Here is a 115,343-nt window from a genome sequence, read left to right on the forward strand (position 1 = left end):
GCTGGATGGCGTGAAACATGTGGGCGCGTCGATCGCCCTGTGGGCATACACCCCGGGTGTCATTACAGCCGCCCTCCTTGAAATTCCCTACGGGATTTATGCGCTCTATCGCCTCCTCCATGCAGACATCATAGATATGACTTCTCTCGCCCTCGGAACCATCATCGCCCTGCCGATCACCCTGCTGCTGGTATGGACGGGTCTGACGCTTGGAAAATCTGTTGCACCACCTCGCATAAATAATATGTAGGCTCCGACAAGCAATATGTAGAAGAAAAGCGACTACTCAACGTTCAATGCGCATCTTATTGAATCTCAAAAAAGAATGCTTCCGGATCATCCGGAAGCATTCTTCTCAACTCTTTCGCTAATCCTACAAACTCCAATTGCGTCTAGGCTTATAACCCGCCTTCTCCAGAAAATCCCGCTCCGTCTCCGGTCCAAGACCCTGAATCCCCACCTTGGCGCTCATCGAAGTAATCAGCATGCGGCTGGCCATCTCCAGCGTTTGTAAGGCCATTCGCGCTTCGCGAATGGACGTGTCATAAATAACCACACCGTGGTTCTCGAGGAGCAGCACATTGGCGAGTTTTGCCTTTTCCCGGACGCCCTGGCCCAGCGCGTCACTGCCCGGGTGATAGTAAGGCACACGTTCGATTCGCTCAATATAATACATCGTCTCGACGAACATATTGGACGGAAGCTCCAGGTCGGAGCAGGCAATCAGCGTAGTATAGAACGGAGAAGCATGGAGCACCGCTCCGATCTCCGGACGGCTTTCGTAAATCGCCCGATGCATGGGTGTTTCTTTGGACGGTTTGCGCCCTTCTGCCCCATACACGTTCCCGGACAGATCACATTCGATCAAGTCTGCTTCCTCCAGTTCGCCAAGAAAAGTCCCGCTGGCCGTCACCACATAACGGTCCCCTTCCGTTCTGGCGGAGATATTCCCCGCATTGCCCCACGCGAGGTCGTATTGCATCATATATTTACCGGTGTGCTGCAGTTCTTTTCTAATCGTTTCTACACTAGCCATGACATCTACCTCCTGTAATAAAGTTTAGATACTTCTCCATAAATCGCTTGCTAGATGAACATCAACTGACGTACTTCTTATTTACCGCCTAACAGATTCGGCAGGAACATCGACAATTGCGGAAGATACGTGATCAGCATCAGGTCAATGATCAACACAATATAGAACGGCACCATGCCTTTTGCGATCTGATCCAGCCGGATCTTTGCGATCTGGGCCGATATGAACAGATTAATGCCGAGCGGCGGCGTGCACATCCCGATCGCCAGGTTGACGATCATAATAATCCCGAAATGCGTCGGGTCGATCCCGAATTCGGCCGCTACCGGCGCCAGCAGCGGTGCCAGAATAATGATCGACGCATTGGATTCCATAAACATGCCCACGATCAGCAGGAATACGTTGACCAGTAACAGGAACACGATCGGGTTATCGGATATGTTCACGAAGAAACCTGCAACCGCCTGGGGAATTCCTTCACGCGTCATGATCCAGCTAAACAACCCCGCGCTTGCAATGATAAACATAATCACGGATGTCGTAATCGTGGATTGCGTTAGAATATTTATCAGCTTGGAGAATTTAATCTCCTTATACACAAATACGCCGACAATGAATGCATACGCAACGGCAACGCCCGCGGCTTCGGTCGGCGTAAAGATTCCGCCGTAAATTCCGCCGAGAATGATGATCGGCATAAGGACGGCCCAGAAGGACTCCTTGAAGGCCTGCCATACTTCTGCCGGCGTCTTTCTCTTCTCGCGCGCATAACCTTTTCGTTTCGCAATAATATAAACGGCAATCATCAGCGATAAACCAATCATGATTCCCGGAATGAGACCCGCCATAAACAGATCGCCGATGGAAGTTTCGGCAGCTACTCCGTATAGAATCAACGGAATGCTTGGCGGAATGATAACCCCCAACTCACCGGACGTCGCTTGAAGAGCCCCCGTAAAGTTCTTATGATAACCCCGGGAGATCATGGCCGGAATCAGGATGCTGCCCAGCGCCGCGGTTGCCGCGGCGGAGGAACCGGATATGGCGGCAAAGAACATCGAGGTTACAATTGTGACGAGTCCAAGTCCGCCCGGCAAATGGCCTGTAAGTGCATTCGCCAGATTCACCAATCGTCTGGAAATCCCGCCAAATTCCATCAAGGTACCCGCAAACACAAAGAAGGGAATCGCCATCAGCGGGAATGAATCCGTAGACGTGAACGAACGCTGGACCAGTACAAGCAGCGGCGTGCCGCCTTCCCACCAGATTGCTACAGCCGACGCCATCCCCATCGAAACGGCAATCGGAACACTGATGGCGAAGAACAGGATCAGACATCCAAACAGTATGATAGGCATTATAATCCTTCCTCCTTCGCTTGCGGTACGGTATCGGACACGATCGTTTCCAGAATGACCGCTACCGCATTCATGATGAGCAGCACCGCTCCAATCGGAATGGCTGCATAAGGAATCGACATGCTAAGCCCCATCGCTGCCGACGATTGCACGGAGACCCGGCCCAGAATGTCGATGCCCTGGACCAGCAATAGAATGAAAAACACGATGCATATCGCCATGACGGTGATTCGAATCACCTTTCGGTTGACTTCACTCACCAGCTCCGGCAGCAGCTCGATCGCTACCAGCCGATGATGGCGCAGCGCCAGCGAGGAACCCAGGAATACAAGGTATACCATCAAGTATCTGGCCAGCTCCTCGGACCAGTGAAGCGGATACCCGACAATCCGGTAAATAATCTGCATGATAATCAGGATGGACATGACACCCAGGATCATGGCCACTGCGATGCCCACGAGTTTGTTCAGCGTATCGATCACTTTTAATGTCTGCCGCATGGCTTATCCCCCCTCTAGAAGAAAAAATGGTTATGGCGTGTTGATGATTTTGTCGTACAGCTCTCTTCCGTACATGTTGGCAAAGCGTTCATGTACCGATTTAGCTGCAGCCTCGAACGGCCCCTTATCCACTTCCACGAACTCCGTACCGAATTCTTTAAGCTCATTGATAATCTGCTCTTCTTGTTCAAAGACCAGCTGATTCTCGTATTCCGTCGCTTCTTTGGCCGCTTCTTCAATAGCTTGACGCTGAGACTCATTCAAGCGTTGATACGTCACTTCACTCATCGCGAGCATCACGTAACCGTATACATGATCGGTCATCATCATATACTTCTGGACTTCCTGAATCTTGGAGCTGGCTGTAAAAGCAACCGGATTCTCCTGTGCGTCAATAACCCCGGTTTGCAGCGATGAATAGACTTCGCCAAAGGCCATTGGCGTCGGTGTCGCCCCCATTGCTTCCCAAGCCGCAATGGAAGCCGGAATCTCCGGCACGCGGATTTTCAAGCCGTGCAGATCGTTTGGCGTTTCAATCTTTTTGTTGGCAGTCAGCTCGCGCGGGGTTCTCATCCAGAACTCCAGACCGCGGACCTCGGCATTATCCAGCAGGCTCTGCTTCAGTTCATTACCGACATCCCCATAGAGCACGTTCTCCAAATGCTGCTTGTCCCGGAACAAATACGGCAGCTCCAAAATGGCATAAGGGCTGTAGAAATTCGATAATACGCCCGCCGGCAGGGCAAAATCCACCGATCCGATCTGCATCCCTTCGATCAGGTCTCGGTCATTCCCGAGCATCGAGCTGGCATACACCTCTACCTCGATCTCACCGCCCGTTTTCTCCTTCACCAATTCCGCAAATTTAAGCGCGCCCAGATGCCACGGATCGGATTCGCCCGTTATGTGACCGAGCCTCAGCTTGATCGGGCCCTCATCCGTATTCGGCTTTGTCATAAATAAAGCGCTTACAATGAGTAGTGCAGCCACCATGACAACTGCGAGTCTTTTCCACATTTGTCGTTCCCCCAATCTGATATGAAGTTCCTGCAGCCTCCGCCACCAGAAGCAGAAGCTGCGGGGAAATGTTGATAATTAAAAGGTGACGATGACCTTCAAGGAAGCGTCTTCCTTCTTGTCTACCAGGCGGAATCCTTCTGCGGCATCTTCATAAGACAGTCGATGGGATATGACGGCTTTGACGTCCACCGCTCCGCTTGCTAACAAATCGATGGCGGAAATGGTATCCTCACGCGTGTACGTCATGCAGCCGACAATTTCCTTCTCGGTCTGCTGCAGATTCACGATATCGAAGGTTTGCGTGCCATGGAACATGGCTATTGTTACGCAGCGGCCGCCTTTGCGAAGCAAGGCAAGGGCATCATCCACGATCCCGGGAACCCCGGCTGCAATCAGTACCTTATCGAATTCGCCGGCAATTTCCACCTTCGCTTCCTCAGTCCAGCGTCCCTTGCCGCGAATGTTCAAAGTGTGGGTAGCCCCCATCTCTTTGGCGGATTCAAGCGCATAATCCATGACGTCCGTCACCATGAGCGTTGTAGCGCCGGCAGCCTTCGCAGCCGTCATGGCGAGCAGACCGATCGGTCCGGCACCGAGAATAGCGACCTTGTCTCCGACTTCGATCCCGGCCTTGCGTACCGCATGGACCCCTACCGCGAAGGGCTCTACCAGCACACCCAGCTCATGATCCAGCTGATCCGGCAGTTTGAATACGCATGCTTCCGGCGCAGCAAAGTACTCGGCCATCGAGCCATACCAGCCCTTCAAGCCCGGCGCTCCCCGCTCGGCGCAATAATTCGTTCTGCCCGTCAAGCAGTAATCGCATTTGCCGCAGCCGACCTGAGGCTCCACGGTTACCCGATCACCAATCTGAAAGGATGTGACGTCCTTACCCACCTTCACGATTTCGCCAGACACTTCGTGGCCGATAATGACGGGCGGCTTCCGGAACAAGTGCAGTCCCTTGTAGGTATGAATATCCGATCCGCAAATGCCGGCGGCTTTGACCCGGATCAGAACCTCCCCTGCCCCGATCTCCGGTACGTCCACGTCTTTAACGACAACTTTGTACGCATCCTCCACATATACAGCCTTCATTGTCTCTCCCCCTTGTAGTCATTCAAGATGGCGGTCTGATCCCGTATCTCTCTGTTATATAAAAAGCGCTTGCTTCGATTCCTGCAAATGCTTGCGCATCACCTCGGCGCTGCTCTCCTTGCCGGTCTTGAGCGCCTCATAGATCTTCCAGTGATCCTCCAGGAACTTCTCCATCCGGTGCGGATCCTTCCGCAAATGCCGGCGGGTGATTCGCTGCAGATGATCATGGTAGTTCAGCAGCACCCGGTGTATTTCCTGGTTGCCCGTACATTCGCAAATGATCAAGTGAAAATCATGGTCGGCTTGAGCGAAATTTTTGACATCAAGCCGGCTGACGATGTCGGCAGTTTCGGCAAGATTGCCCTCCAGCTCCTTCTCCTGCTCAGGCGTGAGTCTGGATTCGATCTGCTGGCAGTTGAACGTCTCCAGCGCAATCCGCAGATCGTATATGTCTACAATCCGGTTCACGGATAGATCATTGATGATGATGCCCTGCTTCGAAGAAACGGTGACAAAGCCCTCTGTCTCCAGCCGTGTCAACGCCGCTTTGATCGGCGTCTTGCTCATTCCCAGCAGCTCAATCAATTCTCGCTCGGACAAGAATCGACCCGGCTCGAATTTCTCGTTCAGAATGCTTTCCTTAATCTCGTTATAGGCCACATCTTTTAACAGAAGAGAAGAAGCTGCCCCTTTGCTTTTATCCATCGTCATTCGTGTATTCTCCTATCTTGGCTATTGATCCGGTTCAGGAAAACCGGCATCACGCACTTTGATAAAATAATCCGGCGATCCCAGCTGTCCGCCCTTAAGAGCCAATTCCAGGCCGTCCAGGCTTGCGTCGTCCGAATATACCTTGCACAGCGGTGCTCCCGGGGATACGTCCCATATCATCTCCAACCCGTAAGCACCCATCTCGCTGGTGACAAAACCGGAGGTGTCTCCCCCAGCAATGACAATTCGGCGCAGCCCGGCTTGATCCATGACATGCTTGGTTAATTTCCCGAGGCTTCTGCCGATGTACTCGCCCGCTTCCGCTCGGGATAGTCCCATAGTCTTCAACCGTGTTCGTGTCTCACCGATCGCTTCATCCTCTGGGCCCAGCGCCGTGTAGAGCACCACGCTTTGTCCTTCTTGGAGCTTATCCACCGCTTGCTGGACAAGCCCCAGCCGGGCAGCATCATCTGTACCCCCGATCATGGCCGGCGTAATACGCATGCCGTGATACCCTTCGGCTATCGCACGCTCAATCTGAAGCTGACTGACCGGTGAAGCACTCCCGGACACTACCAGAATGGCATCGGTTGGCCGAATGGTCGCACCAGGTTTGTTATTCTCCGACGAAGGAGAAGCAAGTCCGAGCTCATCCCAATGGGCAGCCAAAGCGTATTCGACGCCGGACGACCCGACAACAAATGCCCCCGCCCCTTCGGGTTTGTCCTGAATCAGCTGGCCGCACCGCTTGAGCCTGTCCTCATCCAAGGCATCAAACAGCAGAATTCCCGGCTTCTCCCCCAGTTTATCACGATATCGGTGAAGAACCGTATCCTTGTCTCCATCCAGTTCTACAATATCCATTAAAGTTATGGAATCCTCCGTCTGCTGCGCAAGATGAAGACGCAGATCCGCCTCATGCATCGGCGTGGAAGGGTGCTGCGACATGACGGGATGCCGATCCAGACGGTACACCGTATCATGCATTTTCGCAAAATGCTGGCCGAACAGCGTATAACGTCCAAGGCGGGGGGCGCCGACCAGCAGCGGAACCGTCACCTGATCTGGAAAATAGTCTCTTGCCACCCCAATCGCGTGGCCGACACTGCCAACCTCAGGCGAAGAGTCGAAGGTGGAACATGTCTTATAGTGGACGAGCGGCGCGCCGCTCATGGACAGCTTCTCAAATACCGGCCGGAGCTCGGCCTCCATATCCTCCGGAGATTTGGCTCGGCTTGTACCTGCCACCCCGATGCAACGGATGCCTTCAAACTTCTTCAGCCGATCAAGCGAAGGAGCTTCCAGAAACAATACCGTGCGGTAACCACTTCGGGCCAGCGCCTCCATCGCATCCGTTGAACCAGTAAAGTCATCGCCATAGAAAGCAAGCAGCAGCTCATTGTGGTTCATGGTTGTCCCTCCCGAATCTATGATAGATCTATCATAGATCTATTTGAAACCTATTGTATTTGCAGCGCTTTCAAATGTCAACCACCTTTTCGTTTTGACATGAGAAATATCATTGCGAAAACCGTCTTTGACTGACCTCGCATTCCTCAACATATTAGCCAAGCGATGGCTCATAACCATTATGGATAGCCGTTTAACCGGATATGTTACGCAAAAAACCTAGAGAGGGAGATATCGATTCATGGAGGATCAGAACCGGAACAGAGGAAATGACAACCGCGTACCCCAGCCGATACGCAGCGACGGAGCAGGCGGGCCGGACTATGGCCCGCGGGATGTGATGAGGGATATCGAGAATCCCGACATGCTTGTGCCCCCGGCCACAGATGCAGGCTTGATGCCCAATCTGAAAATGTCGTTCTCCGACACGCATATGCAGCTAAATCATGGCGGCTGGTCGCGGGAAATTACGGTACGGGACCTCCCGATTGCAACCACGCTGGCTGGCGTGAATATGAGCCTTACGCCCGGCGGCGTCCGGGAGCTTCATTGGCATCAGCAGGCGGAGTGGGCCTATATGATCTGGGGCAGCGCCAGAATTACGGCCATGGATGCAAGCGGCAGAAATTTCATCGCAGATGTGGGGCCTGGCGATCTGTGGTATTTTCCGGCCGGTCTCCCCCACTCGATCCAGGGACTCGAGGAAGGCTGTGAATTCCTGCTGGTTTTCGATGACGGCCACTTCTCAGACCTGAATACCCTATCGATCTCTGACTGGTTTGCCCACACGCCAAAGGATGTGCTGTCCGCCAACTTCGGCGTTCCGGAGAACGCGTTTAGCCATATCCCGAAGGAACAGGTTTATATTTTTCAGGATCAGGTGCCAGGTTCGCTCAAAAGCCAAGAGGTCCAGTCTCCTTACGGGAAGGTGCCTCTGAGTTTCAAGCATCGGCTGCTGGCGCAAGAACCGTTCATAACCCCCGGCGGGAGCGTAAGAATCGTGGATTCCAGCAATTTTCCGATCTCCAAAACCGTAGCAGCCGCGCTTGTCGAGATCAAACCGGGCGCTATGCGGGAGCTACACTGGCATCCGAATCAGGACGAGTGGCAGTATTACTTGACCGGACAAGGACGAATGACCGTATTCGCCGGCAATGGAGCGGCGCGGACCTTCGATTACAGAGCCGGCGATGTCGGTTATGTACCATTTGCCTTCGGCCACTACATACAGAACACGGGTACGGAAACCTTGTGGTTTCTGGAGATGTTCAGAAGCGACCGGTTCGAGGATATCTCCTTGAATCAGTGGATGGCCTTGACCCCTCGGAATCTGACCCAGGATAACCTGAAAATCGGAAACGAAGTCACCGATGCTTTGCGCAAAGAAAAGTGGCCCGTCGTGAAATACCCGGGATATTCGTATTACCCGAGGTAAGTTCCCGCCTCCCCGCTTGGTCGAGGACATTGATCTGTAGAATTAACTCCATACAACCACCTGCCCGAGGATTTTATTCCAAGGCTTGTTATGTGCCGTCATGCGGATATTGACTTTTCTTTCCTTCTGCCATATAGTTCATTAATGAAACTATTTCATACGTGAACTATTTGAGAGGAGAACTATCATTGAACGACAAGGCAAAGCAGTGGATCGACCGGTATGTCGATGTCTATCTGCTTGTATCGAGGCGGATCAACGCCCAGATTCGAGAGCAGCTCGGCGAGGATCTGACCAGTGACCAGTTTCAAGTGGTACGCTTGATCAACGGCACGGATCACTGTACTTCATCCTATCTGGCAGAAGCTCTCGCGGTTGGCAAAAGCTCGGTTACGGCTATCGTCAACCGTCTCGTGGATGCCGGCATTATCGACAGGACCCGGGACGAAGCAGATCGCAGGCTGGTGTATCTGACATTGACGGAATACGGACATACGATTTTTGAATCTGCCCAGGAACAGATGAGGGAGATCGTCTCCCCTTACCTGCAGCATTTTGAAGAAAAAGATATCGAAATGTTTATCTCGATGTTCGAGAAACTGGGGCAATTGATGTTTGAATCAGGGGGGAGAAAGAATTGAAAGCTATACTGAAAGCAAGATGGGCCATTATCGTGCTGTGGCTGGCTGCCGCAGTTGTGCTGTTTCTGTTCGCGCCGTCCATGTCGGATCTGGTGCGGGAGAAAGGGCAATTATCCGTACCGGACGGTTATACCTCTTCGCGCGCGGCGGAAATTCTCAAGGAAGCCTCCGGCGGCGAGGGCGGGGAAACCCTGCACCAGGTTGCACTCGTCTTCAATAAACCCGATGGGTTAAGCGAATCGGATAAGGAGAGCATCCGGGAGGGCGTTCAAGCTTTAAACGATAACAAAGAAAGTCTCCATATCGATTCTATCAATGAACCGTTCACACAAACGGAGCTGGAAGACACGCTGATAGCCAAAGACGGCAAGACCATCATGGTCGCGCTTCAGGTCAGCGGCGGCCAGGAAGCCGTGAAAGAGCTGCCCCAGAAGGTCGATCAGGTGCTGGAAGGCGTTCAAGCCGATCATTACCTGACAAGCGAAGGCCTCATTAATGAAGATACCATCGTCAGCTCCGAGGAAGGCCTGAAGAAAACGGAATATATTACAGTTGTCTTTATTCTGCTCATTCTGTTCGTTGTATTCCGTTCCTTCGTGGCACCGTTCGTCCCGCTGTTGACCGTGGGGCTCAGTTATATCGTGTCACAGTCGGTCGTTTCTTTTCTCGTGGACCAGTTCAACTTCCCGATATCGACCTTCACTCAGATCTTTATGGTGGCCGTCATGTTCGGGATCGGGACCGACTACTGCATCCTGCTGATCAGCCGGTTTAAGGAAGAACTTACCACGTCGGAGGATACCAAGACGGCGATCATCGAGACTTACCGAAAAGCCGGCGGCACCGTGATTTATTCCGGGCTTGCCGTATTTGTCGGCTTTGCAGCCATCGGGTTATCCAAATTCATTCTGTACAAATCCGCGGTTGCGGTTGCCATCGGCATCGCCGTTATGCTTCTGGCATTGGTTACCGTCGTTCCGTTCTTCATGGCGGTGCTGGGCAAGAAGCTCTTCTGGCCGTCACGCGGCAAGCTGGAGCATAGCGAAAACAAGCTTTGGGGAGCGGCAGGTTCCTTCTCCCTTAAGCGTCCTTGGGCTGCATTGCTTGTCGTAGCCGTTATCGTGGCCCCTTTCCTGGCTACGTACAGCGGCAAGCTGTCGTTTAACAGCCTGGAGGAAATCGGGCCAAGTTACGCTTCGGTCAAGGGCTTTAACATTATTTCGGACAGCTTCGGCCCCGGACAATCGCTGCCATCCACCATCGTAATCAAGAACGATGACCGCATGGATACGGCGGAATACATGGGACTCGCGGAAAAAATCAGTCGGGAAGTGGAAAAGGTTGATGGCGTGTCCAGCGTACGCGGGCTCTCCCGGCCAACCGGCGAGCAAATCAACGATTTCCTCATTCCGACTCAAGTGAAAACGTTAAATGAAGGATTGGGAGAGTCCAAAGACGGACTGACCCAGATTCAGAATGGACTATCCAAAGCAGGCAAGCAGCTCAGCGAGAATACGCCGATGCTGAATGAAGCCGCAGCGGGAGCCAAGGAGCTGACCAAGGGAACCGCCGACCTCAAGGACGGCATCACGGAGCTTGGCCAAGGCCTCAGCGCTATCCAAAAAGGAATCCAGAGCGGCAGCGCAGGCGCAGGCGAACTCAAAGCAGGGCTTGCCCAGGCTGCGAAAAGCGCGAAAGAGTTAGCTGCAGCTCATGCCCAGCTGCTCCAAGGTTATAAACAGCTTGATACCGGATTAGCAGCTCTTGAAGGCGGCGTTGCCGGACTTAAAGAACAGCTGGCCGGCGTTGCGGCTGCCCTGAGTGGACTTGAAGGCTCCTTCACGGGACTGGAGAGCAACCACCCGGAACTCATTCAGGATGCCGACTATCAAACCATCAAAGGTACCGTTACACAAACAGCCGCAGGCACAGCCGAGCTGGCAGCAGGGTTAGGACAAATCGCCGAGCAGCTTAAAGGCGCGTCAGCCGGCTTATCGGAAGCCAATGCCGGCTACGCTAAGGCAGCCGCCGGGCAAACGGCGCTTGCCAACGGTCTTCAGCAGCTTGTTTCCGGTATCGCCGAGCTTCAATCCGGCCTTTCGCAGGCAGCTAACGGGCAAGGACAGATCGTGAGCCAAATCCCTTCCATTACAGGCGGTCTGGACCAGCTGCAGGGCGGCCAGAAGCAGCTTGCCGACGGCTTTGGCGATCTAACCGGCCAGATCGGCGAACTAACGGAAGGACTGAACGCCAGCGCGGACGGGTTGAAGCAAATTTCGGACGGACTGCATTCCGCACAGGATTATCTGCAGCAGATCCAGGATGTTCAGGATGAAGAGCTCAGCGGGTTCTTCATTCCGCAGGAAGCCCTTGAGAATGAAGAGTTCCAGACGGTATTCGATACCTATCTCAGCGATGACCGCAAAGTAATGACGCTGGATGTGGTTCTGGCAACCAATCCGTACAGCGAAGAGGCGCTGGGCAGCGTCGAACAGATTCAATCCGCTGTAGATCGCGCAGTAAAAGATACGAAATTGGAGAATGCCGAGGTTGCCATCAGCGGCATTACCAGCACGAACAACGATTTGCAGAACATATCGAATGAAGATTATACGCGTACCGTAATTCTCATGCTGAGCGGAATCTTCATTATCCTGGTCGTGCTGCTGCGCTCCATTGTGATGCCGATCTATCTGATTGTTTCACTGGTCATCACATACTTTACGGCCGTCGGCGTTACGGAGATGATCTTCGTCCACGGCTTCGGGTATTCCGGCATTACTTGGGCCACGCCGTTCTTCAGCTTTGTCATGCTGATCGCGCTTGGGGTCGATTACAGCATCTTCCTAATGGCGCGTTTCAACGAGAACAAGTCCTGGAACGTTCAGGATGCCATTCTTCATGCCATGCGCAACATGGGTACTGTGATCCTGTCCGCGGTAGTCATTCTTGGCGGTACCTTTGCGGCGATGTATCCGTCCGGCGTACTGTCCATGATGCAGATCGCAACGGTTGTCCTGGTTGGACTTGTGCTCTACGCACTCCTGTTCCTGCCATTCTTCGTACCGGTGATGGTCCGTATCTTCGGCAGGGCTAACTGGTGGCCGTTCACCCCGAAGGAGCAGGAAGCAAAGAGCCCTTCCGGACATGACGTAGGAATGTAGCCCTTACAAGGATGACCCCAATCTAACAATGATCAACATAACCGTCTTTTTCCTGATTCATGACAGGTAAAAAGGCGGTTATTTTCTATGCCATTTCAATAAAAGTGAGTGGAAATCTTATCCGTGAGTACTTGGGACGATTACCAAAGAACCGAGCGAATGCTTTTTGATGGGGAATAGCTATACGATCGTCGCATTTTCTCGTATATTAAGAAGAAGAATTCTCGGATTTCAACCATACCAAACCTAAAAGGGAACGTGAACCGTGCCAACACGACCTGAAAACCATACCTATCGCATTCAAACTAAAAAGATTCTTCAGTATATATTGGCAGTTGCTGTTTTTCTGTCCGTGCTCCTCAGCCTTCGGTGGTATTGGATCGAGGCCTTCGTTCCTCCCCACCATCCGAAAGCTTCCCAAGGGGTGCTCGATTTACGCAGCTGGGACCTCATTCATTCCAAATCCATAACATTGGATGGAGAATGGGAGTTCTATCCTGACATGCTTGCCACAAAACAAGAGCTGGAGCAAACCAATCCGCAGCATCGCTATGTGCAGGTTCCGGGAAATTGGCGGGGGAGCCAAACGAAGGAAACCGGATCTGGATCTGCCTATGGTACCGGAACCTATCGGCTTCGTATTCTGGTCGATCCATCCTTAACCGCTCCCCTTTCGTTCTGGATCCAGCAGATTCAGGCTTCGGCGAGTGTCGAGATAAACGGCCTTAAGATGGGAGAGATGGGCAACACCGGAGAGGACGGCAAAGACAACTATTCACCGGCTCGAAGTCCCTTCGTTGTCGATTACGCTCCCGCTAAACACACACAAGACATCGATTTGATTATACGCGTGGCCAACCATGAGCATCCACACCAAGGCGGAATTGTAAATTCCATCAAGCTGGGATCCAGCCAAGCCATCCATGATGAACGCGGACTTTCCATCGATCTTCAGCTCATTACATTCGTTGTGCTCATCCTTCACAGTCTGTATTCCTGCATCCTGTTCTTATTCAATCCGCGGGAATGGACGCTTCTTGATTTTTTTCTGCTGCTTCTCACCGCATCTGTGACGATTGTAGTGTCAGATGACGATTTACTGCTGAAATGGCTGTCCATCAATTACGATTGGGATCTTAAAATCTCCATATTGTCTTATTCCTGGCTATCTTTTTTCATATTGAAGATGACCAGAAGTTTCACCATAAAGACCCGCAGCCGATGGTTTACCGCATATGGCGTTTCCCTTTTTCTATATTCCGGATTTATTGCAATCGCGCCTGCTTCTCTTATTTTCTGGACGGTGGAATACAAAGTTTTTGCCATTCATTATTTATTGCCAATTATCTTCTCTATATATATGTTCGGGAGAATGGTGGCTGCAAGCCGGGATGACGCGATCTTTCTGCTCTTGGCAGCCAGCGGCGTTTTCTCCAGTGTTATTTGGGGAGCACTCCATAAATATCAGGAACTTCCAAAAGTGTATTACCCCGTTGATGTCATCGCGGCCATCATCGGTTTCTCTGCCTATTGGTTTAAGCGTTATTTCCGCAACGTCGATAAAATCAGCAAGCTCAACCGCGAATTGCAGAAAGCGGACAAAATGAAAGACCGGTTTCTGGCCCAGACGTCACATGAGCTGCGAACGCCGCTGCACGGGATCATGAATATCGCCCAGAGCGTCTCAGACAGGGAACAGCATAATATGGACAATCGAAGTGCGGAGGATATGAAGCTCCTTGTTAAGGTTGGACGCCAGATGTCGCATTTGCTGAATGATCTACTGGACGCCGTAAGGCTGAGGGAAAAGCGAATCGTACTGCATGCCGAGCCGCTATCCCTTCCCTCTATCGTAAATGGCGTTATCGATATCCTGAAGTATTTGCTCGAAGGAAAAGCTGTGCAGTTGAAAATGGATATAGACACATCCGAAGCCCTCCCTCTCGTTATGGCGGATGAAAAGAGGCTTGTGCAAATCCTCATGAATTTATTGCATAATGCCATCAAACATACCGAGGAAGGAATCATTGCCGTAACGGCCAACGCCAAGAACGGGCATATGTTCATCAAGGTAACGGATACGGGAACGGGAATGGATCAGGAAACACAGCAGCGGGTATTTCTGCCATACGAACAAGGCAATCCCGGATACGGCGACACCAACGGCATAGGTTTGGGCCTTAGCATCAGCAGAGAATTAGTAGAGCTTCATGGCGGCTGGATGACGGTTCACTCCGAAATCGGAAAGGGTTCGACGTTTACATTCACGCTGCCTTTGGCGGATTCGACTGACGTAGAGATGGCCCCGAACCTATCGGCTGTTCGGCTCGAGGCTTATGAAGAAATGGCGGCAAGCCGGAACGACCTGAATGACCAGCCGCTCCAAACCGCAGAAATCCCGTCAGCGGAAGAGCAGATGAACATCCTAGCCGTTGACGATAACCTTGTAAATTTGCGAGTGCTTGCGAGTATATTGATGTCTGAACCTTACCACCTGCAATTAACAACTTCGGCCGGAGAAGCGCTGGAATTGCTCGGAACGAGGCCATGGGATTTGGTAATCGCTGATGTCATGATGCCGCAGATTTCCGGTTACGAGCTGACACGGAAGATAAGAGAACGGTATTCCCCTTCCGAGCTCCCTGTGCTTCTGCTGACGGCGCGTAGCGAGCCCTCCGACATGTATGCGGGGTTTCGGGCGGGTGCCAACGATTATGTCACGAAACCAGTGGATCCGATGGAGCTTAAATACCGTATTCAGTCATTGATTACATTAAAGCAGTCCGTGAACGAGCGTCTGCGTATGGAAGCCGCCTATCTGCAAGCTCAAATCCACCCGCATTTTTTGTTCAACACTTTGAATTCAATCCACGCATTGAGTGAAATTGATGTGGAAAGAATGCGAAAACTTAACGAGGCCTTTAGTTCATACCTGCAAATCAGTTTTCAATATCAAAACTCCGGCAAATTTGTCTCACTATCGGAAGAACTCGAACTTGTACGCGCATATTTGTACGTTGAGCAGGAGCGACATGGCAACAGGCTCCATGTCATATGGAACGTGGATCAGGACATTCACCTCCTGCTTCCTCCATTAACAATTCAGCCTCTGGTTGAGAATGCCGTACAGCACGGTATTATGCAAATCGCTAAGGGCGGAACCGTACACATTCGTATTGAACGTCAGGAGCTTTCCACGCTGATTCAGGTCAAGGATAACGGCATGGGAATGAGCAGAGAAAAGGTACAGGGTTTGCTGGATGCTCCGCGAGAGGACAAAAGAGGAATTGGCCTGTACAATACGAATCGCAGATTGATTCAGACGTATGGGAGCGGTCTTTCCATTCAAAGCGAGGTCCATGAAGGCACAAGCGTATCTTTTGTCATTCCCGATCCGGAGCAATAGCGTCTCTTAACAGCAATAGGAGGGTATCCCGCCAGATCTAAGATCTTGGGACACCCTCCTTTTTTTCAAATACAGACGGATCCGATTGCTGCGTGGTCTCTTTCCTTCTGCCATAAACCCGATACAGATCGCCGCAAATGGAACGATGCTCCAGTCTAGCAGCTTACGATACAACTCCGATATAAAACCCGTCATACCCCTTACTTCCCACCGTTTGAATCGCCGTGCCGGAAATCGCGGAGATGGCGGACAGCATATCCATGAATTTGCGGATACCGTGCACCCGAGGGTCTGTGCTGTGATGATCGATCACTTCTCCATTCCGGATCACATTATCGCTAATCATGACGGTGCCCGGCCGTGAGAACTGTAACGCCCACTTCAAATAATTCGGATTGTTGGGTTTATCGGCATCAATGAAGATCAGATCGAACGGCTCCACCTTCTCCTTGGCCAGCTGCTCCAGCTGCAGCACAGCATCGCCTACCCGGATTTCCACCCGATCCTCCAGTCCGGCCAACGCAATATTGGATGTGGCAATCTCGGCATGATGCGGATCGAGCTCCAGTGAAATCAGCCGCCCCCCATCCCCAAGCGCTCTAGCCATCCAGATCGTACTGTAACCTCCCAGCGTACCAATCTCCAAAATTCGTTTCGCACCCTTGATCTGAACGATGAGGTTCAGCAGCTTCCCTTGAGCCCTGGATACATCAATCTCCGGCAATCCGGCCTCCCGATTTGCAGCTAAGACCCTCTCCAAAACCTCATCATAAGGAATCAAATGTTCTGTGATGTAATCGTCTACTTTATCCCAAGTCGCAGCTGCATCATCCTTCTTTTTCATGCCCGCTTCCTCCCTTATTCTCCATATGGATCTTACAAAATCATTGTATGTGATTTATTGTTATAGATATAATATATATTTAAAGGACTTATATAACTTAAATATATGAATGGATAGGAGTGCGGCACTCATGAATTTACACGCATTACGGCTCTTTCACGTTATCGCTACAACGGGCAGTGTTACCCGTGCTGCTGAATTGTTGAATATAAGCCAACCCGCCATAACAGCCCAGATTAAAAAATTCGAGAAGGAGCTCTCCCTTACTCTGTTCAAGCCGCAGGGCAGAGGCATCGGATTGACGGCGGCCGGAGCCGAGCTCGTTCCGCTTGCCAAAAGACTCTTCTCCGTCGAGCAGCAGATTGAACAATTCTGCCTGGATTACCGCAGCGGCTCGAGGGGACTGATCCGCATGGCGGCTACCTATCTTCCTTCCCATTTTCTTCTGCCTGCCTGGCTTGCGAAATACAAGCAGCGATACGAAGAAGTAGAAATGAGCATAACCACCACGAATTCAAGCGATGCACTTAAGCAGCTGTTACATATGAATGTCGACCTTGCGATATACGGCGGTCTGCCAGAGGAATCTCCGAATACGATACAGATCGAGGAGCTGTTCCGGGATGAGTTATGGTTTGTCGTATCCCCCGATCACCGCTATGCCAATCAGCGTATCTCCCTGGAAGAGATGATGAGAGAGCCTTTTGTTATGCGGGAGGAAGGCAGTTCAACGCGAGAACGTTTATTTGCCTTATGCCGTACCCATAGCGCGCCTTCCCCGCGGATTACGCTGCAATTCAATGGTCTGCACGAAGCGATTATGGCCGTCATTGCCGGATACGGTGCAAACTTTGTGTCCTCACTCGTTGTACGAGAGTATGTGGAGCGCGGCGAACTAAGCCGGGTCTTTGTCGATGGAATCGAGCTTCAAAATATCATAGCGGTCTGCACCCGGAAGCATGAACCGTTATCTGCTGCCGCCATGAACTTCGTGGATATGATTCGGAATCAGTCATAAGTAACCGTTACATTTCATTGCCATATTAATGTGAAGGATAACCAAAACATCCCGTTCATGACGTTAACAATCTGTTTAGTACCGACCTCATGGCAGCCTCACTGCCGTCATGTTCCACGACTTGCGCAAACGCGGCACGCAATGCCTCCGCCAGAATGATGCCCAATTCTTCGCCAGCCTCTTCTCCTGATGCTGCGGCCAGTTGACCGAGATAACGGGCAACGGGATTGTCTCCTTTACGGGGATCAGGCTCAGACAGCAATCGCCCCGTTTTAAGGCGAATCATGCTGTCGTAAGCGGTCAATAGAGCCGATTTCAGGCGCTGATCGGGAGGGGCTGCATCGGCAACAGCTTCCATGCGATCCAATATTCGAAGTATTACGTCATCCCGAAGCAAGCCGTAAAACTTCTTTTTGGATTTGTAATGATGATAAAGAGCTCCCACGGTCACTCCGGCATCGGCAGCAATGTCGTCAACTTCCGCTTTGTGGTATCCCATCTCGGCAAAACGCTTCAATCCTGCCTGTATGAGTTTGTGCTGCGTGGTACCCGGTATAGGTATATGACTCATGTAACTCCCTCCGAAACGTTCATGTAAAGATATCTAAATTCTAACATAGCAGCACTTTAAGAGATATAATCTTGATAGCTGTGAATAGTCACTTCTAAAAAAAACAGCTTGATTATACAACATAACTCGGTTATGTTAAATATAACCCAATTATCTTGCATCACGAAACTATACTTTATTTCGAGGTGAGAACATGGAAGGAAACGTTATTTTTTATTTTGTTCCGGTCAAAGATATCAAGACAGGCAAGACCCTCTATCGTGACACGCTCGGTTTGGAAGAATCATGGCGCGAAGGAGATTACACGGTCGCCTTCAAGCTTCCCGGTACCGACGTTGAATTGATGGTTGAACAAGTCTCGGAAGGAGGCCCGGATGCAGCCGGACCTGTTTTTCTCGTGCCATCTGTTCGGGAAATATACGAGAACAATCCCGGCAAGCTGCAATTTATCGGCGAACCGGGTGAAACTCCGGACGGCCTCTGGTTGAGTGCCAAGGATGATTCCGGCAACGGAATCTACTTTACGGATGAAAGCCTCCATGAATCCTGATCCCATTTGCGCCGCTGGCACCCCTGCCTCTTGCGTGTGACGGCGGCAAACGCCAATATCCATCGGCTTCATATCCTGCAGTAACAACAAGAATCAAATAGGGACGTCCCGCCAGATCCTGGATCTTTCGGGACTGTCCCTATTCTTTGTCTACTCCTCTGAAGCTTGATTAGTAAATTTACCGAACGTGTTAACCTTTAATGGAGCCGATCATGACGCCTTTCTCGAAATATTTTTGCATAAACGGATAAATGAGCAGAATCGGAAGCGTCGATACAATAATGACCCCGTACTTGATCTGGTCGGCATATCGCTGCGCATACCCCCCTGCATCCCCTCCTGTTCCGGCACCGCTCGAGAACACCTGGTTTGACAGCAGAATATCCCGCAGAACGATTTGCAGCGGCTGAAGCTTCGTGTCCCGGATATAGATCAGCGCGGTGAAGAAATCATTCCAGTGCCCCACCAAATAATAGAGTCCGATGACGGATACCAACGCTTTGGACAGCGGCAAGGCCACTTTAAAGAAAAAGGTAAAATGGGAGCAGCCGTCCATGACAGCCGCCTCATGCAGCTCCTGCGGCAGTGAGTTCTCAAAAAAGGTCCGAGCAATGATCAAATAAAACACATTCACGGAGAAGGGGAGAATAAACACCCAGATGGTGTTCGTCAGACTAAGTCCCTTCATCAACAAATAGGTGGGAATCAGCCCGCCGTTGAAAAACATCGTGATCACGAAAACAAACATAATGAGCCGTCTGGCGCGGAATTCCTTTCTGGATAGCACATAAGCTGCCGGAAGCGTGAACAGCATGTTAACCAAGGTCCCGAACACCGTATAAAACAGCGTATTCCGATATCCGGTCCAAATCCGCATATCTTTGAAAATCTCCTGGTAACCGAAAAAACTGATATTTTTGGGGATAAACAGGACCTTCCCCGTCGATACGAGCGTTGAGTCGCTGAACGATGCAATGATGATAAAGTACAGCGGATAGGCGATCAGCAGAAAAATGATACTGCACAGAAAACCCAATGTGATCTTAAACGCTAACTCCTTACCGTTTAAACGTGTTCTCGTATGTTCATGTTCCACAACCGTTTCTCCTTCCCCGATCATTAGAATAGGCTCGTTTCCGACATTCTCTTCGAGATCGTGTTCATCGCATACAAGAATACGAAATTGATGAGCGTGTTAAACAAACCGATGGCCGAAGCCAAGCTGAATTGATTGGAGATGATCCCGATTTTATAGACGTAGGTGGCAATGACCTCCGAGACGGGAAGGTTCAGCGAATTCTGCATCAGAAATATTTTCTCGAAGCCGGTCCCGAGGATATTCCCCATGCTGAGGATAAACAGGATGATGATGGTCGGAATGAGGGCAGGAATGTCGACAAACCGGATCGTCTGCCATCGGCTGGCCCCATCGATTTTGGCGGCATCATACAGCTGGGGATCCACGGTGGACAAGGCTGCAAGATAGATAATGCTGTTCCAGCCGCAGTGCTGCCAGATGTCGGAGAGCACATAAACCGGAATAAAGGTCGAGGTGGAGGCCAACAGATTGATATGTCCCAGCCCCACCGCCTTCATGAAGTGACCGACAACTCCGGTTTCGGAGGACAGCAGCACATTCAGCATGCCGACCAGCACGATAATGGATATGAAATGGGGCAGGTATACGGTGGTCTGCATCAGCTGCTTCATTCTTTTTCTGCGGATCTGGTTAAGGATGAGGGCCAATATGATCGGAGCCGGAAAGCCAAGCACAATCGTGGCCAGACTGATCAGAAACGTGTTCCGCATCAAATCCGTGAACAGGTAACTGTCGATGAATTGCTGAAAGTAAGCAAGCCCTCGCCACTCGCCGCCGGTCAAGCCTTTGCTGAAATCGTAGTCCCGAAAAGCAAGCTGGATGCCGTACATCGGGATATAGTTAAACAGCAGGATGACGATAATAGCCGGAAAAATCATAATCCACAGCTGATAATCTCGTCTAAAGGTGTTCTGTCTTTTACGGGATTCCATATCCTCCCTCCTAGTTTTGATTCATGTACTCGTCGTAATACTTTTGCATAATCTCTAGATTCTGCTTCAAGCCTGCCTTCTCGCTTTCCTTGATGTACGTGTCCCATTCGGCTTCCACGCCGCCCTTGGTCACCCATTTGGCAAAGCTGGATTCCGCCAGATTCATCACGTTGGTGTTGTTCAGGCTCATGGCGTTATTGTCCATGGTGGAATACTTGATGAACATCCCGGGGAACACGTCTTTATCGGGATCCACGTCCAAGGCCGCCTCCAGCGGCTCCGATTGACCCAGCACCTCCTGCATATCGGTGCCAAGCGTCAGCTCTAAGGTATCGGGGATATAAAATGCGCCGTGGTCCGCCATCGTCGAGGTCCATTTCCATGTGCCCGGATCCATCTTGGCATCGGCCGGAGGCAGAACGGCATATGTACCGTCTCCGTTATCTTTAATATTCGGTCCGAGGGATCCGAACAGCACCTGCATGCCCACCTCGGGCGCATAAAGCTCGTTGATGAATTTCATGGCCGCTTCCTTGTTCTTGGTCTTGGCGGACATGACGATATGGTTGGTGCCATAATTCAGGGAGTAATGATCGTAGCTCCAGGACAGCTTCCCTGCATAATCTGCCGACACCTTCATCGGCGGCATGGAAGCATACTGCGGTGCCAGCTGCTCGCCGAACCGGTCGGACGCCACCCATCCCCAGGTAAAGCCGACCTTGGCCGTATCCCCTTCCCCGCGGGCGATGGATTGAAATTTCGTATAATCATGCGTGAATACTTCCGGGTTAATCAACCCCGCCTTGTACAATTTGTTCAGAAACACAACCATCGTTTTGTACCGTTCATCCGTCAGGAAGTTCTTCACTTGACCGTCTTCCACAAAATAGCCCTGTCCGCTGCCGTCCGTCAGCGTAATGCCCATGCTGCCCAGGAGCACCGCCGGGTTAAAATATCCGCCGATGCCTCCCGGCCAATCCATCGGAATCTCGTCATTCGGATCGCCGTTCCCGTTGGCGTCCTTCTCTTTGAAGGCAACCAGGACTTCATACAGCTCATCCCATGTGGTCGGCATGCTCAGGCCCAGTTGATCCAGCCACTGCTGGTTAATAAACTGCCTGCTGGCGGTAGCGGGCCAGAACCGCTGATATTTCGGGAGACCATAGATTTTGCCGTCCGACTGCGTTGCAATCACTTTCGTATCCGGCTTTTCATTAAACATGTTCTGTACGTTGGGTGCCTGTTCCAGCATGCCGGACATATCCTGGAATAAGCCCTGGAATTGCGCAAAGTCCGCATCCGTAATGACGTTCGGCCCGATGAACAGATCCGGAATATCGCCGCTGGCCAGCATCGTCCCTTTCTTCTGTCCCCAATCCGCGGTAATCTCCTGCCATTCGATGTCTACGCCCGCCGTCTCCTCAACCTTTTGCAGCCACTCCATTTCGGCCAGCGGCTTCGTGAGCGGATGCTTGGTAATGATGGCGGTGAGCTTTACTTTTTTGCCTGTTTGATCCCCGGGTGTTTCGGCTGACTCGTTCGTGTCACCTCCGGCCCCGCTGCATCCTGTTAACAACATGGCTGTGATGGCGACGAGCGAGATGAAAACGTTTACCCTTTTCTTCATTCCACTACCTCCTGGTTTCGTTTGTTGGTCTGGTCCATGGGGGTATGCGGCCATGTATTGGCCTTGCCTTGGGACACATTTCACTCTAAACGGAGGGGAAGAGCCCCGTAAACGGACAGTTTTTAAAGCATCTTCATTTTTTGAAAGCGCTTATAACAAAGCAGTTAAAAGCGCAACCAGTCCGGATCGCTACAGGGAATTCAAATATTGTATATGTTCAAAAAATGAAGCTGCTCAGCTTCACGAATGCGCCTGCACAAGAAGCTTACAACGAAAAGGTTTGACAAAAGACCGCTGTAAGCTGCTTTGTCCAGCATCAGCGGTCTTCGTTTTATGCTTTATGCGTATTTCGATATTGTCCGGGGGTCGTACCCACCATCTTTTTGAAGGAACGGATAAAACTCGAGGTGTTGGTGTATCCGACCTGTTGGGAAATGGATTCGAGGGTCTCCTCGCTGTCCCGTAGAAGCTGAATGGATTTTTGGATGCGAAGCTGATCGATATACTCTTTGAAATTTTGCCCCATCGTTTTCTTAAAGTGATGGCTGAAGTTGGAGACCGACATATCAAAATAATCGGCCATCATCTGCAGCGAGCAGTTTGGATCCATTCCTTTCTCCGCTATGAGGGACAGAATCTCTTCCTGCGTTGCCGTACGGGACACGGGGAGCGTTTCGCTGATCATCTCGCACAGCTTGGCATAACTCTCCCTGATAATCCCGATCATCTGCTCCAGCGTATAACGGTGGTTAAATGCCGCCTCGGTGAGCCGAAGCAGGCTCTGGTCGTCATGACGGAACCGCTGGAGGCCGTTGAAGATGACGGTAACCGTATTGAGATACACGCTCCGTATCATATGCGGCGGCAGGCTGTCACTGCTTAAGTAACCGATCATCCGCTCCGCCAAAGAGGCCAGCATGGCCGCATCGTTCTTAAGGATCGCAAGCTCGAGGGATTGCAGGATTTCGGCAAAATAGGAGACGGCTCCGGTTTGGGGGATCTCGAGGTTATCAAAGATCAGCACGGTCCCGTTCTTCCGGATACGAAGAAACTCCGCTGTGCGGAGCGCCTGCAGGTAGGAGAGATGGAGGTCCACCGGCGATTGGGCTGCGCTAGACTTGCCGATGCCAATCGCAGTCTGTTGGCCCGTACGCTCCAATATTTCATCCTGAAGCCGCTCTACGCAGGATTTGATAGGGAAATCGGCTGTATGGGAGCACACCAGGATCAATTCCTGCTGATAGATGCTCTTGAAGAAGTAGCCTTGGGCATCATCAGGCAGCAGTCCCTCGTAATCCCGGCAGCAAGCCAATATCTTGTCCAGCCCTGCTCCATCCGCTTCGCAGCACAACACGGCAACCGTATAGTTATCGTGATGAAACCGGATGCCGACCCTGCGGGCTTCCTGTTCAAAGTTATCCCAGTCAGGAATATGCCCACTCACCAGCTCAAACAGCAGGTTGTCCCGCATAATCGGCAAAGATCCCCTCACATGCTCGTCCAGCTTGCTGTTAGCCTGCGAAAGCTCCTCCAACGTATACTTAATCGTATCAATCTCGTTCATCGGTTTTCGCTCCAGTGGTTCAAACACATGTACGGCGAGATCAACCAGACGGCGGATCGGCTGGTAGTTCTTCCGGATGGATACATAGATGATGAACACTTCAAGCAGCAGAATCAGCCCGACCAAGATAGCCGTATTCAGCTGAATCGTCCGAATGCCCTGCAGGGACTTAGATACCGGCAGCAAACTTACGTATTTCCAGCCATTCTTATCCGATACCGAGGACGATACCAGATAGTCCGATCCGCTGATGGTATGAATACCCGAAGAGGAAACTGACTCTTCCCCTAAGCGATGCACAAGCTTCTTGAAATCATCGGAAGATTGGTATGACGTATCATTGGAGGATACCAATCGCCTTCCCTGGCCGTCTAACACAAAAAAATCGCCGCTGTAGGTTTCCGAAACGGATTTCATCATCCGGACAATCGTATCCTCCCTGACCATGATCATGACGGCCCCGGGGGAATTCGAGCCCCCTACCGGCAGCGGCTGCACGAAGGTCAGCATTCTGACCCGGTTATTGCCGGGCACGACCACATTCTCCACAGGCCTCACGACGGGAGAATGAAGATCGTTCAGAGTCTGGATCATATCTTCGTGGGCCCAGTCTTCATAATAGTAACCAACACCCGGAATGGAGAGGTCGTCCAGACTGTATGCGCTTCCAGTTTTGGAAAACAAATAACCGATGTTCTTCACATACAGCAAGGTGTTGTAAATAAACGCATCGGTTGCATTGTATTTTTTCATCTCATTGGCAATAAGCACCCGCTGGTAGTCGCTTTCCTCCGCCTTATACATCTTGAACTCCCGGTTCTGCACCAGCTCAAACGGTAAATTGTACACATATCTTGTAAACGTATCCATCGATGTCATGAACTGCTCCGTAATATGCGCATTCCAGTCCATTTCCTTCTCTTTCACCACTTCTGCCGAATAAGGATAGTAATAGCACAGGATGACGATCACGGGAAACATCAGTACAAGCAAATAGGAAATCAACAATTTTGTCAGCAGGTTAATCTTATGGATTCGCAAGCGGTGACCACCTCCCTATCCTTCGAACCAAATCTGAAAATGTTATCTATAAGAATACGTAATTTTCAAAAAAAAGAAAACTCATTTCCTGTTATACATCATCGGAAATGAGTTTTTTGATATGTGTACTATAGTTGTTGCAGCAGTCATGAGGATTGTTCCACTCCCCATTTTTCGGCCCACTTCTCCATCTCCTTCAAAGAATCCAGGAAGTCCAATCCCTTGTCGGTCAATGAATATTCCACGGAGACCGGAACGGTAGGAAATACCTCGCGTCTTACGATCCCGCTGCCTTCCAAATGCCGCAGCACATCCGTTAAGGATTGCGTCTTGATGATGGCTGCATCCCGGTGAAGCTGATTAAACCGTTTCGGTCCTTGGGCTAATTGCGCAATGACTAGAAACGCCCATTTGGCTCCGAGAATTTGCAGCACTGAACAAATATGATTGAACGCCGGCGTTTCCTGCAGCTCTTCTCTAACAGGTTCCACGATCTCACCCCATCGCTAACTAATCGTAAGTTAGTCAAAATGATTGGATAATATCCAAATACTTTGCCTTCTTACATAATATATGCGTCTTACTTATAATACAAACACAAAGAGATTTCAAGTTATACCAACCCGATTGCGGCATGTGCTAGCCATGATCGCAGAGGGTATTGATCTTCTAACGAAGGGATGAAATGGATATGAATCGATTTACGATATATTTATTGGCACTTGGGGTTTTTCTTACTGCCACCTCGGAACTGGTCGTCTCGGGTATTCTGTATGCGATCGCAGACGATCTTCATATTTCTTTGGCCTTTGCCGGCCAGCTGATTACCGCGTATTCGCTTGCTTTTGCGATCGGAACCCCGTTTCTGGTCTCGCTCACCGCTCGATTCAACCGTAAAAGAGTGCTGCTCGGCTCTCTTCTGCTGTTCATTGCCGGCAGTCTCGTTTCCTATTTCAGCACCGAAGTCTGGATGCTCATGGGCTCCCGGGTCATCCTGGGGGTAAGCTCAGGGGTGTATCTCGTAGCCGCAATGGGCACAGCAGCCAAGCTGGTACCCCCGGATAAGTTAGGCCGTGCCATCGGTACCATCGTGCTTGGTTTTAGCAGCGCTATGGTGCTGGGCGTTCCGATCGGAATATGGATCACGAATCTGCTGAACTGGCAATCGATCTTTCTGCTGTTGGCTCTGCTCAGTCTGTTGGTCACTTTTGTCCTTACTAGACTCCTGCCGGACGTTGAAGGAGACGCTCCTGTTCCCTTTTACCAGCAATTCAAAGTGCTGGGAAGTGTCTTAATCGTGAGCGCGCTGCTGCTTACGTTCTTCCGGGAATCCGGCAACTCGGTACTGTTTACGTATGTTACGCCATTTATCCAGGATATTTTCCATATCGCGCCATCAGGAATCAGTATCATAATGCTTGGCTTTGGACTTTTTGGAGCGATCGGCTCGAGGCTCGGCGGATATGGGGTCGACCGGTTTGGCCCTGCGAAAGTGATTACGCTCAGCACGCTCATTCATATCGCGGTATTCGCGCTTCTTCCGCTGCTCGCCGGTCAATCGTTCATAGGACTCGTGCTGATGGGAATCATGGTGCTGTCCATGTTTGCGGCGGGTCCGGCCGTTCAGAGTTATTTTATCCAGCAAGCACCGGGCTCTTCCAATCTGATCCTCAGCTTAAACACCTCCATTGTCCATCTCGGGTTAGCCGCAGGCGCGGGTGCAGGAGGCTTCATGGTCAATACGACATCCACGCTTCAGTATCACCCATGGCTCGGTGGATTCGTGCTCGCGCTTGGCCTGGCCGCAGGACTGGTCAGCTTCTCAGCAGGGCGGAAGACGCTGGTTCTGAAGTCGGTCTGACCTCACCTGCTCCACCATATGAAATTTGCCCAAGCCACCCTGCCAAGGGTGGCTTGCATGCTGCTGGTTCCAAAAATGGGCTCACGTATGCTTACCTACGGGAATACCGTATTTTATGGGTCAAACGCCTATTACATTATGAAGGGCAGGAATCACAGTGGCAGTCTCTTATATGGATTTCACCTCTCCATCTGTTCGCTATACTTATGATCTGAGAAACAATCAAACATTCAAGAAAGACAATCAGAATTTCATCTATTCACTCTCCGTAAAAGAATTGAACACGCTTGGGAACGCCTCCCTGCTGGATATTCACCTCAGCACAGGCAATGTGGTGGAGCCGCATATCCACCAGAATGCATCCGAGCTGGTGTATGTCATCTCAGGCGCAGCCATCGTCTCCATGGTCAATCCGTTCACGAAGGAGCTGCTGAACTTCAAGGTAACGCCCGGTCAAGTAGCCTTAGTCCCGCAAGGCTGGTGGCATTATGAAATGGCGACGGTTGACAACACGCACCTGATCGCGGTCTTTGACGCACCGGTGCCTGAATTCATTGCAGGCTCCGATCTCTTGCGATTGACGCCAGCCAGCGTGCTCGCGCACACGTACTGCCTGGATGAAGACAAAGTCAAAGACACCCTGGCACCGATTACCGATACGGTTGTCATCGGTCCGCCCAAAAACTGCCCGCAGCAGGGGCAAGTGCAAGGGCAGATGAAGCATCAACAGCCTGCGTCACATCATAATCAGCACTATTACCATCAAGAAAACTCTGGTAATCGGGACTATGAGCTTCTTCAACAGCAGCAACAGCAATTCCAGCAACAGCAGCTGCAATTTCAGCGGCAACAACAGCAACAGTTGTTCCAGCAGCAATTTGAGGCTCAGGATCAACCCCAGCATGGAGCATATGCTGCTGAACCGCCGTTGTCACCACCTCATTCACAAGAGCAATTCCGTTCGCAAAAGCAATTACAAGAACAGCAGCGTCAGCAGTTCATTCAACAGCAGCGTCAGCTGCCATTTTTGCAGCGCCAGTTAATTGGAAATGGCTGGGACCAATTCTAATCAATCCTCTGGTGATAATAGGTCTTTCGAGTGAAATAGGCAGCATCACTATTGGCCAGTGATGCTGCCTATTTCTTTTTTATATGGAAATATATTATTTAGGAAGAACCGGTCCTCCCGTTATTTTCAGCTTCCGGTACGTAATCTTCTCTGGTCTTGTAACCGACATGTACCATTGAATGCCCGCTGTCAAATTTACCAGGCTTAAATAATATCCGTGCCCGGCCCCTGTATCGATCCCCAGCTTGCCATCGCCATACCAGAGCTGGTCTGGCGGTACACCTAGACGAAAAGTGGACGTATGCCCGAAAACAATCGTTTTATCCATATAACGAGGCGATTGATGAAACGGTTCACGAATCTCTGTCAATTCTTCCGGTTTCTGCGCATGAAGCGGAATATCAGGCCGAATGCCTGCATGCACAAACAAGTATTCGTTGTATTCGGTCCATAACGGCATGGCTGCTATGAATTGTTGATATTGTAACCATTGGGGAGCTGCGAAACCTGCGTGTGCCGGCAATTGATGCAACCATTTGCGTTCGTTATTTCCCTGAAGCGCAACGGCACCCGAATCACACAGCTCCTTCACATAGTCAAGAGTCCCGGCTGAATCGGGTCCCTTATTCACATAATCCCCCAGCAAAAATAGACGATCCACCTCTGGCTGATAATGGACGTGCTTCAATAGAGTTTCCAGCAGGGAACCGTAACCGTGAATGTCCGATATCGCATACACTTGACTCATGTAGCCAGCATGCTGCTTTCTGCATAAATCATCGTTTGTTCCGGTAACAACCGTATTCTCCATTCGCTTCCCGCATCTACGCTGCAATGATGAAATAGATGAATCGGCTGCTGATCTGCCGTTTCTGCGATGACTCTCCATCTGTTCCCTTCATAGATTGTCTGCATCACGGTCACCTTCAGCAAGTTCCCTTCTTGCAGAGCTTCGTCACTGCTGCAAATTTCGATCGATTCCGGATGAATCATGATGATAGCCCGACCGTCTCCATGATCCGCACCCATCAGATTTCCCGCAATCGGACTCCCGGAAATGATAGCAGCAGGACGTCCATTCTCGCTCAGTCTGGCATCCAATCGGTTATGGTATCCCATAAGCTGTGCAACCCAAGGGCTTGCAGGCCGCTCAAACAACTCCCTCGGTGCTCCCAATTGATCTATCGTTCCGTCCCTTAAAATCAAAATCCGATCCGCCACCGTAAATGCCTCCATGCGATCATGCGTCACATACAGAGTAGCAATGGATAATTCGCCGAGCAATCTGGCCAACTCACCGCGCATATCCGTTCTAAGCTTAACATCCAGATTAGACAACGGTTCATCCATTAATAACAGCTTCGGTTCTGTTGCCAACGCTCTCGCTATGCCTACTCGCTGCTGCTGACCGCCAGACAGCTGGGCCGGCAGACGGTCCAGTAAGCCCCCCAGCTTCAGAAGCGATTGGAGTCGATCCAATGTATTCGATCTGTCATGCCCATTTACCTTCCGGCGTCTCATCCCGTACTCCATGTTCTGTTTAACGGTCATATGCGGCCAGAGAGCATAATCTTGAAACACCATATTAACAGGCCGGTTTTCCGGTGGAACATAATGTTTCCCCCGTTCAACGACGGCTCCAGCCATCTCCACCTCGCCGGTATCAATACGCTGAAGTCCGGCAATCATCTGCAGCAGCGTAGATTTCCCACAGCCCGATGGGCCGAGTATGCATATGCGTTCTCCCTCCCCGACCTCAAACGTGATCGGCTTCAAGACTTGCTGCGAGCCGAATGATTTCGATACACCCTTTACCTTTAAGATCATTCCACGCTCAATCCCTTCCAAATTTGATCACGATTTATTGCGATCCAGCCATCTGAAACCCAGACGCCCTGCTGCTTGCAGCAAAATGATCATCAGTACAACTGCTCCGCAGCTAACGACAGTAGCTGCCGTTGCATAACCATAGCGCGAGAATTCAAAGGCCCGGTCGATGACCAGCGGCATCAACGAATAATTAGCCGGTTTCAGCATGGAAGCCAGGGCCAAATCGAACACGCTGGTTCCAAACGAGGCCAAGGTTGCAATCAAAAGTGACTGGCGTGCCAAGGGCAATACGATATCCCGCATCCGTTCGAACACGCTTGCCCCTTGAATGGCTGCCGCCTTCAGCATCGTGCCGGACAAATTGCCGAATGCCCCCAGCTGGACCCTGACTGCGTAGGGGATGGCACCGGCTATCCCTGCAATCACAAGCAACGAGGGGGTTCCGTATAAATGGAGTCCTAAAGGCTCCAGCCATTTCTGGTTCCATATGAAAATATAGCCAATCCCGAGCACAACGCCGGGGACAGCCAGGGATATGATGGAGAACAACTGAAGCAAGGGTTTTAGCCGAGACTCCGTAAATGTCAGCATATAAGCAACAACAAACCCGATCAGCATGCTGAATAAAGCGGCTGCGGCAGCAATGATAAGAGAATGATACATTCCTTCAAGATAACCGAGCAGCCTGTGATCCCCGGCTTGTCCCGAGAATAATTCACGGTAATGGTCGAGGGTGAAATTACCCGAAGATAGGCCTCCGCCCGCTTGTTTCAGGAGAGATACCGCCGCGCTGGTTCCAATCGGAATCCCGAGGCTCAAGAAAAGAAAGATCGTAATCAGCAAATTGTACAACCAGGCTTTGCGCGGTCTAACCTTTTCGATCTGGACGGCTCTTGCATTCAGAAAGTCGAATCTGGATCTGCCCAGGGTCACCATGAGCAAGGTCATCGCAAGGACCAGAATCAAGACGAGGTAGAATGCCAGCACCCCGGCCATATCAAAGCGTACCGGAGACTGATAGATCGCCGAGTATATCGAGTATGTCAACGTCGGGAATTTATATACGGTCGCCAAGGCGGCGGGCAGTCCGAAATCTCCGATAGTATCCATAAACACCAGGGTCCAGCCAGCCACATAGGAAGGCAGAGCCAATGGCATTTCGACGGTTCTCCACACGGTGAATGGCCTCGCGCCGTTCAGCCTGGCTGCATAACCGAACTGCCTTATATTCCACTCCGATGCTGCCGTAATAGCCAAATAAGCTAACGGGAATTTGCTTAGGGACATGACAAACACAAGTCCGGCAGGTTGAAAAATAAACGAGGTAACCCACGTCAGCCCCAGCCACTGATGAGCCAGTCCATCCGAGCCGGCAAACAAAACCCAGCCCTGCGCTATCATGAAGGATGGAGCTATTAACAATACCCAAGCCGTCATATCCAGCAATTTAGCCGCTGTAAAGTCCCACCTTGCCCGAATGGTAGCAAGCACGCCGCCAATGATCGTACCGATCGTTGCCGTACCCAGCGCCAATGTGACCGAATTCAAGAGAGACTGTTTCCACAACGGCCGATTCCATATTTCTCCGATCAAGCCCAAGCTGCTGGACTTGACCTGTCCGAAGAATAGCCCGGGAAAGATGACGTTGATGAGGACGGCGAGCAGCGGCAAAAAAATCAAAATGAACAGGAGGAGGGTTACCCCGCCTCCATAGCGAGCTTCAGAAGTATTCATGTGGCCCTACCTACCTTACATTTTGGTCCGCAAACCAGGTTTTGATCTCAACTTCATGTTCCGACGCCCACTTAGCAGAAGGCAGCATAAAGGCCCCATTCGGTTCACGCTCACTTCGTGCCATCACACCTTCAGCAAGTGGCGTAAAGAAACTGTCGGTTGAATCCAGATTCGTTAACATCTGCTGTGTCTCGGGTTTTAGAATATATTCCACAAATGCCTTGGCTGCTGCCGGGTTCTTGGTATGTTTGCTGATCGCTACAACGCGCAAGCTGCCTGGCGCACCCTCGCTCGGCCATATCACCTCAATTGGCTCACCGGCAAGCTTCAGTTCATAAGCATTGTGTTCTTGAAGGGCCGCAACCTCGATTTCTCCGCTTAACAACGCCTTCCCGACAGGACCATTCTTGGGGTACACATGAAGTCCCGCTTTGAAGCGCTGCTCGTATCTCTGCTCTGCTGTCTCGACACCCCATTGCTCAAAAAATGCGGATACGAGCGGATAGGCAGGCGCTGCGACAGCCGGATCTGCATGACCCACAGGGCCGTCATAAGCAAAAAATTGCTCCCATGTCGTCGGTGCCTTCTCCGGCGTTACCAGCGTTGTGTTATAAGCGATGACGCCAGCCGCATGTATGCCGACTGGGAAGTATGATAAATCTTCGGGCACATAACTCCTTCCGCTTTCGGACAGATTCCCCAGATTCTCAGGCTCCCAGTCTGTCAGCAGGAAATCGCGATCTGCCAAGTTGCGGACCGAACCGTGCCCATCCATCATTAGAACGTCCCATTGCGGATTTCCTTGTTCAGCCTCTATTTTGGCTAATGCCTCCCCTCCTCCGTAATGCACGGCTTCCAATTTGAAACCCGTCTCTTCTGTAAACTTCGGAGCGATGTAATCCACAAAATCATTTCCGTATAAGTAGATGGTTTCCCCGGTATCCTCTGCGTCGTCTCTGGTCAAGGACAAGTCCGACTGACCGGCAGCACTTCCACTTCCGCCAGTAATCGGTCCGGTCGTTTCCTTGGATCTTACCGTTTGCTGTCCATCCGATTGCGCGCAAGCCGACAATAAGCACATGAGCACAGTTAAAGCAATGAATATCCTATGTTGAAAGCCTCTTTTTTTGTTCATGTCACCCTCCTGTTTCTGATTTTCTTCTTGGTTCCATTTCAGCATAACGCCATAGATTCATATAAAAATTATCCCTGCGTTAACAAAGAGTTAAATAATATCTATCAAATATTAGATAAGATTAATATGATCTATGATGATATGGAAAGAGAGGAGAGCAACATGAACTTACAGCAATTAAAAGTATTTGTGCTTACCGTGGAGCTGAGGAAGCTGTACCTTGTGGCTCAGAAGCTGGGCATCACCCAGCCAACCGTGACCTTCCATTTAAACAAGCTGCAGGAAGAGCTTGGCCTTGCCCTGTTTCACACCAAGTCCTATCATGTCATCAAGCTTACGGAAGCCGGTCAAGCCTTTTATCATTACGCATCGCAGATTCATTCCCTGTCTGAGGAAGCCTCATCGACCATGGATATCTTCCGCGGAACCGCTGCAGGAGTACTCGCCATCGGCAGTACCCATACTCCCGCTACCTACCTGTTGCCGCCGCTGCTGCAACAGTTGAAACTCAATTATCCGGGGTTGTCCATCCTGTTGGATGTCCGACCGGCTGCCTATATTCTCGAGAAAGTCAAAAAATACGAACTCGATGTAGGCATCATATCGAACACGCAAGTGGATGAGCCGGAATTCATCGTACAGCCGCTGATCCATGATGATCTGGTGCTTATATTCGCTCCGGATCATCCCTTTGCAAGCGTAAGAGATTTAATCCCGGGCGATCTGGTCGAACATCCCTTCGTTTCACATGAACCTGGCTCCATCAGCAGACAGCTTATTGACCGCTGGGCAGACAAACAGTGTATCCAACTTCAAATTTCCTTGGAAATTTCGGGGACCGAAGCACTGAAAGCAGCCGTTCGGCACCGTCTGGGGTATGGCATAATCGCAGAAGCTGCCATACAAGAAGAACTGGCAGAGGGGAAACTCCTATCACGACCTATTCCGTCCTGGCCGCCCGAACGTCAGATTTATGCCGTTCGCCACCGCAATAAGCTGATCAGTCCGGCGCTGCGGATGTTCTGGAGAAACCTTTTGGACAATTTTGCATTTCAACGACCGGATGAGAGTCATGACAAATTTCAAGATTAATCCCGTTATATTTCGTATTCTTCAAAAAACGGTTAGAATAGTAAGGTACGGCATGTATCGAATGCCAATGTATATTGAAGGAGGATCCCTATAACATGAGCGTTGATTATAGAGCGTATTTCGCCGAACACCGCGAAACCCATCTGAATGAGTTGAAGGAATGGTTGTCCATTCCGAGCATTTCGGCTTTGTCCGAGCACAAAGGCGATGTGGCAAAGGCTGCCGAGTGGCTCGCAGGCAAGCTGACCGAGGCAGGCCTTGAGCATGTGGAAGTTCATCAAACGGCTGGACATCCTATTATTACGGCAGACTATCTGCATGCCGAAGGCAAACCGACCGTGCTCGTTTACGGTCACTATGACGTACAGCCCGTAGACCCGCTTCATCTGTGGGAAACCCCGCCCTTTGAGCCGGCTATCCGCAACGGCAAATTGTATGCACGCGGAGCAACGGACGACAAAGGCCAACTCTTCCTGCATGTCAAAGCCGTCGAAGCTATTTTGAAGCAAGAGAAGGAGCTTCCGGTCAACATCAAGTTCTGCATTGAAGGCGAAGAAGAGGTGTCCAGCCCGAACCTCCCGCTCTATCTTGACAACAACAAGGACAAGCTGGCTGCGGACGCCATCGTGATCTCGGATACATCACTGCTCGCACCTGGCAAACCGGCCATCTCCACGGGCCTTCGCGGATTGTGCTCCCTGGAGTTGTCGCTGGAAACAGCCAATACCGACCTTCATTCCGGTACATATGGCGGCGGCGTACCTAACGCCCTGCATGCGATAGTGTCCTTGCTCTCTTCGCTTCATGACGAGCAAGGGCGCGTCGCCGTAAAAGGCTTCTATAAGGGGGTGCTGGAGCTGTCCCCGGAAATGCGCGAAGAATTTGCCAAGCAGGAATTCGACGAGGAGAAACTGAAGCAGGATCTCGGCCTCGATTCCCTGTATGGTGAGGAAGGGTTCTCCTTCGTTGAACGCGTAGGAGCGCGTCCGACCCTTGAGCTGAACGGCGTATACGGCGGATTCCAGGGTGAAGGCAGCAAGACGGTCATTCCGAAGGAAGCCCATGCCAAAATTACATGCCGCCTGGTGGCCGACCAGGATCCGCAAGCGGTCCTCGACGCGATTGAAGCACACTTGCATGCCCACACTCCGGTCGGTTCGAAGATTACGTTTAAACCGAAGGAAAAAGCATTCGCTTTCAACATCGATCCGTCCCATCCGATGCTGCAAAAAGCCGCGGACGCGTTCGAGCATGTCTACGGCACGCGTGCCCTCTTTACGAAGGATGGCGGGTCCATCCCGATCGTGGAGAAGCTGTCCAGCACACTGAACGCTCCTGCCGTCATGATGGGCTTTGGCTTGCCGGACGAGAATCTGCATGCCCCGAACGAGCATTTTAATTTGGAGAATTTCGATAAAGGCTTGCTGACGATCGTTGAGTATTTGAAGCTCGTGTAAACTTTTGACGCCAACAGTTCGAAGAGTAAAATAACAATCTAAAAAAAGAATGCGTATGGCGGGATCATCGAACCCCTGCCAATACGCGTTCTTTTGTTTTTGAAAAGCTTTTACGCCATCTATATACCCGATCATTGACCTGCGGCTTCGTTTTATCGAAGAAATCGACCATGGGATGTCTCACAAAAATGGTTGGTATGCCGGGGCAAGTGGCTGCTATCACCAACAGACGGTTGCTATCACCAAAACATGCGGATTTCATCCCTAACAGCTGGCTTCTATCACTAACAGCGGCTACGATCACTAACAGCTGGCTTCTATCACTAACAGCGGCTACGATCACGTAAACAGGCAGATCCAATTACTAATTTACTGCTTCTATCACCAACATGAGCTGCTATCCCAAACAAGTGAATTCCATCACACAACTTGCTGCTGCCATCTCCAAACAAGCTAATCCATCCCTAACATTCAGCTGATATCACCAAACAAACAGGTTTCATCAGCTACATACGGCTGCTCTCCCCAAAACATGCGGATCCATCACTAACAGTCGGCGGCTATCACCAAACAAGCAGATATTATCACCATGACGGCGGCTATCACCAAACAGGTGAACCCATCACCAACAGACGGCTTCCAACGGACTACAGATCCGTTATTGGCCATATTTCAGGCGATTCTCTTATCCTAACGGACACCAAGTCCGTTATTTAACCTTTTTGCTGCGGAAAAGCGGACTTTTTATGCAAATAACGGATCTCATGTCCGCAAGTAACTTAGTTTAGCTCTTTTCAGAGCAAATAACGTATCCTGTGTCCGGTGAATCCCATTTGTCATGTTTATCACGTTTATCCCCTTTATCACGTTTGCTACATTTGTCATCGAGGTTTGTGCAGCCGGTTCACTTTTTCACGTTTGTCATCGAGGTTCGCGCAGCCGGTTCACTTATACGCGTGCCCCTACCGACCATCAGGAGTAATTATACGCATTGGTCTTTCTTCCACAAACTATGTTTTTGCGCGTATCAGCGCATATGCATGAATAGCGGTGGGGATGTTAATACAATTGGATATCGGGTATTAAAAAAAGAGAACTTCTGTACACCGCATAAGGAGGGAACGTATGAGAGCAGTCACATTTCAAGGCGCAAAAGACATTCAGGTCAAACACGTAGAGGATCCATCCATTCGGACCCAGGATGATATTATCGTCCGCATCACCTCTACAGCCATTTGCGGTTCCGATCTTCATATATACCTAGGAGCTATGCCCGCGGCTAAAGATTTCGTGATCGGCCATGAGCCCATGGGGATCGTAGAAGAGGTCGGTGCCAACGTAACCCGCGTGAAAAAAGGCGACCGCGTCGTTCTTCCGTTCAATGTTTCTTGCGGCCACTGCTACTATTGTAATCATGATATGGAGAGTCAATGCGACAATTCCAATCGCAACCCGGATGTCCATGCCGGAGGGTTCTTGGGTTACACCGAACGCTACGGCAACTACCCTGGCGGACAAGCTGAATATTTGCGCGTGCCGTACGGGAACTTTATGCCGTTTGTCATTCCCGAGTCATGCGAGCTGGAGGATGAGGCGCTTCTGTTCTTGTCCGACGTTCTGCCTACTGCCTATTGGAGCGTGGAGAATGCCGGCGTGAAGCCGGGCGATACCGTGACGGTGCTCGGCTGTGGACCGATCGGTCTGATGACCCAGAAATTCGCCTGGATGAAGGGGGCCAAACGGGTAATCGCTGTGGATCGTCTCCCTTACCGGCTGCTAAAAGCAAAGCGGATGAACAACGTGGAGATCTACAATTTTGAAGACTATGATGATATGGGCGCATACATCCGCGAAATCACCAAGGGCGGCACGGATGTTGTGATCGACTGTGTTGGCATGGACGGCAAGAAGTCAACCATGGAAGCCATCGGTCAAAAGCTGAAGCTCCAGGGCGGAACGTTAAGCGCCATCGATATTGCCATCGATGCCGTTCGCAAATACGGCACGATACAGCTGACCGGCGTATACGGTTCATTGTACAATATGTTCCCGCTCGGCCATATTTTTGAACGGAACATTACCCTTACCATGGGTCAAGCCCCCGTTATCCATTATATGCCGGAGCTGTTCAAGAAGATCACCGCCGGGGAATTCGATCCGACCGAGATTGTATCCCACCGGCTTCCACTGGAACAAGCAAGCGATGCCTATCGGATATTTAACGATCATGAAGAAGACTGCACCAAGGTGGTTCTCAAGCCGTAGCGGAATCTCAGCAAAAAGATAAACCAAGCACCCCCTGTCACAACCTTTATCTTGGATAGGAGATGCTTGGTTTTTTGTGTCCCGGTTCACGGAATTCTTGAGTGAGCATTAAATTTTACCGAATACGTGGTAGGACGCTTCGACATAACCTCACGTCTCAAGGGATGCGCGTCGTCAACGGCTAACCATGCGCCGGTTAGGCTTGTCTATTCACTCGCTTTTCTGGGATTCACCCGAATGATCGTCCCACATGGATCGGATATCCAGTAGCCCTGCGAGTTCTCGTAAACCTCCACCTCATCCCTGCGATCCACCTGATGCTCTCTCAAATATGAAGCGGCCGCCTCGGGATGATCTGTAGTGACCTCTAACCAGACATCCTGCTGAGCATAGTGAGTCATGCAATCCAGCCATAAATTGTTCGGGCCGTGCTGAAAGAGGTGTGAACCATCTTTGAAGCCCAAATAAGGCAGCTGCAAAACCTCTTTGTAAAAATGCACGGTTTCCTCATACTTGTACTTCGGAATTTTAAGGGCAATATTGTTTCCGCCGACAAACCGAATATCCGCTGATGACATGAGTACAAACCTCCATCTGTTTTTTTATATCGTATCATGCTGCGGCTTCAATAAATTCTTCTAGATTGCTAAACTGTCAATGATAGGCTAAGATGATCCCGGCATCGGTTTATACCAATTGGGTATATGCGTCTCGAACCCCTCATACCAGTTCAGTACCTTTTGAGCCTGATTCAGCATAACCCCCACTTCCTGCTCACCGAATGGAATCGCCCAGTGTATCGAGGAAATCTGATTACTCGCGATATAAAGCGCCATTAATCTGAAGAATGAATCCGGTACCTCTCCACCCTGGAAATATCCGTGAATACGACCGGAAGCAAACCACGGGCTAATCTCAGCATCCCACGTAATCCGGTTAAACTCCTCCCAAGGATCACCGGAATCCGCCCGGTTGAAATCGATGATGCCCAGCTCGCCTTCAGGCGTAACCACCATATTACCGACATGATAATCCCCATGCTGAAAAGAACGGGGCCGCTCATCAAGCAAATATCGGTGCTCCTCCATATAACGAATGATGTTCTCCGCACCTGCGAGCCGGATGCCGCAGCTCTCATAATTTTTGATGTACCTATCCATCTTGGAATTATAATAAACCGCCCACGTATCAAAGCCGCTCTCAGCCGGAATGCGATGCATCTCACTCAAATATTGGCCTGCCTGAACGCCCAGCCGGTACTGCTCCTCAGAATCCAGCAATGGAATGGCGTCCCTGGCATCTTCTCCCGGAACCCATGTGAACAGGGAAAACACTTGGCTGCCATCATGGCATACACCAAAATCAATCGGACGGGACATACGCATTTCGATAGGATCCAGCTTTTTTACCGTTTCAAACTCCCATCGCTTCCTCTCGTATTGAGAGATGTCGGATAGCCGGAGGAGCCACTCCTTGCCTAGCGTATCCTGAACATAATATTTACGATCAGCCGACCAGCCCTTGTCAATTGCTTGAATGACAATCCATTCTTGAGCTCCCGGGATTTCACGAAGCGTTTCCTGCATGCTGTACCCCCTATATTCGATACCTTGCACGAGCTTTAAATCTCATACATTATAAATGAAGAAGGTTCTGTAGACCATGCATATCAATATTCGGCTAATCACTGGAATAATTAAATTCGTATCGGCCATAATCACTGACCGTAACTGTCAGGAATGGTGTAATATACTCGACTTGCAGCACACATCCTAAACCAAAGCGAGGATTACACATGAACATGAGCTTAGAGGATTTTAAGACTGAATGGTTAAAAGAGGCGCATATCACCGAACAAGTCATGAACGCTTTAACCGACGAATCGCTCAAAACCGCTATGACGGAGCACCATCGCACGCTTGGACAGCTGGCCTGGCATTTGGTGATGTCGATTCAGTACATGACCATGCTCGGTTTGCAGTTTGAGGGCCCGTCCCGCGAGCAGGAAATCCCCCATTCGGCCGCCAAGATTCAGGACAGCTACCGCCGGATCCGGCATGCCTTTCTGGATTCGGTGCAGTCGCAGTGGAGCGAGGAGGAACTTCGCGCTACCCGCGAATTCGACGGAGAGCCTTGGACAAATGCGGCATTCCTGCATTTTACCCTGGTTCATCAAGCGCATCACCGCGGACAGATGACGGTGCTGATGAGACAAGCCGGGCTGCGGATTCCCGAGCTCTACGGTCCGACCTACGATTCCTGGATCGACAAGGGCATGGACCCGCTCGTGTAGAAAAGATACAATCTACTTAAAAGTAAACATTTCGAGATCATCCCATCTGGAAGGAGCGCATCTAGATGTCCAAAGCGGATAATATGCTGTCGATCCTGTGGATGCTCCGCTCGGGCAAGAAGATGACCGCGCAGCAAATCGCCGATGAGCTGGAAATCCATGTCCGAACGGTGTACCGCTGCATCGATTCGTTATGCGCCAGCGGCGCGCCCATCATTGCCGATTCCGGGCCGAACGGCGGCTTTCGGATCCTCGGGCAGTTTGCGGAATCCCCGCTGATGTTTGACGCCGAAGAGCAGAAGGCATTAGTGCACGCTTCGATCTTCGCCAAAGAAACCGGCTATCCGTATACGGACGCGCTGGAGCGGGCAATCGGCAAGCTGAAGCTTTATACAAATGAGGAGCAGCTTCATCAGATCGAACGGCACAGCAGCGGCATCTCGGTTCTGCAGCCTCCTGTCCATACCGGGCTTCAGCCGTTGCTGCAGACGCTGGAGAATGCCGCAGCGCAAGGACAAACCTTGAAGATGTCGTATTCGAAGGGCAGGGAAGGCGAGAGCGTTGCCCGAAACTTCGACCCCTACGGCATCATCCATTGGAAGGGTCAATGGTATGCTGCCGGCTTCTGCCATCTGCGCCAAGAGATTCGCAATTTTCGCGTGGATCGGATCATCGGGCTGGAGCTGACAGAACATGTATTTGAACGGCCCGCTGACTTTTCGGCCAAGGATGTACTGCTTGGCAGTCTTCTGCCCGATTCAGGCAGCCATGAACCGCTGATCCATGTCGTCATCCAAGGCCATGAGCATGTTCTGAATGAATTAAGCCAGCATTGGTTATTTGGACATACTCTTGTGAAGCGCCGTGATGGAGAAGCTCATTTCCAGCTGGATACATCTTCGCTGATGTCCTATGTTCCCTATTTTCTTCTCCCTTACGGCAAGGCTTTAACCATTCTGGAGCCCGCTTCTCTCGTGCTGAAACTGTCAGAGATCACGACAAGCATGGCGCTCCATTACGAACGCATGTTAAGCGACATGACCAAAAAGGAAGGGTGAACCCGATGGAGAAGTTTGCGATGTACGGAAAACTGATTGCCCATCCCGGCAAACGGGATGAACTTGCGGAGATCCTGCTCGAAGCAGCAGCGATGCTTAGCGATAACGAAGACTGTGAACTCTATATCGTCAACGTTTCGGACAGCGATCCGAATGCCGTATGGGTCACGGAATTGTGGAGCAGCCAAGACGCACATGCCGCTTCGTTGCAGGGAGCCGATACGTCCGAGCTGCTGCAGCGCGGGCGCCCGCTGATCGCCGGCGCAGAGCCGCTCAAGCTTAAGCCGCTTGGAGGAAAAGGTTTTTAGGCAAACCTGATCAGAAGAAAAGAGGCTATCCCCGAATCGATTTCAGGGACAGCCTCTTTTTTGCTATATATTGTTCCGATATTCCGAGGGGCTGTAACCAACCTCTTTACGAAACGTTTTCGAGAAATAGTTCGCTGATTCAAAGCCGGTGGCGTCCGCAATTTCTTTGATGCTTAGAGGGGTCGTTCTTAGCATGAGTTTGGCCTGCTCCATCCGCTTGAGGCTTAGATATTTCTGCGGCGTGATCCCAAAATGCCGTTTGAAGTACTTAATAAAATAATTCGGATGCAAATGCAGCGTCCCCGCCATCTGCTCCAGCGTAATCTCCTCATGCAGGTGATTCTTAATGTACTGCTGCACTTTGTGGAGCCTGCCCATATCTTCCATTTTGTCCGTATGAATCTGCGGCTGCTGGTGCTCGAACACGCGGGACAGGATGTCCAGCATCACCGACTTTTCCTTTAACCGCGCAGCTATGGTACCGGTACGGTGCGCTTCCACCAGCTGCTGGAATAATGACGGAATCTCCGCATTGCCCGATAAATCATAACAATATGGAACGTTCAACCAGGAAAACACGTCGGAATCGCCTACGGTCGCCGAGAAGTGCGACCAGTATTTAAGGTAGGGACGGCCGCTGATGACGGAGTAGGATTGCCTGATCCGTGCCGGCATCAGAACCAATTGACCCGGAACGGGATACAGCTCCTCATCGCCGATCTTCACCCATCCTTCCCCGTCCAGGATAAAATAGAGCTTGTTGTAAGACACGGTGTAGTCGAATTCCTTCCACTCCGGCCAACACTGCGTTCTTTCGGCCTCCCAGATCTGAACCTGCATGTTCAGGAGCATCTGCTGAATGGCTTCATGTTCATTACGTTCATTCTTCATCTTCGATTATCCTCTAAAGTTATTATAATACCCGTCAGAGTTAAGTAATTATCTATTCATACTAACACATTCTTGTTAAAATCAAACTCGACAATTCCAAGAATCGGAGGTTTGAATCCATGACAACGACTACCACTCCAACCAATCAAGTCATCCACGATCGAAACCAGCGCGTGCAATGGTTCCAGAACGACCGTTTCGGCATGTTCATCCACTGGGGGCTCTACTCCATTCCGGCCAGAGGCGAATGGCTCCGAAGCACGGAACAGATGAGCATCGAAGACTACCAGACCTATTTCGATGAATTTGATCCCGTTGACTATAATCCTCGGGAGTGGGCCAAAGCGGCCAAGAAAGCAGGCATGAAGTATGCGGTGCTGACGGCCAAGCACCATGACGGATTCTGTTTGTTCGACAGCAAGCTGACCGAATATAAATCAACGAATACCAAAGCCGGTCGGGACCTCGTCCAGGAGTTTCTGGAAGCTTTCCGTGAAGAAGGCCTTAAAGTTGGCCTCTACTTCTCACTGATTGACTGGTACCATGAGGACTATCCGGCCTATGGGGACCGCATTCACCCGATGCGGGCGAACGAAGCCTTCAAGCGCGATCCGAAAAACTTCGACCGATACCTGGATTACATGCATGGGCAGGTGCGGGAGCTGCTGACAGGCTACGGCAAACTCGATATCATGTGGTTTGACTTCTCTTATGATAACATGCGCGGCGAGGTGTGGCGCGCTACCGAGCTGATGAAGATGATCCGCGAACTCCAGCCGCATATTCTTATCGATAACCGGCTTGAAGGCAGCGGCGAGAGCGGGGGCAGCATCTACACTACCGATCCTTCCGTTTACAGCGGAGATTTCGCTTCGCCTGAACAGATCATTCCGCCGCACGGCGTCGTGGATCAGACTGGTGCCCCGATCCCATGGGAAGCCTGCATCACGCTGAATAACAACTGGGGCTATGCAGCCGCTGACCGCAATTACAAATCGGCAACCACGATCATCCGCAAGCTGGTGGAATGTGTCAGCAAGAACGGCAACATGCTGCTGAATGTCGGACCCGACGCGAGAGGCGTCATTCCTAAGGAGAGCCTCGACGTGCTGGAGGAAATCGGTGACTGGATGAGCAAGAACGGCGACAGTATCTATGGCTGCGCTGCCGCCGATTATCCGAAGCCGGATTGGGGGCGGTACACCCAAAAAGGCAATAAGCTGTATGCCCACGTCTTTGAGGAGTCCATCGGACCGATTAATCTCATCGGTATGGCCGACAAGGTAAAGAAGGCCCGTCTGCTCGCTGACGGATACGAATTGTTCCTCAGCCGCCCATGGAGCGCAGCGGAATTCACCGAGGACGCATTTGTGAATTTCGCGCGGCCTGAACACTTCACGTATCCGCTACCCGACAAACGCAATACCGTCATTGAACTGGAGCTTCATGACGAATCGGATCGTTCATAGCGCCAAGCTGGCCTATACCCTGGCTTACATTCTGAATAGAGCCTGACACGATGTTTTGTTACATCGCGCCAGGCTCTTTTTTTATACCCAGAAGCTCCCTCATCCCTGTAGCCTCACGCAGCGTCCAAACTTAAAAAAACATATTGCAAGATAACTGTTTATACAATATACTAATTATCAATTAAACTGTTTATTATATACACAATTAAATTCAAGGAGTTGAACCTAACATGAGTAACCATGCTGTTGAGATTCATCAATTGCGTAAAAGCTTTGGACATCAAACCGTCCTGGACGGGATCAACCTGAACGTGCAGGCAGGAAGCGTATTTGCCCTTCTCGGTCCCAACGGTGCCGGCAAAACAACCTTAATCAATATCCTATCGACCTTGGTGACACCCGATGCAGGCAGTGTGCGGATCAACGGATATGATCTCGGACAGGGCAAGCAGGATGTCCAGAAGTCCATCAGTCTGACCGGCCAGTTTGCTGCCGTCGACGAAGTATTGACTGCGGAAGAGAACCTGCGGATGATATGCAGGCTGTCGGGTTTATCCGCAGCGGAAGCACGCCTGCGAACCGCCGAACTGCTCGAACAATTCGATCTCGTTGCTGCTGCAGCCAAGCGCGTGAAGACATATTCGGGCGGAATGAAAAGACGGCTTGATCTTGCGATCAGCCTTACCGTGCCGCGTCCCGTTCTGTTTCTGGATGAACCGACCACGGGACTGGACACACGCAGCCGCCGTACCCTGTGGGATATCATCCTGCAATTGAAGAGTCAGGGCATCACCATACTGCTGACCACGCAGTATTTGGAAGAAGCCGATCAGCTTGCGGACCGGATTGCGGTCCTGGATAGCGGACGAATCGTTGCTGAAGGGAGCCCGGCTGAACTGAAGACCCGGGTCGGAGGTGAGATGCTGGAGCTCCGCAACGTACACGACGAGGTGATTCACAGGATTCCGACAAATGGCAGCATTAGGGATGTCGCGCAGACGCTTCAAGAATTCACTCGCCTGCTTCCGAGCGAGACGCGTGTAAGTCTTCACAGACCAAATATGGATGATGTATTCCTGTCGCTAACCGACAAGAAATTGGAGGAAATCGTATAATGAGAGAAACAGCTTCGAACTCAAAAACAACGACCTTAGCGGTCACCCAAACCGTCTTTATCGGTCGCAGCTTACGTCACAGCATCCGAAACGCGGAGGCAATGATTACGGCCATGATGCTGCCGATTATGTTGATGCTGCTGTTCACCTATGTGTTTGGCGGAGCACTCGATCCCAGCGGACAGTATGTTGACTACGTGGTGCCGGGAATTATACTGCTATGCGCCGGCTTCGGATCGTCCAGCACGGCCGTCGATGTCTCCCAGGATATGACCAATGGCATCATTGACCGCTTCCGCACCATGCCCATTCAAAGCATCAGTGTCATTACAGGACATGTGGTAGCCAGCCTTGCCCGAAACATGCTGGCGACATTCGTCGTTATCGCTGTGGCCCTGCTCGTCGGATTCAGGCCTTCGGCGGGACTTCTGGAGTGGATTCTTGCTATCGGATTGATCGCGCTCTTCATCTTTGCCTTCACTTGGCTCTATGCCGCCATCGGCCTCGTTGCAGGCAGCCCCGCAGCGGCCGGCAGCTATGGATTCGCCCTGCTCTTCCTCCCCTACCTCTCCAGTGCCTTCGTTCCTACAGAAACGATGCCGACATGGCTGCAAGGGGTCGCAAGCAACCAGCCGATTACGCCGGTCATCGAGTCCATTCGCGGGTTGCTGACGGGTGGGTCTATTCAGGATCACATCGGCTGGGCAATAGGATGGTGTCTGTTTATCCTTGTCGGCTCTATGGTATGGGGCATGTGGACCTTTAAGAGAAAAGCTGGACGACGTTAAATATGCTTAGCCGCGATAACCATTCAGGCATGCCAGAGATCACGCACCGCATACAGGGAGTAGTACACACGGTATAGTTTGCGTTTTTAAGAGCGACATAAGGAACTTCATCCCCTTCCAGCGGCTGTCATGTCCGTCCGGGAACGTTATTTACCAACCAGACCATGGCCCCCGCATCAGGCTTAATCAACCAGCAAAAAACCGGTCCTCATGCGAGGATCGGTTTTTTGACTCAGCTGCGGCACACTTATATTGCACGCTCTTACTGCGCTCTATTACTGCACTCTATTACTGCACTCTATTACTGCGCTTCTTACCGCACTTTCTTACTGTACTTTCTTAATGCATCTTTCTTAATGCACTTTCTTACTGTACTCTCTTACTGTACTCTCTTACTGTACTCTCTTACTCCGCACTCTTACAACCACGACCTGTAACTTTGACGAGTATCATGACTTGTCCGACTGTCCGGGCTGTGTCTTGGCCTGAAGATAATGAGCAATGCCGTCCAAAATGCGTTCTAACCCGAAATCAATGTCGTTGCCAATCGGATTCTCTTCCTGGTTCTCCTCCGTATAGACCCCCGACATCACAACCGGATGCAGGAATGGAAACCGATCCGGCGTTACAAGCTGTTTCAGCGCGGCCGTATAATCTTGTCCGCTAAATTGCTCCGGGGTGGATCCTGCCTGCACGGCACGGTCCAGATCCCGCTGCATCATGCCGCTTGATCTTGAATAATTGCTTAACAGGAGAATCAAAGACATCCGCTCATAATCATTTAATGGCATGTCCTTCATGAAACGCAGACCCCAGTCGATAAATCGAAGGTTATTCGGCGTAATGGGAATACCCATAATCGGAATGTCACCGTACCAAGGGTGGTCCCGAAATACCTGCATCGTCGATTTGACGTAGATTCGCATATTCTCGCGCCAATCTGCGAAATCTTCCGGTGGAATGGGGATATCGCATACGGCGTCCTGCATCAGAAGCAGCAGGTCGTCCTTGCTGGAAATATACCGGTACAGGGACATGGCAGTAAAACCCAAAGCGGATGCGATCCGATTCATGGAGACCGCCTGAAGCCCTTCCTTATCAGCGATGTCGATGGCCGTCTGCACAATCTGCGTCAGGCTCATCTCCCGTTTCGGTCCCCGCTTCGGCGGCTTTACCAACCCCCAGCTCAGAGCCGCCCCTCCGGGCAGCCTGGATCCAATATCCGGATCCATACTCTCATCTTTTGACATGATTTGTGTATCCTTTCTGCATTCTAGCTTCTGATGTTCATTGCTAATTGTTTATATTATAAACAGTATATCATATGCGTTCATTCTTATGTACAGAGTAGAATATGAGCTACTTGCGAGGATACCAAATTTGACCACCGTACACTCAATCATGTGACAAAATGTTGACCAGCTTCCCGAACGGATCGCGGACAAAAAAGCGTCTTACTCCCCAAGGCTCATCAACGGGGCCATATTCAATGGAAAAGCCAGCCCGCCTCATCTCCTCCAGCACGGCCTCTATCTCATCCACTTCGATCGACAGATCCGGGACGGGCGTGCCGCCGCCTCCCTCGGAAGCAAAGCTGATCTGTATGCTCATCCTCTCCTTCGAGCCATAAGTGGCAATCCAGCCATGATCCATTAACATATCCAGACCCAGCACATCTTGATAAAACGTCTTGGCTGCGGCGACATCCTCCGTATCGATATTCGCAACGATTCGTTTAACTCTCAACTTGTCCTCCTCCATTCATCATGCTAAAGATATCATTGCATCTCTGCTATACGCGCCCTCATGTAAAATACATAACTAAAGTATAACAAATCCTTCCAACAAAAAAAGCTGTTGAGGTTTACTCAACAGCTGATTCCTTAGCCATTTGATGCAGTGGTCTTCCCTCCACGCAGAAGCCCAAGGCCTGCGCTCAAACATAAACTTTTTCGATAATATGAACCAAGCGCTCCCAAAAAGGGTTGTTATCGTCATGGACGTATCCTTAAGTTAAGCGGAACTTGCGGTCGGCCTGATGATGATTTCATTCACATCGACTTCCGGCGGCTGCCCGATAGCATATAAAATCGCTTGCGCAATCGAAGTCGCCGGAATGGATATTCTTCGATATTCCTTCATGACCTGTCTGGCCGTATCATCGGAGATACTGTCGGCCAGCTCCGACTCCGTTACCCCCGGCGATATTTGCGTGACCCGTATACCGCTGCCAACCTCCTGGCGCAGGCCCTCCGAGATTGCCCGAACCGCATGCTTGGTGGCACAATAAACGGCTGCGGTTGGCGATACTTCGTATGCCCCGATGGAAGCTATATTGATAAATTGACCAAAGCCCTGCTTCTGCATCACCGTCAGCCCTGCCGCAATGCCATGGAGGACGCCGCGGATGTTCACATCGATCATCCGGTTCCATTCGTCCACCTTCAAGGCCTCCAAGGGCGACAGAGGCATAACCCCAGCATTGTTGAGCATGACATCCAACCGCCCGAATCGGCTCACCGCCAAGTCGATGAAAGATTTCATTTGATCGAGATGAGCCACATTCAGCGATTGGCAAACAGCTGAGCCGCCTTCCCGATTCAATGCGGAAGCAAGCTTCTCCAGCCTGTCCGTCCTTCTCGCCCCAAGAACCACATGGGCACCGTGATGAGCCAGCAGCCGGGCTGCCGCTTCACCGATCCCGCTGCTTGCGCCTGTAATGGCCACGACTTTTCCTTTAACGTTAGACATACAGCTCTCCTCCTGATACCTGTTCTGTACTTCTAAGCCAAACCATACTCTGCTATCTCGCACATTTAGTTTTCTCGAACCAATACCATCCCTGCATGATAGAGAACGCCGTCCCGAAAATCGCCGTCAGCCGTGAATCCGGTATCATCCACATATTCGATGTGATCGCCTTGAATGAAATAGCGGCCTTGATAAGCGCTTTTCCGCCGACCCCGTGCTTCATCATAACGACCGTTTGGCAGCAGTTCGTGGCGAATGTATCCGTCCTTGGTCACCCACATGCCTATATAGGGATGCTGAACCTCATTCGCTTTAAGAGCTGGATCCATTCCAATACCTCCTCATTACTCTTATCTGATCCTCTTGAGTTTCATGTATAACCGTCCTGCCTTCAACCATCGAGGATACTCTAATTATGCCTGCATGGAGTATTTATCCGGTAGCCGAATCCACCACGATTCTTGCCTATTCCTGCAAACCTTATTAAGATTAAATTAAATACCATCGGAGGAGGCTCGCCGAACCAAGATGTTAGATCATGGAGGAAGCAATCTGCAGAACGAACTTGCAGGTTACATCGAAAAATACACGGGTACGGACGGTACCCATACTACGCCTATACCCAATCTATCTTTAATACGGGCAACCGACGGGACGGAATTGATCCACACCATTCACGAGCCCGCACTGTGCATCGTAGCTCAAGGGAGAAAATTAATCATGCTGGCACAAGAAAGCTATTTTTATGACTCGTACAGTTATCTTGTCGTCTCGCTGCAATTGCCCATATCCGGCCAAGTGATTCAGGCATCACCGGAGCTGCCCTACCTGTGCCTTAGACTGGATTTGGATCGACATCTGATCTTCGACCTCATTCCATCCTGCCAAGAGACCCTTCCTAAGAAAACCGACTCCACAAAAGCCCTCTTTGTCAGCTCGATGAATCAGGCTCTCCTGGATGCCGTCGTCCGCCTCGTGCGCCTTCTGGATACGCCGGAGGATATTTCCGTCCTTGCTCCCCTGGTCACGAAGGAAATTGTTTATCGAATCCTTCAAGAGGAACAAGGCCAATCCCTGAAACAATTTGCCGTCAGCGGCAGTCATGCGCAGCGAATCGCGGCAGCTGCCCAGTTGATAGAGCGGGATTATAATCAGCCCCTTCACATCGCTGATCTGTCCGCTGCCGTCAATATGAGTCCTTCTTCGCTTCATCATCACTTTAAGGAAATCACCGCCATGAGCCCGCTGCAATATCAAAAACAAATCCGATTGCAAGAGGCGCGCCGACTTCTGCTCTTGGAAACATCCGAAGCTGCAGATGTAGGCTTTCAGGTCGGCTATGAAAGTCCCACTCAGTTCAACAGGGAATATGCCCGCATGTTCGGTTTGCCTCCGATCCGGGATATCAAGCGTCTGCGCGAGTCATTGGACCTCGGCCCTAGGCAGGTCCAGGCCTGATTGGAACAGACAGCTCACGGGAACGATTTCGCCAAACACAAAAAAACGGCATGGCTGCCGTTTTTCTATTTTGGGCATCCCATGCCCTGTATTCTGTTATTTTCCCTATCCCTTCGTTCCGCCCTGCAGCCCGAAACCCTTGGACATGAACTGCTGGGAGAGAATATACATGATGATTGCCGGAATGGCGTACAGCACCGAGAAGGCGGCCAGGCTGCCGTAATCGACCATGCCATACTGCCCGAAGAACTGATAGAGCTTCAAGGAAGCCGGGAACTTCTCCGGCGACTGCAGCAGGATATACGGAACGAAGAAATTGCCCCAGCTGCCCGAGAAGGTAAATATCGCGACCGTACAAATACCCGGAACCATCAGCGGCGCAACCACCTTGCGCATTCCTGTAAACACCGAAGCGCCATCCACCCAGGCGGCTTCCTCCAGATCGCTCGGCACGGAATCCATGAAGTTCTTCATCATCCATATCCCGTACGGCATGGACGACGCGACATAAAACAAGATGACGCCAAAAATATTGTCATACAGCTTGAGCCCCAGGAACAGCTGGTACACAGGCACCATTACAGCCGTAATCGGGAGCGATGTCATAAACAAAATGGTCAGCATAAAGGGCTTTTTATATTTCATCTGATACCGGGATAGCGGATAAGCTGCGAGCAGCGCCAGAAGAACAACCAATACGGCTTGGCCAAGCGACATCACCAGACCAATCAGATATGCACGCTGGTTCTCGCTGCTGGTCATCACCTCTACATAGTTTGCACCGGTAACCTTGCTAGGCATCTTGAGCGATTGCATCGCATTCGGATCGACGGAAGCCACGAGCACCCAGAGCAGCGGCAGCACAAAGCAAATACCGATCCCCGTTAGGATCGCGTACGGCAGAATTCGATAGATTAATTTACGTTGTTTGGCATTCATATGATCTCACCTCTGGTTACTCTTTCATCGACCTGATATACAGCAGGCTTAACACAATCCCGATCAGCAGCAGCAGCAGCGAAATGGCGGTTCCATAGCCTAATTGATAGTTCACAAATGCCTGATTGTACATGAAGATCGGCAGGGTCGTCGTCGAATTGCCCGGACCGCCCCCGGTCATCGCATAGATGAGTCCGAACACCCCAAGCGTCTGCAGCGTAACCAGCATCATGTTGGTTGTGATGGTGCTTTTAATGTAAGGGATAATGATGCGCGTGAAGATTTTCCACTTGGAGGCTCCATCCACCACCGCCGCTTCCTCTATTTCGTTAGGCACATCATCCAGCGCTGCTTGAAATACCAGCATCGAGAAGGCGGTGCCGTGCCAAATGTTCGCAAGAATGATGGTCAGCATCGGGACGGTAAACAGCCAGGTCACTTCTGAAAATCCAAAAAAAGTGATGATCGCATTCAGCGTGCCTTCATCGCCGAAGAAACTGTACAGGCAAAGAGCACATACAATCTCGGGCGTCACCCATCCTGCAAGCACAATCGTTCCAATCACTCGCCGAAACGTTTTGTTTCTCTGCTTCATCAGCAGCGCGATCAGAAATCCCAGCACCTGCTGCCCGATCACAGCCGAGCCGATGAGGAAAACCAGCGTGTTCCATATACTGATCCGAACCGTGGGGTCCTGGAACATCCGGGTATAGTTGTCAAGGCCGATAAACTTAAGCTCCCTCGCCGCTTCACCGGTTAACGCCAGGTTGGTGAAGGAATAGAAGAACGTTAACAAAATGGGATATATAAAAAACACGAGCATAATCGCGATTGAAGGAAGCAAAAAAAAGAGCCAGGTATACGTTTTTCTTCGTTTCGGGTAAACGTCTACGGACAGACTGCTCATGGTTCGTTCTCCTTTTCGTGCAGATGATCTGAAACACCGCTTGCCCAAGCCTCCGCGATACATGGAGCGCTTGAGCAAGCCGGTTCTGTACGTATAGCCGATTATTTCTCCAAAATATGATCCGCTCCGACAATGCGGGTGACGTCCTGCGCATATTTATTCATGGCATCTGCAGGCGATGTTCCGGTTGCTACGGATTCCACCATGGTCTGAATCTGCGTCGACACTTCCGGATACTTCTCCTGGGCCGGTCTGAACTCTGCGTTCTGCAGGTATTCGGTCGCGATTTCGTTAAACGGCATTTTCGTATATTCCGGATCCTTGGCAACATCGGCACGGACCGTGATATTCCCTGAGGACATGACAAGCTTCTGCGTATTTTCCTTGTTTAGCGCATACTTGATAAATTCCCAAGCCTCGTCTTTGTTCTTGGAGTTGCTTGGAATCGACAGCGCCCACCCACCGGCTAGCGTAATCGATCCCGGGTCCTGCCCTTGACTGGTCGGCATTGGCGCGAAGCCGAGCACATCTTTGTATTCAGGCCATGGTGCTGCGCCTGATTCCATATAGTTGCCCGTGATCCAGGATCCATCCAGTGAAATCGCCAGCTTGCCTTGCGGCAGGTATTCGCGGGAAGCCGTGTTGCCTGCCTGACCGTTCAATACTTTGGAGAGCGGTGGTCCGAGCTTCTCTTTATTGACCGTCTCCACAAAAGTCAGCGCATCCAGAATACCCTGGCTTTTTGTAATCCATTTGCCGCTGGCATCGTCATACAGCCTTTCTCCAGTTCCGTAGAGCAGCATTTCATAGGTTTGCATGGAGGTAGCTTCGCCTGTAGCCTTGCCCATGTTCATCCAGATCGGCACAACGTCAGGCGCCTTCTCCTTGATCGTACGCGCAGCGCTTAAGACCTCCTCCCAGTTCTTAGGCTGCCAATCCTCCGGAAGACCTGCCTGTTTGAATATGTCCTTGTTGTACCAGAGGCCCCTGGAATCCGTATTGTACGGTACGCCATAAACCTTGCCATCGCTGGCAGTAACCCCCTTCTTCATCGCTTCGATGAAGGAACCGTTGCCCCAGTCTTCCCATCCGGCCAATTTATCGTCAAGCGGTTCGAGATAACCTGCGCTTGCATCAGAATTCAGGATAAAGGTATCCTCTGTCACGATATCCGGCGCCGTATCTTTTGACTTGAGCGCCAAGGCCACCTTGGCAAAATAATCTCCTTCCGAGGCCTGAATCGGTGTCGGCTTTATCTCTACGCTTTTGTCAGGGTAGCTGGCCGAAACTTCCTTGAGCCATTTATAGAACGCTCCGTTCTCGCCGATCCCGTCATCCCGAAACGTTACAGTAATGATTTTCTTGGCCGTCTCTCCATCCTTTCCCGGCTCCGGATCGCCGGTATCGGCCGGCGCTCCCTTACCCCCGGTACAACCGAATAACAAAGAAACGCTTAATAAAGCCGTCGTTACTAGCCAAAAACCCCTCTTGCCTGACTTCATACTACTCCCTCCTTTTGGCTGCAGCACATTTGATATATTATCCAAATTCTGTATACGCTTACGAGAGCGTATATATAACTCTATTTTGAAAATTGTGGGGATATTCTGAACTTTTTTTCTCATAACGCGCGGCGTAATGAACTAATTACCAGAAATAGAAAATATTAATAGATCATTCAGAGTCTATTGATTGATTATAATGTTCTGCATATTTAGGTCTTTACTTTTACTGGAAATTCAATTATATTTGTATGTACAAACAATTAAATAAATATACTGGAACCATACCAGAAACTATGACATTGGAGGTTTACTATCCATGAGTGACCGCTTAATTTTTTTGCTGGCTGTATTCTCGGTAACCGGATCGGGACTCATAGCCGGGCTGTTCTTCGCTTTCTCGTCTTTTATAATGACAGCGCTAGCCCGAATTCCCAATGAACAGGGGATCCATGCCATGCAGTCCATCAATGCAACCATTCTCAATCCTTTGTTCGGCACATTGTTTACAGGCACTGCGTTAACCAGTATCGTGCTTGCGGTATTATCCATCATGCGCTGGGGGGAACCCGGCTCGTTGTATTTGCTTGCCGCCAGCCTGCTCTATTTAGCGGGATTCATCATAACGATGGCGTTCAACGTCCCGCTCAATGACGCACTGGCCGCTGTTGACCCAGGAAGCAGTGCCGGAGGTGAGGTATGGAATAACTACCTGAGACGCTGGGTGCCCTGGAATCATGTGCGAACCATCACTTCCTTAGGGGCGATGATCCTGTTTGTTTTTGCCTTACGGCATCTCCCTTAAGAGGGATCACGGGAATGGGGCGGCTATAATCCATAAACTTTGAATGCCTCCCCATCGTTCCACATGTAATTAAATGCCGATTCAAAACTTGCGCCTGTCGCTTCATCATGAATGTTCACGACAACATCATCGTTCTCTTCCACGGCCGATTGGAGGTAATTGAATGAACCCACTTCCACCTTCGTTCCGTCAAGCGAAACTCATGCATCCGTTGTTATAATGTCCACCGCTTGTTTGATAAAACTGTACAATTCCCCGTCCATCCCATAGGATAGTGCATCATCCGGATACTCCGCATAGTACTGCTCTGCTGAATGAATAAACTCTTCATTTATATGAACCCATGACGACATCATTTCTCTCCATATCTTCGCCAATGCCCTCACCTCGTCCTCATGAGGTGCCATGCCCTTCTCATATAACCTTCGAAATTCGGAAAGAAGCCGAGCCCCTTCAGCCTGCAATTCCTCCAGTTCGTTTTCTTTCATCAGGCTGAACCATTTCTTCATCTCTTCGGATTGCGGTGCTTTAAAATGCCTACTCTCCGTCATCCTCATCAACAGAATCGCCATCATTAAACGCTCACTAGACACGTGTTCTCCAGATAGGAACAACTTATCGATCCCCTCGATTCGACTACGCAGCTCCGTCAAAATTTCGATTTGATCGTTCAATTGAGCGAGCTGAATATCCATCATATCTCTAAGAGAATGCCCCGATTCACTCAGGGTTAATTTGATATCCTCCAATGAGAATCCTAACTGCTTCAAGGTCATGATTTGATGCAGTTTAGCTACGTCGGCTTCGGTATAGAGACGGTGACCCGCTTCCGTATTTTCCGAGGGGGAAAATAGCCCGATTTGATCATAATGGTGCAGCGTTCGAACGGTTATCCCTGTACGCTTCGCAAGTTCACCGACTTTCCAATTTCGCTTACGGATAAGATCCCCTCCCAAGAATAGTTGTACGACTCGACTCAATCATAATATAAGAAGCTTTGTTCCCCCTTGCACCTGACGTTACGTCAGGAATTATACTGCAAATAATACGATCCAAGTACATTTTCAACAGTAAATACCATCAGAAAGGACTATAGGATAAAATGCAGAATGGAAACTTCGTACTACAATCTTTAGCTTACAATCATCAAGTGCGCATTTTGTTTGTGGAGAATACAAAACTTCTTAACGATATGTGCCATCCCCCGTCAATGCACAAACTACTCAAAACAGCATGGGGACAAACCATAACCTCCGCTTGTCTGATTATAGGAACATTAAAAGACAATCAAAGATTAAGCTTAAAAATCAAGTTTAGTAATGCGTGTCATAAAATCTTTGCTGATGTAGACAGCATGGGGAATGTGCGGGGATACCTCAGTGATGAACTGGTACACATAACCCTGGATCAGCTGAATCATGGACATCTTAAACAAATAGTCGGTGATAAGGGCAGCATTCATATTACGAAGGACTTAGGCATGAACAGCTTGTTCACCGGAATTACGGATATGCCTTATCGTAACATCATAGATGACTTGTCACATTACTATCAACAAAGCGAACAAACATCCACCGATTTCTACAGTTATATCCAATTTAATGAAAACGATGAAATTGATTTAAGTAGAGGTATCATGGTTCAACTTCTTCCCGGCTGCCCCCCGCATCGGATTCAGCAGATAAAAAAGGAGGTCAGAATGCATCAGTACATTTTGGCGGATAAATCCAACAGTCTCATGGAGATACCCGGCAAGATTTTCAAAGACATAGAGATTGTCGGGAGCATCCCGATTCAACATTTCTGTGGCTGTTCAAAAGAAGTGTTATACCCCATACTTCATTCACTAGAAAAGAAAGATTTGAAGTACGCTGTTATGAAAGCAGAACCGATTGAACTTGTCTGCCATATTTGCGGCAACAAATACGATTTCGAGCCCCATGAAATTGCCGGACTCCTCTAGCTCTCTTCATCGGTACACCAAGATCTAAACAAACTTTCTAACAGAAAACCCATACCAACTCTACCAATTCTTCATTAGATATACTATCAATCTAGTAAAGGCGGTGGAGATATGGGGATTCTCACGATAGATAAGTGGAATCACACTTGCCAACTTGACACTTCAGCCAAACCGCGTCGTAACATCGGATGGATTTCAAGCAATTGGAGCGGATACAGCCTCAAAGGAAAAAAAGGTGCTTACAAACAGATCTCCGCCAAATGGAATGTGCCGTTTGTTCGTCCAAGCCGTGCGGCGACCTATTCCTCAGCATGGATTGGAATTGACGGCTTCGGCAATAGCAACCTGATACAGACCGGAACAGGTCATGAATTCATAGACGGTAAGGCTTACTATTATGCATGGTGGGAGATCCTCCCGGCCTCGGTTACGATCATTCCCCTGCCGATTCTGCCGGGTGACCGGATGCATGCCAGCATCAGCAAGCGCAGCGGTTCGAACTGGTTGATCTGCCTTCGAAACGAATCCCGGAACTGGACCTTTCGAACATTACAACGATACAATGGTCCACAGACCTCGGCGGAATGGATCGTTGAAGCGCCACAGGTCAATGGGGCTCTTGCAACAATGGCACGATTATCTCCTGTCGTCTTCTCCTGCTGCCGGGTCAATGGGAAAAGTCCAAAGCTGACTGCTGATAACGGGGGCATCATGCTCCAGAATTTAAAAGTTACCTCCATTCCCTCCGATCCGAACAGGGCAGGAGACCGGTTCGTTGTCAAAAGTATTTATTCATAATAGAGACTTGACCTTCACGCAGCGTAAAGGATTATCCTCAACATTATACGAAGCAGCTATTGCTTCGATAAGAGGAGGATATCAGTATGCAATTGATCGCCATCGATACACTAACCCATCAACAGCAAGCTCTGGAATCTGAGCCTGAGCTGCGGATCGCCGCATATGAGCAGCTTGTGAATCAGCCGCTTCAGCCGTTTATGGACACGATACGCAAGCGTATGCCTCAAGGACAGGACGATTACGATATGACGCAGCTGCTGGGATTGCTTCGCCCGGCCGATCATCCGGAGGAGGCGCTCCAGGCTTTGTCTCGCTTGGAACAAGCGAGTTCCTGGAGCCGATGCAAGGAAGCCGTGATGAAGGCATATGCCGCATTAAAGCCGCAAGCTCACGGCATTGAGCTGGGAGATTTGCTCTTCACTCTGGCGCTGGGTGATCCTGAGCGGTTCGGCCCGCATCCCGGATATACAGGTTCAGGGGGAACACCGGGACAAATCATGGTGGTTGTGTGGCCGAACGATTATAATCTGCCGAGGCTCGCAGCCATTACGGCACATGAATTCCATCATAACGTGAGGCTCTCTTATGAGCCATGGAGTGCCGAGACAACGGTTGCTCAATACCTAGTGCTGGAAGGACTCGCTGAAGCTTTTGCCGCCGAAATGTACGGCGAGGATCACTTGGGACCCTGGGTTCATGCCCTGAACGAAGATCAGCACAGCGAGCTTCTGCCGCGTTATAGGGAAGCGCTGCAGGTAACCGGGTTCAATGAGATACGAGGTTACATGTTCGGGGATTTGGAAGGGGATCTTTACAACTTTACGAAAATGGGCATTCCACCCTATGCGGGGTATTCCATCGGCTACCGGATCGTAACCGATTATTTAAGACAGAGCGGTAAATCCGCGGTCGAGGCGACTTATATTCCCTGGAGGGAAATCATTGCGGATTCCCCCTACTTCAGGGAATAACAACCCAAAGCCCATGAACGAACAACAGCCGCTGCACGCCGGAAAACTCCGGCAAGCAGCGGCTGCTTTTTTATCATGATTCGTAAACCGGTTTTCCCTTGAACAGGACGGCCCGGCGGCGTGACCGCCTGGCAACGGCTTCGGCCGAGCAGCTGGCTTTTACGATCACCGCGTCCGCCGTATCCCCAACGTTGGGCCAGGCATAGCGGCCGTCCTGATCCAACGGCGTCACCCCTCCCGTAATAAACCCGAGAGCCTGTCCGAGCGAACGCTCATCGTACATATGGAAGCGTTCGGCCAGGGTGCCCGCTTTGTCCAGATTATCCCCTTTGCCGAACGGGGACCAATGGTCCATAATGCTGTCTTGCCCAAGCGAGATGTCTACGCCGCGGCGGTGCAGCTGCGGAATCGGAATGGTTCGGCCAAGCGGTACGGAAGAGGTGACCGAAATGCCCAGATCCGCCAACCGAATCGCCACCTCATCCACTTCGCTTGGTGAGACGTCCGCGAAAGCCAGCGCATGGCTGAGCGTAACCCTCCCGTTCCAACCCGCCTCTTCCGTAAGGTCAGCTACGCGCTTAAAGGTATTCAGCCCTACATGCGACGACTCATGCAGGTGCAGGTCTATGCCGGCGTTGGCTTCAACGGCCAGCTCCATCACGGTGTTCAGTGATTTTTCCATATTTTCATCTACCGTTGTGGGATCTAGACCACCAACAAGCGCTGCTCCGTTCCGGAGCGCATCCCTGACCAGAGAGACGGACTGGCTGCGAAGCAAGCCGTGCTGAGGAAATGCTACAATCTCGACAAAAGCTTTTTCCCTGTATCCTTCAACCGCCTGCAAGGTGGCCTCTAAATTTCTCAAGCCGACAACAGGATCCACATTGCAATGGGAGCGGATATGGGTAGACCCGTAGCGCAGCAGCAGATCCAGCAGTCCCTCCGCTCTTTCCTTGGCAGTAGGCAGCAGCTCCGGAAGCAGCCTCTCCTCCTCCTCGATTCGGCTGAAGATTCCGTGAGCCGAACGGCTCGGTGCCTTCCATGGGCCTCCATAATAGGTTTTGTCCAGGTGGATATGCATATCTCTAAATGATGGGAGCATTAGATCCCCCTGCATATCCCGTGTCGGCAGTAACGTATCAGGCAAAGCCTCCGCAGGGCGGATCTCTGAGAAAGCCCCATTTTCTATTTTTACATGAAAGAGTCCCGTTTCGGTTCCGATCACGACGTCCTCCTCGTAGCGGTAACCTGTTTCCAGACGGACATTCAGCAGCCAATATGCAGTGCTCTGTTCGTGCATAGCGTTCATCCCCTTCTCGCTTATTCCCTGCCTCAATTTTTGCCTTGCTCTTCGTTTACAGCGTCGAATAAGATGCGCTCGATCTCTTGATATCCCCGCTCTCTGGCATGCTGCAGGGGAGTTACGCCATTCCCGTCGGGAATCCGGGCATCCGCCCCATGATCCAGCAGCAGCTTCACGATGCGCTGATATTTCTCACTGCCGTCACCGAGAATGACAGCCTCCAGCAGTGCGGTCCAGTTCAAATGATTCATATGGTTCACATCGACGTCGGTCCGGGTCAGCAGCTCTTGAACAATCTCCACATGTCCGCGGTCGGAGGCCGGAATGAGAGCCGTCCCGCCATAACGGTTCGTCAACGTCACATCGGCATCGGCTTCGATCGCGAGCCGCAAAATTTCCATCATTCCTTCTGCACCTGCATACAAAAATACGTTATTCCGTTGGTGATCCCGAATATTGATATCAGCGCCTGCCTGGATCAAGGCCTCAACCGTTCCGACATGATTGTGATAGGTCGCAGCCATCACGGCTGTTCTTCCCTGCTCATCCGTCGCATTGATGTCTGCGCCGGATTGAAGAAGCTGTCGTACTTGCTCCGTATTGCCTTGCTCGGCATATTCAATGAGTTCACGATTCATATTCTGCACCTCTTCTTTCTCCGGATTGGATTGACAGGCCGACAGGAAAAGGATCAATAGAATCGCTGATAAACGCAGCACTCGATGCTCCCTCCTCTTTCTATCGTGTATATTGGTATGCTAACATGAGACAGAACCATATGAAAAATACTTATAAAATTGAATTCACTAAGGTTTTTCATATACAAGGAGGATGGTTTCAACCTATGGACATCAGACAGCTCCGGTATTTTATTGCCATCGTGGAGGAGGGTACGATCTCGCTTGCCGCCAACCGGCTTCATATATCCCAGCCGCCCCTCAGTCAGCAGCTGAAAGCGATGGAGGAAGAGCTCGGGTCCGTCTTGGTATATCGCCGAGGAAAGCGGCTTGAAATCACCGAATCGGGTAAAGCGCTGTATAAATATGCGCTCCAGATGACACAGCTCATGGAAGAGGCCAAAGCCGAGGTTATAGAGGTCGGAAACGGCGATAAGGGCACGCTGAGTCTTGGCATCAATACATTATCTTCGGTAGAGCTGCCGTCATGGCTGCATGAGTTCAAGGCAAGATATCCCCAAGTTTCGTATAAAATTCAGCAGAACGAGTCGTATCAGCTCTGTGAGCTCGTAAGAAACCGGTCGCTCGAACTAGCGATCGTCCGCCTGCCGCTTGAATTGGATGATTTCTCGATCCTTCATCTGCAGACGGAGCCCTTTTATATGCTCACCTCTGAGGCATCTATGGAACAGGAGATAACCCTCTCTCATATTGCGCAGTATCCGCTCATTCTGCCGAGCACGGAAGGATTGGGCGTATATTATACGATCCAGATGGCTTTCTCGGAACAGAAACTCCAGCCGAATATTGCAGCCGAATGCTCCGACATTTCGCTGCTGCTGCGCTTGGTCGCTTCAGGTTTTGGCGTGGCGATCGTTCCCGAAACGCTGGTCAAGCAGCACCTGCCAGCATCTGTTCATGCCTTCAAAATCAAGGACACTCCGGCAGCGGCTTCCACAGCCTTAATCTGGCTGAGGGATCATCACGTCTCCAGAACGGCTCTGAACTTCATTGACTTGTTGACAAGTGCCCTATAACTGCTTACTGCTTCTATAACCGGCCGCTCAATCAAAAAGAGGACAGGGCTAATGAAAGCTCTGCCCTCCGGCAAGAAATTAATGCGGTTATCTTGTACGATACAATGAACCGGCAGCCTCGTGCTCCTGCTTCTGTCCTTGGGAGTGAAGATACAGCTCTTCATAATACCCATGGGAGTTCAGCAGTTCCTGATGCGTGCCTTGCTCCACGATCCGGCCTTTGCTCATGACCAAAATCCGGTCCGCCCCCATGATCGTAGATAAGCGATGGGCAATGACAAGGGTCGTTCGCCCCTCGGCCACAAGTTGAAGGGCGTTCTGGATCAGCTGCTCCGTATGCGAATCCAGATTGGCGGTCGCTTCGTCTAGAATGAGAATCTTGGGCTGGAACACAATGATTCGGGCGAAGGAGATCAGCTGCCGTTCGCCGGCGGACAAGCCGCTGCCGCGCTCCGACAACCGGGTGTCATAGCCTTCCCTCATCCTCATGATGATCGAATCCGCACCGATAAAGCGGCAAGCCTCGATCACCCGTTCCCTCGAGATGGTCTCGTCGAACAGCCGTACATTGTCCAGCACCGTCCCGGAGTAGAGATATGGCTCCTGCTGAACAAGGCCTACCATCCGGTGCAGATCGGACTGTGCCAGCTCCCTGATGTCGATTCCATCAATTCGAATGCTTCCTTCATTTACATCATAGAAACGGCACAGGAGACTGATAAGCGAGCTTTTTCCCGCGCCGGTGGTACCGACAATCCCGATCATCTCTCCAGGGTTGATATGGAGATCCAGGTCCTGAATGACCGGTGCCCCGCCTTCGTAACCGAACGTGATCCGATCAAAGTCAACGCGTCCCTCGACACTTGCTTTCTCGATGGCCACCGGCTTGCGTTGATCCGTAACCTCAGGCTGAATCGCCAGGAGACCCCATATCCGGTTAATCGCCACCGTTGCCGATTGCAGCGTATTCCACTGCTGGGTGATCGTGTTGATCGGCTGAAAGAATAAACGAATATACGTTATGAAGGCATACAGCACGCCGAACTCCAGCGTCGTTCCCAGGACGGCTTGTCCGCCGAGCCACGTCACGAACGCAATCGCCAGGTTGTTCAATATTTCGTAGGAGCGGTTAAACAGCACATTCGTCCGGATCTCCCGAATGTTCGCTTTGAAGTAAGAGTCGTTCCGTTCCTCAAACTGCTTCTCCTGCTCCTTCTGCTGATGGAACACTTGGATCAGATTCATGCCCGATAGATTCTCGGCCACAAAGGCCACCAGCCGGGATAACCGCGTTCTGGCCATCTGATAGGTGTGACGCATATAACGCCGGAACGCAATGGCAATCCCTGCAATGATCGGCAGCAGGATCAAGCAGTATAAGGTCAGCGTGACATCCAGCTGGAACATCAAGACCAGAATGAAGATCAAGGTGAAGCCGTCGCGGAACAGGCTGAGCAGCACCTGGTTAAAAAACTGATTGATCGCTTCGGTATCACTGGACACATGCGTAATCAAGCTGCCGCTCGGCACTTTATCGAAATAAGACATCGACAGCTTGGATATATGGGCAAACAGCCGTTTGCGAATGCTCGCTACAATGCTCTGCCCCGCCTTCTGCAGCAAATTATTTTGCAAATAGGTAAACACCATACTGAGCAGCGATAACAAAAAATAGATAGCGCATATGAGCATCAGGCCCCGAAAATCGTTCTTGCCGACCATCAGATTATCATCGATTGCGATTTTCATCAGGTACGGCTGCAGCAGCTCTGCCGAGATGGCAATCAAGGTGCAGCCGATAAACCCGGCAAAAATCAGCCGATATTCCTTCATATACCCCGATAAAGCACGGAATGTGGAAATATACTTGGGCTTGGAATGAGGGGCATTCAGATCCGCCTTCTGGTCCAGCTGCCAATTGTTAATGGCCTGTGCCATGAAACTTCATCCCCTCTTCCTGAATGTCATGCAGCGTCCGGTACAGTCCGTCCTTCGACAGCAGTTCTTCATGCGTACCCCGTTGAACCATCTCGCCCTGATCCAGGACGATAATCTCATCGGCATGTTTCAATGCACTGATCCGGTGGGCAATAATGATCGTAGTCTTCCCAGCGCGGATATCCCGAATCGTCTCCATGATTTCCGTCTCCGTCACCGCGTCGACGGCGCTTACGCTGTCATCCAGAATGAGGATAGGTGCATCCTTGATTATTCCCCGTGCAAGGCTGGTCCGCTGCCGCTGTCCTCCGGACAGCGTAATGCCGCGCTCCCCAAGGCGGGTCTCGAACTTGTCCGGAAACTCCACGATGTTGTCGTAGACCCGTGCTTTTCGCGCCGCTTCCTCGACGACAGCCGGCTCCGTGTCCCGTTTATAGAAGGCAATATTCTCGCGGATGGTCGAGCTGAACAGGAAGCCGTCCTGGGGAACATAGGCGATCCCTTCGCGCAGGCTTTTTAATGTAAGCTTCCGAATGTCCACACCCCCGATCAGCACTTTCCCCGGAGGCGGATCAATGGTACGCAGCAGCAGCTTCATAAGCGTAGTCTTGCCGCTTCCCGTCCGGCCAATGATGCCCAGCGTCGATCCTGGCGGAACATCCAATTGAATGCCCCGCAGAACCTGTCTGGCCCCCTCCTCTTGACCATCCGCATCCTCGTAAGAGAAGGATAAATCACGCACTTCAATGCCCGGGTTCTCCTGATCCAGCTCCTTGGCGCCAGGCAGTTCCTTAATGTCGGCCTGCTTGCCAAGCAGGTCGTTTAATCGGTCAAGCGAAGCCCTCGCGCGCTGAACGACATTAATGACATTGCCGATCTGCTGCAGCGGATTCATCAGCATACGAATGTAAAGCGTCAATGCGACAAAGTTTCCGACCGTAATCCGTCCCAGAATGGTCAGGTAACCGCCGAATAAGAGGGCGATAATGAGTGAGGTAGCGCCCAGAAACGGAATGATCGATTGAAAAAGCGATGATACGCGTACCAGCCGCAGCTGCTTGTCCCGGATGCGGTCCACCGTCGTCCCAAAACGCCGCTTCATCGTGTCTTCCACCGCGAACTTCTTGGTGACACGGATCCCGCCAAACTGCTCCTCCGCCGATTCCGTCATCACACCCAGCGCTTCCTGTACCTGCAGGGACCTTCTCCTGATAATCGGTCCGAGCCAAACGACAATGACCGGAATCAGCAGCAAAGGCGCGATGCTCGCAGCTACCAGATACAGCGGTACGTTCGTGATCAGCAGCATAACGATTGTGGAGACCAGCAGGATGGAGGAGTTTGCTGTCTGATTGATCCCCATGGAGATCGCTTCCCTTACCGTCGTCACATCATTCATGAAATAACTTAGCAGCTTGCCAACGCCATTCTTGGAATAAAATCGCTCACTGAGCCCCGTAAAATGGACAAACAATCGGCGGCGGTTCATAAATTCGAAATACCGTCCCGTGTACATCACCAGAAACTGACCGATCCCGCCGATGACGGCGAACCCGACACCGATACCCAGCAGCGTCCAGCTGTACTGCACGATACCGTCGACAGACAATAAACCATCCTTCAGTTCATCCGTAAAATTTCCCAACACCCTTGGGAAGTTCACGTGGATGATGTTAGCAACCAAATGGCAGCAAACCGACAATACATAAAACGGCCACGTCTTCCTGAAAAAATCTCCAAGTATTCGATGAGAGTCCAATGTCCCATATCACTTCCTGTCCCGTTATTGGATTGATTAGCCCGTTACGTTCCTCCTTCCATACGTTTGCTGTGATACTCCCATATTAATAGGTTCTAGAAATAAATCAGTCCTCCTTCCCGAACGGCCATATGATTTATACAAATTCAGACATACTGAGTAACAGCAGCCGATATCATTTCAATCCAATCATCCAAAGAAAAAAGCCGCAACCATTCGTCGCGACTTTTTTAAAAGGTGTTCCTATGGATGGCGCTATCCTGATTTTCGGCTCACGCTCACACCGCCAACCAAGGAGCCGGCTCGCCCGAATAGGTCAGCGAAAGCTTATGCATGGCACGAGTACAAGCAATATAGAGTAAGCTTCGATCCATCTCGGAACGATAGTTTTCGGCGTCCGCAAAAGGAACGATAACCTGATCGAATTCCAGACCCTTGGCCATATGGGCGAAGGTGATCGTAATTCCCTCCTCAAAGCGTTCACTGCTAAAATCGAGCAGATTCACGCTGCCCTGAAGCCCCCTGATGGACTCATACACCTGCCGGGCCTGCAAAGTCGTTTTGCATATGATCCCCATCGTCTGCATCCCGGAATCAAAAAAGTGACGGCTAAGCTCTTGAATGAACTCCAGCTCCTCCCCGGCGTCACGACACCGGATCACCTGCGGCTCTTCTCCATGCCGCTCCACGGGAATCATGGTGCTGCCCGGATGAATTCGCTTCGCGAGTCCCATAATTTCCAGCGTGGAACGATAGCTTTTTAACAGCTCTATCGTATCGGCATGCGGAAATACGCTCTTGATATCATCCAGTGAAGTGGACGTATATACGTTGACCGACTGGTTGCTGTCCCCAAGTATCGTTTTTTTGCACGAAAACCATTTCGATAGCACGACGTATTGAATCGGTGTATAATCCTGCATTTCATCGACCAGCAGATGCTTCACCATATCGTATGACGTGTTTCCTTCCAAATGCATTTTGAGATACAGCAGCGGAAATACGTCCGCATACTCAATCGTTTTCCTTCCGTTCATGACAAACATGTCCGGTTTGTTCCCATATGAGAAAAATTCCTTGTACATGCTGAGCGCATTTTGAAATTTGAACATGTTCTTGATTGCGGTTTTGACTTTTTTGGCTTCTGCCGCAGTCAGTCTCTCTCCATCCTCTGTACGAACCCGGCCTGACAGGATGGAAGCCGTCTTCTCCAATCGCTGCCTGATCGGCGTGATCATGGTGCCAAGATAACAGTCCCTGATCTCCGAAGCCGAAATACATACGTCCTTCAGCTGAATATCCGCAGCCAGGAAGAAATGCTCACCGGCATATTTCATATAAGCCTCCAGCTCATGTACGAAGTGCATGCTGGCCTTATACCGGATCCGTTCAATGGCCTGTTCGTCGCCGGCGCTCACGATTTCATTCACCTGTTCGAAGAAGGTCTGAAACTGACATAATCCCCCCAGCTCTTTGGCAGCAAGCTCCTCCATCGTAACCTCCATGATTTTCTCTTCGCCAAGCTCTGGCAGAACGTTGGATATATAATCAGAAAACACTTTATGGGGAGATATAATGAGCACATTGCTGGAAGTCAACGTCTCCTTATGGCGGTACAACAGAAATGCTACCCTGTGCAGAGCCACGGAGGTTTTGCCTGAACCTGCCGCCCCCTGTATGATCAGCTCATTCGCGGTTTCGTTTCGTATGATGGCATTTTGCTCCTGCTGGATGGTAGCCACAATATTCTTCATCTTCTCGTCCGACGTGCTGCTGAGCTCCTTCTGCAGGACGTCGTCATTGATGTTCATGGAGCTCTCAATCATATATTCCATTTGACCGTCTTTGATTTTGTACTGCCTTTTTACGGTAATTTCGCCTTGCATCCTGCCCATGGGCGCTTCATACGACGCAGGACCGACATTGTAATCATAGAACAAGCTTGCTACCGGCGAGCGCCAATCATAAATGAGATGCCCCTGACTCTCCGGATTCGTGAAGGAATGGATGCCAATATAGTAGGCATCTTCTTCTTCCGGTTCATTCGAACGGAAATCCACCCTGCCAAAATACGGCGACGTGAGTAGCTTGCGCATCTTCTGCAGCCTGGCCGCCGTCTTCTCACCCGTATCAATGGACAAGGAAATATCGACCCGGTTGGCCGCCCGTTCCGCCGCATCCAATTGGGCAATGTTGACCCACAGGTACTTCTTGGCTTCAATGATATCCCTGTAAGAATCAGACACCTTCCCCTCTAATTCCTTCGATGCCCGATGAAGCTCCTTTACTACAAACTCTAGATATTCCCGCTCTGCGCTTTCGCTTGGATTCAGCATTAGGAACCTCCCCCTCTTTGCTAAAGAATAGCTTTAAGTATAGGGGTTTCCCGAAAAAAATATAGACTTATACTTTCCGTTGTAGTATTGTGTATTTATCGTGGGTCCAAAAACACCTATACGATTTACATCAACCATAATGTCTTACATAGATAAAAAACCAGGCTGCATGCTCATGCAAGCCTGGTTTTTTTATGCCTCTTACCGCTCGTTTTTGGTTTGGTACAGATACAGCGTAAGTGGAACGAAAATAGCGATAATCACCACGCAGACCCCGATTCCTGTCATGATCACAGGCATGGTTGCCGTGCCGTTCATCAGTCCCCTGACCGTGGCTGCCGCCATGCTGATCGGATTCAGGTCGATCAGAATACCCGTCCATTTCGGCATCGTCGACGAATCCACCAGAATGTTGCTGGCGAACAGCAGCGGGTATATCGCGATCATGCTCGACCCCGATACCGTCTCCGGCCGTTTGGCCGCGACGCCGATCAGCGCAAATATCCAGCTGACACCGAATGCAAAGAACAGGATGAAGGCAATGGCAAGTGCCATTTGGATGACGCTGCCCTCGGGCCGGAAGCCCAGTACAAGCCCCGTGCCCAGGGCCACGATTACGCCGATTGTATAGCGCACACCATCCGTCAGGATGGAGCCTAGCACCGAGGCCGGCTGCCAAAAGGGCAGCGTTCGAAAACGATTATATACCCCTTTGGTAATATCCGAGCATATCGTGGTTCCGCTATACACCGTCATGGGCACGACCGTCAGGATCAGAATGCCGGGCAACAGGAATTGAATATAAGCCCCGGTTGACCCGGCCATAGCGCCGCCGAACAAGTAACTAAATATAAGCAGCAGCAGAACCGGCGACAGAACCGCGTCCATCACCAGACCAAACCCGTTGTGCTTCGTATGCTGCCAAGTTCTCCACATAAAGATTCGGATCGCCGTCAGGGCATGGGGAGGATCGGTATCGGCTTGGCGAACAGGCAGCACGCCGTCCTTATTCGTTGTATGATGGCTTACACTCATGGCGTGCCTCCCTTCGACTTCGCGCGGGTCAGTGACAGAAAGACCTCATCCAGACTCGGTTCGCTTAAGGCGAAATATTCGATAGCAAACCCGTTCTTCATCATTGTATGAAGGGCCTGATTCGCAGCACTTGCATCCTTCACCGGAATTTTATGTACCAAGGGATGATCGTCCTGCAATAAGGTCAACGCGTGTTCCTCATTTAACAAAGTACCCAGCTTGTGCTGGTCGGCCGGTTCGTTGAATTGGATGGTTAACGTTCTGTTGCCAACGGAAGCCTTCAATTGCCGGGGCGTCCCTTCCGCAATCAGGCTCCCCTTATCCATCACGGCAATCCGGTCCGCCAACTGATCGGCTTCTTCCAGATATTGCGTCGTCAGCAGCACGGTGGTGCCCCGTTTCAAAAGCGACCTTACAACCTCCCACACTTGAATGCGGCTTTGCGGATCGAGGCCCGTTGTCGGCTCATCCAGAAAAATAACATCGGGTTTCGTAACGATACTGGCGGCAATATCCAGCCGCCTCCGCATCCCGCCAGAGTAATGCAACACCGCGCGGTCCTTTGCTTCGCTGAGTCCAAAGGATTCGATCAGCTCCTCGCTTACGGATCGAGCCGATTTCGCCGAATAACCGTAAAGCCTTGAAATCAACATTAAATTCTGAAGACCGGAGAGTCCCTCATCCAGTGCTGCAAACTGGCCTGTCAGACTGATCTTTCTTCGAACGTGCCGGGCATTGCTTACGACATCATACCCGGCCACGCATGCGAATCCCCCATCCGGCTTAACCAGGGTGGATAACATATGAATGGTGGTTGTTTTTCCGGCGCCGTTCGGACCTAACAAGGCAAACAGCTCTCCTTGTTCCACTCGCAGATCCATTCCTTGAACGACCCCAATGCCGTTATAAGATTTGCGAAGCTCTTTCATTTCAATGGCGTAAGGCAAGTTTCACAATTCCTCCTCTTCCTATACAAATCGACCTCTGGATTGCCATGCTGCTTGCACTTAAAAATCGTCCTTATGATCACGGACCCAATCAGCAAGCGTGGCTGCCGGCAGCCCTGTGACCTGCGCTACCGTCGGTAATACCGTATAACCGATCTCGGGCGGATTTTTTCCCATTTGCACAAAAAATTCAATCGACTCCTCATCATAGCCTTGCTCTCTCCATTTATCTCTCGCCTGTTCCTCGGTCAGTTCCACAAAGCGGATGTCCCTGCCTGTTACCTCGCTTATAATCCGAACCGCTTCCAATCGCGAGAGGGCTTCCGGTCCCGTAAGGAAATATTCTTGTCCATGGTGACCTTCCTCAAGAAGTGCGGCGACGGCAACGCGAGCGATATCGGCTTCGTGGATTCTGGCACTCAGCGCATGGCCGAACGGCTCACGAACGACTCCTTCGTTGCGGATCGATTCCTGCCAATCCACCACAATATTCGCCATAAACTCGCATGGCTTGAGCAAAGTCCACTCCATTCCGCTGTCTCGAAGTGCAGCTTCCACAGGCCCTTCTTCATAGCTCACCAATACCGTTACCCGCTGTATGCCAGCCTTCTCGGCAAGCTCAATAATCCGCGGATCCGTCTGCAGGGTCCCGTATGCCTCGTCACTGGAAATGATCAAATGCATGGCCCTCACGCCTTGCATGGCGGGGATCAGGCTATCCGGGTCGTTGAGATTCCCGGCAACCACCTGCACACCCTCCGGCAGATTCGCTTGCTGCGGATTGCGTGATATCGCTCTCACTTCTATGCCTCGCTGCACAAGCTGCTGCACCATATGTTTTCCAACAGTTCCTGTAGCTCCTGTTACCAAAATGGTCATATGAAACTTCCTCCTTGAGTTTTATTTAATGGTTCATGTTCATTCCCTGTTCATTGTTCATTGTTCATTGTTCATTGTTCTTGATCCATCATTCATAACGTTTACGGATTTCCTCCAGCTCCTGCAGCAGTTCGTCCTTCAGTTCCGGCGGAGAGACGATCTCCACCTTTGCACCGTAGCTTAATATCACCGAGATGGCATAGGCTTTGGTATAGAACACCGTTCGGACATCTAGGAATCCCTCCCCGGAGATGAAAGCCTCCGGAAATTGCTCGGTCACCCTCGGTCCGGCGGATGAATCGAAACGGAGATGAGCCTGTATGCCCTGCACCGCCTCTTGATCCGCCCGCCCCAGGTTTCCTCGTGGGAGGAACGTGTCGGTGGATATTTCAAGACTGGATATGCGCGATACTCTGAAGATTCGTTTCCCCCGCTTTAACAAGCAGTAGGCCTCCAAATACCACACGCCTTGTTCCCAGTACAGCTGCAGAGGCTCCACTTGCCGCTCCGAGCGGCTGCCGGATGTACTCGTATAGTGTAGGGTCATCAGGTTCGAGCGTTCAATGGCATTTAGAATGGGTCGTACCCATGCCCGCTCATGTTCCGACGTGCTCATATCGTATAGAATTTGTTCATGACATCCTCCGTTCAACAGGGCAGGCTGCAGGGTTCCAAGCTTATTCAGGATGGAAGTGTATCTCCCCTTCACAGTCCCTTCGATGCCCTTCAAAAGATTGTAGATCGCCAAAAAATCGTCAACGGAGAAGTGCTGCCTCGTCAGATAGAACCCGTTCATCAATTCAAAGCCGCCATCCGCACCAGTATAGGAAACAACCGGAATGCCAGCCTGATTAATGAGGTCCACATCGCGGTAGATCGTACGAACCGAGACTTCATACCGGGCGGCAAGCACCGTGGCCGTCACTCTCTGTTTGGTCAACAATTCCATCGTAATGCCTAGCAGCCGGTCGAGTTTCATCGATAACACTCCTCGCGTTTCATACTTTTTGACTTCTGAATCGAATGATAAAGCATGAATCCTGACATCTAGTATGTCAGGATTACATCTCGTTCTTGATGGAATGGGATTATTTTTTAGGAAAAGAGTAAATAAGGTGGGATAACAAAAAAAGCTCCGTGTCACGGAGCTTCCTGCATAGATTATATCAGTTCAAACTGTCTAACTGCTACTGAAACCATCCGCTGACAGCTAGCTGTTCCCGCTGTTATGCCAGCTGTTGGCGTATTAAGCGTTCCATTCGACCCATTCGCCATCCTGCGGAATTTCGATTTGGGCGCGCAGATCTTCCGCTGTCAGACGACCGGACAGCTCCTCTCTTGTCACAAGGCAGTGGTTGATCGCTTCCATATGGACCGCAACCACCTTGGTATATGGAGCATGACGCAGCAGTTCGATCACATCACGCTCATCCATGGTAATCAGATCTCCCGTAAGAAACATCTATTGTGAATTTTTTATATGATGTATTTTTAATATGATTTCTTTTATTTCACCGCATTCTCTTCCGCCATCAATTCCCGCGCATATTCGTTCAAATTGATGGATTGGCCGTGATTCAGCCTCGATTTCTCCGCTGCGAACGCAATCAAATGGCTCCGCACGGAGGCACTGGCCGACGTCAGGCCCTCTTGCCCGTTATAGCTCCGAACTTCCTTCAGGAAGCTCGCCACAATTCCGCTGTCGCCCCCGCCATGTCCGCTCGACTGCGAAGGAATCGTAATCTCCGTTTTCTGCCCGGTCAGGAAATCGTAAACCGTAATCTTGCCTTCCTCTCCCCGAAGCTCGCCGCGGGTGCCCATGATCTGAATTCTGCGTTCCTGTTCATACGTAAACCCGCACATGCTGAACATTGCGGTGGCGCCGCCTTCAAACTCCATGTTGACGACCTGATGATCGACCACATTGTTATCGCTCCGATATACGCAGCGGCCATAGTCCGTCTCGCGAAGCCCCTGAATGATGTTCGGCTTGGTCAGCTCCTGGGTGAAATGCCCCGCCCATCCCTTGTACTGATCGCTCAAGTAAAACCGGGGGGCCGAATATGGACAGGTCGCTTCTACCTGGCAATCGAGGCAGCGGTCGGCCGAACCTTCGGGGGCCTGCTCCTCCCGGAAATGCATCAGGGAGCCAAACGAAGTGACCTGCGTGCAAGGCCGGTCCATTAGCCACGACAGCACATCCATATCATGACAGGATTTGGCCAGTATCATCGGGCTGGCCTTATCGGAATGATTCCAGTTCCCCCGTACAAAGCTGTGCGCGATATGCCAGTATCCCACATTTTCGTTCAGCTGGATCGAAGCCACCTCACCGATGGTCCCTTCCTGAATCACGCGTTTGATGGTACTCCAAAAAGGGGTATATCTCAGAACATGGCATATGGTCAGCAGCCGGTTGTTGCGAATGGCCGCCTGCTCCATCTCAAGACACTCCTTCGGTTCCGGAGACATCGGTTTCTCCAGAAGCACATGATACTGTTTCTCCAGCGCTTGCATGGTTGGGCCATAATGCATGCGATCCTGCGTGCAAATGACGGCGATATCGGCAAGCTTCGGCTCCGCCAGCAGCGGCTCCCAGGATTCATAACACTGTTCCGACGGAATTCCGAACCTCTCGGCAAATCGGATGCGCCGCGCCGGATCGGCCTCGGCCACGGCCACGAAGGTCAACTCATGCGGGTAATCCAGGGCATAGGGGGCATAACCCCCGGCGCCGCGCGCGCCGGCCCCGATCAATATGGCTTTCAATTGTGTCATAACATGTCGCTCCTTTTAGGTTCTGTATACGTGTTTATTTGGTATATCGATCTGCCGCGGACTGGTAAATGGCCAAATAGCGCTCCGAGCCCATTTTTTGCAGGTTAGCAACATATTGGTCCCAGTTATCAAAGGACTCGTTCCCTGCTATGAATTTATCCCGCATTTCATCCACGTACGTGTGAATGTCGGTTTGGATACCGGTAAGCTCGGACTGCTCATCGGCCGTAAAGTTAAACGGCGGCCAGACCTTGTCTTGAGGAATGACGTACGGCTCGGCTTTTTTTGCGTTCTCTACAGAAGTCGGCAGGCCTTCCGCTCCCTTGAAATACTTCTGGGTCACGAAGCCCGGATAATATCCGCCGGGCCATATCAGATACTGCCCTACCGCCTGGTCCAGATTGAGACCTTCCGGATTGTTCTTGATGTCGTCCACGTAATCCACATTGCCTTCTGCATCTTCCTTATACGTTTCGTCTTTCCAGCCCATGAAGAACATGCGGATGCCTTCGTCGCTGTAGAAGTAATCCATCCAGCGGATCAGCGCGGCCGGATTCTTCGCTTTATCGGTCAAGACAAACATCCCGATGTTCCCCAGCGGAGAGCCCGTGGCGCTGAACATCTGATCGCCGTGCGGCCCCTTCAATACCGGCAGCCCCACATAACCCTCCTGGTTGTAGATGGCGACCGGATCCACGTTATCAACAACGCCGAGTAGGCCTTCAACGCCTTTCGCGTCCACCTCCGTGCTCTTCACGGACATGATATCCTGCTCCAGCAAGCCGTCCTTGTATAGCTTGTTCACGAATTGAAGCAGTTCCTTGTATCTTGGATCCGTCGGAATGAACCGGACCTTTCCGCTCGCCGGATCGGTATCCACGTTAATGTTCGAGGTTCCTTGATAATTGAGACCGAACGAGCCGCGCAAATAGTTGACGATGCCGGCAGTCCCCACGCCGCCCCAGGCATATTCGTCCTTCTGGCCGTTGCCGTTCGGATCCTTCTCTTTGAACGCCTTCAACATATCGTAGAATTCATCCAGCGTCTGCGGCTCTTGAAGGCCAAGCTTGGTCAGCCACTCCGACTTCACCCACGGCGTTCCGTACAACACGGACCGGAATTCAGGATCGTATATCGTCGGCAGCCCGTAAATGTTGCCGTCCGGCATCGTAATCCCCTTCTCGATAACCGGATACTTTTCCATGAGGGCTTTAAAATTCGGAGCGTATTGATCAATCAGGTCATTCAGCGGAATAAAAGCGCCCTGCTTGCCGTATTTCAGCAGGTCTGTCCTTGGAAATGCGGAAGCATAGAACATTTCCGGATAATCGCCGCCGGCCAGCAGCAAGTTCCGTTTTTCCGCCAAATTGTCTTTGTGCACCGTGTCCCACTGCACCTGAATATTGGTCATTTTCTCATATTCCTGCCACAGCTTGATGTTGTTCCAGTCGGCGTTGGCAAAGAACTTTCCGGCAAAACCGGTCACTGTCATCTTGTCGTCGACAATCGGAAACCCCGTTTCATTTATCGCGGATTTCCCTTCACTCGAAGGGTCCGATTGAGCCGTTCCTCCCGAGCCTTTCGAGCTGCAGCCCACCACCAGCGATAACGACAACATGCAGGTCAACAGAAGACTTCCCCATTGCTTCAGCTTCATCCGTAATCCTCCCCTTTTCATGTTCCATCCATATTTCCATGCAAGGAATTATCCTTTGATGGCCCCAATCATCACGCCTTTGACAAAATATCGCTGCAGGAACGGATAGAGGGCCAGCACCGGAATATTCGCCACGACCAGCACCGCGTACTTAATGCCCTCCACTTCCCTTTGCTGCTTGATCGCCGATTCGGTCGACATTTTGACCATATCGTTCGTTTGTCCCTGAATCAAAATTTCGCGCAGGATGAGCTGCAGCGGAAATTTATCTTTATCCGATAAATACAGAAGTGCATTGAAGAACGCATTCCAATGACCGACCGCATAGAACAATATGGTCACTGCGATAATCGGCATGGACAGCGGCAGTATAATACGGGTCAGGATTTTAATGTTCGAGCATCCATCAATCGTCGCGGCCTCCTGCAGCTCGCCGGGTATGGACTGCTGAAAGAAGGTGCGCATAATGATGATGTTCCAGATGGATACGGCATTCGGGATAATCATGACCCAGAGCGTATTCAGCATGCCGAGGTTCTTGATCAGCAAATATGTAGGAATGAGTCCTCCGCTGAAAAACATCGTGAAGACCAGCAGCGCCATGATCGCATTTCGTCCGACAAAATCCTTCCGGGACAGCGGATAGGCAGCAAGGATGGTCATCGTGAGATTAATGAACGTGCCAAGCGACGTATATACGAGCGTGTTGGAAAAGCCGCTGATGATATCCTTGTTCTGAAAAATTTTTACGTAGGAATTCAGGTTAACGCCCTTGGGCCACAGCAGCATCTCGCCCCTAAGAACCGCCTGCGGGTCGCTAAACGATGCGCTGAGCACAAAAACCAGCGGATACATGACAATGATGGTGACCAGGATCAGAATCGTATAGTTGATAACGTTAAAAATGCGGTCCCCTCTGGTTTCAATTTGCATGGTTCTTTCACTCCCCTCTTTACCAAAGGCTGGTCTCGCTCACGCGCTTCGAAATAAAGTTCACGACTACCAGCAGGACAAAATTGATGATGGAATTGAACAATCCGATGGCAGCGGAGAAACTGTACTCGGCATTCTGGATTCCCATTCGGTAGACGTAGGTGGCTATAATGTCGGAGCTCTCCATATTCAGGTTGTTTTGCATCAGGAGCACCTTTTCGAACCCGATACCCATAATGCTGCCCATATTGAGGATCAAGAGGATGATGATCGTTGGCATGATGCCAGGGATGTTAATATGCCATATGCGCTGAAGCCTGGTTGCACCATCGACGCGCGCCGCTTCGTGCAGCTGGTTGTCAATGCCGGCAAGGGCAGCCAAATAAATAATGGAGCTCCAGCCCATGGTCTGCCATACATCCGACAGAACGTAAAGAGATTTAAACCAAGAGGGTTCAGTCATGAAATTGATCGGCTGACCGCCGAACATTTCAATAAAATGATTGATGATGCCGTAACGGGGCGACAGAAAAATCATCATCATCCCGACAACAACCACAGTAGAGAGAAAGTGAGGCGCATATGTGATGGTCTGCACGAATTTCTTGAACCGTTCAGCCCGAACCTCGTTCATGAGCAAAGCCAGAATAATCGGGATCGGAAAACCGACGGCAAGACTGTATAAACCGATGCCCAGCGTGTTCTTGATCAGGCGCCAGAAATAATAACTGTTGAAAAAGCGATCGAAGTGCTCAAAGCCGACCCACGGACTGCCCCATATCCCCTGCGTTGCTATAAAATCCTTAAAGGCGATCTGGATGCCGTACATCGGAACATACTGGAACAGGATGTAATAGGCGATGACTGGTGAAATCAGGGCATAAAGCTGCCAATTGCGTAAGACGCGATTCCACAGTAAGCGCTTACGTTTCGTTTCGGGAACCACGGTTGCTGCGGAGTGCAGGGGCGTATTAGCCAATGAGCATCACCTCGTATGTATGGGATTGGATTAACCTCGTTTCACCAGCAAAGCGATTTTGACATGCCATCAAAGCATGGGTATCCACTCAACCAGCGGATCAGTTCCTTTAGATGCATCGAGCTTGAAAAGTACTGGTTTGTGATTTCCCTCCTTTGCTATGCAATCCATCATATGACTAAGCTACCACCGCCTCAAGCTATCCGATTGTCGAATACAGTTATTCCAGTTCACTATATGTTAGGTATAGTAACGCCAAATCAATTTATAAATAAGACCCGAGCAGGCGGGTGTTATTTCATTTTCTCGGAGTGTTTTTGGATATGTTTTTGGATAATTACGGACTAAATTTGGATCCGTACTGGTACATAAAAGGCACCATGCGAAGGGCCTGTTTCATGAACGGGAGGAATTCTCTCTATTATCAAAACCTTTATAATACAAGGTATGAAAACGAAATCGATGACTAGAGTGAAGTTATGCGAAGAATCGTTTAGCAGTTACCAAGACCAGAAACATCATTCCAAACATTTGGTTGATTTTCACTCATGATAATATAGCAATATGGCATTGTCAAATACTTTTTTGGACTATTTTGGCCCAAAAACCTCAATGTTTGGATGAAAAACCACAAAAAACAGCTATCGGATTTCAACCCGACAGCTGTTCAATAACCTTTATTTCATATTTTATGTTAACTAATCACACACAATGTGTTAGTTAAATGTATGTTCTGGTGAAACTTGAAGACTCCCGAACAATCAATGAGCATGGCGGCAATATTTTGGTTGCCACCTTGAAATGCCCGTCCAAATAATCCACGATTGATTTGGCAGCTACCCTGCCGATTTCGTACTTCGGCACGGAGACAGAGCTTAACGGGGGCGTTGTATACTGGGCCACATCAATGTTATCCATCCCCACGATCGCGATATCTTCCGGGATTCTGCCTTGATTCTCGACAACGGCACGCATCGCCGGAATGGCCAGCATGTCGCTGGCACAAAAAACAGCCGTTGGCCATTGCTCTTTGGGAAGGCCTCCGAGCAGCTCGGACAGCTTGCTGAAGCTTCGATCCACATTCCATCCGGTATTCATCAGCCACTCCTCGCGCACCTCCAGGTTGGCTTCCAGCATAGCGAATTTATATCCAACATACCGTTCTTCGCTCTCCATCTGCTTGGAATACGCAGGCCCCCCGATATAGGCGATTCGCGTGTGTCCCTGGTCAATCAGGTGGCTTACGGCTGCCCTCGCGGATGAAATCCGGTCACAGTCTACAACCGGTACGGTCAGCCGCTCATCATTCAAACTCACTCCCATGATGGCAACGCCGGCCTGCTGTATCAGTTCAAACAGCTCCTTGTCATACCAACTGACGGCTACAATCCCCTGAGCTCCTGTCTCCCTCAGCATGAGGCGTATTTTGTCCGCATCGGCGACTTCCTCGCATGTACGAACGATCGCCGGGGGCTGTCCGAGCTCCTCCATTTTTTTATGGAAACCGGCAAGAACCGTTGAGAAATACGGGTGGTCGTCCATCAGGTTTTGGGGAACGACGCAGACAACCCGTTTATCGGCTATGCCGTTATCATGTACCCTTTGGGATGACTCTGGCAGTTTATAACCAAGGTCAAGCGCCGCCTGCCGGATTTTCTGCTTGGTATCCTCGCTGACCGGACGGCTTGCATCATTGCTGATGGCACGTGAAACCGTAGATATGGATACCCCGACCCGTTCGGCAATATCTTTGAGCTTAGCCAATCGCATCTCCTCCTTCGCAAAATTTGGAACCAAATTTTCCGCCATCCATTGATCATAGCATAAACTTTCTGGTTTTGGGGCGTCAAATTGATGACTCTGATCGCTGAGAAGAAAGGAGATGTCTCATGGATTCTTTCGTTTACGAAAGTATGAAATGGTGCATTTTAAGCTATCCAACAGCACTGCGTCATCAGTGGTTATTCATTACGCTTCCAATGGCGCGCGCCCCATGCTCTCCCGCTTTCCTAAACGGAAAAGTACAAACGACACTACCATGGCTATGGCAACGCCCCCGGCACCGATCCAGGTGATGGATGACAAGGACCATTGCTCAACGGCAAATCCTCCGATGCCTGCGCCAGCAGCCATGGCGAGCTGCATCACGGATTGGTTCAGGCCTAGCATGACCCCCGATGAATTCGGCTCCAGCTGAACGAGGTTATACTGCTGTGTCGGACCGGAAGACCAGGCGGATAACGACCATATAACAAGAATTGCAAATACGGGGATGGCCGATACGGCTGCTTGAGTAAAAGTCAGAACGATTAACGCGAGAATATGCAGAATCATGCCCCCTGTTAATGTAAGCGGCACTCCCCATCGATCTGTACTGAATCCGCCGAACTTGGAGCCAATAAGGCTGGCAATGCCAAAGGCAAACAGCGCCGCACTAATCAGACCTTCGTTCAGACCGCTAACATGAAGAAGGTAAGGAGACAGGTACGTATAGGCAATAGAATACCCGCCCAGCCAGAAGAAGGTGATCGCCAAACCGAGTGCCACTTTAGGCTTTTTGAGCAGCGCGAATTGCTGGAGCAGCGGTACGGGAGCATCTCCTTTGGTGTGGGGAATCGCCTTGTACAGCACGATCATGGAAACAACCCCCAGAATGGCAATGAAACCGAACACTGATTTCCATCCAAAATCAGCAGCTACGACACGGCCGAGAGGGACGCCGATAATCAGGGAAGCCGTGAAGCCCATGACAACCGTAGCGATCGAACTCGCCTGTTTACCCGGCGGTGCGATTTTGGCGGCAATCCCGAGTGCAGTTACAACTACCATTCCTGCGCCCATCGCCATAATAACGCGCGCAATTACAAACGGAATATACCCCGGAAGGGCAAACGACAATAGATTCGCGATCACAAAAATACCCAATGAATAAACCAACAGCTTCCGTCTCTCCATTCTAGCGGTCAGTGCCATAAGAACGGGGGTCAAGATCGCATAGACCAATGAGAAAATCGTGATCAGCTGACCGGCTGCGGTTATCGTAATTCCTAACGAATCCGCAATTTTATCCAAAACTCCCGATATAATATACTCCGATGTTCCTACTAAAAAACTAACGATCGCCAAAAAATAAATTTTCCAAGCACCCGTCATGATTGTATTTCCACTCCTTTAATAATATTTATATATCACGATTTGTCGATATGTTAAAGCAATAAAAAGACATATCGCAATATCTAGATGTGTAGTGCGAGACAAGACTGAATATTCCTTTTTTCTGAAGGAATCATTCAGTACCTGCTCTAAATCTCCTGCTTTAAATACTCTCCAATTTCTCGGATAGCCTCTTCATCCCGCGTATAATACGTAAATTTCCCAAGCCGCTCCGTCTTGATCAAACCCGCCCGATGCAGAATCGATAAATATTGCGATGCGGTGGACTGCGTCATATTCAATTTCTCGGTCACCTGGGTTACGCATACCCCGACTTTCCTCATATCAATCCCTTCGTGGGGTGTAAAATGTTGTTCCGGTTCCTTGAGCCACTGCAATATTTCAAGCCTTGATTCATTGGACAGCGCTTTAAAAACTTCGATTGGTTTCATACGTATCATTATATCGGGATTTATCGATATGTCAACCCATTTCCCTTACTGATCCTCCGTACGAATGCCATAGCGTTTCACGGCACTCGCGTAGAACCATTCGTTTGCCGTATCCAGCGCCGTCTCTTCGTCGATCCAGCCAGATAGGACCCGCTCCCACAGAAACTCGGCAGCCAGCTTCTTCACAAGCAAAATCTTGCCGTAACTCCATTCCATGCATCGGGCATCCGAGACGATAATCGAGCTCTTGCTTGCCGGGAGTGCCTCCAGACGGTACTGCATGCTGTCCCGGTAGGTGCTCGCCCGGAAGTTGAACCACCACATGCCGCCGACATGAACGTTCGGGAAATTCCAGGCCGCCTGCACGGCATCGAGGTTGTTCAGTTCCGATGCAAGCACAAGCTCAAATTCACATCGGTACGACTCAAACAAAGCCGTCAGCTTAAGAATCCGCTCTGTATCATTGGCAGGGAACGCCGTGCCGCACCAAGATCTCTCTACTCCGAGAAACAGTTGAACGAGCAGGCCGTTCCGATCCGCAGCACCACATATGACGTGCAGCAGCTCCATCAGAATGTCGTCTCGCCCGCTTGCCGGCCCAATCTCCTTACGGATGTGCGAACTCGACTCATACCGCGGCAGCGTTGTCATGATGCCCGGGAGGCCGGCTTCGCGAAATCCGTCAAGCAGCAGGTCAATCTCGCCTCTCACATCAAGTAAAGTCCTGGCAGGATCATTAGATTGCACGATGCGGTCAACCCATGGACCCAGCACTCCGTCAATCCGGGGGATCAATACAGCATCATCCCGCATGCCTTGAAACGTTGCATGCTCCGGATGATTCACGACAAACCGGCGGATATTCATCCGGTCTGCCGTTTGCTGAGCCCAGCCCTCTTCGATGGATGCGTGCCGTACGCGAGCCATAGCTTCCCGCACCGAATGTTCATCCTTGATGGTGACTCCGTATAACTCACGCATAATGGAGGTAAATACCCAGTTCATCAGCGTGCTTCTCGTTGATCGATAGGCTTTTAGAAAAGCGGCAATTCGCTCCTCCTCCGGTAATTTATCCGCTTCATCCGGGTATCCTCCAGCTTGGAGCTCTCGGTAAAACCAGAAGTAATGGGCGATTTCCCAAAAGTCCCTTGCACCGAGCCGGTCACCGATAAGGTGAGTATGGGTATCGAAGACCGGCAGCCCCATGATTCGCTCGAAGAATACGGCTTGTTTGCCGCTCATATCATGCAAGCTCATATGAACATCTCCTTCTCTTCATGAATCGGTTATTTCCGGTTTTCCGAGACGACAATGCCCTTCCCTTCGTTGTAACGGTCCGTGGCTTCCTTAATGATCTCAAGCCCGCCCTTCTTCTTGTATTCCTCAATCACTTTCGGCCAATCCGAGATCGGCTCTCTGCCATAAATCATCTTGATCATATGATCAAGAACGAGCTTAGGCCCCACGTCATCGCCTTGCGGCGCGGTATCCGGATATTTGGAATAAGCGTCCAACGCCGGGGAGAAGCGGATCGACCCCAGACCTTCCTTGAAGACCACCGTATCCATGAACTTGATCATCTCCTGCCCGTCCTCGGTGAGTTCTTCCTTTGCCTTGTTGTACACCATATCGTGGACGAACCAGAACATGCTGCGGAAACCGTCTTCATCCATCGCTTCCAGCGTGGATGGAGGCGTAAACTTGATCGCGCCGTTCTCCCGGGTGAACGTTTCGCCTTCAATGCCGAACGAGAAATATGTCTCTGCCTCCGGCGTCAGCATCCAGTCAAAAAACTTGATAATGCCGATGGCCTTCTCTTCTGATACCTTGCTGTTAATATAGTAGGATGTATTGATGCTTGAATACAGCAGATGGCCTCCTGTGTTCTCCGGACCGCGCGGCGAAGCAATGATATCGACCTTGGCATCTGGCACGGCATTTTTCAACTTACCGCGGAATCCTGAGAGAAGCTGGGCATTGGCTGACCACATGCCGGATTTACCGCTCTCAATGTTTTTGCCATAATCACTCGAGGTCAGGGTCGCAAAATCCTTAGGAATCAGACCTTCATCGTACATGGTCTTATAGGTCTCAAGCGCCTTCGTCATATTTTCCACATCGAAGAACTTGGGAACGACCTCCCCGTTCTGGAGTTCGTACTGTGATGGCAGCACGTCGAACGCTCCCAGAATCGTGTCCGCATATTTAAAGTTCTCCCGCATTTGATACGGGAACTCCACGCCTTCCTTTTTCATCGCACGCATCACGTCCAGAAATTCATCCACCGTCTTTGGAGCAGGAAGCCCTGTCTTCTCCAGCAGATCGGTCCGGATATACAGCCCTCTCCGGGACGGGTTGGACAGCCATGCCGGTATTCCGTAAATTTTGCCGTCATAGCTTGTCTCCTGCCAGGCTTCCTTCGGCACACTCTTCATCAAGTTCGGAGCATGCTCCTTCAGCAAATCGTCAAGCGGCATAAATACGCCTGCTTCTACGGAACCGGACATTCCCTTGCTTGTAGCTCCTCCCACGTTCTGAACGACGTCAGGAATATCATTGGAGGCAAACATTAAAGTCATTTTGCTGTCGAAGTCCTTCAGCGGAAGCATCGTCAGTTCAATATCCGTATTGGTCAGCTTCTCAAGCTCCTTCACCCATCTCTCTTCATTTACATCCTTCGATCGCTCGGCATGTTTGTTTCCGCTGGTTGCCATGGACATCGTGAAAGACAGCTTGCCATCAGCGGCAGCGCTTGATGAACCGGGGGTTCCTCCATCCGCTTCCTTGGCACCATTACAGCCAACCGCTGTTACGGCGATTAGCGCACTCATCAAAACCAAACTCCATTTTCTTCTCATCCATATCGCTTCCTTCCATAATTCTCACCTGAAAATCTAAAGCGCTTTCATAATAACATCCAATTCCCTTGCATTAACATGTACTTTCTTCTGATCGCATGTGTTTTCCTATGCTGGCCGTTCAAGGAGACATGGTGCTTAATAACCATTTGAATTATATTTAATTTACTAATTTAATAAAATAAGTTTACTTTGTTCATAGTTCGTTATATACTCTCCTTGCAAGTGAGAATAGAGGGGGAACAAGACCATGAAGACCATTTTAATTACAGGCACATCTTCAGGAATCGGAAGAGGAACCGCACAGTATTTTTGGGAGCGAGGATGGAACGTTATCGCAACCATGCGTTCGCCGGAGAAGGAGATGGAATTCATTCAGCGAGAGCGTATGCTGGTCACAAGACTCGATGTTGTACGGAAGGAAACGATCGAAACATCCATCGCTGAAGGGATTCGGCAATTCGGTAAAATCGATGTGCTCCTGAACAATGCAGGCTACGCAGCCATTGGCGCATTTGAAGCCGCAACCGATGAACAGGTAAGAAAACAGTTTGATGTCAACGTATTTGGTGTCCTCCAGACAACCCAGGCTATACTCCCCCATTTCAGAATGAACGGCGAGGGAACGATCATCAATGTTTCATCCGTTGGCGGCAGAGTAGCCTTTCCTCTTCTGTCCTTGTACCATGCGAGCAAGTGGGCCATCGAAGGGTTCTCGGAGTCCTTGTTCTATGAGCTGGCTGCACAGAATATTAAGGTGAAAGTTGTAGAGCCCGGAAACGTTGCAACAGACTTTACCGGACGTTCATTGGACCTGCTGTCAGACCCTTCGCTGAATGCTTATGGAACCTATTCAGAAACGGTGCTGCAAAAACAAATGGCCAGCTTTGAAACCAACGTCTCCACACCGGAGTTAATTGCGGAAACCATTTACGAAGCGGCTACAGATACATCCTCCCGTTTCCGCTATTTATCCGGAGCAGATGCTCATTTCTTGATGGATTTGCGAAGCAAAGCCTCGGAGGAGGAGTTTATGGCGGGGATCACGCAGCAGTTCAGCTGAAAATTAGAAACCACCAGCTCCCTTTTATTCGGAGCTGGTGGTTTCAGGTAATCCGTCATAGTTCGGAAGACAGAGGCTGTGCTGTCCCCCTACCTCGCACGGCTGGCAGTAAGGACAGCAAACCGAGAACAGCCAAGAACGCCCCTACCCACAGAGGCGATGCCAAGCCAAATCCCGCATCCATCGCCATCCCTCCAACGGAGGAACCAACGACAACGCCAAGGCTGATCACGGACCCATGCACCGTCGTAACAAGCGACCCCGTATCGGCAACCCGGGTGACCCGGGTCGCCATGGCCGGGTTCATGGGCACACCCGCTAAACCTACGATCACAACCGCAATCATAGCGATCACCTGGCTGTGCACAAACAGTCCGAATACCACTAAAGCCGCCGCTAGAGCGACCAACCCAATCGTAAGGATCTGCATCATATAATGGTCCGCCAGTCTGCCGGTGACCATGTTGCCAAGCACCGTTGCCACACCGTAAACGCCAAGCAGGATCGGAACCGCCTGAGCGCCAAAGCCGGTAAGATCGGTTAAGATCGGCGAGAAATAACTGAATGCGGCAAAGGTAGCTCCGATAATCAGCATGCTTGTGGCATATGCAGCCCATAGATGGCGATTCTTGAAGGCGACAAACTCTCCACGAATGCCGGCCGATTCCGTTCTGGGCAAGGATGGGATCGTAAACAGCCCCACCAAGCCCGATGCCAATACCAGAACCACAACAGCCCAGAAGCTGGCACGCCAGCCTAATAGCTGCTCGGTCCACATCGCCAGCGGAAGTCCGATCGCCGTTGCAACCATTAAACCGCCGAGGACGATCGACGCCGCCCTTCCACGCGATTCCGGACCGACGAGGGAAAAGCTAATCGCAAGCGAGACGCCAAACGCCGCTGCAGAGGAGATACCCGTGATCACTCTGGCAGCCATCATCACTTCATATGTGGGCGCGACAGCGCCCAGCGTCTGACCGACAAGAAAAATGGCAGCCAATATCATAAAGGCCTGTTTGCGCGGCACCTTCAATAGCCCTACCGTCAGCAGTGGTCCTCCTATAATCATGCCGGCGGCATAAGCGGTAATGAGATATCCGATGGCTGCAACCGAAACGCCGAATTCTGCCGAAAGCGAAGGCATAATGCCTGCTACCATAAACTCGGAGGTCGTCATCGAGAAAATCATAAGTCCTAATATATAAATGGAAAATGGCATGGGGACAACTCCTTTCACAAACTTCTGTAATCATCGGTACAAAAATAGGATCAATGAATCCGTAAGCGCTCAAATAAGATGCTAACTTCGCGTACAACCAACTATTTTACCGGATAGTACAAAACTATACAAAAAAATAAAACACCTCGCCCACTCTACATTTCGGCATGAATGAACATGCCATTTCGCTGCAAGGACGTATCCCTCCATGATCTTCGCACCATCATCGGCTCCTCTCTCCTATAGTTTCCAGCTCATTATATATATTTTGTAACGATCGGTCAATAAGTGTGCTTTTAAAATCCATCGGTTACGGGCGGCCGCATACCCCACCTCTACATTAGAAGTAGACGTGAGGTATCCACCCTCCGCACCAGCTTTACGTTACCGTTATGACTTGGCCGTTGGTGAACGCAACCGTCTCATAACATGAATTATCGTGCATCCACCGGCGCTTGCACCTGCACATCCTGGCCGGCATCAAGCAATACCGCGTTAATCCCGTTAAGAAAAGCCAACGCGCTTGCCTTAATGATATCCGTATCCATCGCGCGCCCGGAATAGGTTTTGCCTTGATATTCGATTCGGATATTCACCCGGCCGATGGCTTCTTTTCCCCTGGACAGACTATTGATTTTGTAATCCTTTAACTGTACGTCCAAACCGACCAACGCTTTCATGGCGCTGTACAGCGCATCGATCGGGCCATCCCCCACCATGCTGTCCCTGAACGTCTCGCTGCCTTTTCTCAGCTTCACGGTTGCCGTCGGATACAGATCATTGGTCACGACCTGGAACGAATCCAGCTCATACAGATGACTGCTGACTTCTTCATGGGTACGGTGCTGGGTCACCAGATAAAAAACGTCATGGTCATATACTTCCTTCTTGGCATCGGCCAGCTGCAGGAATTTCGCGAACAACGCTTCAAAATCTTCGCCTTCGCCTGTCTCGAAGCCCAGCTTCTCCACCGCATTCTTGAACGCATGCCTTCCGGACCGCGCCGTCAGGATCAGCTCCATACTGTCAGCGCCGACATCCTCCGGCGACATAATCTCATAAACCTGTTTATCCTTCAGCAGGCCGTCCTGGTGAATGCCGGATGAGTGCGCGAATGCATTCTCACCCGTAATCGCCTTGTTCACCTGCACATCCAGGCCCGTCAAATGCGTCAGCAGCCGGGAGGTTCTAATCAGCTCCTTGAGCCGGATATTGGTGGAGGCCTTAAAGTGATTCTCCCGGACTTTGAGTCCCATGACCACTTCTTCCAGCGATGTATTGCCTGCGCGCTCCCCTAAACCATTGATCGTGCATTCTACTTTCTGGGCACCATTTCTCACTGCGCTGAGCGTGTTCGCCGTAGCAAGCCCGAGATCGTTATGACAGTGAACGCTGAGAATAACCTGGTCGTTCAGATTCTTCAGGCGTTCATTGATTTTGCGAATCAATTCGCCGAACTCATCCGGAACCGCATAACCGACCGTATCCGGTACGTTAATCATCGTTGCTCCGGCCTTCACGACGGCTTCGATCGTTGTCCACAGATATTCAAAATCAGACCTGGATGCATCCTCCGTCGAATACTGGACATGAGGCAACAGCGTTTTGGCGTACTTCACCGCATCAACGCCCATCTGGAGCACCGCATCCTTGGAGCGGTTGAATTTCTTCTCCACATGAATGTTCGAGGTGCCAAGCACGATATGAATCAGCGGATTTTGCGCGAGCTTAATGCTCTCATATACGGCATCGATATCGCTCTTCACTGCGCGTGCAAGCGCAGTAATGGAGACGCTATCGCCTACGGTTCGGGCGATTTCCTGAACCGCTTGAAAATCCCCTGCCGAAGACGCGGGAAAACCAGCCTCGATAATATCGACGTTCAGCCGCTTTAGCTGCTGCGCAAACTCGATTTTTTGCTGTACGTTCAGTTTGGCGCCCGGAACCTGCTCTCCGTCGCGCAAGGTTGTGTCCAATACGATAATGTTGCGTTCCATTTGATATTCCTCCTCGATCATCGATCATCCATTCTCATTCATTTATATCAAGCGGGGTTGGTTAAACCCGGAATTTAACCAACAAAAAAACCCCGCCTCTACGTATAGAGGCGGGGTTGAACCCGCGGTACCACTCTAATTCATTTTATGCAAAATGATCTTCTTCGATGGCCATCACCATCTATCCCTGTAACGGTGGAACTCCGGCTAACCCTACATGATATCAGGCAGCTGTTCATAGACGAGTTCAAAGGGAACGACATTACCGTTTCACACCTGCCAACGGCTCTCTGAAAAGTCATTTCGCTTTTACTATTTCTAATCAAAACATTTCGATATGAATTTTGATAACTATCTTAAGGAAAGAGAATCGTTTTGTCAACCCTTTATCTTCCAGAAGCAAAAGAATGCTTTTTTTAAAGCAATCCGGACTTCTTCACATTCGCCAGGAAATCATGGAATTCCGGAATATTCAGCTGCTGCGCCGCATCGGACAACGCCGTAGCCGGATCGGGATGAACCTCTACCATCACGCCGTCAGCTCCTGCAGCAAGAGCCGCTCTGGCACAAGGGGCCAGGATGTCCTTACGGCCCGTGGAATGCGTCACGTCCACCAGCACCGGAAGATGCGTTTCCTGTTTCAGAATCGGTACCGCCGAGATGTCCAGGGTGTTTCTCGTCGCCTTCTCGTACGTCCGAATGCCGCGTTCAATCAGCATCACTTGCGTATTACCGCGGGACACGATGTATTCCGCAGCGTGCACGAACTCATCGATCGTAGCCGCAAGTCCGCGTTTCAACAGCACCGGCGTCTGAACATCCCCCGCCGCTTTTAACAGCTCAAAGTTCTGCATGTTCCGCGCACCGATCTGAATGACGTCAATGTATTCGCACGCAAGCTCGATATGCGCAGGATCCACGATTTCGCTGATCGTCTTAAGGCCGAACTCGGACGCCACTTCCTTCAGAATTTTCAGGCCCTCAATGCCCAAGCCCTGAAAATCGTAAGGCGATGTTCTCGGTTTGAACGCCCCGCCGCGCATGACGATTATGCCCGCTTCCTTAAGAGCAGCCGCAACCTGGCGTACTTGCTCATAACTCTCAACGGAGCATGGCCCTGCGATCATTACCGGCGTGCCGCCGCCGATCACCGTATGGCCCAGCTGAATCAGTGTATCTTCCTGCTTCTTCTTCCGGCTCACCAGCAAATGCTTCTTGTGATCGACTTGCTGCAGCTTCAAGGATGCCTGGAAAATCTGTTTAAATAAATGACGCACCGTTTCATTATCGAAAGGACCTTGGTTATGCTCCACCAGAGTATCCAGCATTTTTTTCTCGCGTACCGGATCAAAATCAGGAACTCCCTGCTTTTGCTTCTCCTGACCGATCTCCTGGGCAATTCGTGCCCGCTCCGACAACAGCTCCAGCAGTTGAAGATTAACGGAATCGAGCTCCGATCTTAATTGTTCCAAACGTCCTTGACTCATCTGAAATCTCTCCCTCACCTTTTTTTCTGGTTTATAAAAACAAAAAGACCCCCCGCCCGGAAAGGGACGAGGAGTCGTGGTACCACCCTTATTAGATATGCCGAAAAAAAGCAAACACATCTCACTTGAACCTCTTAACGCAAGGGTTACGGGTAAGCCTACCCCTCTGCACGCAACATGCAGATTATCAGCATACCAGCTCCGGAATGAACTTCAGCGGAGAACCTTCGCCCGGGCGCTCTCAGTCGGTGGCTGCCCTTTCCTGTCAGGAACGTTCTTTCGCTTACTCTTTCCATCATCGCTTGTTATAACATATCGTGTTGGTTAATTAAGAAGCATTGTATTACACCCCGAATTAAAATTGCAAGAGTTTTATTTAAAGCTTGGTTGCTTTGATGCAGTGAAGTTTAATAGAGCGTGCTTCATGTCAGTGTCGAACATTCACCTTCTGCCCTTGTTGCACCGGATTGCCCCAATACGTAAACAGGCGCCAGATATATTCGAATGGTCCCATCGGAAGCCGCTTCAACCAGACTCTGCTGAAGGCTGCTTGCAGAGCAAAAATGACGACAACCATCACCATCTGCCAGATCGGTTCGATCTTCCCATACCACCCCAATCCGTAGCTGTAAAAGATCAATCCGCAAAGGATCGATTGAAGCAAATAGTTGGTGAAGGCCATTTTTCCGGGATAAGAAAATAAATTCAGCACCTTCTGCCACGTTTTATTCTGGTATAAAAGTGCAAACGCTCCGGTATAGCCCAGTGTCAAGAGTGGTCCTCCAACGAATAAAACGACCGCCTCGAACCAGGATGGCAGTCCATCCGCTAGCGACATCACAAGTTGAAGGCCAAGACCCAAACTGCCTCCAATGACAACTAATCGGATGATCCCTTTCCGGTTCTTCTGAACCTCATGCAAAATACGACGCTTGCAGAAGTAGGCACCCATCAGGAACATCCCTAATACTTGGGGGTAGAAGACCACCATATTCAAGATGGAGCCGATGTAATCATTCAGCCGCTGAGCGATGATCTGGGCCATCGTCCCCTCTCCGTATATGGCTGCGTCCCGCCCCTGGAAATAAATACCTATCTGATGCGCATCCGCTTGGCTAAACGGCTCAAAGACCTGGCCAGCCGAAGGGCTCAGCAGACTTGCTCCCGTCAGCAGGACGGGAACGAGCAGCAGCAGGGATAGCGACCAGACCAGCAGCGTTCTTGGCTTGCAGCGTTGAAACAGCATCAGCAGAAAACCCATGAGTGCATAGTGGGTCAGAACGTCTCCGTACCAAATCAGAATTCCATGGATCAGACCGACTAGAAGCAAAGCCGTCAACCTTCGAGTATAGATGCGGTTAAAGCTTCGTCCTTTTGCCTGACTGCTCTCCTGTAACAGGACCATGCCAAAACCAAACAGGAAAGAGAAAATCAATATGAATTTGCCGTCAACTACAATTCCGCGCAGCAGCATCAGGACTTCATTGTACCAGCCTGACCATAATTCAACCCCGAACGAAATGGTTTGCAGCGATGTCGTAAAAAACGTAATGTTCACCAAAAAAATGCCTAATAGTGCAAATCCCCTCAAGCTGTCAATGAGCCTTATTCTTGGCTGTGAATTCGTTGCCATCATCGTACCTCCTTATCAATGTGCCTTCAGGTTAAGGTACAATCATAAAGAAAGGATAAAGAAAAGTTCAGCTATTTGAACTTATGAAGTATCCATACTTCAACGGAGCAGGCGGAATCGTTCTGGAGAAGCGATAAGCGGTCGCCTTTGCACCCGGATTTCAACATTTTAATAGATTGATAGAAATCTGGGGGCAACAGCGATCGGAAGAATGATCCGCATGCGAAGTGATGCTATAGCTACTGAAATTTAAGACCTATTTCCTTATCCTTTCTTTAGAATTTTCAAGTAAACTATTAAGAAATTCGTAACTAGGACTTCTCGGAGGATGTAATAGATATGGCAAACGAAACGATCCTACTAGTCGATGATGAAGAAGAAATCCTCTCTTTTATACAAGACGCGCTGGAGCTTGAAGGCTATCAGGTACTGACTGCCGGAAGTGGACAGGAGGCGTTAATCCAGAGCAAACAGCAGCCGTCCCTGATCATACTCGATGTAATGATGCCTGATATGAACGGCATTGCGGTATGCGAGCAGCTTAGGGAAAGGACGCAGTGTCCCATTGTGTTCTTGAGTGCTTGCCAAAGTGAAGTGGACCGAATTCGAGGGCTGGCTGCCGGCGGGGACGATTATTTGCTCAAGCCCTTTAGCCTTGCTGAATTAAAAGCCCGTATCCATGCCCATCTGCGGCGAGAACAGAGAATCCGCACGCACAAAGAACAGGGCATCCTGCGCTTCCCAGCCCTGACGATCGATTGCAAGGGACATGCCGTTACCTGCAACGGGCACAACATCGCTCTTACGAATAAGGAGTATCAGATCTTAGAACTGCTGGCGATGCATCAGGGGCAGGTCTTTTCCAGAGTGCAGATTTACGAGAAGTTATGGGGATTTGACGCTGAAGGGGACGACTCCACCATCACCGAGCATATTAAGAAAATACGGGCCAAGCTGGCCGCTCACGCACAGGACCGCAGCTATATTCAAACCGTATGGGGCATTGGCTACAAGTGGGATCCCAAATGATGAAACAGCGTTCCATCAAAAACACGTTCGCCCGCCATTTCGCCTCGATCCTGGCCTGCAGCTTGCTGGCTACGCTTGTAACCTGGGGACTGCTCGCGATGCTGCTTGGATACTTGTTCAACCATGACATCGCGTTCCCGGCCAATCATTATGAAGCTCAGATCCCTGTAATTTCGGAGTACGCCGAAGCCCGGGGCGATTCTGTCATGAGCAAGCAGGGACAAGCCGAACTGGAAAAGGTGATTCCCTCGCAGGGCATGTCCTACCTGGTAGTGTCCCTTACTGGCGAACCCCTATATGGTGATCTTCCTCTCAACGAATCACTTAGCCGGCAGAAAATACTGGCACGCTTGAACCAGACGCATAGAAGCATGAATCAAGTCGTGAAATACACTCCGGTTGTCTCCAGTGACGGAAATCTTGCAGGGGCTCTTCTGCTTGGATATAACCTGAAGGTGACGGCATCCAATCCGGAGCTGAATCCCTTGGTAACCATCGGGTCCCTCATCTTTGTTCTGACGCCTTTTCTGTACATCATCTTGTTCACGCTAATATTCGGAAGGCGATTCAGCCGACAGATCAGCACTCCGCTGCAGCAGCTTCTGCAAGGAGCCGAGCAGATTAAAGAGCGAAATTTACACTTTTCGATGACAGGGACATCGTCAATAACGGAAGTTAACCGGCTTACACATGCTTTTGAGGACATGCGTCAAGAGCTGGAGCAATCCATCGAGCGGGAATGGAGATTGGAGCAGGATAGAAGCACCATGTTTGCGGCTCTCGCTCACGATCTTCGAACACCGCTTACGATTATTCAAGGACATGTTGAGGGCTTGGAGCAGATGAACGGGGAATCGTACGAAGCCAAACGATCGCAATATCTTCAAGTCATCAAACGCAACACGACACGTGCTTCGAAGCTCCTTCAGGATATGAACACCATCGCGGAAATTGAGAAGGTCTCTTTTCGGCTTCAGCCGCTTCCCGTGGATCTTGAAGAACTAGCAGATGATAAAACCATGGAATATGCCGCTTTATGCGGCAATCACAACATAACCTTCCATACAGAGCTCAACGATAATCGATTGAACAAAAAGCCCGTCCTCTTGGATCCCTATCGCATCATGCAGGTACTGGATAATCTCGTTTCGAACAGCATTCGATATACTCCTGAAGCCGGACAGATTCTATGGCGGATCGAAATCACCGAGGACCAGGTGATGATGGCTGTTACGGATAATGGAGCAGGCTTTGGGCAGCAGCAGGATCTGCAGCAGGTATTTAAGCAGTTTTATCAAGGGGATCATCAATCCTCCAGACAAAAAGGCCATTCCGGTTTGGGGCTGTATATCGCCAAACTTCTCATTCAGCATCATGGAGGGCATATTTCTGCCGAGAACACCCCGCCTCGCGGGGCAACGGTGCGCTTTGCCATACCGATATCGAGCCAAGAACCTTAAACTTTTCCAAGCATATCGAAGAGGCATCCTCCATGATCCATTGGATCGAAGGATGCCTCACTCATTTTATGAAAGGCACTCTCTTTTCTTACTCGTATTCAAGCAATCCTTATACCTTCAGTCGATAAATCGCCTTATTGTCGAGTCCGCGGATCATCGGTGTCCACGGCTCCGTTTCAAGTGTCGTATCCAGGGCATCCTCTACCATCTGCAGCTTGGCATCCAGCAGATCGATATGATGCAGCGCGACGGCTTCAGCCGTCTGCGGCTGAACCGGGCTCCCCCACTCTCCCAGGTTATGGTGGGAAAGTACGAGATGCTGTAGTCCCAATACCACTTCGGAATCCAGCGCGATGTCGTTCTGTATGGCCGCTTCCACGATCCAATTGGATGCCAGGGCGATATGTCCGATCAATTTTCCCTGATTGCTGTAGTCCGTAACAATGCCCATCTGAGCGATCATCTCTTCCGGCTTTGCGATATCATGAAGGATAATGCCCGCCCTAATTAAGTCCGGATTCAGAAACGGCCGCTGCTTGCAGATGAAATCGCCAATCTCCAGCATGCGGACAATATGATAGGCAAGTCCGGCAAAATAGGCATGATGATAGGTTTTGGCAGCCGGATAATGCATCAGCTTCTCTTCCACCTTCGACACACAATACTGCACAATGCTTCGTACCTGCGGTTCCGTAATCTCATTCATCGTAAGTTTGATCGTGTGTAGCAGATCCACGGGACGGATTGGCGCAGCCCTCACAAAATCGGTTAAGGAAACGCCGTCCTCATCCGTTGCTTTACGGATTCGGCTGATTTTGACTTGAGGCTGATCCCGGTAGCTCAGCACGGTTCCCCGGATTTTGACTAATTGCATCGGCAGGAACGTTTCTTTATCCTGTATGGTTACATCCCAGTACTTGGCCGAGATCTGGCCGCTCGCATCCGAGAGAATGATGTCAAAATAATCTTTCGGCGGCGTGCCGTTGGTCTGTCTCATATTTAATTCCTTCAGCAAGTAAAATCCAACGAAATCATCTTGAACGCTAAGTTTATTAATAGGTTTCATCTGGTTCCTCCCCAAAAAATCCCGTTAAGTCAACTATAACAAAGTCCCGTGCAATGAGTCTATTACACTGAAATATTCGCTCTGCAAAATCACAGAATCATTAGCCAAACTTCAGCTGTTGACTTTGACACCAGTGTCATCGTTTAGCATGGGGTTAGACTTATTGAGAGGAGCTATAATTCAAAATGAAAAACAATACGCAAAGTCAATCATCAGTGACGATCATAGGCCTGGGACCGATGGGTCAAGCCATGGCACGCACGTTACTGAATCACGGTTACGAGGTCACATTGTGGAATCGCACAGCCAGTAAAGCCAATGAGCTTATTGATCAGGGAGCGATCAGAGCGTCCACAGTCAAGGAAGCCTTGAATGCAAGCGAGGTAGTCATTCTCAGTCTTACGGATTACAATGCGATGTACGCTATTCTTGAAAACGACTCAGACATTCTCGCGGGCAAGGTATTCGTTAATCTAAGCTCGGATACCCCGGAGAAAGCCCGGGAAGCAGCCAAATGGCTGGCCGGACATGGCGCTTCGCATCTCACAGGCGGTGTGCAGGTTCCTCCGTCGGGAATCGGCAAGCCGGAGTCGTTCACCTTTTACAGCGGACCCTTGGATGTCTTCGAGTCACAAAAGGAGTTGCTTGAAGTGCTGACGAGCACGGATTATCGGGGTGAAGATCCTGGGCTCGCCGCGCTATATTATCAGATCGGAATGGATATGTTCTGGACGGGGATGCTCAGTTATTTGCACGCTGTTGCAGTAGGCAAGGCTAACGGCATCACAGCCGAGCAATTGAAGTCTCATGCGATCAGCACGATGGCATCGCTGCCGCAATTCATCGAGTTCTATACGCCGCGCATCGATGCAGGAGAATATCCGGGTGACGTGGATCGGCTTGCCATGGGCGCTGCCAGCGTTGAGCATATCGTCCATACCACACATGACGCAGGAATTGACACTTCACTGCCAGAAGCCGTGCTGGAGATCTTTAAACGGGGGTTGGCCAACGGCCGTGGCGGGGACAGCTTTACCAGCCTGATTGAAACGTTCATGAAGCCCGCGGATCATGTCATTGAGCCATCCCGTGCTTCTACGAGTCATCTCTAAATTTCGATTCCGGCCTGCGAAGCGGATGGTTGCCGGTTGGCAGGCCGGATGTGGATGATACAAGAAAAAGCACCTCTACAGGTGCTTTTTCTAACATCGCCCAATTCGCACTCGAGTCTGGGCTGTACTAAGGTTTCCACGCTCCCGGATGGTCGTCTTGGACCAAATCCAGCTCAACGGCTCTTGCGTTCGTCTCCACCTGCTCCACGCTCTTGCAGCCGGGAATGACACAGCTGACAGCCGGATGCTTTAAGCACCAGGCCAAGGCCCACTCGGCCATATTCACGCCCTCCGGCACTTCGTTCTGCTTGATCTCTTCCACAAGCTTCAGCTTGGCATTGATCTCGTCCTGGTCACGATTCTTGCGCACATTGTCGCTGAACACCGTTCCCGGCTTGTACTTTCCGCTTAAGTACCCGCTCGCAAGCGGAACTCGCGCCAAGACGCCAAGATCCTGCTTCAAACATGAAGGGAAGACCTCTTCCTCCGGAGCTTGGTCCAAACGGTTATACACGACCTGAATGGCTTTGGCATTCACCTCCGCAGCCTTGTCGGTTTGATAGATATTTCTGTTGCTTCCGATGGATATGCCCAGATTACGGATCGTTCCCGCCTGAACCTGCTTGTCCAGCATCGTCCACATGTCATCATTGTTAAACACTTCATCCGAGCCGGAATGGAATTGATACAGGTCGATGTAATCGGTACGGAGCGCTTTAAGTGACTCTTCCAGCTGAATTCGGATCTGCTTCGCATCCCAAGCGTTCTCCCATTGCTCATGCCATCGGTGACCAAACTTCGAGGCAATGACCCAATCCTCGCGGCAGTCACGCGACAAGAAATCACCGATGAAATTCTCAGACATATGATGAGGACCATAACATTCGGCTGTATCCAACAGATTAATTCCGAGCTCCTTCGCATGCGTTAAGATGGCGTCGACTTCCTTTTGGTTGAAATCCTTCCCCCAATCACCGCCAAACTGCCAGGTTCCCACACCGACTACCGATACTTTCAGATCGGTTTTTCCAAGACGTCTGTATTTCATATACTCACCCCTTCTCTTAGATTTGTGCGCCTATATCTTATGTGAAATTGCAACCGGTTGCAACTCTTACTGCGGACTCTTTTTTCTCGTCCATTCCCTTATTTTCATCCACTCGCCGTATCCGGATTGTTTAATAATAAGTCGTTATGGTGAACCCTATAATACGTAATCATTTCGTTATTATAGAACGGAATCAGAAAGGAGGATTGTCGGCGTGAATACTCGGACACTGGAGCAATGGATGCCGGACATTATAGAGAGTCTGAAAGCAAAAACACCCAATGACTTTCAGCGAATGATCGATGAATTTCTTCCTTATGACCTGGCCAGAATACATAGCCATCTCGGCGATGCGGACCAAACTCGATTTCTGCAGTTTCTGAACGAGGAACAGCTGGCCGATATGATTCAGGAAATGGAGCATGACCAGCAGATCGAAGTTTTGGGCAGGCTGGGCAAAGAAAGAACGGCCATCATCCTGGACTTGATGGATAACGACGACCTCGCCATTTTGCTGGATGAGCTGTCACCCGAGCAGAAAGACGAATTCCTCAAGGGAATGCGGGACGAGGAATCCCAATTTGTCCTGAACCTGATGAAATACCCGCCGGAAACTGCGGGCCGAATCATGACCAATCGTTATGTGTGGATTCCCCAGCATTACACCGTATCAGAGGTCGTCCAGAAGCTGAAAACTTACGTCTCCATTTCGGAAACGATCAACTATCTGTACGTCATAAACCAAGACAAGAAGCTGATGGGCGTGGTGTCCTACCGTGGTCTTATCTTGGCCGAACCGGATGAATATATGGTGGATATCATGCACAGCCGGGTACTGTCCGTACCTGTGGATGCCGATCAGGAGGAAGTCGCGCAGATAATCCAAAAATACGATTTGGTCGCTATCCCCGTCGTTGAACAGGATAACAAACTTGTAGGCATCATTACGGTTGACGATATTCTCGACGTTGTCATCAAGGAAGCCGATGAGGATATTCGAAAAATGAACGCCACCGGGGGCAAATCCATTGACTTCAACACCAAAGCAACCGTTGCCGCCTTTCGAAGATTACCGTGGCTGATCCTGCTTTTATTCATCGGTCTGATCTCGGGAACGATCATTTCCCGATTTGAAGAGACGCTGGCACAGGTTGTGGCGCTAGCCTTCTTCATGCCCATGATTGCCGGAATGACCGGCAACACTGGCACGCAGTCGCTAGCTGTTATTGTACGCGGCCTGACTACGAAAGAAATGACCAAGTCGCTGGTGTACCGGCTGTTAGCGAGAGAACTGAAGGTCGGCTTGATGATCGGGGTCACATGCGGGATCCTGATATCCTTGATCGCCTACTTCTGGCAGGGCAATCTTTATCTGGGGCTTGTGGTCGGAAGCTCGTTGATTGCAACACTCATCGTGGGCACGATGGCCGGCACCATCATCCCCCTCATTCTGTTCAAATTCAAGATCGATCCGGCTGTGGCCTCCGGTCCACTGATTACAACCATTAACGATATCCTGTCGCTTGTCATCTACTTTGGTATCGCCACCCTGTTTCTTTCTTACATTTAGCCGAGCATGAGCTACTTCTTTTTTGGTTTACGGGCCAAATTGTGTGTGCACCTAGCCACATTATGCCGCTTTTGATATAAGCATACAGGTTGCACGTTGTTGTCCTAATTATATGGTGAGTTTATCATATTTCCTTAGCAAAAAAGGGTTGCCTTACTTAAACATTACCAAAAAGTGACTAGGTCACTTCAAAGTGCGTACTTCTCAAGCCGAACCCTAACGTGCAAAATGACATTAATCAAGAACAAGACGTTAGGAGATGAATATATGAATACAGATCAACGTTCACATCATTCGCAAAAGACGGCATTGGTTGTAGGGGCCAACGGGGTGATCGGCCGCAACCTCATCGAATACCTTGCGACGCTTCCCGATTGGAATATCGTCGGCGTATCGCGCCGAGGCGGCGAATCCACGAAACGTATAAGCTATCTATCGGCCGATTTACTTGATCGCGAGGATACGGTCGCCAAATTAAGTCACTTATCGGAAGTAACTCACATCTTCTATGCCGCCTATCAGGACCGGCCAACTTGGGCCGATCTCGTTGCCCCGAATCTGGCAATGCTCGTTCATGTTGTGGAAGCTATTGAGCCCATTGCTGCTAACCTGCAGCATGTCAGCCTAATGCAGGGCTACAAGGTATACGGCGCTCATCTCGGTCCATTCAAAACGCCAGCACGGGAGACGGATGCAAACCATATGCCGCCAGAATTCAATATCGATCAGCAGAACTTTCTTGAGGAGCGGCAGCAAGGCAAAACCTGGACCTGGTCAGCCCTGCGTCCATCCGTAGTCAGCGGCTTCGCCCTTGGAAATCCGATGAATCTGGCGATGGTCATTGCCGTCTATGCCTCGATTTCGAAAGAGCTCGGCATACCTCTGCGTTTTCCAGGTAAGCCGGGGGCCTATCACAGTCTGCTGGAGATGACCGATGCCGATCTGCTCGCGAAGGCTACAGTATGGGCCGCAACCGATGAACGATGCGCCAATCAAGCATTTAACATCACGAATGGGGACCTGTTCCGTTGGAACGAGTTATGGCCGAAGATTGCGCAGTATTTTGAGATGGAAACCGCACCGCCTCTGCAGATGAATCTGGAAGTTGTCATGGCGGATAAAGAGCCGGTCTGGAATCGTATGGTTGAGAAGCATGGACTTGCGGAGCACACGTATCAAGAGGTTTCCTCCTGGAAGTTCGGTGATTTTGTGTTCTCATGGGATTATGATTTCTTTGCAGACGGTTCGAAGGCCCGCCGCTTCGGATTTCATGAGTATGTCGATACGGAGGCCATGTTCATGAATATCTTTGACGAGCTCCGGCGGCGTAAGGTCATTCCATAAGTTTCTGTTTTCGAATAGCACAAGTAGAGCCGGCTATACGGGTGTATAGCCGGCTCTTTTCCTGCATGTTAACGCGTTTCCTCAAGCACCGGTTTTTCCAGAACGGTTGCGGACTCGCCATATTTTCGCTCGATATGAATATCGCCCCATCGGCACATTAAATGGAGAATTTCCTTCAAGCTCCAGCCATACTCGCTCAGTTCATACTCCACCTTGGGTGGAACCTGGTTGTACGTTTTTCGTACGATAATGCCCTCCTCCTCCAGCTCCCGCAGATGCTGTGTCAGCATTTTTTGCGTGATCTGGGGAATCAGGCTTAAAAATTCGCTATTTCGTCTTTTACCGAAAGTAAGATGAAAGAGAATGACAGGTTTCCACTTTCCGCCAATGACCTCAAGCGTAGCTTCGACCGCGGTGTTGTACACTTTTTCCTTATACTCCATGAAAAGCCTCGCTCCTTCGTTCCACGATATGGCATTACCAGTGACTTCCGACCTCCCGCTTTACTTCTTCCACTATAACACGAACCCCTTCCTCAATCTGATCCAATCGTGCTCTGGAAATGCTGATACGTATAAACTTCTCGCGAATAAGGTTGTCAGATAGATAAAACAGCTTGTCGGACACCACATGAACGTTCCGCTCTTTCAGCCGCCTGATCAACCGCTCCAGGTTAACGGTCTGCGGCAGCTTAAACAGCTTATATATGCCGCCTTCGCCAGGTACGGCTTCAATCCATCCGGCTCCCTCGTATCGCTGCACCGCCGCATTCAGGGCTTGCATTCGGGTTTCATACTGGCTGTAAATCTTCTGTTTATGCCGTTCATACATTCCGTTGCTAATATAAATTTCAAGCGCTGCTTGGGACAGCAGCGACGTATCCCCATAACTTTTAAAAGCACGGAACGTATCGAGCAAACGTTCCGGCAGGACGACGGCTCCCAGGCGCAATCCGGGGAAAATAATCTTCGAGAAGCTCTTCAAATACACCACATGCGATGTTCGGTTGTAGGCATATATGGGATCATATCCCCGTTCCTCGCCCAGATCAGCCATATAATCGTCTTCCACGATATAAACGTCATATTTCGCCGCCAGATTAGCAATGGCCTTTCTCTGCTCTGCGCTGTAGGAGTTGCCCAGCGGATTATGGTATCTCGACATCGTATAGAAAAATTTAATATGTCCGGATCGAAATTGCTCCTCCAGAGCCTGCAGGTCAATCCCCGCTGCAGTGCGGGTGATTCCGATAACGGGCACTCCTTCACTCTCCAACAGCTGCAAATAATTATTGTAGCTGGGCTGTTCGACCAGAATGACGGACTTTCCGCCGGGAAACGGCATTTTCGTCAAAATCTCAAGCGCCTGCTGGGCGCCTGCCGTAATCATAATCCTCTCCGCGGAAGTGAACACTTGAGCTCCTGCCAAATGGGAGACCAGGGTGCGGCGCAGTTTCTCCATTCCTTGCGGATCACCATAGGTAAACAGCTCATATTTATAGGTATCAATCGCCTTGTTCAGGCAATGCTGAAAATCCAGATACGGGAATACGTTCACGTCCGGAGAAGCCGAGGCAAAATCAATCAAACTCTTATCCATGTTATTCGAATCCCCATCTTTCTGGACTACATAATAACCGCTTTGCGAAACCGAATAAATGGCGTGCCGTTTCTCAAGCTCAGTATAAGCACGAATCACCGTACTAATGCTGCACCCGTAGGATTGTGCCGCACTTCGAACGGAAGGCAGCTTCTGCCCTGAACGATATTGGCCTTCCTGAATTTTCGATTCCATATCGGTAAGAATGGATAAATATTTTTTCATGATCCCGCCCCCTCGCGACTCTTATTATACAGGATCTCACCACTGTATCGGTACAGTTGTCGAAATAGGGAATGGTTTCGAACACATCATTATCCTATATTCAAGTAACCGTTCGCTGCGTTGGGAACACCTTCCCGGCCTTAAGAATGAAGATAACTACGATAGGGAGCTGATTCATATGCCATCCATTTCGCATGCCGATTTTTTAACTACCGTACGTGAACGTCAAGCGGTAAAACATTTTGACCCCCAACACAACCTCAGCCATGAAGAGATTAAAGAAATGCTAGAGATCGCGAGTACCGCACCTTCCGCCTGGAATCTGCAGCATTGGACGTATCTTGCCATTACAGATAAGGCCACCAAAGACAAACTGTTACCCATCGCATATGGACAAAAGCAAATCGTTGAAGCCTCCGCTATCATCGCGATATTGGGAAACCTGCAGGCCCATCAACATGCTGAAGCGATATATGACCAAGCGGTTCAGGCGGGATTCATGCCAGATGAGGTCAAAACGAATCTGGTCCGGCAAATAATGAATTCCTACACCAATGCGCCTGAACTTGCCCGGGAAGAAGCGATACGGAGCGCCTCCATGGCCGCCATGCAGCTCATGCTGGCTGCAAGGGCGCGCGGTCTTGATTCATGCCCGATGGGCGGATACAACTCAAGCCTCTTTATTGAAGCATTCGGGGTTCCGCGCCATTTGATTCCCGTTATGCTGGTTGCGATCGGTAAGAAGTCCGTACCGGCTCATCCTTCAACCCGTTTACCCCTAGAAGAGACGGTCTTTTGGAATCACTTCTAATGGCAATCCAAAAAGATCTAATATTTTTAGGTGAAAAACCTAATTTTATTAGGTTTTTGGAGAGGATCACGTCTGATAAAATGAATACAAGCGCTTACAATGTGATGATCCAAGGAGGAACCGTGATGAACAAGCCCGTACAGCCTAACGAACCGATCGTAACCCATATCTATACTGCAGACCCATCCGCCCACGTATTCGAGGGTAAAATTTATATTTATCCATCCCATGACCTGGATCATGAGAACACGTACAATGATAACGGCGACCAGTATGACATGGAAGACTACCATGTTCTCTCGATGGAGAATGTGGATGCTCCATGCGTGGACCATGGCGAAGCTCTTCATGTGAAGGATGTGCCATGGGCCAAGAAGCAAATGTGGGCACCGGATGCTGCCTTCAAGAACGACACTTACTATTTATACTTCCCTGCCAGGGATCATGACGATATTTTCCGTCTTGGCGTAGCGACAAGCTCGTCTCCTTACGGCCCCTTTAAACCGGAGCCTCATTACATCTCGGGCAGCTACAGCATTGACCCCGCCGTTTTCGTGGATGACGACAACCGTGCCTATATTTACTTCGGCGGCCTCTGGGGCGGACAGCTGGAACAATGGCAGACCGGATCGCACATTCCGGATGCGGAAGGGCCTGCCGCAGACGCGCCTGCCATCGGACCGCGGGTCGCTGAGCTGAGCGACGACATGCTTACTTTTAAGGAGGCGCCCCAAGAAATATCCATCGTGGATGAGAAGGGGAACCCGATCGTTGCAGGGGATGAAGAGCGAAGATATTTTGAGGGACCTTGGGTCCATAAATACAACGGAACCTACTATCTTTCTTATTCCACCGGCTCAACACACAAAATCGTTTACGGCACGAGTCAAAGTCCAACGGGGCCTTTCGAGTTCAAAGGCACGATTCTAACCCCCGTAATCGGCTGGACGACCCATCACTCCATCGTTCAGTTCCAGGATAAATGGTACCTCTTCTACCATGACAGCTCCCTTTCCGGCGGAGCGGACAACAAACGCAGCGTCAAGTTTACCGAGCTGACCTATAATGATGACGGCACCATTCAGACGATTGACCCGTACGGCAAATAAGGCAAGAGAAAGGCTGGATTCCAAGATGTGGAGTCCGGCTTTTTCTTTTCATTTTGTGTACCGCTCCTACGCTGTCGTTGTTTAGGGATATAAGGTTATGGCTGCCATTTTTATGATATCCTGTGGTTAAATGATCACATATTGATTATAATGAGTGGTAAGAGACGAAGAACGTCCCAGCGCATTCCTAACACGGAGTGAGGCCGGGACGTTCTTTTTTTATTTAGGAGGTAGGCGGTCGAATGGATTTTGAAAAGGCACATGGGATTTTTATGCATTTCCATCTGAGGAACAGAACCGGAGAACGAAGGGTCCGTCTGGAACGAGGACATGACGAGGCCGGGGCCTTATTCTGCCAAAATGTATGGTGGCCGCTGCGTGGTGATTTCCGCGATCTACATCCTCAATTCGAGGTGTTGGATTGGCGCGGACGGTCCTATTACTGCAGCTTTGCTTTCATCACCCCACATCTGAGACTAATCATCGAGGTTAAACCATTCAGCACGTATACAACCGAGATGGACCGGCAGAAATATTGTAACGATCTGAATCGGGAAACCTTTTTATTCGCCATGGGGTATCAGGTGATTTCATTTGCTTACGATGATGTGACTCACCGCCCGGAGCTGTGTAAAGCACTCCTGCGAATGGTTATGAACCGATATCTGTCAGAACCACATTCAACAAGCATATCTTCGGTAACAGAACGTGAAATTATCCGATTTGCATGCATGCTTGCACGGCCCCTCCGTCCGATCGATGTGAAGACACATCTGCGCCTGAATCATCGGACGGCCCTTCGCTTCCTTCATTCTCTTTGCGACAAAGGTCTGCTGATTCCCGTCACCGGATCGCAAGGCAAACATGTCGTGAAATATGAGCTTCATCCTTATGCAGCGCAGTGTCTATAACTGCTATGGAGAAGGCCTCCCGAACGGATGGGCTCGCGCTCTACCGTAAAATAAACAAGCTGACCCATCGTTCATGGAGTCAGCTTGTTTGGCAGTTCGCATCGTTCATGTGCTGCAATCCCGCCTGTTACACGCCCTTTTTAAACAAAGAGAACGAGTAAATCGCTGGAACCGCCACAATCAGTATAATGACGGGGACTATGGCGACGGCGAGGCTCGCCTTCAGAAATGCCGTCAGGATCATGAATGCTCCGCCTGCCATCCATAAATACCCCGCAAAACGATGCGTTTTATTCCAATTATCCTGGCTATTCAGCGTCCAAGGCAGCTTAATGCCAACCGTATAGTTCTGTTTGCTCTTCGGCAAATAATTGCCGATGACCACGAGAAGCATGCCCACGATAGCCGGCGCAATCGTCTGGATCGGCAGCTCGGCCCCTATGGCCTTGAACAGCGTGACCGGCATGAGAATGAGAGACAACGCGGGGATCAGCCATAGACCCATCGTTCTTAAAACCGGGGCAGCGTTCATTTTCTTAGGATCGTTGTTAAGCCCTATATTGACAATGACGTTAATAACCGCCGTAATCAACGGAAGCACAAACGCCGCAACCGCCTTGGACACATAATTATCCGGATTGCCCGCCGCGTCCCAGTGAACTGCCACCTGCTCAGGCAATTGGCTGTACAGCGTCATCGATAAAATAATCGGCAGCAAGCATATCAGCGTTGTTGTAACCAGCATCGAACTATTCTTTTTCCTCATCTTGTTTCCCCCCGTTAAATTGTGAAAACCACAGCATGATTTCTTCGAAGACGGACACGTTGATCTCATAGTAAATATAATTTTTATATTTCGTTTCAAATATAAGACCGGCCTTCTTCAGCTGCGACAGATGATACGAAATGGTTGCCCCGGTCATATCGAAATGCTGCCCGATCTCTCCGGCTGACATTTTGCCGCGCTTGAGCATAACCAGGATGTCCCGTCTCACCGGATCAGATAACGCTTTGAATGTTTCCGGAAACCCCAATGTGCATCACCCATATTTCTATTTAGAATTTCATCTAAATACATTATCTCTTATTCCTGTACCGAATTGCAACACCTATTTTGAAAAAAATCTAAATAGAAGGTAAAATGAGCATCCCGACAAGCCCCATCGCCATGATAGTAATCGTAGTTTTCCTATAAAAAACAAAAGCCCGCCACGGACCCGCATTACGCGCTGATCCATAGCAGGCTTGCTTCACGGCCTGTTTATCCAAGCACCTTCTCAAATACCGGAAAGCTTGCCGCTCTCCCTGGGAAATTCACTTCTCCCCGCAGGTCATAACCTAAGCCTTGATACAGCTTGAGCGCAGCCGTGTTCTTGGCATAGGTATCCAATCGTAGACTCGTGTAACCCTCTCGCACGGCATATTCTTCGGAGAAGGCTATCAGTTTTCGCGCAACTCCCTGTCCTTGGGCTTCCGGATCGACAGCAAGCCGATGCATCATTAAATGAGGCCCTTTCAACTGCTTCCAGTTAATGGTCTCATACTGCTCATCCTGCGATTCGTCAAGAACGATGATCCCTAAGATGCGGCCTTCGCCCTCAGCTGCAAACAACGTTCCTCGCTGCAAATCCTCACCAATGACCTCTCGGTTCGGATACTGATCATCCCATTGATCGCTGCCTCCAGCCTGCATGACCGCAACACAGCGGGCTATCAAATCCATGATTTCTTGAAGCTCCTCTATTCGTCCTGTCCGTATGTTCATATTCATCGATGCACCTACTATTGTTTTTTAGAACATTTTACTATGCTTGGACGGCTGCAACAACATGTACACATGAAACTCAACGTCATCCCACGAATTACTTGGGTGGGATAATACCTTTAAAGGTTCCATTACAGATACCCTTTTATTTAAGCAATGTAAGAGTCACCTCTATCGTATTCGTTACGAATGAGCGCTCCGGACGGGATTTCAACATGACGGTCAACCCAATCAGCGATACGATCAGCGCTTGGGATAAAGCTTTCGCGTCTGTGCCGCTCGCAAGCTCGCCCGATTGTATGCCTCGTTCAATGGTTTCTTGAAATATGACCGCCAGGTACATCTGATGCTCCCTTGTCAGAATTTCAAATTTCTCATCATGAGGCGCAAGCTCGACCATCGTATTGATGCAAAAGCACCCTCGGCTGCGGCTTTCGGAATATTCCTCATCAACCACATTTTCAAAAAACGCCCGAAACGCCTCCCTGACCGATCGATGGTTTTGCAGCCTGGTCCGCGCCTCGGAAGCATGTAACATGGTGTATTTGCGCAGAGCGGTTTCGAACAGCTCCTTCTTGTCTCCAAAGGCTGAGTATATACTGGGCCGCTGAATGCCCATTCTGGAAGTCAAATCGCTTAATGAGGTAGCCTCATACCCCTTCTCCCAAAATAACTGCATCGCTGCATCTAATACTTTCTCTTCATCAAATTCGCGGACTCGTCCCATATTGAATTACCTCTCGTTACATTTGATTTTAAGGAAAACTTCATGATCACAAAGGGAACAAAGAGCTCTTTTTCATTACCAATCGGTATGATTAAGTTTATGATGTGCGGCTGCTTTTGTCAAACACCATTTTTCTGTATATTGCAGATTTATATTAAAAAATCCGTTGTCACCTTTACGCTTGAAATAAACCCGTTGACATGGATCGTAAGGATAGGATATATTTATCAGGCGATTTATCATACCGATCAGTACATATAAAACTCGAAAGGGTTGGTGCACACAATGGAAGAGATGATAGCACAAAAAGCAGTCCATGATGAAACAGCGGCGAATGCATCAAAAGGGACGGTGACCACGGCCGAATCCGGTAATCGTATGCCTCTGACTCGATACGTTACCTTATTGTTTGCGATTGCTTGCGGTATGTCCGTTGCCAATATCTACTTCGCTCAGCCGCTGCTCGATGAGCTGTCGTACGAGTTCAACATGGACTATGCCGTCATTGGAATTCTGATTACCGTCACACAGATCTTTTATGCATTGGGACTGCTGCTGCTGGTGCCTCTGGGGGATTTACTGAACCAGCGCCGATTAATTATCGGGCAAATGGCGGTCTCCATGGCGGCTCTCGTTATCGTTGGAACTGCTTCATCCGGCGCGATGCTCTTCGCAGGTTTGGCTTTGGTCGGATTGCTTGCCGTAGTAACGCAGACGATTGTGGCGTTCGTCGCGACCGTAGCTGCTCCTGCTGAACGAGGGCGAGCAGTAGGTATGGTAACCAGCGGAATTGTGATCGGGATCCTTCTTGCGCGAACCATTTCCGGAGTTTTGAAGGATCTTGCAGGATGGCGTTCGGTTTATCTATTTTCTGCCGCGTTGATGCTGCTCATGGTTTACGCCTTATATAAGACACTTCCAAATGTTGAGCGTAAGGTAAAAACTCTTTCCTATTCTCAACTGCTGAAGTCGGTACTGGTGTTGTTCCTTCAAGAACGTCTACTACGTGTCCGCGCTGTTTTGGCTATGTTTATTTTTACAGCTTTCAGCATTTTGTGGACGCCATTAGTGCTGCCTCTTAGCGCGCCCCCACTATCCCTTTCGCACTCTGCCATCGGGGCGTTTGGTCTCGTAGGCGTCGTGGGTGCATTGGCTGCAGCAAAGGCCGGTAAGCTAGCCGATCGAGGTTACGGACAAAGAACGACCGGAATTGCATTGTCCCTGCTATTGCTGTCATGGCTGCCGATCAGCTATACAGAACGGTCCCTGTTTGCCTTAGTCATTGGTATTATTCTGTTGGACTTGGCGGTACAGGCCGTGCATGTCACGAATCAGAGTATGATTTTTGCATTGCGCCCGCAGGCGCGCAGTCGCATGGTTGCCGGGTATATGATTTTTTATTCCATCGGAAGTGCCGCCGGTTCCATTGCTTCGACCCATATCTATGCACAGTATGGTTGGCATGGAGTTTGTGTGCTTGGAGCCTCCGTCAGCGCTGTTGCTCTTATATTTTGGGCTGTGACCAAAGGCGATAAAGGTGCCCATTGACAATAAATTCAAACTACAAAAGGTCGCGCCCACAGGGTGGCGATCTTTTAGAATATCCACGAACAGTAGCAGTCTTGCCAGCCCATACGTCAATCATTTTGGAAACTCTCTGATGCCGTTCCTCAGAATAACAAAAGACACGCCGTATGGGCGTGCCTTCAACATATTCTTATGGTGTTTTCCCCAGGATCACTTCGCCTGTCGTCTTATTCCAGGACATCGGAATGCCAAGCTTTGTCGTGATCGGATCTCTACAGGATCTGTAATCCCTTCGTATAAGTCGATATCTCTCCGATTTTGTTCTATGTAACGCTGCCGTTCCGCACGCTCCATTTCCTGCTTGCACGGCATGCAATAACCGCCAGTCTTGGCCGCGGTTGCCGGTAATATCGTTGCCGTACATCCTTCGCTTCGGCATGGCAGCCGTTCTGTCATGCTTGCCCCTCCTTTTTCTATGGTAAGTCCACCTCAGCTGGTTCCCGGACCCTATTCTATGGTAAGTCCACCTCAGCTGGATCCGGCTCCTATTTCCTCATGGTCATGAATCTCCTCTATTAACTATAGCTTTCTTTTCATTCCCATATCAACAAGGAGCTCTCTTATAGGCCACGACCGGCAGGCTATGGGGTATCGGCTTATTAGGAGCATGATAATTGGAAGTCTTATAACGTCTCCATGGAATCGTGAGCACTGCTCCCTGAGCGCACGGTATGTGGTCCGGGACTTTCTCTACATTGCTATCCCTTCATCTACAGTGTGCGTTGTGAATAGCATACTCCTTGTGTATGTACTCTTAACGGCGGAACCGGTTGGCACATCGCTAAGCTAGCTCACCTTAGCGATTGCGCGAACCCTGTTCGCCACGTGGGATGTAGCGGCTCCCAGCCGTACTCCTTCCGGGCTTTGGCATTCGAAGCGCCGCGTTCGCCGCGCTTGCTCCCCGCTTGATATGCTGGAGCAGGCGCGTGCAGCGCCTCAGCATACACCGGCAGCCACGACGTTCCGGCAGCAGGCTCGTCATCTACGATATTGACCGGACCCGTCGGCCAGTCCAATGCCTGCAGTACGGCATTCGCCGCATCCTCGACATGGAGAAATGACATAACGCCATCCGTTGCTGGAAGAGCTCGAGTTCGTACCTTTTCCGCCATCACCCCGTTGGCATCGTACCACGTGCCGGGACCGTAGAACATTCCGTACCTTAGAATGACGTGGTTCGGCAGTTGTGCAACGTCATGTTCCAGCGAGATGATACCGTCTATCGTAGACTTGCGCGGCGCAGGCGCCTGGACATCCAGAGGGACGTTCTCGGTGGCGGGATAATCCCCGGGTTCATAGGCCCAGGCAATGCTCTGGGCAATCATGCGTTTAACGCTGTGGATCTGCGCGGCTTCTACCAGATGACGGGTGCCCTCCATCCGAATCCTCGCATTATCCTCCAGATTCCATTGGCTTAACGAAGTGAGCTGATGGATAATGACATCCGGCCGCACTTCCCCAATCGAGGCTATGATCCCTTCCCGATCAAAGGCATCCGCAACGATCCCATTGGCTCCCCATGATTCAATCAACCCTTTCCGCTGAGGGTCGTGGGTCATGCCTATAACTTCATGGCCAGCTTGCACCAGTCTGGGAAGTAAACGCTGGCCGATAACGCCGGTAGAGCCCGCTACGAATATTTTCATAAATGACAACCTCCATTCCGCTGCATATGTCCCACCCATCAAAAATGGGATATTGGCAGTTTCATCTTAGCATGACGGATGGGCAGCTATAAGTACCACTTTTCATCAAGTCAACCATGCCATTTCATTCGATTGAGAGGTTATCCCGCAGTTGAAAAGAGTATAGGATGCTCGCGTTTTTGACAAACGTGACCGAGCATCGTAGTTTGGCAAGCACGACAGGACGCATTGGGACAAGCATGGATAGTGCACCCGCCTTTTGATTAATGCACAACATTATCGTAGTATTACATGCACGACAGAGCACGCAGCAATAAGCACTCTTCATTCAACACAAAAACGCACCACATCAAGTGGTGCGTTTTTGCGGGAACAGCCTTCTTCTATCATTACTCTTCGTCTGTTACATCACTAACTGATACTTGCATGTGGCTGTGCAGCTGCCGGCACTCCGGCTGATCACATACGCCATAGAAGGTAGCAATTCGATTCGTATCCACCGTATCGACTTCAGCGTTGCAATGCCTGCACAAGATGACGCCCATTTCCAACTTTTTAACGGAAGTGTTCATGCTTCACTCATCCTCTCCAGTATCAGATTGTTATGTTTTTTATAATTACTTCATGTGATTAATGTACATTATAATTAAATAATACACAATATATATTCATAAATTTGTTAAATATCGTTATATATGACGTCATATTTATAGAGACAACATAAAAATCGCTCCATTTAATAACTGAAGCGCTTCATGGCCTGAACTTGCGAAGATCACGCAATCACATGCTTTTTTAATCAACTGGAAGAACTATATCGCTGTCACACATAGCTTGGAAGCAATACTATTGCAAAACCAGCAAAACACGAGTTATACTAGCCATCATAAGGACGTGAAGTACACGCCGCTTCTATGCAAAGTGCCCCAATGAAGGATTGGGGTTGCATTGTATGGAGCGGTTTTTTTTATTTTCTAGCGCAATCGCATTCCATCTAATACTAAGGAGGAAAATTGAACATGTCACGGTTTGATCAACAATATGAGCTCTGGATACACGCAAATATTTTGAATGAAAAGAATCCCCGCAGGCTCGAAATCCTTCAGAAAGGGTTAGGCCACGGTACCGTCGAGTTTCTGCGCTCGGTGTGGTTTCCCGCGATCGGTAATTTCAATGACTTGCATCCGGAATGGGAAGTACGCGATTTCAGCAATGGTTATCGTTATTTAGACCTTGCCTATATGCCCAGTGGTGCGAGAGGAGGCATCGAAATCCAAGGATACGGCCCGCATGCCCGTGATTTGGACGTAAGAAGGTTTAAGGATTTATGCCGCCGTCACTGCTTACTGGCATTGGATGGTTGGACGTTTCTTCCCATTGCTTACCCCTCCATCGTCGAAGAGCCAAAACAATGCCAGCAGCTCATTTTATCCTTCGTCGGCAGATTTGTGGCGTCAGATGTACCTGCTTCCTTAAATTGGCTGGAGGCAGAAGCTGTCCGATTTACGCGAAGATTGCTGCGCCCGATAACCCCATTAGAACTCGCGAATCATCTTAGGGTGAGTGACCGGCATACCCGACGTTTATTGCATAAACTGGTCGAGCTCCAGATACTGGACATAGCAAGCGGTGAACAACGAGCCCGTACCTATAAACTCCGCTTGTAACACAGTACTGACAGGTGCATGCAACAGTTCTTGCCGATACCCAAGAGACCAATAAACAAACTTATGGACACCAGATCCGTTATTCCGAAAAAAACAGCCACTTTTCCCGTTCTTCCGGACTCAGAATCCGCTATTTACTTTAAAAACCACAAATTATCGCCCTTCTTTATGTAATAGCGGACCTGGTGTCCTCATATTGTCCAAAATCTACCCATTCAGACGTAATAGCGGAACCTCTGTCCTCATATTACCCAAAACCCTCCCATCGAGGCGTAATAGCGGAACCTCTGTCCTCATAACGTTGCAGTAGCTAACCACGAAACCACGCATCATAAAAAACATCTACTCTGCTCTTCTTTCAATTCAACTTGTAACACAGTACCGACGGGTGCATGCATCAGTCATGCAGATATCCAAGAGACCAATAGACTAACTAATGGACACCAGATCCGTTATTCCGAAAAAAACAGCCACTCTTCCCGTACTTCCGGACTCAGAATCCGCAATTTACTTAAAAAACCACAAATTATCGCCATTCTCTATGCAATAGCGGATCTGGTGTCCTCATATTGTCCAAAATCTACCCATTCAGACGTAATAGCGGAACCTCTGTCCTCATAACATCGCAGTAGCCAAACGCGAGACCACGCCTCATCAAAAACATCTCTAAACTCCGCTCATCTCTAAAGTCAACTTGTAACACAGTACCTGACGGGTACATGCATCAGTCATGCAGATATCCAAGAGACGAATAAACAAACTAGTGGACACCAGATCCGTTATTCCGAAAAAAACAGCCACTTTTCCCGTTCTTCCGGACTCAGAATCCGCTATTTACTTTAAAAACCACAAATTATCGCCATTCTTTACGTAATAGCGGATCTGGTGTCCTCATATTGTCCAAAATCTACCCATTCAGACGTAATAGCGGAACCTCTGTCCTCATATTACCCTAAACCCACCCGTCCAGACGTAATAGCGGAACCTCTGTCCTCATATTACCCTAAACCCTCCCATCGAGGCGTAATAGCGGAACCTCTGTCCTCATATTACCCTAAACCCACCCCCGAGACGTAATAGCGAACCTCTGTCCTCATAACGTTGGAGTAGTCAATTCAATCCAGTTGATAAACCCTAAGTCCCATATAACAGAATCCTGTTCAGTTCGGCACCATCACCCGGTTTTGCAGCGTCGTCAGCATCTCATCCCAATAACGCCTCATGATCTCTCTCATATAAACATCATCCAGCATCTCCTGGTGAATCGCGATGGTTGTTTTTCCGGTCTTCGTGGACAACACATAGATTTGCAGCCGGGACGGGTTGTCCCACTCCTTGCGTTTCCAAGTCAAGCGCAGCTTATGGTAGGGTACGACCACCGTAATTTTGCCGGACACGCCTTCCTTCGATTCATACTCATGCCCGACCTGCAGCTCCAGAGAAGGAACATCCCCGATCCATAATGACAGTCCCTCGGAAGACATGAGGAAATCCCAAACCCTCTCTTTTGTCGCGGCCATCGTCTTTCTGACCCCGATCTGCACCCCGGCATCTTTGGATAAGCCGACGGGCACCCGCCCCATGACCTGCTCATACATGACGGCGATCCACTCGCCCCATTCCCCGGATACCTGATGCTGCTCAACGATATGGTTTCGGATCTGCTCATGTGACCAGAGCGGGCCCACTTCCTGCCCAAGGGCCACAATCCATTCCTCCCACGAACGTTCGGTTGCCTTCATCACTTCTTGTTTAAAAATCATGCCTGCCATCGAGCTCTCTCCTCCCTGACGCTATCTGTTGGAGTTCATTATATAATACAAACACTGACAAAGAAGGTCAGTGTTTATCTTCAGGATTGATAATATTTCAAGAGGGACTCCGCAATGTCGATCATGCCTGATTTCAGTTCCTCGGGCCCGATGATTCGAATCTTCCCGCCAAATGACAATAGGTAGTAGGCAACTTGCGTGTATAACATATGCTCATCCAGCCTGAACACCGCATGCTCCGCCGTGCGTTCGACGAGGGCTTGACTGAGCAGCCAATGCGCGCATAAATCATCCAAAGCTTGAGGGATACCTTGGATATGTACGGAAACCAAATGAGGATTGGATTCGGAACCTTGCCCCGATAGCAAGCTGTCCAATACGTATTCCCGCGGGGAAAACGACGCCGGACGGTCAAACGCGTTGTCGGTATGCCGGATATCGCGCATACGGTCGACACGGAAGCAGCGAATTTCACCGCGCAGATGGCAATAGCCCACCGCGTACCATTTGCTTTTCCAATGGACGAGTCCGTAAGGATCCAGGATACGTGGTTGTGTGATACCGTCATAGCCTGTGGTGTAGTCGATCTCGAGACTGGATTGCCGGTCGATCCCCGCCTCGATCTCATGCAACATCCTGGTAAGCGAAGATGCTGTAGGAGGATGGATGACCTCAATACTGCTTTCGTTGCGCACCAATCGCTCCAGCTGCTCCGGATTCGTATATCGTTTTATTTTGGAAACGGCTCGATTAAGCGGCTCTTCGGATGGATAACCCGCTTCCCGTGCGAATGCGGCGGCATGAAGAAGCGCCTTTTGCTCATCGGCCTCAAAAAACAGCGGCTCCAGCTTGATATGCTCCGGGATGGAGTAGCCTCCATCGCGCCCAATCTCGGATACGACAGGCACGCCGGACATACAAAGCGCGTCAATGCACCGGTAAACCGTCCGGATATGTACACCCAGCTCCTCCGATAGTTGTTTAGCGGTCATTCTTCTTCGCGATTTCAGAAGCCATATCATCGCCAGCATATTATCGGCTTTAGACATCGTTATGCAGCAGCCCTTCCCTTGGAATTCATATATGTGATCACATTATATATCACTTCCTAGTAGAAGGTTTAGAGATTTCTTCCTGCTTAATCCGGATGGTAATCACTGATTCCCCACGTTCCAATGAGAAAAGCCGACCCTCTGCAGGATCGGCTAGTCAATGAGTACATCGTGTGGTACTGTTACCTGTGTCCGCACGGTGAGTGGTCCGTGGTATGCTTGAATGTCTGTCTGTCTATATCCTTGAATGTCTGTCTGTCTATATCCTTGAATGTCTGTCTATATCCTTGGATGGCTACTATATCTATGGATGGCTGCTATATCCTTAAATGATGCCTTGCTTCATCAGCTGTCATAATCATGTCCCGCCGTGAATGATGACTTTTCCTCAATGATCATGGTCCACCGTGATGACAACGCTGCCCCTCTTGCGTCCTTCATCCACGTACCGGTGCGCCTCGGCCATTTGCTCCAATGCATACCTTCTGTCGATAACCGGCTTGATCTTTCCCGTTCCCAGCAGCTCCGCTAGCAATCTCAGATCCTCCATCAGCACCTTGGCTACCCCTTGCCCTTCAACGGTTACATAGCTCCCGCCCGGGGTGAGCAAATGCTTGCATCTGGATTTTGGCAGTTTACCGACCGCGTCCAGAATAATGTCGTATCGATCTCCGGTCGTCGTGATGTCCTCTTTGGTATAATCAAGGACCCGATCGGCTCCGAGCGACCTCACCAGTCCCACATTCACGGCACTGCAAACGCCGGTTACCTCTGCTCCATAATGTTGCTTAGCAAGCTGTACGGCTAACGTCCCAACCGCACCGGACGCTCCATAAATCAGAACCTTGTGTCCCTGCCGGATATTCCCTTTTCTAAGAAAATGCAGGGCCGTCGTTCCTCCGAAAGATACGGCGGCGGCATCGTCATAAGTCACATGATTGGGCTTTAACAGCAATAACGCATCTTCACGCATGCAGATATATTGGGCATACGTACCGAATCGCATTCCCCTGAATGCCAAGACCTGATCGCCTGCCTTGAATTGCGTAACATCCCTGCCAATCGCTTCGACTTCCCCCGCCAGCTCTACCCCGAGTATCGGTTGTCTTGGCTTTCTAAGACCCAGCACCAGCCGCATGGGAATCCTGTACAAAAGAGGACTGCGAAATCCCCGCACGCGGCAATCCCCCGAATTGACGGTGGTTGCATAAATTTTTATCCGAATTTCGCGATCCTTTGGGATCGGCTTCTCTACCTCTTGCAGCTGTAAAACATCCGGTGCTCCATAAGCGGTGCATACCATTGCTTTCATGGGTTTCCTCCAAACTGGCATTTGCAATCAGTATATCTGCCGTTAGGTACCGCAACATAGATACTTAAGTATGGTTTTCTTATGGACAGCAGTATGGCTCTCTCATGGATAGCGGTATTGGAAGGGAGATCGCTGTGGATGAATATTTATACTACGTTTGTCACCTTATAGTAAACCCAGCTCTCGTGCTCGCGCTACAGCTTCGGTACGGCGCGTGGCCTGGAGTTTATCGAAAATCATCCGGTTATGCCCTTTCACGGTGCTGAGCGTAACAAAAAGCCTCTCGCTAATCTGACGATTCGATAGCCCCTCAGCAATGAGACGCAGAACCTCCATCTCCCGCCGGCTTAGCGGCTCAATCAGAGAATCCGCAGGCCGAACAAACCCAGGAACGAATACGGATGTGACTCCACGTTCCAGTCCTTCAGCCTCAAATGCATGCAGCAGTCGCTCCAGATAGTCATGGATGGGCCATAACAGCTTCTGCTCCGGCTTGTCTACAGCTCCTCTTAAGGACAGCTGCTTGGGTTTGTTTACGGCTTCACTTAACAGCTTCTGCTTCGATTTGTTTACAGCTTCACTTAATGGCCAATGCTTCGGCTTTTCTATCTTCTGCCTCGTTTTGCTCAAAGCTGCTGCGCTTATCATTTCCCACATCGGCTCCCCTTCATCGATAAACATCCGGATGAATCCGCCCGGCTCGCCCATCTCCAGCACATCCGCAATAACCTGTGCCGCTCTCCGTTTCTCCCCATGGGCGTGAAGGGCCAAAGCCTGCAGCACCATCACCTTAAGCTGTTCGTCCACCCATTCCTTAACTTCCATATCCGTCCGCAGTTGTTCGAGGATCACCAGCGCTGTTGCCGTATCCCCCTGTGCCAGCAGCACTCTGGCTAGGCTTAGCTTGAGCTCAAACCTCTGGGC

At 50.4% G+C, this 115,343-nt stretch carries 102 protein-coding genes, 1 pseudogene and 1 other annotated feature (2 of these 104 running past the window's edge); of the genes and pseudogenes, 35 read left to right on the top strand and 68 right to left on the bottom strand.

Annotation, left to right across the window (positions count from 1 at the left end; all coding sequences use genetic code 11):
• Positions 1 to 250, top strand: the 3' portion of a protein-coding gene (locus tag AK95_RS28075; RefSeq protein ID WP_071223378.1) for an HXXEE domain-containing protein. The gene continues 308 nt to the left of window position 1, outside the view; 250 of the gene's 558 nt are visible here — the last part of the coding sequence; the start codon falls outside the window, past its left edge; the stop codon is at positions 248 to 250.
• Between the two features lie 123 nt (positions 251 to 373).
• Here AK95_RS28075 and AK95_RS28080 read toward each other — a convergent pair whose 3' ends face one another.
• From AK95_RS28080 to AK95_RS28110, 7 genes are all read right to left on the bottom strand, one after another.
• Positions 374 to 1,036, bottom strand: a complete 663-nt coding sequence (locus tag AK95_RS28080; protein WP_071223206.1) for a class II aldolase/adducin family protein — start codon at positions 1,034 to 1,036, stop codon at positions 374 to 376.
• A 77-nt stretch (positions 1,037 to 1,113) separates the two neighbouring features.
• Positions 1,114 to 2,394 carry a TRAP transporter large permease gene (locus tag AK95_RS28085; RefSeq protein WP_071223207.1) on the bottom strand — a complete coding sequence of 427 codons (1,281 nt, stop codon included), beginning with the start codon at positions 2,392 to 2,394 and terminating at the stop codon, positions 1,114 to 1,116.
• Entirely contained in the window at positions 2,394 to 2,894 is a 501-nt protein-coding gene (locus tag AK95_RS28090) for a TRAP transporter small permease (protein ID WP_071223208.1), read from the bottom strand. Before AK95_RS28090 ends, AK95_RS28085 begins: the two co-directional genes overlap by 1 nt.
• A gap of 30 nt (positions 2,895 to 2,924) precedes the next feature.
• Positions 2,925 to 3,911, bottom strand: a complete 987-nt coding sequence (locus AK95_RS28095) for a TRAP transporter substrate-binding protein (protein ID WP_071223209.1) — start codon at positions 3,909 to 3,911, stop codon at positions 2,925 to 2,927.
• A 78-nt stretch (positions 3,912 to 3,989) separates the two neighbouring features.
• Positions 3,990 to 5,012, bottom strand: coding sequence for a zinc-dependent alcohol dehydrogenase (locus tag AK95_RS28100; RefSeq protein ID WP_071223210.1), 1,023 nt, complete (start codon positions 5,010 to 5,012; stop codon positions 3,990 to 3,992).
• A 54-nt stretch (positions 5,013 to 5,066) separates the two neighbouring features.
• Positions 5,067 to 5,723 (bottom strand): GntR family transcriptional regulator, encoded by a 657-nt coding sequence (locus tag AK95_RS28105; protein WP_071223211.1) that lies wholly within the window; start codon positions 5,721 to 5,723, stop codon positions 5,067 to 5,069.
• A gap of 21 nt (positions 5,724 to 5,744) precedes the next feature.
• On the bottom strand, positions 5,745 to 7,133 hold the full coding sequence (locus AK95_RS28110) for a four-carbon acid sugar kinase family protein (RefSeq protein ID WP_071223212.1): 1,389 nt from the start codon (positions 7,131 to 7,133) through the stop codon (positions 5,745 to 5,747).
• Between the two features lie 241 nt (positions 7,134 to 7,374).
• On the opposite strand from AK95_RS28110, the gene AK95_RS28115 reads away from it, so the two are divergent.
• The 4 genes from AK95_RS28115 (at position 7,375) to AK95_RS28130 (ending at position 15,779) form a co-directional block, all read left to right on the top strand.
• Positions 7,375 to 8,568, top strand: a complete 1,194-nt coding sequence (locus tag AK95_RS28115; protein WP_071223213.1) for an oxalate decarboxylase family bicupin — start codon at positions 7,375 to 7,377, stop codon at positions 8,566 to 8,568.
• 188 nt (positions 8,569 to 8,756) lie between these two features.
• Positions 8,757 to 9,209 (top strand): MarR family winged helix-turn-helix transcriptional regulator, encoded by a 453-nt coding sequence (locus AK95_RS28120; RefSeq protein WP_071223214.1) that lies wholly within the window; start codon positions 8,757 to 8,759, stop codon positions 9,207 to 9,209.
• On the top strand, positions 9,206 to 12,373 hold the full coding sequence (locus tag AK95_RS28125; protein ID WP_071223215.1) for an MMPL family transporter: 3,168 nt from the start codon (positions 9,206 to 9,208) through the stop codon (positions 12,371 to 12,373). Before AK95_RS28120 ends, AK95_RS28125 begins: the two co-directional genes overlap by 4 nt.
• Before the next feature lie 265 nt (positions 12,374 to 12,638).
• Positions 12,639 to 15,779, top strand: a complete 3,141-nt coding sequence (locus tag AK95_RS28130; protein ID WP_071223216.1) for a hybrid sensor histidine kinase/response regulator — start codon at positions 12,639 to 12,641, stop codon at positions 15,777 to 15,779.
• Positions 15,780 to 15,942: 163 nt separating this feature from the next.
• Here the strand turns inward: AK95_RS28130 and AK95_RS28135 are convergent, their stop codons facing one another.
• Positions 15,943 to 16,623, bottom strand: a complete 681-nt coding sequence (locus tag AK95_RS28135) for an O-methyltransferase (RefSeq protein ID WP_071223217.1) — start codon at positions 16,621 to 16,623, stop codon at positions 15,943 to 15,945.
• Positions 16,624 to 16,753: 130 nt separating this feature from the next.
• Here AK95_RS28135 and AK95_RS28140 point away from each other — a divergent pair, with 130 nt between their 5' ends.
• On the top strand, positions 16,754 to 17,641 hold the full coding sequence (locus AK95_RS28140) for a LysR family transcriptional regulator (RefSeq protein ID WP_071223218.1): 888 nt from the start codon (positions 16,754 to 16,756) through the stop codon (positions 17,639 to 17,641).
• A gap of 55 nt (positions 17,642 to 17,696) precedes the next feature.
• On the opposite strand, the gene AK95_RS28145 is transcribed toward AK95_RS28140, so the two are convergent.
• Positions 17,697 to 18,212, bottom strand: coding sequence for a TetR/AcrR family transcriptional regulator (locus AK95_RS28145; protein WP_071223219.1), 516 nt, complete (start codon positions 18,210 to 18,212; stop codon positions 17,697 to 17,699).
• Positions 18,213 to 18,405: 193 nt separating this feature from the next.
• Here AK95_RS28145 and AK95_RS28150 point away from each other — a divergent pair, with 193 nt between their 5' ends.
• A complete protein-coding gene (locus AK95_RS28150; protein ID WP_071223220.1) occupies positions 18,406 to 18,762 on the top strand; it encodes a VOC family protein in 357 nt (118 codons plus the stop codon).
• 190 nt (positions 18,763 to 18,952) lie between these two features.
• Here AK95_RS28150 and AK95_RS28155 read toward each other — a convergent pair whose 3' ends face one another.
• The 5 genes from AK95_RS28155 to AK95_RS28175 all read right to left on the bottom strand — a co-directional run bounded on the left by AK95_RS28155 (position 18,953) and on the right by AK95_RS28175 (position 25,516).
• On the bottom strand, positions 18,953 to 19,882 hold the full coding sequence (locus tag AK95_RS28155; protein ID WP_071223221.1) for a carbohydrate ABC transporter permease: 930 nt from the start codon (positions 19,880 to 19,882) through the stop codon (positions 18,953 to 18,955).
• Entirely contained in the window at positions 19,882 to 20,793 is a 912-nt protein-coding gene (locus tag AK95_RS28160; protein ID WP_071223222.1) for an ABC transporter permease, read from the bottom strand. Before AK95_RS28160 ends, AK95_RS28155 begins: the two co-directional genes overlap by 1 nt.
• Positions 20,794 to 20,803: 10 nt before the next feature.
• On the bottom strand, positions 20,804 to 22,420 hold the full coding sequence (locus AK95_RS28165) for an ABC transporter substrate-binding protein (protein WP_071223223.1): 1,617 nt from the start codon (positions 22,418 to 22,420) through the stop codon (positions 20,804 to 20,806).
• Between the two features lie 331 nt (positions 22,421 to 22,751).
• Positions 22,752 to 25,025: a helix-turn-helix domain-containing protein gene (locus tag AK95_RS28170; RefSeq protein WP_071223224.1), complete on the bottom strand. Its 2,274-nt coding sequence runs from the start codon at positions 25,023 to 25,025 to the stop codon at positions 22,752 to 22,754.
• A 146-nt stretch (positions 25,026 to 25,171) separates the two neighbouring features.
• The gene (locus AK95_RS28175; RefSeq protein WP_071223225.1) at positions 25,172 to 25,516 is read right to left on the bottom strand and encodes a winged helix-turn-helix transcriptional regulator; all 345 of its coding nucleotides are present in this window, start codon (positions 25,514 to 25,516) and stop codon (positions 25,172 to 25,174) included.
• A 200-nt stretch (positions 25,517 to 25,716) separates the two neighbouring features.
• Between AK95_RS28175 and AK95_RS28180 the strand changes: the two genes are divergently transcribed.
• The gene (locus AK95_RS28180; RefSeq protein ID WP_071223379.1) at positions 25,717 to 26,886 is read left to right on the top strand and encodes an MFS transporter; all 1,170 of its coding nucleotides are present in this window, start codon (positions 25,717 to 25,719) and stop codon (positions 26,884 to 26,886) included.
• A 157-nt stretch (positions 26,887 to 27,043) separates the two neighbouring features.
• Complete coding sequence (locus AK95_RS35390) at positions 27,044 to 27,955, top strand: cupin domain-containing protein (RefSeq protein ID WP_071223226.1); 912 nt, start codon at positions 27,044 to 27,046, stop codon at positions 27,953 to 27,955.
• A gap of 94 nt (positions 27,956 to 28,049) precedes the next feature.
• Here the strand turns inward: AK95_RS35390 and AK95_RS28190 are convergent, their stop codons facing one another.
• Genes AK95_RS28190 through AK95_RS28205 form a run of 4 tightly spaced genes read right to left on the bottom strand, consistent with a single transcriptional unit; the run spans position 28,050 to position 32,654 of the window.
• On the bottom strand, positions 28,050 to 28,703 hold the full coding sequence (locus AK95_RS28190; RefSeq protein ID WP_071223227.1) for a metallophosphoesterase: 654 nt from the start codon (positions 28,701 to 28,703) through the stop codon (positions 28,050 to 28,052).
• Positions 28,700 to 29,782, bottom strand: coding sequence for an ABC transporter ATP-binding protein (locus AK95_RS28195; RefSeq protein WP_071223228.1), 1,083 nt, complete (start codon positions 29,780 to 29,782; stop codon positions 28,700 to 28,702). Before AK95_RS28195 ends, AK95_RS28190 begins: the two co-directional genes overlap by 4 nt.
• A 27-nt stretch (positions 29,783 to 29,809) precedes the next feature.
• A complete protein-coding gene (locus AK95_RS28200) occupies positions 29,810 to 31,519 on the bottom strand; it encodes an ABC transporter permease (protein WP_071223229.1) in 1,710 nt (569 codons plus the stop codon).
• 10 nt (positions 31,520 to 31,529) lie between these two features.
• Positions 31,530 to 32,654, bottom strand: a complete 1,125-nt coding sequence (locus AK95_RS28205) for an extracellular solute-binding protein (RefSeq protein WP_071223230.1) — start codon at positions 32,652 to 32,654, stop codon at positions 31,530 to 31,532.
• Between the two features lie 162 nt (positions 32,655 to 32,816).
• On the opposite strand from AK95_RS28205, the gene AK95_RS28210 reads away from it, so the two are divergent.
• The 3 genes from AK95_RS28210 (at position 32,817) to AK95_RS28220 (ending at position 37,468) form a co-directional block, all read left to right on the top strand.
• Positions 32,817 to 33,746, top strand: coding sequence for a LysR family transcriptional regulator (locus tag AK95_RS28210; RefSeq protein ID WP_071223380.1), 930 nt, complete (start codon positions 32,817 to 32,819; stop codon positions 33,744 to 33,746).
• A gap of 95 nt (positions 33,747 to 33,841) precedes the next feature.
• Positions 33,842 to 35,203 (top strand): dipeptidase, encoded by a 1,362-nt coding sequence (locus AK95_RS28215; RefSeq protein ID WP_071223231.1) that lies wholly within the window; start codon positions 33,842 to 33,844, stop codon positions 35,201 to 35,203.
• A gap of 1,125 nt (positions 35,204 to 36,328) precedes the next feature.
• Positions 36,329 to 37,468, top strand: coding sequence for a zinc-dependent alcohol dehydrogenase (locus AK95_RS28220; RefSeq protein WP_071223232.1), 1,140 nt, complete (start codon positions 36,329 to 36,331; stop codon positions 37,466 to 37,468).
• A gap of 206 nt (positions 37,469 to 37,674) precedes the next feature.
• Here AK95_RS28220 and AK95_RS28225 read toward each other — a convergent pair whose 3' ends face one another.
• Entirely contained in the window at positions 37,675 to 38,046 is a 372-nt protein-coding gene (locus AK95_RS28225; RefSeq protein ID WP_071223233.1) for a hypothetical protein, read from the bottom strand.
• 87 nt (positions 38,047 to 38,133) lie between these two features.
• A complete protein-coding gene (locus AK95_RS28230) occupies positions 38,134 to 39,054 on the bottom strand; it encodes an aminoglycoside phosphotransferase family protein (RefSeq protein WP_071223234.1) in 921 nt (306 codons plus the stop codon).
• A gap of 209 nt (positions 39,055 to 39,263) precedes the next feature.
• Between AK95_RS28230 and AK95_RS28235 the strand changes: the two genes are divergently transcribed.
• The 3 genes from AK95_RS28235 to AK95_RS28245 all read left to right on the top strand — a co-directional run bounded on the left by AK95_RS28235 (position 39,264) and on the right by AK95_RS28245 (position 41,127).
• Positions 39,264 to 39,761 (top strand): DinB family protein, encoded by a 498-nt coding sequence (locus tag AK95_RS28235; protein ID WP_071223235.1) that lies wholly within the window; start codon positions 39,264 to 39,266, stop codon positions 39,759 to 39,761.
• Between the two features lie 65 nt (positions 39,762 to 39,826).
• On the top strand, positions 39,827 to 40,819 hold the full coding sequence (locus AK95_RS28240) for a helix-turn-helix transcriptional regulator (protein ID WP_071223236.1): 993 nt from the start codon (positions 39,827 to 39,829) through the stop codon (positions 40,817 to 40,819).
• 5 nt (positions 40,820 to 40,824) lie between these two features.
• Positions 40,825 to 41,127 (top strand): putative quinol monooxygenase, encoded by a 303-nt coding sequence (locus AK95_RS28245; RefSeq protein ID WP_071223237.1) that lies wholly within the window; start codon positions 40,825 to 40,827, stop codon positions 41,125 to 41,127.
• A gap of 63 nt (positions 41,128 to 41,190) precedes the next feature.
• On the opposite strand, the gene AK95_RS28250 is transcribed toward AK95_RS28245, so the two are convergent.
• Entirely contained in the window at positions 41,191 to 42,018 is an 828-nt protein-coding gene (locus tag AK95_RS28250; RefSeq protein WP_071223238.1) for an AraC family transcriptional regulator, read from the bottom strand.
• Positions 42,019 to 42,137: 119 nt separating this feature from the next.
• Between AK95_RS28250 and AK95_RS28255 the strand changes: the two genes are divergently transcribed.
• From AK95_RS28255 to AK95_RS28265, 3 genes are all read left to right on the top strand, one after another.
• Complete coding sequence (locus AK95_RS28255; RefSeq protein ID WP_071223239.1) at positions 42,138 to 43,487, top strand: alpha-L-fucosidase; 1,350 nt, start codon at positions 42,138 to 42,140, stop codon at positions 43,485 to 43,487.
• A 230-nt stretch (positions 43,488 to 43,717) separates the two neighbouring features.
• The gene (locus tag AK95_RS28260) at positions 43,718 to 44,602 is read left to right on the top strand and encodes an ATP-binding cassette domain-containing protein (protein ID WP_071223240.1); all 885 of its coding nucleotides are present in this window, start codon (positions 43,718 to 43,720) and stop codon (positions 44,600 to 44,602) included.
• On the top strand, positions 44,602 to 45,390 hold the full coding sequence (locus AK95_RS28265; protein WP_071223241.1) for an ABC transporter permease: 789 nt from the start codon (positions 44,602 to 44,604) through the stop codon (positions 45,388 to 45,390). Before AK95_RS28260 ends, AK95_RS28265 begins: the two co-directional genes overlap by 1 nt.
• 449 nt (positions 45,391 to 45,839) lie before the next feature.
• Here AK95_RS28265 and AK95_RS28270 read toward each other — a convergent pair whose 3' ends face one another.
• The 4 genes from AK95_RS28270 to AK95_RS28285 all read right to left on the bottom strand — a co-directional run bounded on the left by AK95_RS28270 (position 45,840) and on the right by AK95_RS28285 (position 48,470).
• The gene (locus AK95_RS28270) at positions 45,840 to 46,640 is read right to left on the bottom strand and encodes a TetR/AcrR family transcriptional regulator (RefSeq protein WP_071223242.1); all 801 of its coding nucleotides are present in this window, start codon (positions 46,638 to 46,640) and stop codon (positions 45,840 to 45,842) included.
• A 145-nt stretch (positions 46,641 to 46,785) separates the two neighbouring features.
• Positions 46,786 to 47,136, bottom strand: coding sequence for a VOC family protein (locus AK95_RS28275; RefSeq protein WP_071223243.1), 351 nt, complete (start codon positions 47,134 to 47,136; stop codon positions 46,786 to 46,788).
• A 267-nt stretch (positions 47,137 to 47,403) separates the two neighbouring features.
• Positions 47,404 to 48,141 (bottom strand): SDR family oxidoreductase, encoded by a 738-nt coding sequence (locus AK95_RS28280; protein WP_071223244.1) that lies wholly within the window; start codon positions 48,139 to 48,141, stop codon positions 47,404 to 47,406.
• 65 nt (positions 48,142 to 48,206) lie between these two features.
• Positions 48,207 to 48,470 (bottom strand): Atu4866 domain-containing protein, encoded by a 264-nt coding sequence (locus tag AK95_RS28285; RefSeq protein ID WP_071223245.1) that lies wholly within the window; start codon positions 48,468 to 48,470, stop codon positions 48,207 to 48,209.
• Between the two features lie 199 nt (positions 48,471 to 48,669).
• On the opposite strand from AK95_RS28285, the gene AK95_RS28290 reads away from it, so the two are divergent.
• Positions 48,670 to 49,599 (top strand): AraC family transcriptional regulator, encoded by a 930-nt coding sequence (locus tag AK95_RS28290; RefSeq protein ID WP_071223246.1) that lies wholly within the window; start codon positions 48,670 to 48,672, stop codon positions 49,597 to 49,599.
• A 105-nt stretch (positions 49,600 to 49,704) separates the two neighbouring features.
• Here the strand turns inward: AK95_RS28290 and AK95_RS28295 are convergent, their stop codons facing one another.
• The 3 genes from AK95_RS28295 to AK95_RS28305 all read right to left on the bottom strand — a co-directional run bounded on the left by AK95_RS28295 (position 49,705) and on the right by AK95_RS28305 (position 52,947).
• A complete protein-coding gene (locus AK95_RS28295; protein ID WP_071223247.1) occupies positions 49,705 to 50,538 on the bottom strand; it encodes a carbohydrate ABC transporter permease in 834 nt (277 codons plus the stop codon).
• Positions 50,539 to 50,554: 16 nt separating this feature from the next.
• Complete coding sequence (locus tag AK95_RS28300) at positions 50,555 to 51,445, bottom strand: carbohydrate ABC transporter permease (protein ID WP_009591023.1); 891 nt, start codon at positions 51,443 to 51,445, stop codon at positions 50,555 to 50,557.
• Between the two features lie 101 nt (positions 51,446 to 51,546).
• Complete coding sequence (locus tag AK95_RS28305; RefSeq protein WP_071223248.1) at positions 51,547 to 52,947, bottom strand: ABC transporter substrate-binding protein; 1,401 nt, start codon at positions 52,945 to 52,947, stop codon at positions 51,547 to 51,549.
• A 319-nt stretch (positions 52,948 to 53,266) separates the two neighbouring features.
• Between AK95_RS28305 and AK95_RS28310 the strand changes: the two genes are divergently transcribed.
• A complete protein-coding gene (locus tag AK95_RS28310; protein WP_071223249.1) occupies positions 53,267 to 53,752 on the top strand; it encodes an anthrone oxygenase family protein in 486 nt (161 codons plus the stop codon).
• 23 nt (positions 53,753 to 53,775) lie between these two features.
• Here AK95_RS28310 and AK95_RS34330 read toward each other — a convergent pair whose 3' ends face one another.
• Together AK95_RS34330 and AK95_RS28315 are read right to left on the bottom strand one after the other, a co-directional pair.
• Positions 53,776 to 53,925 carry a phospholipase D-like domain-containing protein gene (locus AK95_RS34330; protein WP_162487661.1) on the bottom strand — a complete coding sequence of 50 codons (150 nt, stop codon included), beginning with the start codon at positions 53,923 to 53,925 and terminating at the stop codon, positions 53,776 to 53,778.
• 27 nt (positions 53,926 to 53,952) lie between these two features.
• Complete coding sequence (locus AK95_RS28315; RefSeq protein WP_074961972.1) at positions 53,953 to 54,708, bottom strand: MerR family transcriptional regulator; 756 nt, start codon at positions 54,706 to 54,708, stop codon at positions 53,953 to 53,955.
• 146 nt (positions 54,709 to 54,854) lie between these two features.
• Here AK95_RS28315 and AK95_RS28320 point away from each other — a divergent pair, with 146 nt between their 5' ends.
• The 3 genes from AK95_RS28320 to AK95_RS28330 all read left to right on the top strand — a co-directional run bounded on the left by AK95_RS28320 (position 54,855) and on the right by AK95_RS28330 (position 57,487).
• Positions 54,855 to 55,715 carry an Hsp33 family molecular chaperone HslO gene (locus AK95_RS28320; RefSeq protein WP_071223251.1) on the top strand — a complete coding sequence of 287 codons (861 nt, stop codon included), beginning with the start codon at positions 54,855 to 54,857 and terminating at the stop codon, positions 55,713 to 55,715.
• Between the two features lie 111 nt (positions 55,716 to 55,826).
• On the top strand, positions 55,827 to 56,513 hold the full coding sequence (locus AK95_RS28325; protein WP_071223252.1) for a G1 family glutamic endopeptidase: 687 nt from the start codon (positions 55,827 to 55,829) through the stop codon (positions 56,511 to 56,513).
• Between the two features lie 86 nt (positions 56,514 to 56,599).
• Positions 56,600 to 57,487 carry a DUF2268 domain-containing putative Zn-dependent protease gene (locus AK95_RS28330; protein WP_071223253.1) on the top strand — a complete coding sequence of 296 codons (888 nt, stop codon included), beginning with the start codon at positions 56,600 to 56,602 and terminating at the stop codon, positions 57,485 to 57,487.
• A 73-nt stretch (positions 57,488 to 57,560) separates the two neighbouring features.
• Here the strand turns inward: AK95_RS28330 and AK95_RS28335 are convergent, their stop codons facing one another.
• Positions 57,561 to 58,787 carry an amidohydrolase gene (locus tag AK95_RS28335; RefSeq protein WP_071223254.1) on the bottom strand — a complete coding sequence of 409 codons (1,227 nt, stop codon included), beginning with the start codon at positions 58,785 to 58,787 and terminating at the stop codon, positions 57,561 to 57,563.
• 32 nt (positions 58,788 to 58,819) lie between these two features.
• The gene (locus AK95_RS28340; protein ID WP_071223255.1) at positions 58,820 to 59,509 is read right to left on the bottom strand and encodes an ankyrin repeat domain-containing protein; all 690 of its coding nucleotides are present in this window, start codon (positions 59,507 to 59,509) and stop codon (positions 58,820 to 58,822) included.
• 125 nt (positions 59,510 to 59,634) lie between these two features.
• Between AK95_RS28340 and AK95_RS28345 the strand changes: the two genes are divergently transcribed.
• Positions 59,635 to 60,504, top strand: coding sequence for a LysR family transcriptional regulator (locus AK95_RS28345; protein ID WP_071223256.1), 870 nt, complete (start codon positions 59,635 to 59,637; stop codon positions 60,502 to 60,504).
• A gap of 87 nt (positions 60,505 to 60,591) precedes the next feature.
• On the opposite strand, the gene AK95_RS28350 is transcribed toward AK95_RS28345, so the two are convergent.
• From AK95_RS28350 to AK95_RS28430, 17 genes are all read right to left on the bottom strand, one after another.
• The gene (locus AK95_RS28350) at positions 60,592 to 62,442 is read right to left on the bottom strand and encodes an ABC transporter ATP-binding protein (RefSeq protein WP_071223257.1); all 1,851 of its coding nucleotides are present in this window, start codon (positions 62,440 to 62,442) and stop codon (positions 60,592 to 60,594) included.
• Complete coding sequence (locus tag AK95_RS28355; protein WP_071223258.1) at positions 62,426 to 64,201, bottom strand: ABC transporter ATP-binding protein; 1,776 nt, start codon at positions 64,199 to 64,201, stop codon at positions 62,426 to 62,428. The genes AK95_RS28350 and AK95_RS28355 overlap by 17 nt, the downstream gene beginning before the upstream one ends.
• A 278-nt stretch (positions 64,202 to 64,479) precedes the next feature.
• Positions 64,480 to 66,537 (bottom strand): HelD family protein, encoded by a 2,058-nt coding sequence (locus tag AK95_RS28360; RefSeq protein WP_071223259.1) that lies wholly within the window; start codon positions 66,535 to 66,537, stop codon positions 64,480 to 64,482.
• 201 nt (positions 66,538 to 66,738) lie between these two features.
• Positions 66,739 to 67,572: an ABC transporter permease gene (locus AK95_RS28365; RefSeq protein WP_071223260.1), complete on the bottom strand. Its 834-nt coding sequence runs from the start codon at positions 67,570 to 67,572 to the stop codon at positions 66,739 to 66,741.
• Positions 67,569 to 68,519, bottom strand: coding sequence for an ATP-binding cassette domain-containing protein (locus tag AK95_RS28370; protein WP_083397746.1), 951 nt, complete (start codon positions 68,517 to 68,519; stop codon positions 67,569 to 67,571). The genes AK95_RS28365 and AK95_RS28370 overlap by 4 nt, the downstream gene beginning before the upstream one ends.
• 60 nt (positions 68,520 to 68,579) lie before the next feature.
• Positions 68,580 to 69,398 carry an NAD(P)H-binding protein gene (locus AK95_RS28375; protein WP_071223261.1) on the bottom strand — a complete coding sequence of 273 codons (819 nt, stop codon included), beginning with the start codon at positions 69,396 to 69,398 and terminating at the stop codon, positions 68,580 to 68,582.
• A gap of 88 nt (positions 69,399 to 69,486) precedes the next feature.
• The gene (locus AK95_RS28380; protein ID WP_071223262.1) at positions 69,487 to 70,377 is read right to left on the bottom strand and encodes a helix-turn-helix transcriptional regulator; all 891 of its coding nucleotides are present in this window, start codon (positions 70,375 to 70,377) and stop codon (positions 69,487 to 69,489) included.
• 267 nt (positions 70,378 to 70,644) lie between these two features.
• Positions 70,645 to 70,833 carry a hypothetical protein gene (locus AK95_RS28385; protein ID WP_071223263.1) on the bottom strand — a complete coding sequence of 63 codons (189 nt, stop codon included), beginning with the start codon at positions 70,831 to 70,833 and terminating at the stop codon, positions 70,645 to 70,647.
• A gap of 71 nt (positions 70,834 to 70,904) precedes the next feature.
• Positions 70,905 to 72,176 (bottom strand): Gfo/Idh/MocA family protein, encoded by a 1,272-nt coding sequence (locus AK95_RS28390; RefSeq protein WP_071223264.1) that lies wholly within the window; start codon positions 72,174 to 72,176, stop codon positions 70,905 to 70,907.
• A 34-nt stretch (positions 72,177 to 72,210) separates the two neighbouring features.
• Positions 72,211 to 73,833, bottom strand: a complete 1,623-nt coding sequence (locus AK95_RS28395) for an extracellular solute-binding protein (protein ID WP_071223265.1) — start codon at positions 73,831 to 73,833, stop codon at positions 72,211 to 72,213.
• A gap of 48 nt (positions 73,834 to 73,881) precedes the next feature.
• Positions 73,882 to 74,766 carry a carbohydrate ABC transporter permease gene (locus AK95_RS28400; protein ID WP_071223266.1) on the bottom strand — a complete coding sequence of 295 codons (885 nt, stop codon included), beginning with the start codon at positions 74,764 to 74,766 and terminating at the stop codon, positions 73,882 to 73,884.
• Positions 74,767 to 74,785: 19 nt separating this feature from the next.
• Positions 74,786 to 75,745, bottom strand: a complete 960-nt coding sequence (locus AK95_RS28405) for an ABC transporter permease (RefSeq protein WP_071223267.1) — start codon at positions 75,743 to 75,745, stop codon at positions 74,786 to 74,788.
• A gap of 720 nt (positions 75,746 to 76,465) precedes the next feature.
• Complete coding sequence (locus tag AK95_RS28410; RefSeq protein ID WP_071223268.1) at positions 76,466 to 77,509, bottom strand: LacI family DNA-binding transcriptional regulator; 1,044 nt, start codon at positions 77,507 to 77,509, stop codon at positions 76,466 to 76,468.
• A 204-nt stretch (positions 77,510 to 77,713) separates the two neighbouring features.
• The gene (locus AK95_RS28415) at positions 77,714 to 78,898 is read right to left on the bottom strand and encodes an MFS transporter (protein ID WP_071223269.1); all 1,185 of its coding nucleotides are present in this window, start codon (positions 78,896 to 78,898) and stop codon (positions 77,714 to 77,716) included.
• 149 nt (positions 78,899 to 79,047) lie between these two features.
• Positions 79,048 to 79,350, bottom strand: a complete 303-nt coding sequence (locus tag AK95_RS28420) for an ArsR/SmtB family transcription factor (RefSeq protein WP_071223382.1) — start codon at positions 79,348 to 79,350, stop codon at positions 79,048 to 79,050.
• A 45-nt stretch (positions 79,351 to 79,395) separates the two neighbouring features.
• Positions 79,396 to 80,607, bottom strand: coding sequence for a glucuronate isomerase (locus AK95_RS28425; protein WP_071223270.1), 1,212 nt, complete (start codon positions 80,605 to 80,607; stop codon positions 79,396 to 79,398).
• A 29-nt stretch (positions 80,608 to 80,636) separates the two neighbouring features.
• Entirely contained in the window at positions 80,637 to 82,208 is a 1,572-nt protein-coding gene (locus tag AK95_RS28430) for an extracellular solute-binding protein (protein ID WP_071223271.1), read from the bottom strand.
• A 250-nt stretch (positions 82,209 to 82,458) separates the two neighbouring features.
• On the opposite strand from AK95_RS28430, the gene AK95_RS28435 reads away from it, so the two are divergent.
• On the top strand, positions 82,459 to 83,271 hold the full coding sequence (locus tag AK95_RS28435; RefSeq protein ID WP_071223272.1) for an SDR family oxidoreductase: 813 nt from the start codon (positions 82,459 to 82,461) through the stop codon (positions 83,269 to 83,271).
• 55 nt (positions 83,272 to 83,326) lie between these two features.
• Here AK95_RS28435 and AK95_RS28440 read toward each other — a convergent pair whose 3' ends face one another.
• The 4 genes from AK95_RS28440 to AK95_RS28455 form a co-directional block, all read right to left on the bottom strand.
• Positions 83,327 to 84,490, bottom strand: coding sequence for an MFS transporter (locus AK95_RS28440; RefSeq protein WP_071223273.1), 1,164 nt, complete (start codon positions 84,488 to 84,490; stop codon positions 83,327 to 83,329).
• Positions 84,491 to 84,924: 434 nt separating this feature from the next.
• The gene (locus AK95_RS28445; RefSeq protein WP_071223274.1) at positions 84,925 to 86,487 is read right to left on the bottom strand and encodes a 2-isopropylmalate synthase; all 1,563 of its coding nucleotides are present in this window, start codon (positions 86,485 to 86,487) and stop codon (positions 84,925 to 84,927) included.
• Positions 86,488 to 86,590: 103 nt separating this feature from the next.
• Positions 86,591 to 86,822, bottom strand: a binding site (T-box leader).
• Positions 86,823 to 86,903: 81 nt separating this feature from the next.
• Positions 86,904 to 87,974, bottom strand: a complete 1,071-nt coding sequence (locus AK95_RS28450; protein ID WP_071223275.1) for a bifunctional 3-deoxy-7-phosphoheptulonate synthase/chorismate mutase — start codon at positions 87,972 to 87,974, stop codon at positions 86,904 to 86,906.
• A 427-nt stretch (positions 87,975 to 88,401) separates the two neighbouring features.
• Positions 88,402 to 89,610, bottom strand: coding sequence for a DUF418 domain-containing protein (locus AK95_RS28455; protein WP_235613241.1), 1,209 nt, complete (start codon positions 89,608 to 89,610; stop codon positions 88,402 to 88,404).
• Positions 89,611 to 89,946: 336 nt separating this feature from the next.
• Here AK95_RS28455 and AK95_RS28460 point away from each other — a divergent pair, with 336 nt between their 5' ends.
• Together AK95_RS28460 and AK95_RS28465 are read left to right on the top strand one after the other, a co-directional pair.
• A complete protein-coding gene (locus AK95_RS28460; RefSeq protein WP_071223277.1) occupies positions 89,947 to 90,636 on the top strand; it encodes a response regulator transcription factor in 690 nt (229 codons plus the stop codon).
• The gene (locus AK95_RS28465; protein ID WP_071223278.1) at positions 90,633 to 92,096 is read left to right on the top strand and encodes a sensor histidine kinase; all 1,464 of its coding nucleotides are present in this window, start codon (positions 90,633 to 90,635) and stop codon (positions 92,094 to 92,096) included. Before AK95_RS28460 ends, AK95_RS28465 begins: the two co-directional genes overlap by 4 nt.
• A 109-nt stretch (positions 92,097 to 92,205) precedes the next feature.
• On the opposite strand, the gene AK95_RS28470 is transcribed toward AK95_RS28465, so the two are convergent.
• Positions 92,206 to 93,162, bottom strand: a complete 957-nt coding sequence (locus tag AK95_RS28470) for a 3'-5' exoribonuclease YhaM family protein (RefSeq protein ID WP_071223279.1) — start codon at positions 93,160 to 93,162, stop codon at positions 92,206 to 92,208.
• A gap of 185 nt (positions 93,163 to 93,347) precedes the next feature.
• Between AK95_RS28470 and AK95_RS28475 the strand changes: the two genes are divergently transcribed.
• Positions 93,348 to 94,274: an NAD(P)-dependent oxidoreductase gene (locus AK95_RS28475; RefSeq protein ID WP_071223280.1), complete on the top strand. Its 927-nt coding sequence runs from the start codon at positions 93,348 to 93,350 to the stop codon at positions 94,272 to 94,274.
• Positions 94,275 to 94,401: 127 nt separating this feature from the next.
• Here the strand turns inward: AK95_RS28475 and AK95_RS28480 are convergent, their stop codons facing one another.
• Positions 94,402 to 95,322: an aldo/keto reductase gene (locus AK95_RS28480; RefSeq protein WP_071223281.1), complete on the bottom strand. Its 921-nt coding sequence runs from the start codon at positions 95,320 to 95,322 to the stop codon at positions 94,402 to 94,404.
• Positions 95,323 to 95,536: 214 nt separating this feature from the next.
• Here AK95_RS28480 and mgtE point away from each other — a divergent pair, with 214 nt between their 5' ends.
• Both mgtE and AK95_RS28490 read left to right on the top strand, forming a co-directional pair.
• Entirely contained in the window at positions 95,537 to 96,892 is a 1,356-nt protein-coding gene (mgtE, locus tag AK95_RS28485; RefSeq protein ID WP_071223282.1) for a magnesium transporter, read from the top strand.
• Positions 96,893 to 97,159: 267 nt separating this feature from the next.
• Positions 97,160 to 98,236, top strand: coding sequence for an SDR family oxidoreductase (locus AK95_RS28490; RefSeq protein ID WP_071223283.1), 1,077 nt, complete (start codon positions 97,160 to 97,162; stop codon positions 98,234 to 98,236).
• 68 nt (positions 98,237 to 98,304) lie between these two features.
• On the opposite strand, the gene AK95_RS28495 is transcribed toward AK95_RS28490, so the two are convergent.
• Together AK95_RS28495 and AK95_RS28500 are read right to left on the bottom strand one after the other, a co-directional pair.
• A complete protein-coding gene (locus tag AK95_RS28495) occupies positions 98,305 to 98,679 on the bottom strand; it encodes a winged helix-turn-helix transcriptional regulator (protein WP_071223284.1) in 375 nt (124 codons plus the stop codon).
• 34 nt (positions 98,680 to 98,713) lie between these two features.
• Positions 98,714 to 100,060: an aminotransferase-like domain-containing protein gene (locus tag AK95_RS28500; protein ID WP_071223285.1), complete on the bottom strand. Its 1,347-nt coding sequence runs from the start codon at positions 100,058 to 100,060 to the stop codon at positions 98,714 to 98,716.
• Between the two features lie 178 nt (positions 100,061 to 100,238).
• Here AK95_RS28500 and AK95_RS28505 point away from each other — a divergent pair, with 178 nt between their 5' ends.
• The 3 genes from AK95_RS28505 (at position 100,239) to AK95_RS28515 (ending at position 102,891) form a co-directional block, all read left to right on the top strand.
• On the top strand, positions 100,239 to 100,871 hold the full coding sequence (locus AK95_RS28505; protein ID WP_071223286.1) for a nitroreductase family protein: 633 nt from the start codon (positions 100,239 to 100,241) through the stop codon (positions 100,869 to 100,871).
• A gap of 125 nt (positions 100,872 to 100,996) precedes the next feature.
• Positions 100,997 to 101,980, top strand: a complete 984-nt coding sequence (locus tag AK95_RS28510; protein WP_071223287.1) for a glycoside hydrolase family 43 protein — start codon at positions 100,997 to 100,999, stop codon at positions 101,978 to 101,980.
• A 242-nt stretch (positions 101,981 to 102,222) separates the two neighbouring features.
• The gene (locus tag AK95_RS28515) at positions 102,223 to 102,891 is read left to right on the top strand and encodes a hypothetical protein (protein WP_071223288.1); all 669 of its coding nucleotides are present in this window, start codon (positions 102,223 to 102,225) and stop codon (positions 102,889 to 102,891) included.
• A 127-nt stretch (positions 102,892 to 103,018) separates the two neighbouring features.
• Here the strand turns inward: AK95_RS28515 and AK95_RS28520 are convergent, their stop codons facing one another.
• The 4 genes from AK95_RS28520 to AK95_RS28535 all read right to left on the bottom strand — a co-directional run bounded on the left by AK95_RS28520 (position 103,019) and on the right by AK95_RS28535 (position 105,383).
• The gene (locus tag AK95_RS28520; protein ID WP_071223289.1) at positions 103,019 to 103,657 is read right to left on the bottom strand and encodes an SdpI family protein; all 639 of its coding nucleotides are present in this window, start codon (positions 103,655 to 103,657) and stop codon (positions 103,019 to 103,021) included.
• Positions 103,641 to 103,925 (bottom strand): autorepressor SdpR family transcription factor, encoded by a 285-nt coding sequence (locus AK95_RS28525; RefSeq protein WP_015736836.1) that lies wholly within the window; start codon positions 103,923 to 103,925, stop codon positions 103,641 to 103,643. Before AK95_RS28525 ends, AK95_RS28520 begins: the two co-directional genes overlap by 17 nt.
• 227 nt (positions 103,926 to 104,152) lie before the next feature.
• Positions 104,153 to 104,656: a GNAT family N-acetyltransferase gene (locus tag AK95_RS28530; protein ID WP_071223383.1), complete on the bottom strand. Its 504-nt coding sequence runs from the start codon at positions 104,654 to 104,656 to the stop codon at positions 104,153 to 104,155.
• A gap of 145 nt (positions 104,657 to 104,801) precedes the next feature.
• Positions 104,802 to 105,383, bottom strand: a complete 582-nt coding sequence (locus tag AK95_RS28535) for a TetR/AcrR family transcriptional regulator (protein ID WP_071223290.1) — start codon at positions 105,381 to 105,383, stop codon at positions 104,802 to 104,804.
• Between the two features lie 378 nt (positions 105,384 to 105,761).
• On the opposite strand from AK95_RS28535, the gene AK95_RS28540 reads away from it, so the two are divergent.
• Positions 105,762 to 106,931 carry an MFS transporter gene (locus AK95_RS28540; protein ID WP_071223384.1) on the top strand — a complete coding sequence of 390 codons (1,170 nt, stop codon included), beginning with the start codon at positions 105,762 to 105,764 and terminating at the stop codon, positions 106,929 to 106,931.
• A 246-nt stretch (positions 106,932 to 107,177) separates the two neighbouring features.
• Here AK95_RS28540 and AK95_RS28545 read toward each other — a convergent pair.
• From AK95_RS28545 to AK95_RS28555, 3 genes and pseudogenes are all read right to left on the bottom strand, one after another.
• A pseudogene (locus AK95_RS28545) lies at positions 107,178 to 107,366 on the bottom strand (DUF1963 domain-containing protein); the annotation flags it as partial.
• A 395-nt stretch (positions 107,367 to 107,761) separates the two neighbouring features.
• The gene (locus AK95_RS28550) at positions 107,762 to 108,616 is read right to left on the bottom strand and encodes an NAD-dependent epimerase/dehydratase family protein (protein ID WP_071223292.1); all 855 of its coding nucleotides are present in this window, start codon (positions 108,614 to 108,616) and stop codon (positions 107,762 to 107,764) included.
• A 389-nt stretch (positions 108,617 to 109,005) separates the two neighbouring features.
• Positions 109,006 to 109,188, bottom strand: a complete 183-nt coding sequence (locus AK95_RS28555; RefSeq protein ID WP_071223293.1) for a GapA-binding peptide SR1P — start codon at positions 109,186 to 109,188, stop codon at positions 109,006 to 109,008.
• A gap of 447 nt (positions 109,189 to 109,635) precedes the next feature.
• Between AK95_RS28555 and AK95_RS28560 the strand changes: the two genes are divergently transcribed.
• Positions 109,636 to 110,283 (top strand): transcriptional regulator, encoded by a 648-nt coding sequence (locus AK95_RS28560; protein WP_071223294.1) that lies wholly within the window; start codon positions 109,636 to 109,638, stop codon positions 110,281 to 110,283.
• A gap of 1,160 nt (positions 110,284 to 111,443) precedes the next feature.
• Here AK95_RS28560 and AK95_RS28565 read toward each other — a convergent pair.
• From AK95_RS28565 to AK95_RS28580, 4 genes are all read right to left on the bottom strand, one after another.
• A complete protein-coding gene (locus AK95_RS28565) occupies positions 111,444 to 112,055 on the bottom strand; it encodes an SRPBCC family protein (protein WP_071223295.1) in 612 nt (203 codons plus the stop codon).
• Between the two features lie 80 nt (positions 112,056 to 112,135).
• Entirely contained in the window at positions 112,136 to 113,104 is a 969-nt protein-coding gene (locus AK95_RS28570; RefSeq protein ID WP_071223296.1) for a helix-turn-helix transcriptional regulator, read from the bottom strand.
• A 391-nt stretch (positions 113,105 to 113,495) separates the two neighbouring features.
• Positions 113,496 to 114,419: an NAD(P)-dependent alcohol dehydrogenase gene (locus AK95_RS28575; RefSeq protein ID WP_071223297.1), complete on the bottom strand. Its 924-nt coding sequence runs from the start codon at positions 114,417 to 114,419 to the stop codon at positions 113,496 to 113,498.
• A 165-nt stretch (positions 114,420 to 114,584) separates the two neighbouring features.
• Positions 114,585 to 115,343, bottom strand: the end of a protein-coding gene (locus AK95_RS28580; RefSeq protein ID WP_083397749.1) for a winged helix-turn-helix domain-containing protein. Its footprint extends 2,079 nt past the window's final position; the window shows 759 of its 2,838 coding nt (coding positions 2,080-2,838); its start codon lies off the right edge, out of view; its stop codon occupies positions 114,585 to 114,587.

The organism is Paenibacillus sp. LC231, assembly GCF_001860525.1.
GTDB lineage: Bacteria > Bacillota > Bacilli > Paenibacillales > Paenibacillaceae > Paenibacillus_AQ.

Coding starts and splice junctions, on each gene's coding strand:
- AK95_RS28080 (WP_071223206.1), bottom strand. CDS start 1,036: ATGGCTAGTGTAGAAACGATTAGAAAAGAACTGCAGCACACCGGTAAA.
- AK95_RS28085 (WP_071223207.1), bottom strand. CDS start 2,394: ATGCCTATCATACTGTTTGGATGTCTGATCCTGTTCTTCGCCATCAGT.
- AK95_RS28090 (WP_071223208.1), bottom strand. CDS start 2,894: ATGCGGCAGACATTAAAAGTGATCGATACGCTGAACAAACTCGTGGGC.
- AK95_RS28095 (WP_071223209.1), bottom strand. CDS start 3,911: ATGTGGAAAAGACTCGCAGTTGTCATGGTGGCTGCACTACTCATTGTA.
- AK95_RS28100 (WP_071223210.1), bottom strand. CDS start 5,012: ATGAAGGCTGTATATGTGGAGGATGCGTACAAAGTTGTCGTTAAAGAC.
- AK95_RS28105 (WP_071223211.1), bottom strand. CDS start 5,723: ATGACGATGGATAAAAGCAAAGGGGCAGCTTCTTCTCTTCTGTTAAAA.
- AK95_RS28110 (WP_071223212.1), bottom strand. CDS start 7,133: ATGAACCACAATGAGCTGCTGCTTGCTTTCTATGGCGATGACTTTACT.
- AK95_RS28115 (WP_071223213.1), top strand. CDS start 7,375: ATGGAGGATCAGAACCGGAACAGAGGAAATGACAACCGCGTACCCCAG.
- AK95_RS28135 (WP_071223217.1), bottom strand. CDS start 16,623: ATGAAAAAGAAGGATGATGCAGCTGCGACTTGGGATAAAGTAGACGAT.
- AK95_RS28140 (WP_071223218.1), top strand. CDS start 16,754: ATGAATTTACACGCATTACGGCTCTTTCACGTTATCGCTACAACGGGC.
- AK95_RS28145 (WP_071223219.1), bottom strand. CDS start 18,212: ATGAGTCATATACCTATACCGGGTACCACGCAGCACAAACTCATACAG.
- AK95_RS28150 (WP_071223220.1), top strand. CDS start 18,406: ATGGAAGGAAACGTTATTTTTTATTTTGTTCCGGTCAAAGATATCAAG.
- AK95_RS28155 (WP_071223221.1), bottom strand. CDS start 19,882: ATGATCGGGGAAGGAGAAACGGTTGTGGAACATGAACATACGAGAACA.
- AK95_RS28160 (WP_071223222.1), bottom strand. CDS start 20,793: ATGGAATCCCGTAAAAGACAGAACACCTTTAGACGAGATTATCAGCTG.
- AK95_RS28165 (WP_071223223.1), bottom strand. CDS start 22,420: ATGAAGAAAAGGGTAAACGTTTTCATCTCGCTCGTCGCCATCACAGCC.
- AK95_RS28180 (WP_071223379.1), top strand. CDS start 25,717: ATGAATCGATTTACGATATATTTATTGGCACTTGGGGTTTTTCTTACT.
- AK95_RS28190 (WP_071223227.1), bottom strand. CDS start 28,703: ATGAGTCAAGTGTATGCGATATCGGACATTCACGGTTACGGTTCCCTG.
- AK95_RS28195 (WP_071223228.1), bottom strand. CDS start 29,782: ATGATCTTAAAGGTAAAGGGTGTATCGAAATCATTCGGCTCGCAGCAA.
- AK95_RS28200 (WP_071223229.1), bottom strand. CDS start 31,519: ATGAATACTTCTGAAGCTCGCTATGGAGGCGGGGTAACCCTCCTCCTG.
- AK95_RS28205 (WP_071223230.1), bottom strand. CDS start 32,654: ATGAACAAAAAAAGAGGCTTTCAACATAGGATATTCATTGCTTTAACT.
- AK95_RS28210 (WP_071223380.1), top strand. CDS start 32,817: ATGAACTTACAGCAATTAAAAGTATTTGTGCTTACCGTGGAGCTGAGG.
- AK95_RS28215 (WP_071223231.1), top strand. CDS start 33,842: ATGAGCGTTGATTATAGAGCGTATTTCGCCGAACACCGCGAAACCCAT.
- AK95_RS28220 (WP_071223232.1), top strand. CDS start 36,329: ATGAGAGCAGTCACATTTCAAGGCGCAAAAGACATTCAGGTCAAACAC.
- AK95_RS28225 (WP_071223233.1), bottom strand. CDS start 38,046: ATGTCATCAGCGGATATTCGGTTTGTCGGCGGAAACAATATTGCCCTT.
- AK95_RS28230 (WP_071223234.1), bottom strand. CDS start 39,054: ATGCAGGAAACGCTTCGTGAAATCCCGGGAGCTCAAGAATGGATTGTC.
- AK95_RS28235 (WP_071223235.1), top strand. CDS start 39,264: ATGAACATGAGCTTAGAGGATTTTAAGACTGAATGGTTAAAAGAGGCG.
- AK95_RS28240 (WP_071223236.1), top strand. CDS start 39,827: ATGTCCAAAGCGGATAATATGCTGTCGATCCTGTGGATGCTCCGCTCG.
- AK95_RS28245 (WP_071223237.1), top strand. CDS start 40,825: ATGGAGAAGTTTGCGATGTACGGAAAACTGATTGCCCATCCCGGCAAA.
- AK95_RS28250 (WP_071223238.1), bottom strand. CDS start 42,018: ATGAAGAATGAACGTAATGAACATGAAGCCATTCAGCAGATGCTCCTG.
- AK95_RS28255 (WP_071223239.1), top strand. CDS start 42,138: ATGACAACGACTACCACTCCAACCAATCAAGTCATCCACGATCGAAAC.
- AK95_RS28260 (WP_071223240.1), top strand. CDS start 43,718: ATGAGTAACCATGCTGTTGAGATTCATCAATTGCGTAAAAGCTTTGGA.
- AK95_RS28265 (WP_071223241.1), top strand. CDS start 44,602: ATGAGAGAAACAGCTTCGAACTCAAAAACAACGACCTTAGCGGTCACC.
- AK95_RS28270 (WP_071223242.1), bottom strand. CDS start 46,640: ATGTCAAAAGATGAGAGTATGGATCCGGATATTGGATCCAGGCTGCCC.
- AK95_RS28280 (WP_071223244.1), bottom strand. CDS start 48,141: ATGTCTAACGTTAAAGGAAAAGTCGTGGCCATTACAGGCGCAAGCAGC.
- AK95_RS28285 (WP_071223245.1), bottom strand. CDS start 48,470: ATGGATCCAGCTCTTAAAGCGAATGAGGTTCAGCATCCCTATATAGGC.
- AK95_RS28290 (WP_071223246.1), top strand. CDS start 48,670: ATGTTAGATCATGGAGGAAGCAATCTGCAGAACGAACTTGCAGGTTAC.
- AK95_RS28295 (WP_071223247.1), bottom strand. CDS start 50,538: ATGAATGCCAAACAACGTAAATTAATCTATCGAATTCTGCCGTACGCG.
- AK95_RS28300 (WP_009591023.1), bottom strand. CDS start 51,445: ATGAGCAGTCTGTCCGTAGACGTTTACCCGAAACGAAGAAAAACGTAT.
- AK95_RS28305 (WP_071223248.1), bottom strand. CDS start 52,947: ATGAAGTCAGGCAAGAGGGGTTTTTGGCTAGTAACGACGGCTTTATTA.
- AK95_RS28310 (WP_071223249.1), top strand. CDS start 53,267: ATGAGTGACCGCTTAATTTTTTTGCTGGCTGTATTCTCGGTAACCGGA.
- AK95_RS28320 (WP_071223251.1), top strand. CDS start 54,855: ATGCAGAATGGAAACTTCGTACTACAATCTTTAGCTTACAATCATCAA.
- AK95_RS28325 (WP_071223252.1), top strand. CDS start 55,827: ATGGGGATTCTCACGATAGATAAGTGGAATCACACTTGCCAACTTGAC.
- AK95_RS28330 (WP_071223253.1), top strand. CDS start 56,600: ATGCAATTGATCGCCATCGATACACTAACCCATCAACAGCAAGCTCTG.
- AK95_RS28335 (WP_071223254.1), bottom strand. CDS start 58,787: ATGCACGAACAGAGCACTGCATATTGGCTGCTGAATGTCCGTCTGGAA.
- AK95_RS28345 (WP_071223256.1), top strand. CDS start 59,635: ATGGACATCAGACAGCTCCGGTATTTTATTGCCATCGTGGAGGAGGGT.
- AK95_RS28350 (WP_071223257.1), bottom strand. CDS start 62,442: ATGGCACAGGCCATTAACAATTGGCAGCTGGACCAGAAGGCGGATCTG.
- AK95_RS28360 (WP_071223259.1), bottom strand. CDS start 66,537: ATGCTGAATCCAAGCGAAAGCGCAGAGCGGGAATATCTAGAGTTTGTA.
- AK95_RS28365 (WP_071223260.1), bottom strand. CDS start 67,572: ATGAGTGTAAGCCATCATACAACGAATAAGGACGGCGTGCTGCCTGTT.
- AK95_RS28375 (WP_071223261.1), bottom strand. CDS start 69,398: ATGACCATTTTGGTAACAGGAGCTACAGGAACTGTTGGAAAACATATG.
- AK95_RS28380 (WP_071223262.1), bottom strand. CDS start 70,377: ATGAAACTCGACCGGCTGCTAGGCATTACGATGGAATTGTTGACCAAA.
- AK95_RS28385 (WP_071223263.1), bottom strand. CDS start 70,833: ATGGATGAGCGTGATGTGATCGAACTGCTGCGTCATGCTCCATATACC.
- AK95_RS28390 (WP_071223264.1), bottom strand. CDS start 72,176: ATGACACAATTGAAAGCCATATTGATCGGGGCCGGCGCGCGCGGCGCC.
- AK95_RS28395 (WP_071223265.1), bottom strand. CDS start 73,833: ATGAAGCTGAAGCAATGGGGAAGTCTTCTGTTGACCTGCATGTTGTCG.
- AK95_RS28400 (WP_071223266.1), bottom strand. CDS start 74,766: ATGCAAATTGAAACCAGAGGGGACCGCATTTTTAACGTTATCAACTAT.
- AK95_RS28415 (WP_071223269.1), bottom strand. CDS start 78,898: ATGACGGGTGCTTGGAAAATTTATTTTTTGGCGATCGTTAGTTTTTTA.
- AK95_RS28420 (WP_071223382.1), bottom strand. CDS start 79,350: ATGAAACCAATCGAAGTTTTTAAAGCGCTGTCCAATGAATCAAGGCTT.
- AK95_RS28425 (WP_071223270.1), bottom strand. CDS start 80,607: ATGAGCTTGCATGATATGAGCGGCAAACAAGCCGTATTCTTCGAGCGA.
- AK95_RS28430 (WP_071223271.1), bottom strand. CDS start 82,208: ATGAGAAGAAAATGGAGTTTGGTTTTGATGAGTGCGCTAATCGCCGTA.
- AK95_RS28435 (WP_071223272.1), top strand. CDS start 82,459: ATGAAGACCATTTTAATTACAGGCACATCTTCAGGAATCGGAAGAGGA.
- AK95_RS28440 (WP_071223273.1), bottom strand. CDS start 84,490: ATGCCATTTTCCATTTATATATTAGGACTTATGATTTTCTCGATGACG.
- AK95_RS28445 (WP_071223274.1), bottom strand. CDS start 86,487: ATGGAACGCAACATTATCGTATTGGACACAACCTTGCGCGACGGAGAG.
- AK95_RS28450 (WP_071223275.1), bottom strand. CDS start 87,974: ATGAGTCAAGGACGTTTGGAACAATTAAGATCGGAGCTCGATTCCGTT.
- AK95_RS28455 (WP_235613241.1), bottom strand. CDS start 89,610: ATGATGGCAACGAATTCACAGCCAAGAATAAGGCTCATTGACAGCTTG.
- AK95_RS28460 (WP_071223277.1), top strand. CDS start 89,947: ATGGCAAACGAAACGATCCTACTAGTCGATGATGAAGAAGAAATCCTC.
- AK95_RS28465 (WP_071223278.1), top strand. CDS start 90,633: ATGATGAAACAGCGTTCCATCAAAAACACGTTCGCCCGCCATTTCGCC.
- AK95_RS28470 (WP_071223279.1), bottom strand. CDS start 93,162: ATGAAACCTATTAATAAACTTAGCGTTCAAGATGATTTCGTTGGATTT.
- AK95_RS28475 (WP_071223280.1), top strand. CDS start 93,348: ATGAAAAACAATACGCAAAGTCAATCATCAGTGACGATCATAGGCCTG.
- AK95_RS28480 (WP_071223281.1), bottom strand. CDS start 95,322: ATGAAATACAGACGTCTTGGAAAAACCGATCTGAAAGTATCGGTAGTC.
- AK95_RS28490 (WP_071223283.1), top strand. CDS start 97,160: ATGAATACAGATCAACGTTCACATCATTCGCAAAAGACGGCATTGGTT.
- AK95_RS28495 (WP_071223284.1), bottom strand. CDS start 98,679: ATGGAGTATAAGGAAAAAGTGTACAACACCGCGGTCGAAGCTACGCTT.
- AK95_RS28500 (WP_071223285.1), bottom strand. CDS start 100,060: ATGAAAAAATATTTATCCATTCTTACCGATATGGAATCGAAAATTCAG.
- AK95_RS28505 (WP_071223286.1), top strand. CDS start 100,239: ATGCCATCCATTTCGCATGCCGATTTTTTAACTACCGTACGTGAACGT.
- AK95_RS28510 (WP_071223287.1), top strand. CDS start 100,997: ATGAACAAGCCCGTACAGCCTAACGAACCGATCGTAACCCATATCTAT.
- AK95_RS28515 (WP_071223288.1), top strand. CDS start 102,223: ATGGATTTTGAAAAGGCACATGGGATTTTTATGCATTTCCATCTGAGG.
- AK95_RS28520 (WP_071223289.1), bottom strand. CDS start 103,657: ATGAGGAAAAAGAATAGTTCGATGCTGGTTACAACAACGCTGATATGC.
- AK95_RS28530 (WP_071223383.1), bottom strand. CDS start 104,656: ATGAACATACGGACAGGACGAATAGAGGAGCTTCAAGAAATCATGGAT.
- AK95_RS28535 (WP_071223290.1), bottom strand. CDS start 105,383: ATGGGACGAGTCCGCGAATTTGATGAAGAGAAAGTATTAGATGCAGCG.
- AK95_RS28540 (WP_071223384.1), top strand. CDS start 105,762: ATGCCTCTGACTCGATACGTTACCTTATTGTTTGCGATTGCTTGCGGT.
- AK95_RS28550 (WP_071223292.1), bottom strand. CDS start 108,616: ATGAAAATATTCGTAGCGGGCTCTACCGGCGTTATCGGCCAGCGTTTA.
- AK95_RS28555 (WP_071223293.1), bottom strand. CDS start 109,188: ATGAACACTTCCGTTAAAAAGTTGGAAATGGGCGTCATCTTGTGCAGG.
- AK95_RS28560 (WP_071223294.1), top strand. CDS start 109,636: ATGTCACGGTTTGATCAACAATATGAGCTCTGGATACACGCAAATATT.
- AK95_RS28565 (WP_071223295.1), bottom strand. CDS start 112,055: ATGGCAGGCATGATTTTTAAACAAGAAGTGATGAAGGCAACCGAACGT.
- AK95_RS28570 (WP_071223296.1), bottom strand. CDS start 113,104: ATGTCTAAAGCCGATAATATGCTGGCGATGATATGGCTTCTGAAATCG.
- AK95_RS28575 (WP_071223297.1), bottom strand. CDS start 114,419: ATGAAAGCAATGGTATGCACCGCTTATGGAGCACCGGATGTTTTACAG.